Annotated in this window: 104 protein-coding genes, 1 tRNA gene and 1 other annotated feature (2 of these 106 cut by a window edge); of the genes, 50 read left to right on the forward strand and 55 right to left on the reverse strand. The window is 64.7% G+C overall.

The genetic code is table 11. From position 1 onward, the window contains the following. The 3 genes from leuC to LK535_RS10320 form a co-directional block, all read left to right on the forward strand. Nucleotides 1-922: the 3' portion of a 3-isopropylmalate dehydratase large subunit gene (gene leuC, locus LK535_RS10310; protein WP_227771816.1), read on the forward strand. Its footprint begins 515 nt before the window's first position; the window shows 922 of its 1,437 coding nt (coding positions 516-1,437); its start codon lies beyond the left edge, outside the window; the stop codon is at nt 920-922. 202 nt (nt 923-1,124) lie between these two features. After that, the gene (gene leuD, locus LK535_RS10315; RefSeq protein WP_227771817.1) at nt 1,125-1,751 is read left to right on the forward strand and encodes a 3-isopropylmalate dehydratase small subunit; all 627 of its coding nucleotides are present in this window, start codon (nt 1,125-1,127) and stop codon (nt 1,749-1,751) included. Further along, on the forward strand, nt 1,714-2,715 hold the full coding sequence (locus tag LK535_RS10320) for an NADPH:quinone oxidoreductase family protein (protein ID WP_227771818.1): 1,002 nt from the start codon (nt 1,714-1,716) through the stop codon (nt 2,713-2,715). Before leuD ends, LK535_RS10320 begins: the two co-directional genes overlap by 38 nt. Before the next feature lie 431 nt (nt 2,716-3,146). Here the strand turns inward: LK535_RS10320 and LK535_RS10325 are convergent, their stop codons facing one another. Both LK535_RS10325 and LK535_RS10330 read right to left on the reverse strand, forming a co-directional pair. Beyond that, the gene (locus LK535_RS10325) at nt 3,147-7,769 is read right to left on the reverse strand and encodes an NAD-glutamate dehydrogenase (protein WP_227771819.1); all 4,623 of its coding nucleotides are present in this window, start codon (nt 7,767-7,769) and stop codon (nt 3,147-3,149) included. Nucleotides 7,770-7,828: 59 nt separating this feature from the next. After that, nucleotides 7,829-8,650 (reverse strand): hypothetical protein, encoded by an 822-nt coding sequence (locus LK535_RS10330; RefSeq protein ID WP_415837122.1) that lies wholly within the window; start codon nt 8,648-8,650, stop codon nt 7,829-7,831. Between the two features lie 139 nt (nt 8,651-8,789). Here LK535_RS10330 and LK535_RS10335 point away from each other — a divergent pair. Then, a tRNA-Thr gene (locus LK535_RS10335) sits at nt 8,790-8,865 on the forward strand. A 202-nt stretch (nt 8,866-9,067) separates the two neighbouring features. Here the strand turns inward: LK535_RS10335 and LK535_RS10340 are convergent. From LK535_RS10340 to LK535_RS16930, 3 genes are all read right to left on the reverse strand, one after another. Further along, the gene (locus tag LK535_RS10340) at nt 9,068-9,763 is read right to left on the reverse strand and encodes an HPP family protein (RefSeq protein ID WP_227771820.1); all 696 of its coding nucleotides are present in this window, start codon (nt 9,761-9,763) and stop codon (nt 9,068-9,070) included. A gap of 6 nt (nt 9,764-9,769) precedes the next feature. Next, complete coding sequence (locus LK535_RS10345; protein WP_227771926.1) at nt 9,770-11,542, reverse strand: DUF885 domain-containing protein; 1,773 nt, start codon at nt 11,540-11,542, stop codon at nt 9,770-9,772. A 396-nt stretch (nt 11,543-11,938) separates the two neighbouring features. Then, a complete protein-coding gene (locus LK535_RS16930; protein WP_321576557.1) occupies nt 11,939-12,769 on the reverse strand; it encodes a cold-shock protein in 831 nt (276 codons plus the stop codon). A 283-nt stretch (nt 12,770-13,052) separates the two neighbouring features. On the opposite strand from LK535_RS16930, the gene LK535_RS10360 reads away from it, so the two are divergent. The 5 genes from LK535_RS10360 to rpoN all read left to right on the forward strand — a co-directional run bounded on the left by LK535_RS10360 (nt 13,053) and on the right by rpoN (nt 17,467). Then, complete coding sequence (locus tag LK535_RS10360) at nt 13,053-13,673, forward strand: ribonuclease D (protein ID WP_227771821.1); 621 nt, start codon at nt 13,053-13,055, stop codon at nt 13,671-13,673. Nucleotides 13,674-13,816: 143 nt separating this feature from the next. Next, nucleotides 13,817-14,455 carry an LPS export ABC transporter periplasmic protein LptC gene (gene lptC / locus LK535_RS10365; RefSeq protein WP_227771822.1) on the forward strand — a complete coding sequence of 213 codons (639 nt, stop codon included), beginning with the start codon at nt 13,817-13,819 and terminating at the stop codon, nt 14,453-14,455. Between the two features lie 6 nt (nt 14,456-14,461). Further along, complete coding sequence (locus tag LK535_RS10370) at nt 14,462-14,983, forward strand: LptA/OstA family protein (RefSeq protein WP_227771823.1); 522 nt, start codon at nt 14,462-14,464, stop codon at nt 14,981-14,983. Nucleotides 14,984-15,085: 102 nt separating this feature from the next. Beyond that, a complete protein-coding gene (gene lptB / locus LK535_RS10375; RefSeq protein ID WP_227771824.1) occupies nt 15,086-15,862 on the forward strand; it encodes an LPS export ABC transporter ATP-binding protein in 777 nt (258 codons plus the stop codon). A gap of 120 nt (nt 15,863-15,982) precedes the next feature. Continuing rightward, nucleotides 15,983-17,467: an RNA polymerase factor sigma-54 gene (gene rpoN, locus LK535_RS10380; protein WP_227771928.1), complete on the forward strand. Its 1,485-nt coding sequence runs from the start codon at nt 15,983-15,985 to the stop codon at nt 17,465-17,467. A 54-nt stretch (nt 17,468-17,521) separates the two neighbouring features. On the opposite strand, the gene LK535_RS10385 is transcribed toward rpoN, so the two are convergent. The 3 genes from LK535_RS10385 to LK535_RS10395 form a co-directional block, all read right to left on the reverse strand. After that, entirely contained in the window at nt 17,522-19,327 is a 1,806-nt protein-coding gene (locus LK535_RS10385) for an acyclic terpene utilization AtuA family protein (RefSeq protein ID WP_227771825.1), read from the reverse strand. A gap of 93 nt (nt 19,328-19,420) precedes the next feature. Continuing rightward, nucleotides 19,421-20,710: an adenylosuccinate synthase gene (locus tag LK535_RS10390; protein ID WP_227771826.1), complete on the reverse strand. Its 1,290-nt coding sequence runs from the start codon at nt 20,708-20,710 to the stop codon at nt 19,421-19,423. Between the two features lie 111 nt (nt 20,711-20,821). Continuing rightward, complete coding sequence (locus LK535_RS10395; RefSeq protein ID WP_227771827.1) at nt 20,822-21,919, reverse strand: ATP phosphoribosyltransferase regulatory subunit; 1,098 nt, start codon at nt 21,917-21,919, stop codon at nt 20,822-20,824. Between the two features lie 132 nt (nt 21,920-22,051). Between LK535_RS10395 and LK535_RS16805 the strand changes: the two genes are divergently transcribed. Then, nucleotides 22,052-22,186, forward strand: a complete 135-nt coding sequence (locus LK535_RS16805; RefSeq protein ID WP_265334159.1) for a hypothetical protein — start codon at nt 22,052-22,054, stop codon at nt 22,184-22,186. 110 nt (nt 22,187-22,296) lie between these two features. On the opposite strand, the gene serA is transcribed toward LK535_RS16805, so the two are convergent. Beyond that, nucleotides 22,297-23,874 carry a phosphoglycerate dehydrogenase gene (serA, locus tag LK535_RS10400; protein ID WP_227771929.1) on the reverse strand — a complete coding sequence of 526 codons (1,578 nt, stop codon included), beginning with the start codon at nt 23,872-23,874 and terminating at the stop codon, nt 22,297-22,299. A 125-nt stretch (nt 23,875-23,999) separates the two neighbouring features. Then, a complete protein-coding gene (locus tag LK535_RS10405) occupies nt 24,000-25,151 on the reverse strand; it encodes a phosphoserine transaminase (protein ID WP_227771828.1) in 1,152 nt (383 codons plus the stop codon). Between the two features lie 213 nt (nt 25,152-25,364). Here LK535_RS10405 and LK535_RS10410 point away from each other — a divergent pair, with 213 nt between their 5' ends. After that, nucleotides 25,365-26,021 (forward strand): extensin family protein, encoded by a 657-nt coding sequence (locus tag LK535_RS10410; protein WP_227771829.1) that lies wholly within the window; start codon nt 25,365-25,367, stop codon nt 26,019-26,021. Nucleotides 26,022-26,101: 80 nt separating this feature from the next. After that, nucleotides 26,102-26,986 (forward strand): LOG family protein, encoded by an 885-nt coding sequence (locus tag LK535_RS10415; protein ID WP_227771830.1) that lies wholly within the window; start codon nt 26,102-26,104, stop codon nt 26,984-26,986. Nucleotides 26,987-27,022: 36 nt separating this feature from the next. Here LK535_RS10415 and LK535_RS10420 read toward each other — a convergent pair whose 3' ends face one another. Then, nucleotides 27,023-27,307 (reverse strand): DnaJ domain-containing protein, encoded by a 285-nt coding sequence (locus LK535_RS10420; protein ID WP_227771831.1) that lies wholly within the window; start codon nt 27,305-27,307, stop codon nt 27,023-27,025. Then, nucleotides 27,307-28,089 (reverse strand): division plane positioning ATPase MipZ, encoded by a 783-nt coding sequence (locus LK535_RS10425; RefSeq protein ID WP_227771832.1) that lies wholly within the window; start codon nt 28,087-28,089, stop codon nt 27,307-27,309. Before LK535_RS10425 ends, LK535_RS10420 begins: the two co-directional genes overlap by 1 nt. Before the next feature lie 80 nt (nt 28,090-28,169). Here LK535_RS10425 and panC point away from each other — a divergent pair, with 80 nt between their 5' ends. Both panC and LK535_RS10435 read left to right on the forward strand, forming a co-directional pair. After that, nucleotides 28,170-29,012: a pantoate--beta-alanine ligase gene (gene panC, locus LK535_RS10430; protein ID WP_227771833.1), complete on the forward strand. Its 843-nt coding sequence runs from the start codon at nt 28,170-28,172 to the stop codon at nt 29,010-29,012. Between the two features lie 68 nt (nt 29,013-29,080). Beyond that, a complete protein-coding gene (locus LK535_RS10435) occupies nt 29,081-29,377 on the forward strand; it encodes a hypothetical protein (RefSeq protein ID WP_227771930.1) in 297 nt (98 codons plus the stop codon). A gap of 60 nt (nt 29,378-29,437) precedes the next feature. On the opposite strand, the gene LK535_RS10440 is transcribed toward LK535_RS10435, so the two are convergent. Next, nucleotides 29,438-29,722 (reverse strand): hypothetical protein, encoded by a 285-nt coding sequence (locus tag LK535_RS10440; RefSeq protein ID WP_227771834.1) that lies wholly within the window; start codon nt 29,720-29,722, stop codon nt 29,438-29,440. Further along, nucleotides 29,722-30,702: a glycerophosphodiester phosphodiesterase gene (locus LK535_RS10445; protein ID WP_227771835.1), complete on the reverse strand. Its 981-nt coding sequence runs from the start codon at nt 30,700-30,702 to the stop codon at nt 29,722-29,724. The genes LK535_RS10440 and LK535_RS10445 overlap by 1 nt, the downstream gene beginning before the upstream one ends. A 99-nt stretch (nt 30,703-30,801) precedes the next feature. Here LK535_RS10445 and LK535_RS10450 point away from each other — a divergent pair, with 99 nt between their 5' ends. Genes LK535_RS10450 through LK535_RS10470 form a run of 5 tightly spaced genes read left to right on the forward strand, consistent with a single transcriptional unit; the run spans nt 30,802 to nt 36,011 of the window. Then, nucleotides 30,802-31,317 (forward strand): 2Fe-2S iron-sulfur cluster-binding protein, encoded by a 516-nt coding sequence (locus LK535_RS10450; RefSeq protein WP_227771931.1) that lies wholly within the window; start codon nt 30,802-30,804, stop codon nt 31,315-31,317. Then, nucleotides 31,314-32,288, forward strand: coding sequence for an FAD binding domain-containing protein (locus LK535_RS10455; protein WP_227771836.1), 975 nt, complete (start codon nt 31,314-31,316; stop codon nt 32,286-32,288). Before LK535_RS10450 ends, LK535_RS10455 begins: the two co-directional genes overlap by 4 nt. Further along, nucleotides 32,285-34,489, forward strand: a complete 2,205-nt coding sequence (locus tag LK535_RS10460) for a xanthine dehydrogenase family protein molybdopterin-binding subunit (protein ID WP_227771837.1) — start codon at nt 32,285-32,287, stop codon at nt 34,487-34,489. Before LK535_RS10455 ends, LK535_RS10460 begins: the two co-directional genes overlap by 4 nt. Before the next feature lie 3 nt (nt 34,490-34,492). Next, the gene (locus tag LK535_RS10465; protein ID WP_227771838.1) at nt 34,493-35,416 is read left to right on the forward strand and encodes an XdhC family protein; all 924 of its coding nucleotides are present in this window, start codon (nt 34,493-34,495) and stop codon (nt 35,414-35,416) included. After that, nucleotides 35,403-36,011: an NTP transferase domain-containing protein gene (locus LK535_RS10470; RefSeq protein ID WP_227771839.1), complete on the forward strand. Its 609-nt coding sequence runs from the start codon at nt 35,403-35,405 to the stop codon at nt 36,009-36,011. Before LK535_RS10465 ends, LK535_RS10470 begins: the two co-directional genes overlap by 14 nt. Before the next feature lie 483 nt (nt 36,012-36,494). Here the strand turns inward: LK535_RS10470 and grxD are convergent, their stop codons facing one another. From grxD to LK535_RS10500, 6 genes are all read right to left on the reverse strand, one after another. Then, complete coding sequence (gene grxD, locus LK535_RS10475; RefSeq protein ID WP_227771840.1) at nt 36,495-36,821, reverse strand: Grx4 family monothiol glutaredoxin; 327 nt, start codon at nt 36,819-36,821, stop codon at nt 36,495-36,497. 31 nt (nt 36,822-36,852) lie between these two features. Then, nucleotides 36,853-37,086 carry a BolA family protein gene (locus tag LK535_RS10480; protein WP_046409109.1) on the reverse strand — a complete coding sequence of 78 codons (234 nt, stop codon included), beginning with the start codon at nt 37,084-37,086 and terminating at the stop codon, nt 36,853-36,855. Nucleotide 37,087: 1 nt separating this feature from the next. Then, nucleotides 37,088-37,411 (reverse strand): DUF1476 domain-containing protein, encoded by a 324-nt coding sequence (locus LK535_RS10485; RefSeq protein WP_227771841.1) that lies wholly within the window; start codon nt 37,409-37,411, stop codon nt 37,088-37,090. A gap of 71 nt (nt 37,412-37,482) precedes the next feature. Beyond that, nucleotides 37,483-39,669 carry a sodium-translocating pyrophosphatase gene (locus LK535_RS10490; RefSeq protein ID WP_227771842.1) on the reverse strand — a complete coding sequence of 729 codons (2,187 nt, stop codon included), beginning with the start codon at nt 39,667-39,669 and terminating at the stop codon, nt 37,483-37,485. A 220-nt stretch (nt 39,670-39,889) separates the two neighbouring features. Then, a complete protein-coding gene (thiL, locus tag LK535_RS10495; RefSeq protein WP_227771843.1) occupies nt 39,890-40,780 on the reverse strand; it encodes a thiamine-phosphate kinase in 891 nt (296 codons plus the stop codon). Nucleotides 40,781-40,871: 91 nt separating this feature from the next. Further along, nucleotides 40,872-41,549 (reverse strand): MBL fold metallo-hydrolase, encoded by a 678-nt coding sequence (locus LK535_RS10500; RefSeq protein ID WP_227771844.1) that lies wholly within the window; start codon nt 41,547-41,549, stop codon nt 40,872-40,874. Nucleotides 41,550-41,691: 142 nt separating this feature from the next. Here LK535_RS10500 and pabB point away from each other — a divergent pair, with 142 nt between their 5' ends. The 3 genes from pabB to LK535_RS16810 all read left to right on the forward strand — a co-directional run bounded on the left by pabB (nt 41,692) and on the right by LK535_RS16810 (nt 45,065). Beyond that, nucleotides 41,692-43,476 (forward strand): aminodeoxychorismate synthase component I, encoded by a 1,785-nt coding sequence (gene pabB, locus LK535_RS10505; RefSeq protein ID WP_227771845.1) that lies wholly within the window; start codon nt 41,692-41,694, stop codon nt 43,474-43,476. Nucleotides 43,477-43,501: 25 nt separating this feature from the next. Next, the gene (locus LK535_RS10510; RefSeq protein ID WP_227771846.1) at nt 43,502-44,701 is read left to right on the forward strand and encodes a pyridoxal phosphate-dependent aminotransferase; all 1,200 of its coding nucleotides are present in this window, start codon (nt 43,502-43,504) and stop codon (nt 44,699-44,701) included. A 232-nt stretch (nt 44,702-44,933) separates the two neighbouring features. Next, complete coding sequence (locus tag LK535_RS16810; protein ID WP_265334160.1) at nt 44,934-45,065, forward strand: hypothetical protein; 132 nt, start codon at nt 44,934-44,936, stop codon at nt 45,063-45,065. Here the strand turns inward: LK535_RS16810 and LK535_RS10515 are convergent, their stop codons facing one another. Continuing rightward, nucleotides 45,066-45,827, reverse strand: coding sequence for a LytR/AlgR family response regulator transcription factor (locus tag LK535_RS10515; protein ID WP_227771847.1), 762 nt, complete (start codon nt 45,825-45,827; stop codon nt 45,066-45,068). Further along, nucleotides 45,824-50,425 carry a GAF domain-containing protein gene (locus tag LK535_RS10520; RefSeq protein WP_227771848.1) on the reverse strand — a complete coding sequence of 1,534 codons (4,602 nt, stop codon included), beginning with the start codon at nt 50,423-50,425 and terminating at the stop codon, nt 45,824-45,826. Before LK535_RS10520 ends, LK535_RS10515 begins: the two co-directional genes overlap by 4 nt. A 182-nt stretch (nt 50,426-50,607) precedes the next feature. On the opposite strand from LK535_RS10520, the gene LK535_RS10525 reads away from it, so the two are divergent. The 4 genes from LK535_RS10525 to LK535_RS10540 all read left to right on the forward strand — a co-directional run bounded on the left by LK535_RS10525 (nt 50,608) and on the right by LK535_RS10540 (nt 54,176). Next, on the forward strand, nt 50,608-51,264 hold the full coding sequence (locus tag LK535_RS10525) for a LysR substrate-binding domain-containing protein (RefSeq protein WP_227771849.1): 657 nt from the start codon (nt 50,608-50,610) through the stop codon (nt 51,262-51,264). 125 nt (nt 51,265-51,389) lie between these two features. Beyond that, a complete protein-coding gene (locus LK535_RS10530) occupies nt 51,390-52,067 on the forward strand; it encodes a DUF1013 domain-containing protein (RefSeq protein WP_227771850.1) in 678 nt (225 codons plus the stop codon). Nucleotides 52,068-52,304: 237 nt separating this feature from the next. Next, nucleotides 52,305-53,393: an MBL fold metallo-hydrolase gene (locus tag LK535_RS10535; protein WP_227771851.1), complete on the forward strand. Its 1,089-nt coding sequence runs from the start codon at nt 52,305-52,307 to the stop codon at nt 53,391-53,393. 84 nt (nt 53,394-53,477) lie between these two features. Further along, nucleotides 53,478-54,176: a TonB family protein gene (locus LK535_RS10540; RefSeq protein ID WP_227771852.1), complete on the forward strand. Its 699-nt coding sequence runs from the start codon at nt 53,478-53,480 to the stop codon at nt 54,174-54,176. Between the two features lie 198 nt (nt 54,177-54,374). Here LK535_RS10540 and purH read toward each other — a convergent pair whose 3' ends face one another. From purH to LK535_RS10560, 4 genes are all read right to left on the reverse strand, one after another. Further along, nucleotides 54,375-55,946 carry a bifunctional phosphoribosylaminoimidazolecarboxamide formyltransferase/IMP cyclohydrolase gene (purH, locus tag LK535_RS10545; protein ID WP_227771853.1) on the reverse strand — a complete coding sequence of 524 codons (1,572 nt, stop codon included), beginning with the start codon at nt 55,944-55,946 and terminating at the stop codon, nt 54,375-54,377. Between the two features lie 135 nt (nt 55,947-56,081). Continuing rightward, the gene (locus LK535_RS10550) at nt 56,082-57,818 is read right to left on the reverse strand and encodes a heparinase II/III domain-containing protein (RefSeq protein WP_227771854.1); all 1,737 of its coding nucleotides are present in this window, start codon (nt 57,816-57,818) and stop codon (nt 56,082-56,084) included. Further along, entirely contained in the window at nt 57,815-58,474 is a 660-nt protein-coding gene (gene rpe, locus LK535_RS10555; RefSeq protein WP_227771855.1) for a ribulose-phosphate 3-epimerase, read from the reverse strand. The genes LK535_RS10550 and rpe overlap by 4 nt, the downstream gene beginning before the upstream one ends. A 137-nt stretch (nt 58,475-58,611) precedes the next feature. Further along, nucleotides 58,612-59,904, reverse strand: coding sequence for an RsmB/NOP family class I SAM-dependent RNA methyltransferase (locus LK535_RS10560; protein WP_227771932.1), 1,293 nt, complete (start codon nt 59,902-59,904; stop codon nt 58,612-58,614). A gap of 41 nt (nt 59,905-59,945) precedes the next feature. Between LK535_RS10560 and LK535_RS10565 the strand changes: the two genes are divergently transcribed. Both LK535_RS10565 and LK535_RS10570 read left to right on the forward strand, forming a co-directional pair. Further along, the gene (locus LK535_RS10565) at nt 59,946-60,107 is read left to right on the forward strand and encodes a DUF1674 domain-containing protein (protein ID WP_227771856.1); all 162 of its coding nucleotides are present in this window, start codon (nt 59,946-59,948) and stop codon (nt 60,105-60,107) included. Between the two features lie 117 nt (nt 60,108-60,224). Beyond that, nucleotides 60,225-62,078, forward strand: coding sequence for an AsmA family protein (locus tag LK535_RS10570; protein WP_227771857.1), 1,854 nt, complete (start codon nt 60,225-60,227; stop codon nt 62,076-62,078). Between the two features lie 43 nt (nt 62,079-62,121). On the opposite strand, the gene LK535_RS10575 is transcribed toward LK535_RS10570, so the two are convergent. The 3 genes from LK535_RS10575 to tsaD are packed head-to-tail and all read right to left on the reverse strand — an operon-like array spanning nt 62,122 to nt 64,639. After that, a complete protein-coding gene (locus LK535_RS10575; RefSeq protein ID WP_227771858.1) occupies nt 62,122-62,649 on the reverse strand; it encodes a DUF1697 domain-containing protein in 528 nt (175 codons plus the stop codon). Beyond that, nucleotides 62,646-63,617, reverse strand: a complete 972-nt coding sequence (locus LK535_RS10580) for an NAD(P)H-dependent glycerol-3-phosphate dehydrogenase (RefSeq protein WP_227771859.1) — start codon at nt 63,615-63,617, stop codon at nt 62,646-62,648. Before LK535_RS10580 ends, LK535_RS10575 begins: the two co-directional genes overlap by 4 nt. Further along, the gene (gene tsaD, locus LK535_RS10585) at nt 63,614-64,639 is read right to left on the reverse strand and encodes a tRNA (adenosine(37)-N6)-threonylcarbamoyltransferase complex transferase subunit TsaD (RefSeq protein WP_227771860.1); all 1,026 of its coding nucleotides are present in this window, start codon (nt 64,637-64,639) and stop codon (nt 63,614-63,616) included. The genes LK535_RS10580 and tsaD overlap by 4 nt, the downstream gene beginning before the upstream one ends. A 91-nt stretch (nt 64,640-64,730) precedes the next feature. On the opposite strand from tsaD, the gene hemC reads away from it, so the two are divergent. From hemC to LK535_RS10605, 4 genes are all read left to right on the forward strand, one after another. Continuing rightward, complete coding sequence (hemC, locus tag LK535_RS10590; RefSeq protein WP_227771861.1) at nt 64,731-65,636, forward strand: hydroxymethylbilane synthase; 906 nt, start codon at nt 64,731-64,733, stop codon at nt 65,634-65,636. Next, a complete protein-coding gene (locus LK535_RS10595) occupies nt 65,633-66,301 on the forward strand; it encodes a uroporphyrinogen-III synthase (protein WP_227771862.1) in 669 nt (222 codons plus the stop codon). Before hemC ends, LK535_RS10595 begins: the two co-directional genes overlap by 4 nt. A gap of 24 nt (nt 66,302-66,325) precedes the next feature. Next, nucleotides 66,326-67,234, forward strand: a complete 909-nt coding sequence (locus LK535_RS10600) for a hypothetical protein (protein WP_227771863.1) — start codon at nt 66,326-66,328, stop codon at nt 67,232-67,234. A gap of 108 nt (nt 67,235-67,342) precedes the next feature. After that, nucleotides 67,343-68,746 carry a M20/M25/M40 family metallo-hydrolase gene (locus LK535_RS10605; RefSeq protein WP_227771864.1) on the forward strand — a complete coding sequence of 468 codons (1,404 nt, stop codon included), beginning with the start codon at nt 67,343-67,345 and terminating at the stop codon, nt 68,744-68,746. A 112-nt stretch (nt 68,747-68,858) separates the two neighbouring features. On the opposite strand, the gene LK535_RS10610 is transcribed toward LK535_RS10605, so the two are convergent. The 7 genes from LK535_RS10610 to LK535_RS10640 form a co-directional block, all read right to left on the reverse strand. After that, nucleotides 68,859-69,440, reverse strand: a complete 582-nt coding sequence (locus LK535_RS10610; RefSeq protein WP_227771865.1) for an ABC-type transport auxiliary lipoprotein family protein — start codon at nt 69,438-69,440, stop codon at nt 68,859-68,861. 8 nt (nt 69,441-69,448) lie between these two features. Beyond that, nucleotides 69,449-70,411, reverse strand: coding sequence for an MlaD family protein (locus LK535_RS10615; RefSeq protein ID WP_227771866.1), 963 nt, complete (start codon nt 70,409-70,411; stop codon nt 69,449-69,451). Further along, nucleotides 70,411-71,223: an ABC transporter ATP-binding protein gene (locus tag LK535_RS10620; RefSeq protein ID WP_227771867.1), complete on the reverse strand. Its 813-nt coding sequence runs from the start codon at nt 71,221-71,223 to the stop codon at nt 70,411-70,413. Before LK535_RS10620 ends, LK535_RS10615 begins: the two co-directional genes overlap by 1 nt. Continuing rightward, the gene (locus LK535_RS10625; RefSeq protein ID WP_227771868.1) at nt 71,223-72,320 is read right to left on the reverse strand and encodes an MlaE family ABC transporter permease; all 1,098 of its coding nucleotides are present in this window, start codon (nt 72,318-72,320) and stop codon (nt 71,223-71,225) included. Before LK535_RS10625 ends, LK535_RS10620 begins: the two co-directional genes overlap by 1 nt. A gap of 132 nt (nt 72,321-72,452) precedes the next feature. Further along, complete coding sequence (locus LK535_RS10630) at nt 72,453-73,718, reverse strand: DUF445 domain-containing protein (RefSeq protein WP_227771869.1); 1,266 nt, start codon at nt 73,716-73,718, stop codon at nt 72,453-72,455. 37 nt (nt 73,719-73,755) lie between these two features. Beyond that, nucleotides 73,756-77,022, reverse strand: coding sequence for an efflux RND transporter permease subunit (locus LK535_RS10635; protein WP_227771870.1), 3,267 nt, complete (start codon nt 77,020-77,022; stop codon nt 73,756-73,758). A 4-nt stretch (nt 77,023-77,026) separates the two neighbouring features. Then, nucleotides 77,027-78,208 (reverse strand): efflux RND transporter periplasmic adaptor subunit, encoded by a 1,182-nt coding sequence (locus LK535_RS10640; RefSeq protein ID WP_227771871.1) that lies wholly within the window; start codon nt 78,206-78,208, stop codon nt 77,027-77,029. A 214-nt stretch (nt 78,209-78,422) separates the two neighbouring features. Here LK535_RS10640 and LK535_RS10645 point away from each other — a divergent pair, with 214 nt between their 5' ends. Then, a complete protein-coding gene (locus LK535_RS10645; protein ID WP_227771872.1) occupies nt 78,423-79,151 on the forward strand; it encodes an SIMPL domain-containing protein in 729 nt (242 codons plus the stop codon). 98 nt (nt 79,152-79,249) lie between these two features. Here LK535_RS10645 and LK535_RS10650 read toward each other — a convergent pair whose 3' ends face one another. The 3 genes from LK535_RS10650 to LK535_RS10660 form a co-directional block, all read right to left on the reverse strand. After that, on the reverse strand, nt 79,250-79,507 hold the full coding sequence (locus LK535_RS10650) for a GlsB/YeaQ/YmgE family stress response membrane protein (RefSeq protein ID WP_227771873.1): 258 nt from the start codon (nt 79,505-79,507) through the stop codon (nt 79,250-79,252). A gap of 92 nt (nt 79,508-79,599) precedes the next feature. Continuing rightward, entirely contained in the window at nt 79,600-79,899 is a 300-nt protein-coding gene (locus LK535_RS10655; RefSeq protein WP_088330758.1) for a DUF1153 domain-containing protein, read from the reverse strand. 100 nt (nt 79,900-79,999) lie between these two features. Then, a complete protein-coding gene (locus LK535_RS10660) occupies nt 80,000-80,188 on the reverse strand; it encodes a hypothetical protein (protein ID WP_227771874.1) in 189 nt (62 codons plus the stop codon). A gap of 170 nt (nt 80,189-80,358) precedes the next feature. On the opposite strand from LK535_RS10660, the gene mnmA reads away from it, so the two are divergent. Continuing rightward, entirely contained in the window at nt 80,359-81,462 is a 1,104-nt protein-coding gene (mnmA, locus tag LK535_RS10665; RefSeq protein WP_415837124.1) for a tRNA 2-thiouridine(34) synthase MnmA, read from the forward strand. Nucleotides 81,463-81,515: 53 nt separating this feature from the next. Here mnmA and LK535_RS10670 read toward each other — a convergent pair whose 3' ends face one another. Genes LK535_RS10670 through pdxH form a run of 3 tightly spaced genes read right to left on the reverse strand, consistent with a single transcriptional unit; the run spans nt 81,516 to nt 83,838 of the window. After that, nucleotides 81,516-82,307: a PhzF family phenazine biosynthesis protein gene (locus tag LK535_RS10670; RefSeq protein ID WP_227771876.1), complete on the reverse strand. Its 792-nt coding sequence runs from the start codon at nt 82,305-82,307 to the stop codon at nt 81,516-81,518. Continuing rightward, nucleotides 82,304-83,251 (reverse strand): cation diffusion facilitator family transporter, encoded by a 948-nt coding sequence (locus tag LK535_RS10675; RefSeq protein WP_227771877.1) that lies wholly within the window; start codon nt 83,249-83,251, stop codon nt 82,304-82,306. The genes LK535_RS10670 and LK535_RS10675 overlap by 4 nt, the downstream gene beginning before the upstream one ends. After that, nucleotides 83,248-83,838: a pyridoxamine 5'-phosphate oxidase gene (gene pdxH, locus LK535_RS10680; protein ID WP_227771878.1), complete on the reverse strand. Its 591-nt coding sequence runs from the start codon at nt 83,836-83,838 to the stop codon at nt 83,248-83,250. The genes LK535_RS10675 and pdxH overlap by 4 nt, the downstream gene beginning before the upstream one ends. An 84-nt stretch (nt 83,839-83,922) precedes the next feature. On the opposite strand from pdxH, the gene LK535_RS10685 reads away from it, so the two are divergent. From LK535_RS10685 to LK535_RS10705, 5 genes are all read left to right on the forward strand, one after another. Next, nucleotides 83,923-84,834 (forward strand): Ku protein, encoded by a 912-nt coding sequence (locus tag LK535_RS10685; protein WP_227771879.1) that lies wholly within the window; start codon nt 83,923-83,925, stop codon nt 84,832-84,834. A 41-nt stretch (nt 84,835-84,875) separates the two neighbouring features. Further along, the gene (ligD, locus tag LK535_RS10690) at nt 84,876-87,377 is read left to right on the forward strand and encodes a DNA ligase D (RefSeq protein WP_227771880.1); all 2,502 of its coding nucleotides are present in this window, start codon (nt 84,876-84,878) and stop codon (nt 87,375-87,377) included. Nucleotides 87,378-87,597: 220 nt separating this feature from the next. After that, nucleotides 87,598-90,078, forward strand: a complete 2,481-nt coding sequence (locus LK535_RS10695) for a circularly permuted type 2 ATP-grasp protein (protein ID WP_227771881.1) — start codon at nt 87,598-87,600, stop codon at nt 90,076-90,078. Between the two features lie 23 nt (nt 90,079-90,101). Next, nucleotides 90,102-90,986, forward strand: coding sequence for a transglutaminase family protein (locus LK535_RS10700; protein WP_227771933.1), 885 nt, complete (start codon nt 90,102-90,104; stop codon nt 90,984-90,986). A gap of 80 nt (nt 90,987-91,066) precedes the next feature. Continuing rightward, nucleotides 91,067-92,260, forward strand: a complete 1,194-nt coding sequence (locus tag LK535_RS10705) for a multidrug effflux MFS transporter (RefSeq protein WP_227771934.1) — start codon at nt 91,067-91,069, stop codon at nt 92,258-92,260. Nucleotides 92,261-92,313: 53 nt separating this feature from the next. Here LK535_RS10705 and LK535_RS10710 read toward each other — a convergent pair whose 3' ends face one another. The 6 genes from LK535_RS10710 to LK535_RS10735 all read right to left on the reverse strand — a co-directional run bounded on the left by LK535_RS10710 (nt 92,314) and on the right by LK535_RS10735 (nt 98,202). Next, the gene (locus LK535_RS10710) at nt 92,314-92,544 is read right to left on the reverse strand and encodes a hypothetical protein (RefSeq protein ID WP_227771882.1); all 231 of its coding nucleotides are present in this window, start codon (nt 92,542-92,544) and stop codon (nt 92,314-92,316) included. Between the two features lie 124 nt (nt 92,545-92,668). Then, entirely contained in the window at nt 92,669-94,153 is a 1,485-nt protein-coding gene (locus LK535_RS10715; protein WP_227771883.1) for a SulP family inorganic anion transporter, read from the reverse strand. Nucleotides 94,154-94,218: 65 nt separating this feature from the next. Beyond that, nucleotides 94,219-94,274, reverse strand: a sequence feature (sul1 is cis-regulatory element that is thought to sense ions involved in sulfur or methionine metabolism; They are found in Alphaproteobacteria). Nucleotides 94,275-94,324: 50 nt separating this feature from the next. Further along, nucleotides 94,325-95,086 (reverse strand): ZIP family metal transporter, encoded by a 762-nt coding sequence (locus LK535_RS10720; protein ID WP_227771884.1) that lies wholly within the window; start codon nt 95,084-95,086, stop codon nt 94,325-94,327. Nucleotides 95,087-95,157: 71 nt separating this feature from the next. Beyond that, complete coding sequence (locus tag LK535_RS10725; protein WP_227771885.1) at nt 95,158-95,550, reverse strand: acyl-CoA thioesterase; 393 nt, start codon at nt 95,548-95,550, stop codon at nt 95,158-95,160. Beyond that, the gene (locus tag LK535_RS10730; RefSeq protein WP_227771886.1) at nt 95,547-96,107 is read right to left on the reverse strand and encodes a DedA family protein; all 561 of its coding nucleotides are present in this window, start codon (nt 96,105-96,107) and stop codon (nt 95,547-95,549) included. Before LK535_RS10730 ends, LK535_RS10725 begins: the two co-directional genes overlap by 4 nt. A 34-nt stretch (nt 96,108-96,141) precedes the next feature. Beyond that, on the reverse strand, nt 96,142-98,202 hold the full coding sequence (locus LK535_RS10735) for a S9 family peptidase (protein ID WP_227771887.1): 2,061 nt from the start codon (nt 98,200-98,202) through the stop codon (nt 96,142-96,144). Nucleotides 98,203-98,469: 267 nt separating this feature from the next. Here LK535_RS10735 and LK535_RS10740 point away from each other — a divergent pair, with 267 nt between their 5' ends. Beyond that, entirely contained in the window at nt 98,470-99,399 is a 930-nt protein-coding gene (locus tag LK535_RS10740; protein WP_227771888.1) for a DUF808 domain-containing protein, read from the forward strand. Between the two features lie 86 nt (nt 99,400-99,485). On the opposite strand, the gene LK535_RS10745 is transcribed toward LK535_RS10740, so the two are convergent. Further along, nucleotides 99,486-100,406 carry an ABC transporter ATP-binding protein gene (locus LK535_RS10745; RefSeq protein ID WP_227771889.1) on the reverse strand — a complete coding sequence of 307 codons (921 nt, stop codon included), beginning with the start codon at nt 100,404-100,406 and terminating at the stop codon, nt 99,486-99,488. A gap of 80 nt (nt 100,407-100,486) precedes the next feature. Here LK535_RS10745 and LK535_RS10750 point away from each other — a divergent pair, with 80 nt between their 5' ends. Beyond that, a complete protein-coding gene (locus LK535_RS10750) occupies nt 100,487-100,717 on the forward strand; it encodes a zinc-finger domain-containing protein (protein WP_227771890.1) in 231 nt (76 codons plus the stop codon). A gap of 199 nt (nt 100,718-100,916) precedes the next feature. Beyond that, nucleotides 100,917-102,341, forward strand: a complete 1,425-nt coding sequence (tldD, locus tag LK535_RS10755) for a metalloprotease TldD (RefSeq protein ID WP_227771891.1) — start codon at nt 100,917-100,919, stop codon at nt 102,339-102,341. Between the two features lie 2 nt (nt 102,342-102,343). Here the strand turns inward: tldD and LK535_RS10760 are convergent, their stop codons facing one another. Beyond that, nucleotides 102,344-102,640 carry a CcdB family protein gene (locus LK535_RS10760; protein ID WP_227771892.1) on the reverse strand — a complete coding sequence of 99 codons (297 nt, stop codon included), beginning with the start codon at nt 102,638-102,640 and terminating at the stop codon, nt 102,344-102,346. After that, complete coding sequence (locus LK535_RS10765; protein ID WP_227771893.1) at nt 102,640-102,885, reverse strand: type II toxin-antitoxin system CcdA family antitoxin; 246 nt, start codon at nt 102,883-102,885, stop codon at nt 102,640-102,642. Before LK535_RS10765 ends, LK535_RS10760 begins: the two co-directional genes overlap by 1 nt. Here LK535_RS10765 and LK535_RS10770 point away from each other — a divergent pair. From LK535_RS10770 to LK535_RS10785, 4 genes are all read left to right on the forward strand, one after another. Next, nucleotides 102,884-103,492, forward strand: a complete 609-nt coding sequence (locus LK535_RS10770; protein WP_227771894.1) for a pyridoxamine 5'-phosphate oxidase family protein — start codon at nt 102,884-102,886, stop codon at nt 103,490-103,492. The two genes, LK535_RS10765 and LK535_RS10770, sit on opposite strands and share 2 nt — an antisense overlap. A 43-nt stretch (nt 103,493-103,535) precedes the next feature. Next, on the forward strand, nt 103,536-103,736 hold the full coding sequence (locus LK535_RS10775; protein ID WP_227771895.1) for a DUF2007 domain-containing protein: 201 nt from the start codon (nt 103,536-103,538) through the stop codon (nt 103,734-103,736). A gap of 132 nt (nt 103,737-103,868) precedes the next feature. Then, a complete protein-coding gene (locus tag LK535_RS10780) occupies nt 103,869-104,207 on the forward strand; it encodes a P-II family nitrogen regulator (protein ID WP_066781918.1) in 339 nt (112 codons plus the stop codon). Nucleotides 104,208-104,219: 12 nt separating this feature from the next. After that, nucleotides 104,220-105,557 (forward strand): ammonium transporter, encoded by a 1,338-nt coding sequence (locus tag LK535_RS10785; RefSeq protein WP_227771896.1) that lies wholly within the window; start codon nt 104,220-104,222, stop codon nt 105,555-105,557. 179 nt (nt 105,558-105,736) lie between these two features. Here LK535_RS10785 and LK535_RS10790 read toward each other — a convergent pair whose 3' ends face one another. Further along, nucleotides 105,737-106,687: a retropepsin-like aspartic protease gene (locus tag LK535_RS10790; RefSeq protein ID WP_227771897.1), complete on the reverse strand. Its 951-nt coding sequence runs from the start codon at nt 106,685-106,687 to the stop codon at nt 105,737-105,739. A 138-nt stretch (nt 106,688-106,825) separates the two neighbouring features. On the opposite strand from LK535_RS10790, the gene LK535_RS10795 reads away from it, so the two are divergent. Both LK535_RS10795 and LK535_RS10800 read left to right on the forward strand, forming a co-directional pair. Next, nucleotides 106,826-107,149, forward strand: a complete 324-nt coding sequence (locus LK535_RS10795; RefSeq protein ID WP_227771898.1) for a hypothetical protein — start codon at nt 106,826-106,828, stop codon at nt 107,147-107,149. Between the two features lie 83 nt (nt 107,150-107,232). Next, nucleotides 107,233-107,670, forward strand: a complete 438-nt coding sequence (locus LK535_RS10800) for an acetyltransferase (protein ID WP_227771935.1) — start codon at nt 107,233-107,235, stop codon at nt 107,668-107,670. Nucleotides 107,671-108,419: 749 nt separating this feature from the next. Here the strand turns inward: LK535_RS10800 and LK535_RS10805 are convergent. Together LK535_RS10805 and LK535_RS10810 are read right to left on the reverse strand one after the other, a co-directional pair. Then, nucleotides 108,420-110,831: a ligase-associated DNA damage response DEXH box helicase gene (locus LK535_RS10805; protein WP_227771899.1), complete on the reverse strand. Its 2,412-nt coding sequence runs from the start codon at nt 110,829-110,831 to the stop codon at nt 108,420-108,422. A 217-nt stretch (nt 110,832-111,048) separates the two neighbouring features. After that, nucleotides 111,049-111,237, reverse strand: a complete 189-nt coding sequence (locus LK535_RS10810) for a hypothetical protein (protein ID WP_227771900.1) — start codon at nt 111,235-111,237, stop codon at nt 111,049-111,051. A gap of 73 nt (nt 111,238-111,310) precedes the next feature. Between LK535_RS10810 and LK535_RS10815 the strand changes: the two genes are divergently transcribed. Together LK535_RS10815 and LK535_RS10820 are read left to right on the forward strand one after the other, a co-directional pair. Next, the gene (locus LK535_RS10815) at nt 111,311-112,309 is read left to right on the forward strand and encodes a ligase-associated DNA damage response exonuclease (protein ID WP_227771936.1); all 999 of its coding nucleotides are present in this window, start codon (nt 111,311-111,313) and stop codon (nt 112,307-112,309) included. 86 nt (nt 112,310-112,395) lie between these two features. After that, nucleotides 112,396-113,523: a tetratricopeptide repeat protein gene (locus LK535_RS10820; RefSeq protein ID WP_227771901.1), complete on the forward strand. Its 1,128-nt coding sequence runs from the start codon at nt 112,396-112,398 to the stop codon at nt 113,521-113,523. Between the two features lies 1 nt (nt 113,524). On the opposite strand, the gene LK535_RS10825 is transcribed toward LK535_RS10820, so the two are convergent. Then, on the reverse strand, nt 113,525-113,915 hold the 3' end of the coding sequence (locus tag LK535_RS10825; protein ID WP_227771902.1) for a peptidylprolyl isomerase. The gene runs 533 nt beyond the window's last position; only the last 391 of its 924 coding nucleotides appear in the window; its start codon lies off the right edge, out of view; it ends in the stop codon at nt 113,525-113,527.

Here is a 113,915-nt window from a genome sequence, read left to right on the forward strand (position 1 = left end):
GAAGACGATGGAAGTGCGGGTCGAGGGCAAGCTTGGCTTCGGCGTCACGCCGAAGGACGTGATCCTCGCCATCATCGGCCGCATCGGCGCGGCCGGCGGCACCGGCTATGTCATCGAATATACTGGCAACGTCATTCGCGAGATGTCGCTGGAGGGCCGGCTGACGGTCGCCAACATGTCGATCGAGGCCGGCGCACGTGCCGGCATGATCGCGCCGGACGACACGACGTTCGCTTATATCAAGGATCGCCCCATGGCGCCAAAGGGCGCGGATTGGGACAAGGCGGTCGCCTGGTGGCGCACCCTCGCCACCGATCCGGGCGCGACTTATGATCGGACGGTCCTGATCGACGCCTCGGAGATCGCGCCCGCCCTCACCTGGGGCACCAGCCCGGAGGACGTGGTTTCGATCACCGGAACCGTGCCGGAGCCCGAAAGCTTCGCCGACGCCTCCAAGCGCGAGGCGGCAAAGAAGTCGCTCGATTACATGGGGCTGACGCCCGGCACCCGGCTTCAGGACGTGCCGGTCCAGCATGTCTTTATCGGCTCCTGCACCAACAGCCGGATCGAGGATCTGCGCGCTGCCGCTGCCGTGGCGGACGGCAGGCGCGTTGCCGAAGGCGTGCGCGCAATGGTCGTCCCCGGGTCGGGACTGGTGAAGCGGCAGGCGGAGGCGGAAGGCCTCGACCGCATCTTCACGTCGGCCGGCTTTGAATGGCGGGAGCCCGGCTGTTCGATGTGCCTGGCCATGAACCCGGACAAGGTGCCCCCGGGCGAACGCTGTGCGTCCACTTCCAACCGCAACTTCGTTGGCCGGCAGGGGCCGGGTGCGCGCACCCACTTGCTCTCGCCAGCAATGGCGGCCGCCGCTGCCGTAACCGGGCACCTGGCGGATGTTCGCGAGTTGATGGCAAACGCCTGATCCACGTCGGTCCGGGCTGGAACCGGGGTGAGCAACGTTACCCCGGGCGTCAAATAGCCGTTATGGGACGCCCGCCGATTAACAAGGGAAGCGTAATGAAAAAGGTCTTTGTTCTGCTGATCGCAGGCTCCCTGTTGAGCGGCGTCGCCGCGTACGCCGCCATCGCCAAGCCGGCTGCGCTGGTTAAGCTGCGGCAGCGCTGATGGAGCCGGTTCGCACCGTATCGGGCAAGGCCTATCCCTGGGGCGCCAAGAACGTCGACACCGACGTCATCATCCCGGCGCATTGGCTGAAGACCATCACGCGCGCTGGCCTTGGTCGCGGCGCGTTCGAGACGGTGCGCGCACAGCCCGGCAATATCTTTGACGATCCGGCCTATGCCGGCAGCCCGATCCTGATCGCCGGCGACAATTTCGGCTGCGGGTCCAGCCGCGAACACGCTGCCTGGGCGTTGGGCGATCTGGGGATCAAGGCGGTGATCGCGCCCAGCTTCTCCGACATCTTTTCGGGCAATGCGTTCAAGAACGGAATCGTACCCGTTGTTCTGCCGCAGGATGCGGTCGATCGGCTGATCGAGGTCGCCAAGACCGACGAGATCACCATCGATCTGGAAACGATGACCGTCACCACGCCCTTCCAGGATCGCTTCACCTTTGAACTGGACCCGTTCCGTCGGCAATGCCTGATGGAGGGGCTGGACGAGGTCGGCCTGACGCTGGCAAGGGATACCGCGATTTCGAAATACGAGGCGATGCTGGACGAGCATCGGCCGTGGATCGCGGGAGAGACGAATGCGAGCATTGCTGTCGAGGGCGCCGGGCGGACCTGAAACGCTGGAGATCGGGGAGCTTCCCGATCCCGTCGCCAAGCCGGGTGAAGTGATCGTTGCCGTAAAGGCGTGCGCGATCAACTATCCCGACGTGCTGATCATTCAGGACAAATATCAGTTCAAGCCGCCTCGCCCGTTCGCCCCCGGCGGTGAGGTTTCGGGCGTCGTCGAAAGCGTTGGCGAAGGCGTGACGGCGTGGAAGCCGGGCGATCGTGTCATGGGCAACACCGGCAACGGCGGCCTGGTCGAGAAGATCGCGCTGAAGGCCGACAACATCTACGCCATCCCGGACGAGCGTTCGTTCGAGGAAGGCGCTGCCATGCTGCTGACCTATGGCACCACCATTCACGCGCTGCAGGATCGCGGCAGCATCAAGGCGGGCGACAACCTGCTGGTGCTGGGTGCCGCTGGCGGCGTGGGCCTTGCCGCCGTGGAGCTGGGCAAGGCGTTCGGCGCACGCGTGGTCGGCGCGGTGTCGAGCGAGGAAAAGGCGCAGGCGGTGCGCGATGCTGGCGCCGATGACGTGATCATCTATGGCCGCGCACCGTTCTCGAAGGATGAGAGCAAGGCGCTGGCCGACGCCTTCAAGGAAAAGGCGGGCAAGAACGGCTTTGACGTGATCTATGACGCGGTCGGCGGCGATTATGCCGAACCGGCGCTTCGCTCCATTGCTTGGGAGGGCCGCTATCTCGTGATCGGCTTCCCCGCCGGCATCCCGAAGATCGCGCTGAACCTGACCCTGTTGAAGAGCTGCGACATCCGCGGCGTATTCTGGGGTGCCCATGCGGCGCGCGAGCCGGTCAAGAACCGCGCCAGCATCAAGCAGCTGTTCGACCTGTGGGGCGAAGGCAAGATCGCGCCCAAGGTGACGGAAGTATTCCCGTTCGATCGCGGCGGCGATGCCATCGCCAAGATGGAAGGCCGCGCCGCCATCGGCAAGCTGGTGGTCCGCGTCGCCGACTGACGGGCTGGGACGTGCCGGGTCAGCCCGGCACGTCCCGCACCCGATCTGCCCGAGCGCACCCCCGCCCCGCGCCCCCACAACATGGTCTCGGGGACTAAGCGAAGCGCGCGCCTGACGCGATGTTCTCGAACGATCGCCACCGCCGGGCGATCGTAACCGGCAAATGGCCGAAAGCGCCCGCACCGCCCGGTCGCTCACAACACCTTTCAGGTCAGCGCTCTCGCGCTCAGCCGCGCTTCGGGGGCCGGACCGCTGATGGCTAGCGCTATCCGGAACAAGGCCAGCCAACGGCCATGACTGGCCAGAGTCAGGCCAAAAGCACCCGCGGCGGTTACGCAAGCGGCCACGCAAAACGTGGACTTACCGGAACGTCCAACCGCCGCGCCGCTCGCGGAGCCAGCCCCTCCCGGCTCGGGAGGGGCCAGTCCTTGTCAGCGCCCCAGAAGCATCCGCGCCTGGCTTGCCACCTGCGCCAGCATGGCGGCCGACGGGCTGCTCGCCTGCCGCGCCCGGTTGATCACGGCGGTAAAGCGCGCCACCGGCGCCTCGTTTTCCGTCAGCCATTTATTGACTGACGCGCTGGAATCGCACGGTTCTTCCCGCGACAGGAAGTCGAGCCGCATCTGCTCGAAATCCCGAACCAGCCCGGCCACCAGCAGCCGCTCCCACGGATCCGTCGGCTCGAGACGCGCAGCTGCCGCCTGCGCCCAGTCGAGCCCCAGCGCCTCGCCAAGCCGCGTGTAGGCACGGGTCAGCTCGGTTTCATCCGTCTTCGACTTCGCGCTGAGATCAACGAGCCCGATGGCCCCATCCATCTCATGCAAGCGCACGACCCGCGCCGCCAGCGACTCGGGCGCTCCGGCCGCCGCCAGGGACTGTGCCATGCGCGCACTTTCCGACCGCGCTTCCTGGAGCAGCAGGTCGCTCGCCTGGCCTTGCAGCTTGGCGACGCCCTTACCGATCCGTTCCAGCACCTCACCGGGCAGAGTACCGGGCGCGACGACGCGAAGCAGATCCGCGACTTGCGAGCGCACCGCCCGCGCGACGCCGTCGAACAGGGCAATGCGCCCGTCCTCGGACATGCTGCCGGTCTCGATGTCGCGCCACAGCGTGCCGAGGTCGAACAATCGCTCGATCACGACAAACATGGCCGCGACGTCGCCCAGCGCCGCCCCTTCTTCCTCGGCCAGCTCGAACGGGTTCAGGATCCCGATGCGATTGACGATGCGGTTGGCCAGCTTCGTGGCGACGATCTCGCCCCGCAGCTGGTGATGGTCGATCGCTTCGCCAAATCGCTGCTGCATTTCCGCCGGGAAGGCGGCGCGCAGATCAGGCTGGAGCAGCGGATCGGCGCCCAGCCCAGCCGCCTCGATGGCGTCCTGCAGCGCAAGCTTCGCCGTGGATAGCAGCACCGCGAGCTCCGGCCGGGTCAGGCCGCTTCCCTCTGCGGCACGGCGCAGCAGATCCTCGTTGCCCGCCAGGCCCTCCACCCGGCGATCAAGGCGGCCCGCGGCTTCGAAGATCTCGATGACGCGCACGAAGCTTGGCACGGCGCGAACGCCGCCCCGCTCCGCGATCGACAATGCCAGCGTCTGGAGCCGGTTATCCTCAAGCACCAGATGCGCGACATCGTCCGTCATCGCGCCCAGCAGCGTGTTGCGATCATCGAACGAGAGGCGACCCTCGGCCATCTCACGGTTCAGCGCGATCTTGATGTTCACTTCATTGTCCGAACAATCCACGCCGGCGGAATTGTCGATGAAGTCCGTGTTGATCCGGCCGCCCTTCGCAGCGAACGCGATACGTGCCGCCTGAGTCACGCCAAGGTTCGCGCCTTCGCCGATCGCCGTTGCTCGGATGTCCTCTGCATCGACGCGCAGACGATCGTTGGCCGGATCCCCGACTGCCGCATTGTTTTCGGAAGCGGCCTTCACATACGTGCCGATCCCACCGAACCACACCAGGTCGACCGGTGCCTTGAGAATGGCGGAGATCAGCGCGGCGGGTTCCAGCTCATCCGCGATGATGCCGAGTGCGGTCTTCACCTCCGGGGTCAACCGGATCGTCTTGGCAGTGCGCGCGAAGACGCCGCCACCTGCGGAAATCAGGCCCTTGTCATAATCCTCCCAGCTGGACCGCGGCAGGCTGAACAGCCGTGCGCGCTCCGCCCAGCTCTTCGAGGGATCGGGATCCGGGTCGAGGAAGATGTGCCGGTGATCAAATGCCGCCACGATCTTGAGCGTCTGCGACAGCAACATGCCGTTGCCGAACACGTCGCCCGACATATCGCCGCAGCCGACGACACGGATGACATCCTTCTGAACATCCACCCCGCGCTCGGCGAAGTGACGCTGCACGGAAACCCACGCGCCGCGGGCGGTGATGCCCATCGCCTTGTGGTCATAGCCCTGCGAGCCGCCGCTGGCGAACGCATCGCCCAGCCAGAAGCCGCGTTCCAGCGCGATGGCATTGGCGACATCGCTGAACGTCGCCGTTCCCTTGTCGGCAGCGACGACGAAATAAGGATCCTCACCGTCGTGAACCCGGACGCCCTCCGGATGCACCACCTTGCCTGCAACGATATTGTCGGTGATCGACAGCAGCGTGCGGATGAAGACGCGATAGCTTTCCTTGCCTTCAGCCAGCCACGCGTCCCGGTCCGTCGCGGGATTGGGCAATTGCTTGGGATAGAAGCCGCCCTTCGCACCGGTCGGCACGATCACCGCGTTCTTCACGCGCTGCGCCTTCATCAGCCCCAGGATCTCGGTACGGAAGTCGTCGCGTCGATCGGACCAGCGCAGGCCACCGCGAGCAACCGGTCCGGATCGCAGGTGGATGCCTTCCACCCGCGGAGAATAGACCCACACCTCGCGCCACGGCAGCGGTGCCGGCAGGCCAGGGATGCGGCTGCTGTCGAGCTTGAAGGCGAGCGCTTCGGCCGCAGCCGAGGCGAACGCATTCGTGCGCAGCGTGGCGGCGATGACCGCCTTGAACGCGCGCAGGATGCGATCGTCGTCGATCGCCGTCACCGCGTCGAGACCGGCAGCAATCTCTGCATCGACAGCCGCGACATCGCCTTGCGCGTGCGGATCATGCGCCAGGGTGAAACGATCGATCAGCGCCTTGGCCAATGCCGGTGCCCTGCCCAACGCTTCGGCCACGGTGGTCAGGCTATAGGTCAGCCCCGCCTGTCGCAGATAGCGGAACCAGGCGCGGTAGAGCAGCACGGCCGCAGGCTTCAGTCCCGCGACCAACATCAGGCGGTTGAACGCGTCGTTCTCCGCCGCGCCCTTCAGCACCGCTGCGATCGCGTCTTCCAGCACCTCGCGATCGATGTTCGCGACGTCACCTTGCGGCTGCACGATGAAGTCGTGAACGAAGCTGTCGCTATCCTCGCGCAGGCGCGTCGGCAGCTCGCCGATCACGCGATAGCCGAAATTCTCGAGAACCGGGACCGCTTCGGACAGCGCCAGCGCACCGTGCGATTTGTAGATCTTCAGTCGGTGATCGGCACCGGGCGCGGGCGGATAGATGTGCACCGCACGGTCGCTCTCATCGGCCAGCTCGGAAACCCGCAACACGTCTTCCGCCGCTTCATCGGCTGTCGAAACGTTGCGATAATTCAGCGGGAAAGCACCGGCCCAACGAATGGCCAGCCGGGCCGCGCGGGCAGGCGCAATGCGCTCCGCCAGTGCGGCTTCGACGTCACGCTCCCAGCCGCGAACCATCTTTTCGAGGCGAGCGTCCAGCGGCTCCACGTCCGGCATGATGCCGGACTGCCGCAGGTCGATGGTATAGCGGATCAGCGCGACCCGGCCGTCCTCCAGCGCGATCGACCAGTTCAGGATGCTGCCGTTCGCCGCGTCGGCCAGCATGTCGCCGATAGCAACGCGCCGGGTGGTGGATACATCATCGCGGGGCAGCCAGACGAAGGCGAACAGGTGTCGGCCCAGCGCGGACCGAACAAGCACCAGCTTCGGCCGCGGCCGATCGGCAAGGCTCATCGCCGTCAGCGCGAGTTCTTCCACCGCCTCGGCGGACACGGCGGTCACCAGATCATGCGGCAGCGTGGCCATCGCATGGGTCAGCGCCTTGCCGGTATGGCCGGCGGGATCGAAGCTCAGCTTCGCTTCAAGGTCCGCAAGGCGCTGGCGCAGCACCGGCACGCTGCGTGGCGGAGCCTTGAGCGCGGCCGAGGTCCAGAGGCCGGCGTGGATCGACAGGCCGGCGATGGCCGCCCCACGACGGATCGGCACCACGATCAGGTCCAGCGGCACGCGGCGGTGAACCGGCGAGATCAGGCTGGACTTCAGCAGCAGCGGCCCGCCCTTGCCGCTGGCGAAATACTCCAGCGCCAGACGTCGTGACCGCTCGGCAAGCAGCGGCGGCTCATGCGCATTGCGGGCAATGCCTAGCGGCTCGCCATCCACTGCCCCGTCTGCCATCCACCGCTCATGGCCGAGCAAAGTGAAATGCCGGTCCAGGAACCAGCGCATTAGCGCGGCGCCTTCATGGTCGCCGCCAGTATCCTCGATGCCAGCAGCGTCGGCCGCCAGCGTCGCCTGCATCCGCCGCCAGTCGGCAACGGCAACCCGGACGTTCGAAAGATCGCTGATCAATGCATCGATGAGTTCACGCCGGTCGCGTGCGTCGGCTCGCTCCGTTTCGATATAGATCATCGATTCCGGGGATCCGCCGTCGTCTACCCCCTCGAGAACACCTTCGGCGTCTCGTCGTACTGGCACCACTGGATGGATAATACGATCGATAGCGATGTCGTGATCGCCAATTGCACCCGCGATTGAATCTACCAGGAAGGGCATGTCGTCGTTGACGATCGCCATGCGCATGCGCCGCTGCGGGCCCTCGCCGGGCAGCGGCTCCAGCGCGACCGCAACGGTACCGGGAGCCCGCACCTGGGCGGTAGCGGCCAGGAAGGCGGCGGCGTCAACCTGCTCCTCTCGTCCAAAGCCGTTCAATTCACCCGGCAGAGCGCCCTTGGTCAGCCGGTCAGCGAGCGCTTGTGTCAGCGCCTTCATCGAGGTTTTCGACATGGCCGAGCCTATGCGCCCGAGTGGCGCGGGGCTCAACCCTTGTTTCCGATGCAACTATCTCAGGGAAGCGCGGCAGCTGCCCGGCTCGCGAGGTCCTGATCGTCGGGAATTGCGCCAAGTATGTCGAACATGCCGTCGCCACGCGCCTGGGCGAGAAGGACAACCATCTGCTGCGGACCTGCCGGCACGTCCAGCGCCAGAGTAGCGATGGGCAGTCGCTGAAGATCCGAGGGGCTGCGGACGTCGTCGCGCGATGCGCTCGGCCCGTCGGCCCACACGGTCGGCACCGCTTCTACCCTGGGCTGGCTGCGCACGGCGGCCGCGAGCTCCGCGTCGAGTTGCGCTTGCTCGGCCGCACCAACGATCTCCTTCCAATTGATCACGCCATAGACGTGATCAATGACGTTCCCGTCGGAGGAGAATGGCATCAGGATGCCGCGATACAGGGTGTTATGCCCACGCGTGCCTACGAACTCGGCCTCGAAGCCGATCGGCGCCCGATTCGCGATGATCTGCAGATAATGATCTGTCAGCCGCGAAAGCAGCGAACGGGCGGGCACCTGAGAGATTCGCGTGATCTCCTGATGTACGCCGCATTCCTCGCTCAGCGCCTCGCCGATGGCGCTAATCGCCGGGTCGTCCATGCCGCCCGTGAAGTCCAGCAACACGCCATGCGCCTGGAAGTCCGTTGGGCCTGCGGATTCCAGATCTTCGATGGCCGGGTACGCACGGCCCTTCAGCAGGGACACCCAATGATTGTACGCGCGGACGTGCATGCGCCGCTCGTCACTGCCAATCACCTTCGTCGCCTCGCCGATTCCCCCCTCGGTCGGGTCACTGCCCCGGTCGGCGCGTGCCCCATCGAAGCCGCGGATATCCATGATGTTCGTCCTCTGGAGCTCATGCCCTGCCCCCTTATTGCCGCGCGCGTGGTAAAGAGCGCGTAAACTCGAGAGCCGCTTGCACTGTGCGCGAACCCCTGCTAGGCGCCCCGCTCCGACGCGCTGAACTGCGCATCGTGCCGCGTTAGCTCAGCTGGTAGAGCATCGCATTCGTAATGCGGGGGTCGCAGGTTCGAGTCCTGCACGCGGCACCACTTCCCGTCGAACACGGGCGCCAGGCCCAAGGCAAAGTTCGGCCTTTCCCGTTATTCTCTCGATGGTTCGCGGAGTGACCGTTGGTTTCTCCAGCGAGGCGCAACTGCTCAGCCCATGGCAGACCGCTCCTTTATCTCTTCGCTCGGCCGCGTTCAGGCTGAGCTGGATGTGCAGCTCGGCCACAAGGGGCATTGAGCTCCGTTACCTAGCTCCGCGCCTCCTGCCCTGCCCGGACCTTATCCTTGCATGGTGGGACACGCGGGCGACGAGCAACGCGAGGTCTTCGGGGCTGATGTCGAACGTCTCGCCGAGGTCAGCAAGTGCGCGATCGATGTCCTCGGGATGAGGGTCCGAGACGCGATCGATCTGCTGGGGCAGCGAAGGGGCGCGGTGGGGATAAGAATGGTGGGAGAAGCGGTGGAACAGCAAACCTGCGAGGGTCAGGAGCACGGCGTTGATCCCGACCGGCACCAGCGCAAATAGATAGCCCGCGGATACGACGGCGGGCCCGCCAACCACGGCGGTCAGCGCCGCCGCACCGCCCGGCGGGTGCAGGCAGCGCAGCAGCGACATGATCAGGATGGCAGCGCCTACCGCCACGCCGGCGGCCAGCGCCACATCCGGCACGAGCCGCCCGACGGTGATCCCGACCAGAGCGGAGATGATGTTGCCCCCGATCACTGGCCATGGCTGAGCAAGCGGGCTGGCCGGCACCGCGAACACGAGCACGGCCGACGCCCCCATCGGAGCGACAATCATCGGCAGCGGCGCCATGTCCTTCAGCAGAAGGAAACTCACCGCTGCGGTGATTACGATTCCCGCCAGTCCACCAGCACTGGCGACCACCCGATCGCGCAGCGATCCGCCGGCCAGAATTGCGCGAAAGAGTGGAACCACGCCCGCTTACCGCTGGCTCGCCGTCCAATCCGCGACTTTCCGTTCCAGCACCGGCATCGGCAAAGCGCCCGTATCCAGAACAGTGGCATGAAACGCGCGCGGATCGAAGCGATCGCCCAACGCACGCCGCGCCTCCGCTTTCAGGCGAAGAATGGTCAGCTGGCCGATCTTGTAGGCGAGCGCTTGCCCCGGAATGGCGATGTAACGCTCCACCTCCGCCACCGCATCGCTTTCAGGCATCGGCGAATTGTCGAGCATGTAACGAACCGCTTGGTCGCGGCTCCAGCCCTTGGCGTGAATGCCCGTGTCGACCACCAGCCGCATGGCGCGCAGCATCTCGTCGTTCAGCCCACCCATCCGCTGATAGGGATCGGTCTCAAGCCCCAGCTCCGGATAGAGCGTCTCGGCATACAGGCCCCAGCCTTCGGAGAAAGCCGTATTGCCGCCGAAACGCATGAAGGCCGGCAAACTGGCATTTTCCTGGGCGAGACTGATCTGGAAGTGATGGCCGGGCACCGCCTCGTGAAGATACAGCGTCTCCATGCCCCACAGATAGCGGTTCGGCAGATCATAGGTGTTATAGTAAAAGACGCCGGGGCGCGAACCATCGGGCGTGCCGGACTGATAGGATCCCGCCGCCGCCGTCTTTTCCCGGAATGCCGGAACCGGCCGGATCTCGAGCGGTGTCTTCGGGATCAGGCTGAACTGCTCACGGACCCGCGCATCGACCTTCTTTCCGACCGCCGCGTATCCCGCTGCGATCTCTTCGGCGGTTTTCGGCTGGAAACGCGGATCGGTCCGCAAATGTTGGAAGAATTCCGGCAACGTACCCTTGAACCCGGCGCGGCCCTTCTGAGCTTCCATTTCGGAAAGGATGCGCGCTACCTCGGAAAGGCCGAGTTCGTGCACTGCCTCCGCCTTCAGCGGCAGAGTGGTGCTGTTCTCGATCAGATATTCGTACCAGGCGGCGCCACCCGGAAGCGCTGACAAGCCGACGGTGTCGCGCGCACGCGGCAGATATTCGTTCTGGAGAAACTCGCGCAAGCGTCGGTGCGCGGGATTGAGGACGTCACGCACCTGCTGGGCATAGGCCTTGGTCAAGCGAGAGCGATCGGCCGCCCCGACGGCGTCGGGGAACTTCGTCACCGGTTCATAGAAAAGCGACGCCTCCGGCGCTCCGGCCAGAATGTGATCCAATTGGCCGATCACATTCTGCACGACCAGCTTGGGTGGCATGATCCCGCGCTTCATGCCCTCACGTGCGCGGGCGATCATACGATCTACCACCTGGGCATATTGAGCGTTGCGTTTCAGGTTGTTGTCGTAATCGAGCACCGTCTTGAACGGCGCCGCACCTTGGCTGGAGGCGAATTCCGGATAAAAGGTCTGCAATCCGCCGAAATGGTTGATCGGCAATACTTCGCTGATCCGCAGCAGCGCGGGCGTATAGCCCTTCAGATCACGCTCCCGATCCGACTTGAACACATCATAAGCAATGCGGTCCACCGCAGAAAGGCGATCGCGGTTCACTCGGCCCAGCGCCTTCAGATCATCAACCAGAGCCTGCCGCTCCGCTTCCTCGTAAGCGGGGGTGAGGTAATCGCCCAAGCGATCGGCATAGCGAAGGTCGCCGCGGAAGATCGCCTCCACGGGATTGCGCCGCAGCCTGGCTTCGTCGCTGTCGTTGAAGATCTGGCGCAGCTTGGCACCCTCGGCAGCGGCGTCACCCGCAGGCACGGCTGAGCCGGGCGTCGCCACCGGGGCCTGGGCGGCGGCCATAGCGGGAAGAGCAACAGACAGAAGCAGCGGAAGCAGGACGCGCAAGGTGGGTGTGCCTTTCGAGTGGGTTGCGCCCGGATCGGGGCAAGCGGCCATTTGCCAGTATTAAGTGTCTTTTGAAATGCTTCTCGCAGCGGCGATCGAGATAACCGCGAGGGGTTGTTCGCTAACTCGCTCGAAAACTGGCGCCCGATCGGGCGAGAGCATGGGCCGCGATGGGTCCGCACCATGGCGCCGTGCGGTCGCGCTTTCCGGGAGGCACGGCGGCTCGCGCCATCTCACTCGCCGCTGGGGCGTTTATGCCCGCTGCCGACAGCCAGCAGCGTCCCTAAACGAAAATGGGCCGCCCGGTTGTCCCGGACGGCCCTTCCCTCTCCTATTTCGAAGCGGGGAAAATTAGCTGGACGAAGAAAGATTCACTGCCGCGTACTTGCCGCGACGATCAACTTCGAGTTCGAAGGACAGGCGATCGCCTTCGTTCAGGCTGGACATGCCAGCACGCTCGACAGCCGAGATGTGCACAAAGGCATCAGGCTGACCATCGTCGCGCTGGATGAAGCCGAAGCCCTTCATCGCGTTGAAGAACTTGACGGTTCCCGTGGCCTTTTCGCCAGTCAGCTGACGCTGCGGGCCACCGGCACCGGCGCCACCAGCACGCGGCGCGCGCTCGCCACCGAAGCCGCCCTCGCGCGGTGCGCGGTCGCTCACCGGCATCGGCTCGCCTTCGATCTTCAGCTCGGTCGCCGAGATGCGGCCACCGCGGTCGACCAGCGTGAAGCCGAGCGGCTGACCTTCCGCAAGAGCGGTAAGCCCGGCCTGCTCAACAGCAGAGATGTGGACGAACACGTCTTCGCCGCCGTCATCACGAACGATGAAGCCGAAACCCTTCTGGGCGTTGAAGAACTTTACAACACCGGTGCCCTCGCCGACGACCTGCGGGGGCATGCGGTTCCCACCGCCGAAGCCACCACCGCCGCCGCCGCCGCCGCGGAAGCCACCGCCGCCGCCGCCGAAGCCGCCGCCGCCGAAGCCGCCACCACCGCCGCTACGGAAGCCGCCACCGCCGAAGCCGCCGCGGTCACCGCCGAAGCCGCCGCCACCAAAGCCGCCGCCGCCGAAACCGCCGCCGCCGAAATCACCGCCGCCGAAATCGTCGCCACCGAAGCCGTCACGCTTGTCGCGCCCGCGTCCGCCACGATTGCCGCGGCCACCTTTTTCGTAACCCATAAACCCTGTTCGTCTTCCCGCTCCGCCCGCAAATCAGTTTCAAGACCCGCGCGATGGACGGCCGGCGCAGGGCTTTGTGACGCGGAAGCTGGTGCGCCACAGGACTCGTCATAGCGCATCGGCGCGCCTGCTGCGAACAGATTCGTCGTGAAAAGCAAGTATTGCGCATCGATCATTGCGCAACTGTCGCGTTCAAAGCACAGGTTATCGCGCTAACAACCATTGTATCACCCGTTTTCCGCGGGTTGTTGAGCCTGACGGCGCCCCGCGCTACGGCGGGCGAATGGCCGTTTATTTTCATGAAGAAGATCTTCCGGGCGATGTGTTCGCACCCGGCGCCCCGCTTGCCGTCGACACGGAGACGATGGGGCTCATCACGCCGCGCGACCGGCTCTGCCTCGTGCAGATCTCGGACGGGCTGGGTGACGAGCATCTCGTCCGCTTCAATCCGGGTTCCACCTACGCCGCGCCGAACCTGCGTGCGGCGCTCGCGGATCCTGCCAGATTGAAGCTATATCATTTCGGCCGCTTCGATATCGCGGCGATCCGGCACTATATGGGGATTGTTGCCGCCCCGGTTTATTGCACCAAGATCGCGTCGCGTCTGGTCCGCACCTACACGGACCGCCACGGGCTGAAGGAATTGGTGCGCGAGCTGCTGGGGCAGGAAATTTCCAAGCAGCAGCAATCGTCCGACTGGGGCGGGCCGGAGCTCAGCGAAGCACAGCGCGAATATGCTGCCTCCGACGTGCGGTATCTGCATCGCCTTCGTGACGAGCTCGACAAGCGACTGGCGCGCGAAGGACGCACCGAAATCGCGCAGGCGTGCTTCGATTTCCTGCCCCATCGCGCCGAACTCGATCTGGCCGGCTGGCCGGAGGTGGACATCTTCGCGCATGCTTGAGGACCGTTTCGGCTCCCCGGCCATGTTCGTGCAGTGCCGGCAGGCGCGAATCGAACAAACCGGGGCAGCGCGAAACTTTCGCGGTCCTCCGCGTTTGGTAAGTTCCGCCTCGGCGGGAGGGTTCACGGCGGGGAAGCGCGCGCATGTCTGAAATCGCGGTCCGGGAACGTACGCGGCGTCAGCGATGGGCGGCCCCGGGGAGCCGGCACGACCGGATCATCTCCATCACCCACTGGCTGCTTCCGGTGCTGATCGGCGTGCTCGCGGCATTCCTGGTCATGGCGCCGCTGACGACCGCAGGGGATGTCTCGTTCGTGCTCGACAAGAACAAGGTCGAGGTCGCGAAGGAACGCCTGAAGATCCAGCGCGCCCAATATCGCGGGTCGGACGCGAAGGGGCAGCCGTTCACGTTGAACGCCGGCTCCGCCGTCCAGCGAAGCTCCGCAGAGCCGATCGTCGAGATCAGCAAGCTGGCGGCGCAAATCCGCCTTCAGGACGGACCGGCCACGTTGACCGCCCCGACCGGCCGCTACGATATGGAAAGCGAGCGGGTGAAGGTCGACGGCCCGATCGCCTTTCGAGGTCCGAACAACTACACGCTCGATACTCAGGACGCGACGGTGGACCTGAAGACGCGCAAGCTGCGCTCGACGGACGGCGTGACCGGCACGGTTTCCCAAGGAAGCTTCAGCGCAAACAGGCTTGATGCGGATCTGGAGGCCAGAACCGTCACTTTGCGTGGCAATGCCCGCTTGCGCGTGAACCCGCGAGGGGCGAGATAGCGCGCCATGAAACGCGTGGCCCTCCTCGCCCTTCTGTTCGCATCCGGCGCGATCGCGCAGACGCGTCACAACACCAACGCCCCGATCGATTTCGGTGCCGACACGATCGAGCTGCAGGATCGCGCCAATCGGGCGGTGCTTTCCGGCAATGTCGCCGTCCGGCAGGCGGAAATGTCGCTCAACGCTGCGCGAATGACCGTCAGCTACACGGGACAGGTGGTTGGCGGTAATCCGCAGGTATCGCGCCTCGACGCCGCCGGCGGCGTCGTCGTGCGCCGGCCCGACCAGACGGCGCGCAGCCAATATGCCGTGTACGATCTGAACCGGCGAATCATCACCATGGTGGGCGCGGTCAGCCTGACGCAGGGCGCGAATACCGTGAATGGCGGGCGGCTGACGATCAATCTCGATACGGGACGCGCCGTAATCGACGGGTCATCGGTTCGTGGTGGCACCGGCGCCGGAAACGTCACGACGGCTCCGTCAGGCCGGGTCACGGGCACTTTCTCCGTGCCGAACCGCGACTGATCGAAAGAGGGCTTCCGCCACGCCGCAAGCTCATGCATGATTCCTGCCAAGTCGGTACGCGGCAGCGTGCCGGCCGGGCGAGCGCAAGGCTGCAGACGAACGATGGACGATAGTACCACCCTCTCCCATGCGGAGCCCATCCACGAGGCGCCGATCTCGAGCGGTCTTCAGGTCGTTTCCATCGCCAAGTCGTATGACAAGCGCGTCGTCCTGAGTGACGTGTCCGTGTCTGTGGCGCGGGGCGAAGTGGTTGGCCTGCTCGGCCCGAACGGCGCTGGCAAGACGACCTGCTTCTACTCGGTGATGGGTCTGGTGAAGCCGGACGCTGGCCGAATCATGCTCGACGGCGAGGACATCACTGGCCTGCCCATGTACCGCCGCGCGATCCTGGGTCTGGGATATCTGCCGCAGGAAACGTCGATCTTCCGTGGTCTGACCATCGAGAAGAACATCCTGACCGTACTCGAACTCGCCGAGCCAGATGCTGCCGCGCGGCAGCGCAAGCTTGATACGCTGCTGGAGGAATTCGGCCTGACGCGGCTGCGTGATGCGCCGGCAATGGCCCTGTCCGGCGGTGAGCGGCGCCGCGCGGAAATCGCCCGCGCGCTGGCGGCCGACCCGACGATCATTCTTCTCGACGAGCCTTTCGCCGGCATCGATCCGCTGTCGATCGCTGACATTCGCGCATTGGTGAAGCAGCTGAAGCAACGCGGCATCGGCGTACTGATCACCGATCACAATGTGCGCGAGACGCTGGACATCGTCGACCGCGGCTACATCATCTACGATGGGCGCGTGCTGTTCACGGGCGCGCCGGCGGATCTCGTCGCTGATCCGAACGTGCGGCGCCTGTATCTGGGCGAAGAGTTTTCGCTCTGAGCTGATGGGGATGGCCGCCATCATCGTCATTCCGGCGACAGATGGGATCGCATGGGGGCAGGCCAGGCGGGGCTGCGGCAACACCTCGCTGATCAACTCACCCGCGAAATCCGCTGCCCGATGAGCCTCGCGCCGCGCCTCGATCTACGCCAGTCACAATCGCTGGTGATGACGCCGCAGCTGCAGCAGGCGATCAAACTGCTGACGCTATCCAACCTCGAGATCGAGGGCGTCATCGCCGAAGAGATCGAGAAGAACCCTCTTCTTGAAGCCGTCGCGACCTCCGATGAGGCACCGGTGGCCGAGCGCGAGCCCGATCTGGTCCGTGACGAACCCGCTCCGGCCGACGAACTCGTTCTCGCCGGAGAGGCGGCCGGTGAGACGCTCGACGTGGATATCGCCGCGGAGCGGTTCGATGACAGCCCGTCGGACAGCATGATCGGCGCGGGCGACGGGCTTGGTGTCACCGGCGCGGCCGGGGGTCTGGGCGAGGACGCCCCTGATCTCGATGCGTTTGCGGCCGCCAGCCCGACGCTTGCCGATCATCTGCTCCATCAGGCTGGCGAAGTGTTGGCGGGCGCGGACCTGTTCGTCGCCCAGCATCTCATCGACCTCATTGACGAGACCGGTTACCTCACCGCCAACCTGCTCGACGTTGCCGCACGGCTCGGCGTGCCGCTGGCGCAAGTCGAGCGGGTTCTCGCCGTTATTCAGACCTTTGATCCCACCGGGGTGGGCGCGCGCGATCTGGCCGAATGTATCGCGCTACAGGCCAAGGAGGCGGATCGCTATGACCCGGCCATGGCCCGGCTGATCGATCATCTCGACCTCGTCGCCCGGGGCGATCTTCCACGGCTGAAGCGCATTTGCCAGGTCGATGACGAAGACATGGCGGACATGATCCGCGAGCTGCGCAACTATGATCCGAAGCCCGGCGCGCGCTTCGGTGGCGAGCCGATGCAGGCCGTGACACCCGACCTTCACGTGCGCCGGACGCGCGGCGGCTGGCTAGTGGAACTCGACAATTCCACCTTGCCGCGCGTTCTGGTAAACCGGCGCTACCATGCGGAACTCTCTTCCGGGCCGCAGGACAAGGCGTCGAAGGCGTGGCTTGGTGACATGCTGGCCAGCGCCAACTGGCTGGTGAAGGCCCTGGATCAACGCCAGAAAACCATCATCCGCGTCGCGACCGAGATCGTGCGACAGCAGGAATCCTTCTTCCTTCACGGCGTGTCGCACCTTCGCCCGCTCACCCTGCGTCAGGTGGCAGACGCGATCGAAATGCACGAGTCCACCGTCAGCCGGGTGACGTCGAACAAATATCTGAGCTGCGCGCGCGGCCTGTTCGAGCTGAAATACTTCTTCACCTCCGCGATCCAGGCCGCCGATGGCGGCGACGCCGTGTCGGCAGAGGCAGTGAAGAGCGCGATCAAGAGCCTGATCGCCAACGAGGGCGCGAAGGTTCTCAGCGACGATACGTTGGTTGAATTGCTCAACGCGAAGGGCTTCGACATCGCGCGACGCACCGTGGCGAAATATCGCGAGGCGATGGGCATCGGCAGTTCGGTGCAACGGCGCCGCCAGCGCGCGCTCGGCGGCGGTTAGACGCCGAAGGAGCGCGTGCCGCTCCCTCGATGTCGACAGGCCCTGAGCGGCCTCTCAGGCCAGCAGGCGGCGCGGCACCTTTACCTTCATGTCCAGCAACTGCTGCCCCTTGCCCTTGGCAAGCGCATCGAGGCGGAGGCTGGCAAACTGCCCGCCGCCGAGTGACTGGATGCAGTGGAGGTTGATCGCATTCATGCCGGGTAGCTCGTAGCGTCGCACCTCCGGGTGGCTGGCGCCTTCGAACTCATGCGCAAAGAAGGCCTTCACCGCCTCTTCCGTCAGCCCGGCGCGGATCCAGGGCAGGAACTCCGGGCGGCGCGCAATGACGCCGACGTTGAAGGCATTGCCCTTGTCGCCGGAACGCGCCCAGGCGATCTCGATCAGCGGCACTTCGATCAGGTCATCATCGCTGGCAGCATCGCCACCCGGCGTCGGTCTTACGATCATCGTCTCGTCAAACGGTGTGGACGGTGCAGGATTGGCAACGGTGATCGTCTCCCCGCCCAGCGACACCTGGGCCGACACGGACCCACCATCGACCAGGAACGAAAACACCTGCGACACCGGCGAGATGGTCGGCCGCGCGCCGAACCAGCCGGTCGAGCCGACACTCATCGACGTGGTCGGCGAGTCAAACTCGCGCATCATGATGCCCAGCGCTTCCGCATCTTCGTGCTCGGCACCAATACGGGCGATCACCTCGCGGGTGGCGGACAGCGTCGGGTTCGCCTGCGCGCCATAACTTGCCTCGGTGCCCAGCAATTCGACGCGGGTATCGCGCAGCGGCGGCAGGTTGCGGCCGCGCAGCATTTCGCCCACCCGCGTCAGCACCGCCTCCGCCTGTGCCTGCGCCTTCTTCGCGGCATCGCGCCCGACCACCGGCATGATGCCGATGAAGCGGTGGCCATTCTCGAAGGTGACACAGGTCTTGAGCTTACCGGTCGGCGGGTAACCCTTCGCATTAGACACCCGCACCCGCCCCTCACCATCGGCAGTGACGCTGAGCTGCGAGAAATCGCACACGACGTCCGGCAGCGCATAGGCCTGCGGGTCGCCGACCTCATACAGGATCTGCTCCGACACGGCCGCTGGGGAGACGAGCCCGCCGGTGCCTTCCGGCTTGGTGACCACGAAGTCGCCATCAGCGTGGCACTCGATGATGGGATAGCCGATGTGCGCCCAGTCCGGCACCTTCTCCCAATCGGTGAACAGGCCGCCAGTGGCCTGCGCGCCGCATTCGATGACATGGCCGGCCAGCGATCCCGCCGAAAGCTGGTCATGATCGTCCGCGCTCCAGCCGAACTCATGCATCAGCGGCCCAAGCGTCAGCGCGCTGTCCACCACGCGGCCAGTGATGACAACATCCGCCCCGGCGGCCAGCGCCGCCGCAATCGGGCCGCCACCAAGATAGGCGTTGGCGGTCCACACCTTCTTCGGATCGGGGAACGGCGCTTCGTTGAACATCTCGACCACGCCCGTTGCGGCGAAGTCTGGCACACGATCGATCAGATCGTCGCCGGTCACGATTGCAATCTTGAACGAAAGCCCGGCTTCGGCAGCAATCTGTTCCATGCGGGCGCGGCATGCCTCGGGGTTCACGCCGCCTGCGTTGGTCACTACCCGAACGCCCTGCTCCTTGAACTCGCGCAGATTGTCCTTCCACACCCATTCGGTGAAATCGCGCGCATAGCCTTGATCGGGCCGCACCTGCTTCAGCTGGCCGAGCGGCGCCATGGTCGCTTCGGCGAGGTAATCGAGGATCATGTAGTCGATCACGCCGCTTGCCAGAAGCTGCGGCGCTGCAACCGAACTATCGCCCAGGAAGCCGCCTGCGCCTCCGATCCGGACCACCTTGGCCATATCACTCTCCCGCATGTTTTGCAGGAGCCGTAAAGGAAACCGGCGATGAGGCAAACCACCCCTCCCCGTGTTCACGGGAAGGGGTGATGCGGCTTAGTCGGCGAACGGATCGCGCACGAGAATCGTGTCCTCGCGTTCCGGACTGGTCGACACGAGGGTGACCGGGCAGTTGATCAGTTCCTCCACGCGGCGGATGTACTTGATCGCCTGTGCCGGCAGGTCGGCCCAGCTGCGCGCGCCGGCGGTCGACTGCGACCAGCCTTCCATCTCTTCGTAGATCGGCTCCACCGCAGCCTGATCGGCAGCGTGCGACGGAAAATAGTCCAGCGTCTCGCCGCGCAAGCGATAGCCGGTGCAGATCGAGATCGTCTCGAATCCGTCAAGCACGTCGAGCTTGGTCAGCGCGATGCCAGTGATACCGCTCACCGCCGCCGACTGGCGTACGAGCACCGCATCGAACCAGCCGCAGCGACGCTTGCGGCCGGTGACGGTGCCGAACTCATGGCCGCGTGTGCCGAGGCGCTCGCCGGTCTCATTGTCGAGCTCGGTCGGGAACGGGCCGGAGCCGACGCGGGTGGTATACGCCTTGGCGATACCCAGCACGAAGCCGACCGCGCCCGGGCCGAGGCCCGATCCGCCAGCGGCTGTCCCGGCGATGGTGTTGGACGAGGTGACGAACGGATAGGTGCCGTGATCGATGTCGAGCAGCACGCCTTGCGCGCCTTCGAACAGGATGCGGCGGCCCGCGGCGCGTGCCTCGTTCAGGTCACGCCACACCGGCTTCGCGAAGGAGAGGACGAAATCGGCAATCTCGCGCAGGTCAGTCAGCAACCGCGCGCGGTCGATCGGCGGCTCACCGAAGCCGGCGCGCAACGCGTCATGATGGGCGCACAGGCGATCGAGCTGCGGATCGAGATCGTCGAGATGCGCCAGGTCGCAGACGCGGATGGCCCGGCGGCCGACCTTGTCCTCATAGGCCGGGCCAATGCCGCGACGCGTGGTGCCGATCTTGCCCGCGCCGCTCGCATCCTCGCGCAGGCCGTCGAGATCGCGGTGGAACGGCAGGATCAGCGTGCAGGTCTCGGCGATCCGCAACGTATCCGGCGACACCGTAACGCCCTGGCCCGACAGCTTTTCGACCTCGGCCTTGAGCGCCCAGGGATCCAGCACCACGCCGTTGCCGATCACCGATGGCGTGCCGCGAACGATGCCCGACGGCAGCAGCGACAGCTTGTACACCTGTTCGCCCACGACCAGCGTATGCCCGGCATTGTGACCGCCCTGGAAACGGACGACCATGTCGGCGCGCTCGGCCAGCCAGTCGACGATCTTGCCCTTGCCCTCGTCGCCCCACTGGGCTCCGATCACCGCAACATTCGCCATGGGTACAAGACTCCCCCTGCCGGGATGATCCTGCGCGCCCTTCGACAGGACTCGGTACGCAGGAGGGTCCAAAAATCGCGCCGCGCCGGTAGCCGTGGCGCGGCGCCGCTGTCAACCAGCCAGCGACCGCGCCTCGCCGTCAACGAACAGGTGGGTGCACAATTGCGCTTCGGGCGTGTCGCCGGCGGCAAGTGCGGCAACCGTTGCCCAGCCGGCCGCACGCATCGCCGCGCCGTCCGCTTCGGACGTGCCCATCGGCAGGAACAGCCGCCGCCGCTTGCTCGCGCCATCGCCAGCAATCGATGCCGCGAACAGCGAGAAACCGGTCGCCGCTTCTTCCGCGCCGTCTTCATGCATCAGCGTATAGGTGCCGCCCCGCCCGACCTCGCGCGTCGCCCCTTCGGCGAACAGCGAGAAGCCAAGCCAGGTCTGATATTCGAAGCCATGCCGCTCGGTCGGATCCAGTGTCAGCGTGGCACGCCCCCCAAGCGCCGCCGCAATCGCCTCCAGCCCGTCGAGGCGCGAGGACAGGACGCCGGCGCTGTCGAACGCCCGCAGCCGCGCAATTGCGGCCTCGAACGGCCCCGCCGCCTCGATCAGCGGAAGATATTCCGGCGCGAGCGCCGCGACGGCACCCGCATCCTTGGCATCCAGCCGATCGCGCAATTGCTCCACATCGCTGACCGGCAGCGGTCCCGACGACAGCGTCTCGACCAGATCGGGCAAGGTGAAGTCGACCGACACGCCGGTCGCGCCAGCCGCCGCCAGCGCCTCGACCGCAACCGTCACGATCTCTCGCGCAGCCGCCACCGAATCGAGCCCGATCAGCTCGCAGCCGATCTGCCGCGCCTCGCGATCGGGCTGAAGCGCGCCGCCGCGCAGCTTCAGCACCGAACCGGCGTAGCTGAGCCGTACCGGGCGCGGGTGGTGCGCCATGCGCGTCGCGGCGATGCGGGCGACCTGCGCGGTGATGTCGGGGCGGATCGCCATCGTCCGCTGGCTCACCGGATCAACGAACCGCACCGCATCCGCCAGGCCGCCGTCTTTGAGGCGAGAGGCAAGCCCGTCGGCGAACTCGGCGAGCGGCGGATCGACCCGCTCATAGCCATAGGAATGGGCGACGGCGAGCACGCGCGATTCGACCGCTGCCGCGGCGTCGGCATGCGGCGGCAAGCGATCGCGAAACCCTTCGGGAAGCAGCGTCGTCATCCTATGCGCTCGCTTTGGTCAGGTGAGCGGACGGGAAAGGAGCAGTCGACGGCACGACGGCGATCATCTGAAAGGCACCTCGTTCAAATTCATCAGTTCATCGGCGCAGCGTCGCACGATGACGCGAAAGCAATGCCGTTCCAATCATCGGGATCAGGCGGCGTCCAGCGCCTCGTTGCCCGCAAGGGTGCCGGCGTCAACCTCGATGATGCGCGCCACCACAAGGCAGCCATGCCGGAACGCGCAACGGGCAGAAATCCTGCGTGAAAATGAAATGGCCGCGACACCAGGTGCCGCGGCCGGATCATTGCCGGAACCACAGTCTACGCGGCCATTTTGCTCCGGAGAGAGGCCGCGCAAGCTCCGGGCCAAAGGGCTTAGAAGCGAAGCCCCATGGCGGTCTTCACGCCCGGCAGCGCCTTCACCTTGGCGAGGAGATCCGCGGTGACCGGCTCGTCGACCGACAGCAGCAGCACGGCCTCCCCGCCCGCCTGGCGGCGGCCGAGGTGGAAGGTGCCGATGTTGACGCCCGCTTCGCCCAGCGTCGTGCCGAGGCGACCGATGAAGCCCGGTGCGTCCTCGTTGACGACGTAGAGCATCGCACCGGTGAGATCGGCCTCGACCTTGATGCCGAACAGCTCGACCAAGCGCGCGGCCTGATCGCCGAACAGCGTGCCGGCAACCGACCGCTCGCCATCGGCGGTGCGGACCGAAACGCGGATCAGCGTGTGGTAATCGCCCTCACGCTCGGTGCGGATCTCGCGCACTTCCATGCCGCGCTCGCGCGCCAGCAGCGGCGCGTTGACCATGTTCACCGTATCGGTCTGCGTGCCAAGGAAGCCCTTCAGCACCGCGCTGGTCAGCGGCTTGGGGTTCAGCTCCGCCGCCGCGCCTTCCATGTGGATCGAGATGCGGTCGATCGCGCCATGCGCCAGCTGGCCGACAAGGCTGCCGAGCTTTTCGGCGAGGCCCATGTAGGGCTTCAGCTTGGGCGCTTCCTCGGCGGTCAGGCTGGGCATGTTGAGCGCGTTGGTGACGCCGCCCGACACGAGGTAATCAGCCATCTGCTCGGCAACCTGGATCGCGACGTTCACCTGCGCCTCGGTGGTCGAGGCGCCGAGGTGCGGCGTCGAGATGAAGTTCGGCGTGCCGAACAGCGGGCTTTCCTTGGCCGGTTCGGTAACGAACACGTCGAGCGCCGCGCCGCCGATATGGCCGCTGTCGAGGCCTTCCTTGAGCGCGGCCTCGTCGATCAGGCCGCCGCGCGCGCAGTTGATGATCCGCACGCCCTTCTTAGTCTTGGCGAGGTTCTCGGCCGAAAGGATGTTGCGGGTCTGATCGGTCAACGGCGTGTGAAGCGTGATGAAGTCGGCGCGGGCGAGCAACTCGTCCAGCGTCGCCTTCTGCACGCCGAGCTCGATCGCGCGCTCCTCGGTCAGGAACGGATCATAGGCGACGACCTTCATCTTCAGCCCGAGCGCGCGATCGGCAACGATCGAGCCGATGTTGCCCGCACCAATCAGGCCGAGCGTCTTGCCGGTGACCTCGACGCCCATGAAGCGGTTCTTTTCCCACCTGCCCGCCTGGGTCGAGCGATCCGCCTCCGGCAGATCACGCGCCAGTGCGAACATGAGGGCAATGGCGTGCTCGGCCGTGGTGATCGAATTGCCGAACGGCGTGTTCATCACCACGACACCCTTGGCCGAGGCGGCGGGGATGTCGACATTGTCGACGCCGATGCCGGCGCGCCCGACGACCTTCAGGTTGGTCGCCGCTTCGAGAATGTCCTTGGTGACTTTCGTGGAGCTGCGGATCGCAAGGCCGTCATATTGGCCGATGATCGCCTTCAGCTCTTCCGGCGTCTTGCCGGTGATTTCGTCCACTTCCACGCCGCGCTCGCGAAAGATCTGCGCGGCCTTGGAATCCATTTTGTCGCTGATGAGAACCTTGGGCATGGGATAGTCCTTTGCCTGCACCGTCGCCCCGGCCTTGATCCGGAATGCCGCCATCTGCGGCGCAAAGGTGAGAAGAAGCGTGACCCCGGATCAAGTCCGGGGTGACGCAAGGGAGGGGATGGTCTTCAGGCCGCCTTGACGGTCGCGTAGGCCCAGTCGAGCCACGGGCCGAGCGCGACGATATCCGCGGTGTCGACGGTGGCGCCGCACCAGATGCGCAAGCCCGGCGGGGCATCGCGATAGCCGCCTATGTCATAGGCGGCGCCCTCTGCCTCGAGCAGCGAGACCATCTTCTTGATCACCGCTTCGTCGGCATCGACCGTCAGGCAGACGCTGGTGGTCGAGCGCGAGGCGGGATCCGTCGCGAGATGCCCGAGCCAGTCGCGGGCGGCGACGATCTCGTCGAGCGCCTTGGCGTTCGCATCCGAGCGCGCGATGAGGCCGTTCTCGCCCAGCGACTTCGCCCATTCGAGGCTGAAGATCGCATCTTCGACCGCGAGCATCGACGGGGTGTTGATCGTCTCGCCCTTGAACACGCCCTCGGCGAGCTTGCCCTTGGAGACGAGGCGGAACACCTTGGGCAAAGGCCAGGCGGGCGTGTAGGTTTCGAGCCGCTCGACCGCGCGAGGGCCGAGGATCAGCACGCCATGCGCGCCTTCACCGCCCAGCACCTTCTGCCAGGAGAAGGTGGCGACATCGATCTTGTCCCACGGCAGGTCGTACGCGAACACGCCGCTCGTCGCGTCGGCGAAGCTCAGCCCCTCGCGATCGTCAGCGATCCAGTCGCCATTCGGCACGCGAACGCCGCTGGTGGTGCCGTTCCAGGTGAACAGCACGTCGTTCGACCAATCGACCTGGCCCAGGTCCGGCAGCTGGCCGTAATCGGCGCGGATGACGGTGGGGTCGATCTTCAGCTGCTTGACGGCGTCCGTCACCCAGCCTTCGCCGAAGCTTTCCCAGGCGAGCGCGGTGACCGGGCGAGCGCCCAGCATCGTCCACATCGCCATTTCGAAGGCGCCGGTATCCGAGCCCGGAACGATGCCAATGCGGTGCGTGTCGGGGAGCTTCAGCAGCTCGCGCATCAGATCGATGCAATATTGGAGGCGCTGCTTGCCGATCTTGGAGCGGTGCGAACGACCGAGCGTGGCATCGGCCAGCTTGGCGGCATCCCAGCCCGGCGGCTTGGCGCAGGGACCCGAGGAAAAATAGGGTCGCGCCGGCTTGGTGGCGGGTTTCGCAGACGCAAGAGTGGCGTCGGCGAGCGTCGTATCAGTCATGTCTGACTCTCCTTACAGAGAGCACGCGCGGCGTTGGGACCGCGTGGCCCGCCGACGGCTCTAGTGTCGGCAGCGTAACGTGGCAACCGCCGAACGGTGCCCCGGACTCGGCTCGGCCTCTCGCGCGCTCCACTCGGCCCGCCTCTTGCCGGTCTGGCTTTCTTTTTGACAAATCGTGAAAAAAGAAGGGTGCGGGGTCGCGCTGCGACGCGAGTGGGGGAAGTCGTGCGTTCTGTTTTTCTTTTGGCTTTCGTGGCGACACTCGCCGCCTGCGGTCGATCCGACCCGCCAGCCCGCTCCGATTCGCGCACGCCCGTCAGCCGCGTGGAAGGGCCATCGCCTCGCGAAACAGCGCAATGCCACCGCGATCTGCGCGAACTCGGGGTCGCATTCGAGCCGCTGCCCGATCGCAGCTTCGGGCCCGGCTGCGGCATCGTCGGTACAGTCAAGCTGCTGGATATCGGCGTGCCAACTACGAACTTGGGCGCGGTGCGCTGTGGTCAAGCGCTTACCTATGCGCAATGGGCGCGCAACGCCGTGGCACCCGCCGCCTACCAGATTCTGGGCAGCGAGCTTGCGAAGGTAGAAAGTATGGGCAGCTACAACTGCCGCAACGTCGCCGGTACTGCTCGCCGTTCCGGCCACTCTGTTGCGAATGCCATCGACGTCGGCGGCTTTCTGCTGAAGGATGGCCGCCGCATCAGCGTGCTCAACGACTGGAACTCCCCGGATCCGGATGTGCGCCGCTTCATGCAGGTCATCCATGCTTCCGCATGCAAACGGTTCGGCACAGTGCTCGGCCCGAACTACAACAGCGCGCACCGCAACCACTTCCATCTCGAGGCGGATCGCGCGCGCTTTTGTCGCTGATCCACCCCGCGCAAACGTCGGCGCCCCTCAATTAAAAAGCGGATCGATCCGGCCTGAAAACTCATCTAAGGCCCTTCGAAATGACAGAAACCCGCGTACCGAGCCGCACCTTTCCACGTGCGCGCCAGGATGCCGAGTCGGCCAAGACCGGCATCTCCACACCGCAAACCGAAAATCCGGCTTACCGCCTCGCCTTTCAGGATATGGACTTCCTGCTCCGCGAGGACCTTCGCCCGGTGCGGTTCCAGCTTGAACTGCTGAAGCCTGAGCTGCTCCTCGAGGAGGCGCATATTGGCTCCACCTTCGTTGTTTACGGCTCGGCCCGCATTCCTGAGCCTGCCAAGGCGCAGGCGATGCTGGAAATGGCCGATCCGGCGCACCGCCACATTGCCGAGCGACTGGTCGCCAAGTCGAAATATTATGAGATGGCGCGCGAACTCGCCCGCCTCGCCAGCAACTTCCCCCGCGACGAGCAGGGCATGCGCCACTTCGTGGTGTGCTCCGGCGGCGGGCCGTCGATCATGGAAGCCGCCAATCGCGGTGCGACGGACGTCCATGCCGAATCGATCGGGCTGAACATCGTTCTGCCGCACGAACAGGCACCCAATCCGTATGTGACGCCGTCGCTCTCGATGCAGTTCCACTATTTCGCGCTGCGCAAGATGCACTTCCTGCTGCGCGCTCGGGCGCTAGCGGCCTTCCCGGGCGGCTTCGGCACGTTCGACGAATTGTTCGAGCTGCTGACGCTGATCCAGACCGGCAAGGTGAAGCCGATTCCAGTGCTGCTGTTCGGCCGGGAGTTCTGGGAAAAGGTGGTGAACTTTGACGCGCTGGTCGAGGAAGGCGTGATTGCCGAGCGCGATCTCGACATCTTCACCTATGTCGAAAGTGCCGCCGAAGGCTGGGCCGTCGTGCAGCGCTTCTATCAGGAGCGCGCGCAACAGGATCCGACACCACCGGCCTGATTCGGCCAGCGGATGAGCGCCGGGTTGGGCCCGGCGCTAGCCTGCTCGCCCAAGCAACAGGTCGCGCGCCGCGTTGAGGGCGCGCGCTTCTTCGGCGGAGCCGCCGCGATCTGGGTGAGCCTCGGCCATAAGGCGGCGATGAGCGGCCCGGATCGTGGCCGTGTCGGCCGCGCGGTCCACACCCAGCAGTCGCCGCGCGGCCGCCGCGTCGCTCGGCTCCCGCGGGACGACGCGCTTCTTTGCTTTGGTCCCGCCAAAGCCGTCCTTCCACAATCGCCAGCCGGCATAGGCCACCAGCAGTGCGATCAGCAGCTTGAGCATCAGGCCACGTGCGGCAAAGCCGGCTCGGGCAGCGAAAGCCCGGCCATCATTTCGCGCAGCTCCTGCCGCGCCGCGACATGGCCGAGGCCCATCGCACCAAACTCCTTGGCGTCCAGCATCGTCAGACCGGAGGGGAATAGCTCGCGGTAGATCACGCGCTCACCGAGTCCCGGGATCACCCGGAACCCGACACGTTTGGACAGCTGATCGAGCGCGTCGGAGACGCGCCGCATGTTGCGCGCCTCGATGTGCTGCAATCTGTTGCGCAGCACGACCCAGTCGATGGTTGAACCATCCGCCTTTGCCCGTGCCTTGCGGGCATCCCAGATCAACTCGGAGTAAAAGCTGGGACGCGTCACCTTGAACGTCTCCGGGTGCACCTGACCGATCAGGTCGAAGTCCACGAAGCTGTCGTTCATCGGCGTGACGAGCGTATCGGCGCGGGTGGCGGCCGCGCGTGCATAAGGATCGTCACGACCGGGCGTGTCGATCACCAGGAAATCGGCGCCCTCCAGCATCTCCTGATAGGCTTGCTCGAAATCCTCATGCGCAGTGCGATAGCGCGGGATCGCGAGTTCAGACCCGAGCCGACGTACCGACTCGGTGCGGTTGTCGAGGTAACGACCCATCGTCCGCTGCCGATGATCGAGATCGAGGCAAGCAACGCGGGCGCCACGAACGGCAAGAGCGATGGCGACGTGCACCGCCGTTGTCGACTTGCCCGTTCCGCCCTTCTCATTGGCGAAAACGATCACATGGGTATTGTCGGGACCGGTCGGCAAATTGTCGCATCCTTTGTTGATCGCGTGCATCGATCCCCATAGATGCGCGCCGGTTACGTTTCGAGTGGAGTTTCGCCCGCGTGCAGACCGTCCGTGATTTGAACGACCTGCGTGCAGCGATTGCGTCGTTCCGTGCTGACGGCGCTCGCGTTGCGCTTGTCCCTACGATGGGCGCGCTTCATGCCGGGCATATCGCGCTGGTGGAAGCGGCGAAGCGCCCCGGGACCAAGGTTGTCGCGTCCATCTTCGTCAACCCCAAGCAATTCGGGCCCACCGAGGATCTCGCGCGCTACCCGCGGCGCGAGGCAGCCGATTCGCGCATGTTGGTGGAGGCTGGCTGCGATCTGCTCTGGCTTCCGCCGGTGGAGACCATGTACCCTGAAGGCTTCGCAACCAACATCAGCATCAGCGGCGTAACCGAAGGGCTCGACGGCGCGGCTCGCCCGGGTCATTTCGATGGTGTCGCCACTGTCGTCGCCAAGCTGTTCAACCAGGTTGGGCCGGACACTGCCTATTTCGGAGAAAAGGACTTCCAGCAACTGCAGGTGATCCGTCGGCTCGTCACGGACCTGAACTTCCCAATCGACATCGTGGGCGTGCCGACCCAACGGGATGATGACGGCCTGGCCCTGTCTTCCCGCAATATCTACCTGGATGAGGACGAGCGGGCGAAGGCTGTGGCGCTGCCCCGCGCACTTGGCGTGGCGGCCCGCGCGATCGCTCGTGGAAACCTGCCGGCGGACGTTCTGGCGGAAGCGCAAACCAGCCTAATCTCGGCAGGCTTCACGGTCGATTACGTGACCGTCGTGGATGCGGAAACCCTGACCGAAGAGCCGGCCGCCGATCGGCCCCGCCGTCTTCTTGCCGCTGCCCGCATGGGTCAGACCCGGCTGATCGATAACATAGCAATATCCCTGGATTAACCATTAACCATTTGGTGAGGCGATTCGCCGCACCTTGGCCCTGGGGAACTGAACCAGGGGTAATGGACATGGCGAATTGCCTGAAGAGCGCGCAATTGCTGATCGACCGCCGGCTTCCGGCTGCCATGCGCGGTGACGGCCATGCTTGCTACGATCTCGGCGTTGCTTACTCCACCGGCACGGATGGTGCCGATTACGACCTGATCGAAGCACATAAGTGGTTCAATTTGGCCGCAGTGGCCGGCAACACCGCCGCGCAGGCAGCCCGGGCGGAAATCGCGGACGATATGTCGGCACGCGAGATTGCCGCTGCTCAGCGTGCCGCTCGCGCCATTCTCGCAACGAACCAGCGGCGCGCGGCCTGAGCGGGACCTGACAGGAGCCGCTAGTCGGCTCTAGTAGCGGGCGACTCCAATCGCCCCCGCTCAATTGTCGTGGCTCGCGATGTAACCGTCGTACGAGCCGCAATTCTCAGGATCCTTGCGGCAGCGTTTTTCCCATTCGCGCCGTTCGCGACCCTCGCGCGCCTCCTTCTTGCGCATCTTGCGGCCGTAGTTGCGATCCGCCTCGTCCTGGCTCGTCGTGGTCCAGTCGACCACCTGCCCTGCCGCCTTGAACGGCGCGGTGACGACACTCGCCGCCGTTCGAACGCATCCGCCCGCGGTCAGCGGAAGCAAGGCCGCAGCAGCTATCAAAACCAGTTTACGCATCACTCAACTCCTCGTGCGGCATCGCGCGTCCGCACGCCAATTGCCGGAAAATCAGTGAAGAATCCGTCGATACCAAGGCGCAGGACAGCCGAAATCTCGGCAGCGACGTTCCCGCGGGCCTTCAAATCGTCGCTCGTCCGGTATGCCGGTGGCAGAAACTGGTTCTCCGCGCGGTATGTCCATGGGTGCACGCGTAGGCCGGCGGCATGCGCATCCCGCACGATGGCTGTGGGCGATTCGCCCTGCCAAAGCATCGCCTTATTCGGCCCGATTCCCCAGGCATAGGCCGACACAGCCTTCAGTCCCGTTGGCGTTACCATGTCCGCATAGCGCGCCACGGACCCGTCCGCCGGCCCGCCGTCGCTCTCGATCAACTGGATGAGGCGTACCTCCGTCATCGTCTTCAGTCGCTGAAGATTCCGCACTTCAAAAGACTGGATGAAAACGGGCGCTTTGGCGCTGTCCCATCCGGCTCTCTTGATCGCCGCCACCAACGGCTCGTCAGTGCCAAGCCCCAGCGAGGCAAAATAGGTCGGGTGCTTGGTCTCGGGATAGATCCCCACGCCGTGCTGCTTCGCCAGAGCAATCACCTCATCCAAGGTTGGGATCACCTCTTGCCCATCAAAGGCGCGATTACCTGGGCGGAGCAGCGGCAGGCGTTCTTTTGCGCGCAGGGTCCTAAGCTCAGCCAGCGTGAAATCCTCGGTGAACCAGCCGGTGACCTCACGGCCGTCGATACGCTTGGTGGTACGCCGAGCCCGGAACTCCGGATGATCGGCCACATCCGTCGTTTCGCCAATCTCATTTTCGTGCCGCGCTACCAACACGCCGTCGCGCGTCGGAACCAGATCAGGCTCGATCACATCCGCACCTTGCGCGATCGCCAGTTCATAAGCAGCGATCGTATGCTCGGGCCGCTCTCCGGAAGCGCCGCGATGGGCGATGACGATCGGTGCGGAAAGCGGTTCGGCGGCGTGCATGATCCCTGCTTGCCGCGAAGCGCATCCGCCGGCCAGCGCCATAACAAGAATTATTGCGACGTACTTGGATCGAAGGGGGGAGTGGCGCATACTGCCCCCATGCGCTTCACCATCAACGGCAGCAAGCGCGAGGCCGATCCCGACATTCGCGCCTCGCTCCTCGACGTCCTCCGCGAGGAGTTTGCCCTGACGGGCACCAAGAAGGGCTGCGATCATGGCCAGTGCGGTGCCTGCACGGTGCTGGTCAACGGGCGGCGGATCAATGCGTGTCTCACGCTCGCGGTGATGCACCAGGACGATGACATTGTGACGATCGAGGGGCTCGGCAGCACTGATGCGCTTCACCCGATGCAGGAAGCGTTCGTCCGCCACGACGGCTATCAATGCGGCTATTGCACACCGGGGCAGATCTGCTCTGCGGTCGGTATGCTCGACGAAGTGGCCAAGGGCTGGCCCAGCCATGTCACGGACGATCTTTCCGCGCCCGCACTTGATGACGATGAGATCAGCGAGCGGATGAGCGGCAACATCTGCCGCTGCTCGGCCTATCCTAACATCGTCGATGCGATCCGCGAGGTGCACGCACAGCGGCAAGGCGCGGGAGAGAAGGCATGAAGACCTTCGACTACACCCGTGCCGCCAGCCCCGAAGCGGCGGTGCGTGCCGGCGGCCGCTTCATCGCCGGCGGCACCAATTTGCTCGACCTCATGAAGCTGCAGGTCGAAACGCCGGAAAAGCTGGTCGACATCAGCCGGCTCGATCTGAACACTATCCAGGAACAGGATGGCGGGCTGCTGATCGGCGCGCTCGTCCCCAATAGCGATCTCGCGGCCGACCCACGCGTCATCGCGCGGTACCCCGCACTCAGCCGCGCGCTGCTTGCCGGCGCCTCGGGGCAGTTGCGCAACAAGGCGACCACCGGCGGCAACCTCCTTCAGCGCACGCGCTGCTATTTCTTCTACGACACCCATGCCGCCTGCAATAAGCGCAAACCCGGCAGCGGCTGCGACGCGATCGGCGGGTTCAACCGCATCCACGCGATCCTCGGCACCAGCGACCAGTGCATCGCCACCCACCCGGGCGACATGCCCGTCGCGATGCGCGCGCTGGACGCAACAATCGTCACGCTGAAACCGGATGGCGATCGCCGCCGCATCCCGCTCGGCGACTTCTACTGCCTGCCCGGCGATACGCCGCATGTCGAAACGGTGCTGGAACCGGGCGAGCTCATCACCCATGTCGCACTCCCTGCCCCGCCCCCCGGCGCGCGGCAGCTGTACCGCAAGGTGCGTGACCGCGCCTCCTACGCCTTCGCGCTAGTCTCGATTGCGGCTGTGGTTGGCGTGGAAAACGGCACCATCACCCACGCGGCGCTCGCCTTCGGTGGTCTCGCCCACCAGCCATGGCGCGATCCCGCGGTGGAGGCTGCGCTGGTCGGTAAGCTCGCAGGACAGGCAACCTTCGACGCTGCCGCCGATGCGCTGCTCAAGGGCGCACGCGGCTTCGGCCACAATGATTTCAAGATCCCGCTCACCCGGCGCGTGCTCGTCACCGCGCTGCGTGACCTTACCGGGGAGTCGGCATGAACGATCTCGCGATGGACGCACCATACCGTCCCGCCGCTCTCAACCGCGCCCAGCAGGGCCTGCTCGGCAAGCCGCTCGACCGTTACGAGGCACGCGAAAAGGTCAGCGGCGCTGCGCCCTACGCCTTCGAACAGGCGCCGGAGAACACCGCCTATCTCGCCGTGGTGCAATCGAGCATCGGCCGCGGCCGCGTGACCGGCGTGGATTCGACCGCCGCAGAAGCTGCGCCCGGCGTGCTCGCCGTCATCCACGGCGATCCGCGCATGCCGAGCGGCGAGGGCAACTCGCGCGCCATGTCGGCGATCGGCAAGGACGAGGTGTTCCACTACGGCCAGGGCGTCGCCATCGTCGTTGCGGAAACGCAGGAGGCGGCCCGCGCCGCCGCGCGCCTCGTCACGGTGAACTATGAGGAAACCGCCGGCCGGTTCAACGCCGCCGATGTGGAGATCCAGCAGGACCACAAGCTCGGCTTCCTCCCTCCCGTGAACCGCGGTGATCTCGACTCGGCGCTCGCCGCCGCAGAGGTCGTGATCGATCGCACCTACACGACGCCGATCCACTTCCCGGCTGCGCTTGAGCCGCATGCGACGCTGGCCTGGTGGGAAGGCGACAAGCTTACCGTCCGCTCCAGCAACCAGGTGATCGGCGCGGCTAAGGACACCATCGCCACGGCGCTCGGCATCGACAAGGATCGCGTGCGCGTGCTCGCCCCCTATGTCGGCGGCGGGTTCGGCGGGAAAACGGGCGTAGGGCCGGAAGTGATCTTCGCCGCCATCGCGGCCGAGAAGGTGGGGCGCCCTGTGAAGGTTGCGCTCAGCCGCCGCCAGACCGCCTATATGGTCCACCATCGCTCGCCCACCACGCAGCGGCTGCGCATTGGTGCCGATCGCGAAGGCCGGATCAGCGCGATCGGCCATGAAAGTGTCGCTTATCAGAATGACGACAGCGCCTTCCTGGAACCGGTGCCGTTCGGCACGCTGCCGCTCTACGCCGGCGAGGCGCGCCGCTTCCGCACCGATCTCGCGCGTATCGACTTGCCTGCAACCGGCGCGGTGCGCGCGCCGGGGGAAGCGATCGGCACGTTCGCGGTCGAGTGCGCGATGGACGAACTGGCGGAGGAGCTTGGCCTCGATCCGATCGAGCTACGCCGCCGCAACGAGCCCGCCCGCGATCCCACCACCGGCAAGCGCTTCTCCACCCGCCGCCTGCTCGATTGCTACGAGGAAGGCGCGCGCCGCTTCGGCTGGGATCGGCGCGATGCCACGCCCGGCAGCCGGCGCGAGGGCGAATGGCTGATCGGCATGGGCATGGCCGCGGCACTTCGCGGCAATTTCACCGTCAACGCCGAGGCCGAAGTGATCCTGGGTGATGACGGCCGCGCCACCGTGCGCACCGACATGACCGACATCGGCACCGGCACCTATACGATCCTCGCGCAAACGGTCGGCGACATGCTTGGCCTGCCAATCGAGGCGATCCAGGTGGAGATCGGCGACAGCGACCTGCCGCCCAGCGCCGGATCGGGTGGCTCGTTCGGTGCAGGCAGCGCCTGCGCCGCCGCCGCGCTCGCCTGCGAGAACATCTTGGCCGAACTCGGCCGCCGCATGAACGCCGCGCCCGATGATATGCAATTGAAGGACGGCGTCGTCACCGCAGGAGGCCGCGCCAGCCCGCTTGCCGATCTCGTGCGTGGCTCGCCGATCGCCGCCAAGGGCAAGACGTCGCCCGGCAAGGAATCGCAAGCGACCAGCCAGGCGAGCCACGGCGCGCAATTCGCCGAAGTGGCGGTGAATGCCGTCACCGGCGAAGTGCGCGTTCGCCGAATGCTCGGCGTGTTCGACATCGGCCGCGTGCTCAACGAAAAGACTGCGAAGAACCAGATCGTCGGCGGGATGGTCTGGGGCCTTGCCTATGCGCTGACCGAGGATGGCGTGGTCGACACCCGCAACGGCCGCTTCGTGAACCCCGATTTCGGCGAATATCACGTCGCCGTGAATGCCGACGTGCCGCAGATCGAGGCCTATTTCATCGAGGAGATCGACGATTCCGCCAATCCCGTTGGCGCGAAGGGCGTGGGCGAGCTCGGCATCGCCGGCTCGGGCGCGGCAATCGTCAACGCGATCCACAATGCGACCGGCGTGCGCATCTACGACATGCCGGTGACACTCGACAAACTTCTCCCCCATCTCCCACCGGTGTGATCCATGGCCGATAACGACAGCGTCCTCTCCGCGGCTCAATCGTGGAAGGGCGCCCGCATGGCGCTCGCCACGGTGGTCTCCACTTGGGGTTCCGCCCCCCGCCCGCGCGGCAGTCACATGCTGGTGCACGAAGACGGCCGCTTCGAAGGTTCGGTGTCCGGCGGCTGCGTGGAGGGCGACATCCTCGACACCGCCGCGCGCGTGATCGCCGGCAGCCCGTTCGCGGTGAAGAAATATGGCGTCGCCGATGCCAGCGCGTGGGAGGTCGGCCTGCCGTGCGGCGGCGAGATCAGCGTCATGGTGCAGCCGGTCTCGGCGGAGGGGTTCGACCCCGAACTGTTCGACCGCATCGTCGAAGCGCGCGCGGAAGGCCAGTCACTGACGATCGCGACAGACCTCTCGACCGGCCACAGCGACCTGCGCCCCGTCGAGACCGGCGAGATCTTCGCCAACCGCTACGATCCGCCGCGCCGTTTGATCGTGGTGGGGGCGGTGCAGATCGCCCAGTCGCTCGTCGGCCTCGCCCGCACGCTCGGAATCGAGACGGTGGTGGTCGACCCGCGCGGCCGCTTCCTCACCGAGGAACGCTTCCCCGATACGACGCTCGACGATCGCTGGCCCGACGAAGCGGTGGAGGCGTATAAACCCGGCTCGTCGACAGCAGTGGTAACGCTCAGCCACGACACCAAGATCGACGATCCCGCGCTCGTCGCCGCGCTTGCTGCCAACACCGGCTATGTCGGCGCGCTCGGGAGCCGGAAGAGCCACGCGGCGCGGCTTCAGCGGCTGACGGAGGCGGGCGTCTCGCCTGAGGATCTGGCGCGGATCGACGGCCCGGTCGGGCTCGACATCGGCGCGATCGGTCCGGCCGAAATCGCCCTCTCCATTGCCGGCGCGATGGTGAAGGCCTTGCATGATCGCGGCTGAAGAAACCGCGCTCCTCCTCCTCGCCGCGGGCCGGTCGCGGCGCTTCCAAGGAGAAACTAGCAAGCTGGACGCGCCATTTGGCGATCTGCCGCTCGGCCTTCACGTCGCGAGGGCACTTGATCCAGTGCCATTCCGCGCCCGACTGGCAGTCGTGCGAACTGCCGCGCTCGATTATTTCCCGCTAGGCTTTGAGATTATCGAGAACCGCGATCCGGTCGGCGATATGGCATCGTCGATCCGGCTAGGCGTGCAGCGGGCAAGGGAACACGCCGCCTCAGCCGTGCTGATCGCGCTTGCCGACATGCCGCGCATTACCGCCGCCCATGTGCGCCGGCTGCTCGAAGCGGCGGAAGGAAGCGTGGCGATCGTGGCCTCCACGGACGGCGAGACTCCGCCCCGCCCGCCGGCTGTGTTCGGGCGGGAAATGTTTGATCAATTGCTGTCATTGCGCGGCGATCAAGGAGCCCGCGACCTGATCCGCGCCGGGCGCCATGTCACCACGGCACCATCCGACTTGATCGACGTCGATACGCACGCGGACCTCGCCGCCTTCCAACGACGGTTCTACAACAATGGTGCAGAAGAAAACCGCTAACGGCCGTTCTGGTGGCAGCCTGGCGCCGCGCAGCAAGCTGCCATCGATCAGCCTTCTCGGCAGGCACAGAGCGGACATTCTTCAGCCCGGGATAGAGCCGACCGCCACCACACGTAACCGCCTAGAACGGTCGTATGGCCCACCGCAACGGCCGCGACCGACCTTCTAGACTTGGCCACCGATGCGCTTGGCGTTCAGAGGATCCTCAACGCCGCAGCGCGCTATTCAAGCGTATCAAATGCGGCTGCCGCTACCGCAATTTGTCGCGCGCATAGCCGCCTAATTCACCTGTCGGAACGCTTTACAGGTCAGGCGATCAGCTGAGTGGCGTTAACCGTCGCCTGTCAGCAAATTCGCGGCTTGCAGTCACTTGGCACAGGGACTGCATTGTGTCTCGCATCGCGCATGATTGCGCTTCAGTCGGGCGGGTGCGTCGCTACTTCGATCTCGCGAGGCCCCGCCCGCACCCGACTTCGTTCTGCCTCAGGCGACCTTTGCCGTATCCTTCAGCAACTCGGCCAGTTCGCCGCTCTCGTACATTTCCATCATGATGTCCGAACCGCCGACGAATTCACCGTTCACGTACAGCTGCGGGATAGTCGGCCAGTCCGAATAGGCCTTGATCCCCTGGCGGATGCCCTGATCCTGCAACACATCCACGCTCTCGAACTCGGCGTTCAAATGCTGGAGGATCGCCACCGCACGGCTGGAAAAGCCGCACTGGGGGAACAGCGGACTGCCCTTCATGAACAGCACCACTGGATTGTTCTTCACCACCGCGTCGATGCGGGCGTTGGTATCTTCGGTCATTTTCGATCCTCGCGTGGAAGCTGGCTGGCAGTTATTTCGGCACGCCCGTCGTCAACTGCAAGGCGTGCAGCACTCCGCCCATTCGGCCGCCAAGCGCCGCATATACTGCCTGATGTTGCTTTACGCGTGACATGCCTGCGAACGAGGCGGCCGTGACCCGTGCCGCATAGTGATCGCCGTCTCCGGCCAAGTCCGTAATCTCCACCTCGGCATCGGGAATGCCTTCGCGGATCAGGGCCGCGATCTCGTCCGCTGCCATCGGCACGTTACTGCGCCTCCATCAACTGACGGCGCGCCTCGACAGTCTGATTGTCCAGCGCCTTGCGGACGTCAGCCTCGCTCATGTCCACGCCCGCTGCGGTCAGATCGCCAACCAGTTTGCGCACGACATCGGCGTCGCCCGCTTCTTCCAAATCGGCATGGACCACCGTCTTGGCGTAAGCGTCTGCCTCTTCCGGCGTCAGCTTCATCAACTCGGCCGCCCACTGACCCAGCAGGCGGTTGCGCCGCGCGATAATACGGAACGCCATTTCCTCGTCCCGGGCGAACTTGGTTTCAAACGCGCGCTCGCGATCGTCAAAGGTCGTCATGGCTGCTGCACTGCTCCTGTTTGGTGACGGGATAGGCAGCGCAGCGGCCTGACGCAATATCGTGAGCCTGCTTAGCCAGCGCCTGCCCCTGCAAGCGCGGCTAGCAGCAGCAACGCCACGATGTTGGTGATCTTGATCATCGGGTTCACCGCCGGGCCGGCGGTGTCCTTGTAAGGATCACCGACAGTATCACCGGTCACTGCGGCCTTGTGAGCCTCCGATCCCTTGCCGCCGTGGTTGCCGTCTTCAATGTATTTTTTCGCATTGTCCCAGGCGCCACCGCCGCTTGTCATGGAAAGCGCGACGAACAGGCCCGAGACGATCACGCCCAGCAGCATCGCGCCGAGCGCCGCGAAACCGGAGGCCTGCCCGTCTACTGCGGTGACAATGAAGTACAGCAGGATCGGGGAGAGCACGGGCAGCAATGATGGCACGATCATTTCCTTGATCGCCGCGCGGGTAACCAGATCTACCGTGCGCCCGTAATTGGGGCGGCTGGTTCCCTCCATGATGCCGGGATTGTTGCGGAACTGATCACGCACCTCCTCCACGACACTGCCTGCGGCACGCCCCACCGCAGTCATACCGAACGCACCGAACAGGTAGGGCAGCAGCGCGCCGAGCAGCAAGCCGACGATCACATATGGATTGCTCAGGCTGAAATCGACCTGAATGTCGGGGAAATACGTCTGCAAGTCAGTAGTATAGGCACCGAATAGAACGAGCGCAGCCAGCCCGGCCGAACCGATCGCATATCCCTTCGTCACGGCCTTGGTGGTGTTGCCGACCGCGTCCAGTGCATCCGTCTTGTGCCTGACTTCGTCCTCCAGCCCCGCCATCTCCGCAATGCCACCGGCATTGTCGGTGACCGGGCCATAAGCGTCCAGTGCCACCACCATGCCAGCGAGCGCCAGCATCGACGTCGCGGCGAAGGCGATGCCGATGATGCCGGCAAGTTTGTAGGCGGCTACCACGGCCACGACGATCACCACCGTCGGCAACGCAGTGGCTTCAAGGCTGATCGCCAAACCCTGGATCACATTGGTGCCGTGCCCGGTTTCGCTGGCGCGGGCGATCGACTTCACCGGGCGATAGTTGGTGCCCGTGTAATATTCGGTGATCCACACGATCAGCCCGGTCACCGCCAACCCGATCAACATGCACCAGAACAGGTCCATGCCCGTGAAAGCATCGGCTGCTGGTGCTCCGGTTACGCCTGTCGCGGCCAGATCACCCAAGCCGCTGGTCACCGCATCCGAGGGCGCGTCGAGAAATCCGGCCGCCCCGATCGGCGCATTCAGGTCGCCGAGCGTCATCTGGGTTGCCACATAGATCGCCGGGATCGCGAGAAGCGCGGAGGTCCAGAACCCCTTGTAGAGCGCGCCCATGATGGACCCCTTGGACCCCAGCCGCACCATGTAGGTTCCAATGATGGACGTGACGATGCACACGCCGCCGACGATCAGGGGCAGGCTCATCAGGTTCATCAGCTCCGCGCCCGGCGCCCGGATCAGCAGCGCGATCGAAATCATCGTGACGCCCAGTGTCACGACATAGGTTTCGAACAGATCGGCGGCCATGCCGGCGCAATCACCGACATTGTCGCCCACGTTATCCGCGATGACGGCTGGGTTGCGAGGGTCGTCCTCGGGGATCCCTGCCTCGACCTTGCCGACTAGATCCGCGCCGACGTCCGCGGCCTTGGTAAAGATGCCGCCGCCCAGTCGCGCGAAGATCGAGATCAGCGATGCGCCAAACGCCAATGCCGTCAGCGCCTCGACGATCTCGCGTGCATTGGGGGCGTAGCCTGCCGGGCCGGTCAGGTACCAGAAGAAGCCCGCGATCGCGAGCAACCCTAGCCCCGCCACCAACATGCCCGTCACCGCGCCGGAACGGAACGCCATCGTCAAGCCACCCTGCAAGGTGCCGCGCGCTGCCTCCGCCGTGCGCACATTGGCGCGTACGGAGATGTTCATGCCGACGAACCCGGCCACGCCGGAAAGGATTGCGCCGATCAGGAAACCAATCGTCGACAAGGTACCCAGCGTTGCCGCCAGAATGATCGCGACGATCACACCGACGATCGCGATGGTCGTATATTGCCGACCCAGATAGGCTTTCGCCCCCTCCTGGATAGCGGATGCAATATCCTGCATCCGTTCGTTACCGGGTGACGCTCGAAGAACTTGCTGGCTTGTGACGATGCCATAGACCACGGCCAGCAGGCCGCAGAGGATGGCGATATAGACCGTGGTCATCGCGTTCCTTCCCCTAACGTGGCCGGTCGGCCCCGCCTTCGGGCGGTAACCGCCGGTCTCCTATGATTATCGTTCTGGAACGGGAGCCTACGCACACCGAAAGAAAGCGCAAGTATAGCTCGCCCCGGCGATCCTGCACGAATGCCGGAACAACCGGCGCTCGGGCTACGAAGTGGCGAAACAGTGCCTCGTCAATTACCCGCAATGGCAGATCTATTGGCTACGCCCGATGTTCGAAGCCAAGACGCCGCGGGAGAGGAACGGGAGCGCCATGGAGGGTCAGGCTGAGCCCCGTGCCGGGTGCGAAAGTGCCGATGCAGGTTGCATGGCCGGTTGGCCGCTGGTCCTGCGGCAAGGCGCACAAAAGCTGGTAATCGTCGCCAGCCGTGACCGCCGGAAGGGGATCGTCGCCGACAAAATTGCGGTACGCCGCGGAAAGCGGCACTGCATCAAGCGCGATGGTCACCGCGAGGCCACTCGCAACCGCCATTCGCCAAGCGTCGATCAGCAACCCATCGGACACATCCATCATCGCATGCGCCAGCGGTGCAAGCACGCGCCCTTCCGCAAGCCGCGGACGCGGGCGGCGATAGGCGGCGAGCAGCGCTTCCGGCCCTTTCCCGGATCGAGCAACTGACAAGCCCGCCCCGGCATCGCCGATCGTGCCCGTGACCCAAAGGCCGTCTCCAGCCTGCGCACCAGCGCGCGCCGGCGCTACTGCGTCACGCCCAAACGCGGTGACGGTCAGCACGCGGGGCGCACCTTGCGGCAGAGACACGGTATCCCCGCCAATCAAAGGGCAGTTGAAAACGCTTAGGCAGGCATTCAATCCAGCAAGAAACGCCCGGTCCCATCCGCCCTTCGACAAGGGATAGTTGAGCAGCACCCCCTCCGGCACCGCTCCCTTTCCGGCCAGATCGGACAGGCTAACCGCGACAAGCTTCCATGCGACGTCTCCCGCGGGATCGTCGGGCAGGAAGTGGACCCCCTCTACCAGCGTATCGGTTGTAACTACGAAAGCACCCAGCCGGGCCGCATCATCCCCAAGGCCGAGCGCGCCTTTGTGCAGCGGAAGGCGGCGCAGAGCCGCAATGAACTCGGCCTCGGTCAACCCGCTACCTCCATCGTCTCGGCGTGATACCCTGGGCAGCTTGTGTCGGCCACGGCAGCTAGCCGAAAACCGCTGCGCCTGCCCGGGAAAATCAGGCCTCCAAGGCCTCGTCGCTGACGAACATGTTCCACTGACGCTCATGCGCGAACGTGGAAGGTTTGCCATGGCCAGGGATGAACGCGGTGTCGCTGCCCAGCGGCCACAGCTTGGTCACGATCGAGTTGATCAGCATCTTGTGATTGCCCTGCGGAAGGTCGGTCCGGCCGACCGAACCCTGGAACAGCACGTCGCCCACCTGCGCAAACTTGGAAGGCGCATGGTGGAAGATCACGTGCCCTGCCGTGTGGCCCGGGGTGTGATATACGTCCAGCGTCAGCTCGCCGACAGTCACCGTGTCGCCGTCGACCAGCCAGCGGTTCGGCTCGAACGGCACGCCGCGGATCCCCCAGTTGCGGCCATCCTCGCCCAGCCGCGCCAGCCAGAAACGATCGTCCTCATGCGGGCCTTCGATCTCCACCCCCAGCTCCTCGGCAAGCGGCTTTGCTTCGCCGGCATGGTCGATATGACCGTGGGTCAGCAGAATCTTTTCAATGGCAATGCCGGCCTGAGCGACGGCCGCCTTGATCCGCGGAAGATCACCGCCTGGATCAATCACTGCACCCTTCTTGGTCTTGGTGCACCAGATGATGGTGCAATTCTGCTCAATCGGGGTGACCGGCACGATCATCGCGCGCAGGGCGGGTTCGGTCGCAGGATCGGTCACTGACATGTTCCTTCGTTCGCACCGGGCGCAAGCGATAGCAGGGCGCCATCAGTCGCGCGGCTTATCGGCCACACGTTAACTGCTAGCGCGCCATTCGCCCGCGCCGCAAGGCAGATGCTCGGGGTTGCCCGCGAGCGAAGGGAAAGGCATGGCCGTACCTATGCCGCTCGCCGCGCCTTTTGTGCTGCTTGACGATGCTCGTGCCGGCAGCGCGCCCGCACGGCTGTATAGCGATCCGGTCGCAATCATTGAGGCAGCGACCCTGCCCGAAGTTCAACCCGCTCTGGCGAAGATTCGGCGCGGGATTGCAGCCGGTCACCATGCCGCAGGGTTCCTGTCTTACGAAGCAGGACCTGCCTTTGAATCACTGGCCGGCGTGCACGAAAATTGCCCGACGCCGCTGCTCTGGTTCGGTCTGTTCGAGCGCTACCAGCAGATACCCTCCGTTCCCCCGCTGCTTCCCCCCGCCACCGGCGTATGGATCGGCGAACCCCAGCCGCAGGTATCGCGGGAACGATATGATGCCATGCTGCAGGAGGTGCTTGGTCTCATTGCCGCCGGCGACATCTATCAGGCAAACCTCACCTTTCGCGCCACGGTCCGCTTCGCCGGCGATCCGCTGGCGCTCTATGCGGCGGTACGGGAGCGGGCCCAGGCGGGATGGGGCGCAATCGTCAACACCGGGTCTGACACTTTGCTGTCCTTCTCGCCCGAATTGTTCTTCAATCTTGAGGGCCGCGCCCTTCGCTGCCGGCCGATGAAAGGCACCGTGCGTCGCGACGGCGATGCAAATCGCGACGTCGAGCTCGCCCGCAGCCTTGCCTCGGACGATAAACAGCGCGCCGAGAACCTCATGATCGTTGATCTCATGCGCAATGATCTGTCGAAGGTCGCTGTTCCCGGCAGCGTCTGTGTGCCTGAGCTGTTTTCCGTGGAACCATATCCAACCGTTCACCAAATGACATCGACGGTGACGGCAGAGTTGTCGCCTGGCGCTGACGCGATCAATGTACTGTCGGCGTTGTTCCCCTGCGGCTCGATCACCGGTGCGCCAAAGATCCGAGCCATGCAGGTGATCGCCCAGATCGAGGACGCGCCGAGAGGCGCCTATACGGGGACGATTGGCGCGATCGGGCCGGATGGCGACGCACAATTTAATGTCGCAATTCGAACGCTTCATGTCGCGGGTAAAAGCGGCCAGGCCGTCGTGGGACTGGGCGGCGGCATCGTCGCGGATAGTCTGCCGGAAGCCGAGTGGGACGAAGCCCTCGCAAAAGGAGCATTTCTAACCCACGGCCAGCGGGATCCGGACCTGATCGAAACCATGCGCTTCGATCCGCAAGCGGGCATTCTGCTGGTTGAGCGTCATCTCGCCCGAATGAAGGCGAGCGCCGCGGCCTTCGGGTTCAGCTTCGATCGTCATGACGCCCGCAATGAACTGCAAGCAGCGACCTTCCGGCTGCGCAAGCCGGCTCGCGTCCGCCTGCTTGCCAGCCGTATGGGCCGGATCTCCATCGAAATCGCCCCGGTGCCTCCCGCACTTCCACAGCCCCTTCGCGTCGCCTTGGCACCGCTGCCTGTTGCGCCGTCCGACTTCCGGCTGCGGCACAAGACAAGCGATCGCGCCTTCTACGATAATGCGCGGCACGCCAGTGGCGCTGACGAAATTGTGTTCGTGGATCCCGACGGCATGATTACCGAAGGCAGCTTCACCAACGTCTTCGTGGAAAGGGATGGCCGCTTGATCACACCGCCACTTGCCCGTGGCCTACTCCCCGGCGTCCTCAGGGAAGACTTGCTTGAGAGCGGGCGGGCCGTGGAGCAGGATCTGTCACCGGCGGACCTGACCGGGGGACTGTTGTTGGGAAATGCTCTGCGAGGCCTCATTCCAGCCTTCGTTGCAGTTGCGAAAGCGGGAAACCCGTCGCTATAGCCGCGGCGCCGAAAGGAACCGCTCGATGAAGACTTCTGCCGCGCTCGATCGCATCAGCCCGTCGCCTACGCTGGCGATCACCACCAAGGTGCAGGAGCTGAAGCGCGCCGGGATCGACGTCATTGGACTCGGCGCCGGAGAGCCCGACTTCGATACGCCCGATTTCGTCAAGGAAGCGGCAATCGAGGCGATCCGTCGCGGTCAGACGAAATATACCAACGTCGATGGCACGCCTGAGCTGAAGGACGCGATCGCGGCCAAGTTCAAGCGCGACAATGGCCTTGATTACACGCCGGCGCAGATCAGCGTGAACGTCGGCGGCAAGCACACCCTGTTCAACGCGCTCGTCGCAACCGTTGAGGCTGGCGACGAGGTGATCGTGCCCGCGCCTTACTGGGTCAGCTATCCCGATGTCGTTCAGTTCGCCGGCGGCACCCCGATCGTTGTCGCGGCGGGGCCGGAACATGGCTACAAGCTGACGCCGGCGATGTTGGAGGCTGCGATCACGCCGCGTACCAAGTGGCTGATCCTGAATTCGCCTTCGAACCCGACCGGCGCCGCCTACACCGCCGCCGAGCTGAAGGCGCTGGGTGAGGTGCTGGAACGCCATCCGCACGTCTGGATCTTCGCGGACGATATGTATGAGCATATCGTCTATGATGATTTCCAGTTCGCCACGATCGCGCAGGTTTGCCCATCGCTTTACGAGCGCACGCTGACCGTGAACGGCTGCTCCAAAGCATATGCGATGACCGGTTGGCGTATCGGCTTCGCTGGCGGCGCCCAGTGGCTGATCAAGGCGATGGCCAAGCTGCAGTCGCAATCGACCAGCAACCCCTGCTCGATCGCGCAGGCAGCGGCGACCGCGGCGTTGAACGGCGATCAGTCATTCCTGGCCGAGCGCAACGCGGCGTTCAAGGTACGTCGCGATCTGGTGGTCAGCATGTTGAACGCCGTCGATGGGATCAACTGCCCCACCCCGGAAGGCGCCTTCTACGTTTATCCCGAAGTGTCGGGCCTGATCGGCAAGACGACGCCAAAGGGGCAGACAATCGCCACCGACAGCGATTTCGTCGGCTATCTGCTGGAAGATGCGCGGGTTGCCGCCGTGCAGGGCGTTGCTTTCGGGCTCTCGCCTGCGATGCGCATCAGCTATGCCACCAGCGACGAAATTCTTCGCGAGGCATGCACACGCATCCAGCAGGCGTGTAGCGCGCTCCGCTGACTAACCCTTTGCGAGGGTCAGGCCGCCGGCCCGAGTGGGACGGCGGTCGTCGCTTTACTTACGGCCCGGCCACGAATGGTTTCAGCGCGGAAACGGTTGCTTTCCGCCTTGGTCATTCAACGTCGGCGAACCGGCCCTATATGCCGAACGATCGATGAACAGCCGGCCAAGCCGCGGTTCAGGACGAGGCGGCTAGGTCCGCTCCAACAGCAAAGAGATACAGAGTACGCTTATGACCCGCCTGTTCAAGTCCAGCTTCGTGTGGCAGTTCGCCGGCGGCTTCGTGCTTGGGGCGATCGGCCTGTTCACCCTCACGCCCGCCACTGATCCGGTCACCGGCGTGCCCGTCGAGCAGGTGCGCTGATCACGGCTTGAGCCGGTGACGCACCTCGCCGACGTGCTGGGGACCGACGCGAACGCTCGCCCCTGATTTCAACACGAGCGTCGTGTGTCGACCGATCTGATTCATCGCTTGCACCGCATCCGGCCGCACAAAGGCTGATCGGTGCACTCGCATGAGTTGCGTGGGGTCGAGGGCTGTTTCAAGCGCGCTCATGGTCACCCGGATCATGTAGCTTCGCTCCGCGGTGTGTAGCAGCGCATAATCTTTGGCAGCCTCGATCCACTCGATCGCCTCCACCGCCACCCGCACTTGTCCGCGGCCAGTGGGAATCCAGAACTCCGTCTGATACCCGCTCTCGGGCACGCTGACGGGTGCCGTCTGCGTGTCCCGCGCCGGCACCGGGACCGCGGAGATCCGGCGCAGCACCGAGCGGATCCGCGCCAGCAGTTCGCGCGGCTCGAACGGTTTCATCAGATAGTCGTCCGCGCCCAACTCAAGCCCGACCACGCGGTCGATTACGTCGCGACGCGCCGTCAGCATTACGATACCGAGCGGCAGTCCCGACGCGCGCAGCCGGCGAGCGATGGAGAAACCGTCCTCCTCCGGCATCGTCACGTCCAGCACCACCAGATCCACCGGCTGCTCGGCCAGGATCAGATCGAGCGCACGCCCGCCGCTCGCCTCCGACACCGCAAGCCCCTGGTCGGCGAGGTAAGCGGCGGTAGGTTCTCGCAGATCCTCTTCGTCATCAACCAGGACGATGTGCGGGGTTGCTTCGTTCATGCCAGCTCCATCTGGTTCAGAAAGCGACGCACAGCCTCCGGAACGAACGGCTTCTCCAGCACCGGCCGCTGGGCGTCTGCGATAAAGCGGGCAGCGGATACCCCCAGCGTGTCCCCCGTCGAAAAGGCCATGCGGGTGGCGAGGTCGGGCCGGGTTTCACGCACAAAGGCGTAAAGCGCGGGCCCGTCGACATCCGGCATTCGCAGGTCGCTGACGATAAGGTCGAAGTCGCCGGACGCGAGCCGCGCCTTTGCGGCTCGTCCACCGACCGCGACCTCACAGGTGAAGCCTTCCAGTGACAGGAAGTCGGCCAGTGACTCGGCAATCTCCGCTTCATCGTCGACCACGAGCGCGCGCCGCTGGGTCGCGGGTGGAAGCTGCGACATCTCCGGCTCGACGCGGCCAAGCGTCTGTTGCGGATCAACCGGCAGGGTCAGGCGGAATGTGGCACCGGTTTTCGTGGGCAGCAGGGACAGGCGTCCACCGTGCGCTTCCGCCAGTCCTTGGGAAAACGAAAGCCCAACCCCGGTACCTTCGCCCTGTGTCTTTGTTGTGAAGAACGGCTCGAAAATACGCCGGCGCACTGCTTCGGGTATGCCCGGACCATTATCGGCCACGTCAAGCACGACCGTCATCGGCTCTGGTCCCGGCGACGTGGTGATCGTCACCACGCGCTCTCCCGGTTGGTCCGCGAGCGCGTGCTGCGCGTTGATCAAGAGGTTGATGATGATCTGGTGCAGCTGGTCGGCGTCAGCTGCAATCTGCGGCAGCGCCTCGTCGAATGCGCGCTCTACCCTCACACCCTCGGTCTTGAGGCCGTATTCTGCCAGGTCGAGTGCTGCCATCGCGACTTGGTTCAGGTCAACCGGGCGACGCTCCGGCTCCTTGGCACGGGCCATCGCCAGGAACGTCTGCACGATGCGGGCGCAGCGATCAGCCGCCTTGCGGATCTTGAAGGCTCGCTCGGCCAAATCACTGCCCTTGGCCTGACGCTCCATCATCACCGCCTGGGCAACGACGATCGACAACGGGTTGTTGAGCTCGTGACTGACCCCGGCGAGCAGCGATCCGAGCGCCGAAAGCTTCTCCGTCTGGTAGAGCGCCTCACGGCTGCGGGCGAGCGCCTCTTCCGCTCGCTTGCGCTGCGTCAGGTCGATGGTGAAGCCGCCGGTGCGCGCCGCCCCGCTTCCGCCGGGTACGGGAAAGCTGATGGTAAGAATTGACGCATAGCTGTCGGCAAGCCCGGTTTCGAGTTCCGCGCTCGCCGTTTCCCCGCCACGCGCACGCTGCTCCAGCCGCCCTACTTCCCGCGCCAGCATTGGCGTGAATACGTCTGCCGGAGTCAGCCCGATCAGCTGTTCCGCCGGCAGCCCAGTCGCGCGCGCCAGCTCCGGGTTGACGCGAATATACCGGCCCTCCCCATCCTTCAGGTGCATCGCAACCGGCGCATTCTCCATGAACGCCGACAGCTGCGCCTCGCTTTCATTCAGCTTTTCCTCGGATCGTGCCCTTTCCAGCGTGGCCCAGGTCCGATCGCCGATTTCGCGCAGCAACCGGATTTCGCTCCCGCGCCATTCTCGCGGTTCCGCCTGTTGCAGCGAAAGGACGCCGGCGACCCGGCCGGCCCGCACCAACGGCACGCTGATCAGCGCTCCGATGCCCAGATCCTGGAACAAGGGCCGGTTGTGGTCGTCGAAGCGGTCGTCGAGCTCGACACTGTTTACCACCACCGGCTCACCGGAAAGGTGGCTGTGCATCAGCCGCTCACCCAGCGCCGTCAGAGGGAAATGGGTGCCCAGCAACGCCGGGGCGCCCTGCTGAGTCCATTCTCTGATCACCTGAAGCGCACCGCCGTCAGCATCGCTTTCCGCGTAGTTCGCCCGCGCTACATTCAGATACCGGCCCACACGCTCAAGGGTGATGGACAGAATGGCGGCAGCCCGGCTCTCGTCCCTCACGAGATCGCTCCACCCGATCAGGAAAGCCTGATCCCGTTCGCGCTGCCGCAACTCGGCGAGTGCACGGGCCCGATCGAGCGCAATCCACAACCGTTCCGAAACGTCGCGGATCAGCTGGATCTCCGCGTCACGCCACCGCCGCGGCACTACCGATTGAACCGAAAGCGAGGCACGCATCTGGCCTTCCACCACCAACGGCACGGTGATGAAGGCACGCACTTCGATCTCATCGTAATAGGCCTCGCGACCGGGAAGAACACGGGGATCGCCGACAACATCGTCATAGCGGACAATGCGACCCGCCTCCCATTGCTCGGCAATGGATTGGGAAACCTGAGAAACTGAAAACCGACGCCCGACCACACTGTTGACCCCGGCGCACCAATTGGCCACCACCACGAACTCGCGCTCCACCCCGGTCGCGACGGAATATGTGGTTCGGGTTGCGCCGAGATAGCGGGTCAGCCGCTCCAAGGTCACCGCCATCACCTGATCGGCAGTGGTCAGCTGGCGCAGCTGATCGCTCCATTCGACCAGAAATGCCTGGTTGCGTTCGCGATGCATCAGTGATGCCTCTGCCCGCGCGCGTTCCAGCATCGTCCACAGCCGGTCCGCCACCTCGCGTAGCAACTGCACTTCCCGGTCGGACCAGTCCCGCGGTTGGCGATCCTGAATGGATAACAGCCCCCGTGTCACGCCGCCGCGCACCATCGGTACCGCCGCAAAGGTGACGGCATCCACGTCGCGATAACGCTGCCGCGCGGCTTCGTCGAAGCGCGGATCGGTATCCACGTCCCCCGCGACAACAGGTTCACCGGCGAGATACGCCGCCTCCACAGCGTCGCTGACTGCCGGCCGAGCGACGGCGCTGGTGCTGCCGATGACGTCGCGCCATTCGTGCAGAACGGTAAATCCGCGTTCAGCCACCGGCTCAGCAAAATTCGCGCGCGCGGTACCGAGGTGCATCGCCAGCGCGGCAAGGGTGGTGGAAACGATCACCTCGACCGATGTTTCGGCGCGCAGGCGATCGCTCCAGGCAATAACGAACGCCTGATCCCGCTCCCGTTTCGCCAGTTCGGCCTGGGTCCGCGCGCGTTCCAATGCGTTCCAGGTGCGGTCTCCCATGTCGCGGATCAGGGCAATCTCATGATTACGCCAGCGCCGGGGCGTTCTTGACTGGACCGAGAGTATGGCGGCGACCCTGCCGTGCCGGATCAACGGAATGCTGACGAAGGCGCCGATCTGGCGCGCAGCATAGATCGCGAGGTCGCTTTCGTCCGTACGTGGATCGCTGGCGACATCGTCATAGCGGACGGTCTCACCTGCGAGCCATTCATGCTGCGCCTGCTCCCCGATGGCGGCAAGCGACACGCGCGTGCCGATCAGGCTGGGACAGCCATCACACCAGTCCCAGCATGTCTGGAAGACACGCTCCACCTCGTCCGCTTCGGCATAGGTGACGCGGGTAGCATGGAGGTGACGTCCCAGACGCTCCATTGTCACCGGCATGATGTCTTCGGGCGCACTCAGCGAGCGCAGCGCATCGGACCATTCTACCAGAAACGCCTGATCCCGTTCGCGTGCCTTCAGCGCCTGCTCCGTGCGCGCCCGCTCCAACAGCCCCCACATCCGATCCGCAACTTCGCCAATCAGCGCGATCTCCGCTCGCCGCCAATGACGCTCCCGATCCTGTTCGATCGAGAGGATCGCCTGAAGCACACCTCCCCGCGTCAAAGGTACCCCGATGCGGGCACCCGCCTCGCGCGCAGTTTCGCATTCGAAGTCTTCGGTAGCGAAGCGTTCGTCATGCGCGAGATCCGCGCTGATCAACATCTCGCCGGCCAGATACGCGCGGCGCACAGCCTCGGGAATACTGCTCGCCGAAAAGGATCGCGCGATCGCCGGCTGCTCCCGATTGGTCCAATCGGCTACGACAGCGTAGCGGCTTGCGTCGCTGGCACCCGGCCGGTCGGGATCGATCTCGATCGTCGCACAGCAGGCGCGAGTTGCGCCCAGATGCTCGCCCAGCATCGCAACCGTGATGCTCATGATCGCCGCTGGCTCGTCGGCCGTACGCACGCGATCGTTCCAGCGCAGCAGAAACAATTGGTCGCGCTCTCGGGTGCGCAGTTTTTCTTCCGCACGGGCGCGGGTCAGCGTTGCCCAGGTCCGTTCCGCCAGCGCCTCGACCAGCGCGATCTCGTCACGCATCCAGCGGCGCGGCGCGTCATGCTGCACCGTGAGGACGCCCTGCAGCTGCCCGCCCTTTACCAGCGGCACGGCAAAGCCGGACCGCACTCCGATCGCTGCCATGTAATCGCGGAAACCGACCGTAATCGGGCCGGAGGTCACGGTGAAGTCGTGGCTGACGACGGTTTCGCCCGCGGTGAAGCGAGCGAACAGCGGATCAAATGCGGGCGGGAACAGATGACGCCCCGTGGCATCGGGCAGTCCATCTGCTTGGTCCCGTCGCACGTCGAACAATGGACCATCCGGTCCTGGCTCACTCTCGCTATAGATTACACGGGCCACGTGCAGGTGGCGTCTCAGCATGTCCGAAACAGTCGCCAGTATTGCCGACGGATCGGTTTCATCCCGAATCGCATCGGCAACAGCGCGGAAGAAGATTTCATGCCGCACGCAATCTGCCCTTTCCCCACCTCTGCTTGGTCTGTGCTTTTTGACAACCTAGCACCGCTTGCTCGAAATGCGCATAGGGGAGCAACCGTTCGAGCGATCCAGCCATCGTGTTCGTCGCGATTTGGTCGCACTCGTCGCAGGGAGCGCCCGTAAGATGCTGCCTTCAGGCAGTATTTCACGCGATGCACCCTCTGCTCCCTTTGACCGCCGGCGACCGCTCCTCCCACACGCTGGCGATCGGGTGCTTCGCCTCGCTGTGCCGCGACCGACTGGCGGAACCGCTGGTGGCGTTCACCACCACCCACCCCGATGTTGCCGTCGGCGTGCATGACATGAGTCTTGGCGAGTTGCTTCCCGCCGTGGAGGCAAGGCGGATCGCCATCGCCATCTGTCCGTGCGAGCCGGTGGAGGAGCTCGCGCACACCAACCTTTGGATCGACCATGCCGTTGTGGCGATGAGCCGGGATCACCCGCTTGCGGTCGCCCCCTCGATTCACGCGGCGCTGCTGAGGGAGGAGGTGCTGCTGATCTCCCGCGATCGCAACCGGGCGCAGCTTAATCGCTTCCTGATCGAGCGGCTGTTCGCAAGCACGCCTCCCGCACGGATCATCGCGGACCCGCGCAACGATCGACTGCTGGAGCGGGTGTCGGCAGGGGAAGGTATTGCCCTGTTATGCGAAAGCCAGGTTGATGCCAGCCTCGCACCATTGGTGGTGCGGCCGCTGGCCGACGCACGCGCCAGCTTTCGCCTCCGCGCTCATTGGCACGCGAGCGATGGCGCTCCGCCGCTCGACACGTTGCTCGACTTGCTGACCGCCAGCCGCGAACCGCGGAACTAACCGAGTCGGGCGGATCAGGCGGACAGTGCTTGCCCTTGCCCTCCGGGCACATTAAGTCACAGCAGGTTAAGCGGCCGCTCCGGTAAGGGGCGGCCCTATTTGTTTATACCGAAAGGCATTCACGCATGGCCCAGCCGCTCATGCCCCACGCGACCGCTTCCTGGCTGGTCGACAATACCTCGCTCACCTTTGAGCAGATTGCCGAGTTTTGCGGCCTCCATGTCCTTGAGGTGCAGGCGATCGCTGATGACACGGCGGCGACCAAGCTGACCGGCCGCGATCCGGTGCGCGCGCATGAGCTGACCCAGCTTGAGATCGACAAAGGTCAGGCCGATGCGAATTATCGCCTGAAAATGACGAAGGGTCCGGAGCAGGTCCGCCGCACAAAGGGCCCGCGCTACACGCCGGTATCCAAGCGCCAGGACAAGCCGGATGGCATCGCCTGGATCATCCGCAATCATCCGGAAATCAGCGACGGCGCAATTTCGAACCTGATCGGCACGACGCGCACAACAATCGCGGCGATCCGTGATCGCACGCACTGGAACATCGGCAACATCACGCCGAAGGACCCGGTGACGCTTGGCCTGACGACCCAGCGCGAGCTTGATGCCGCGGTGGCAAAGGCAGCCAAGGGCGCCGGCTCCGAGCCGCAGCCCACCGACACCCGGCTTGACGGTGATCGCGCAGCCCTGATCGAGCAGCTTCGTGCCGAGCGCGAGCAGGCGGCCCGCGACGCCGAACTGGCCGGCGGCGAAGGCGGCGAGGATCGCCCGCTGTTCGACGATCCGTTCCGGCGCTAATGTCACTTGCCACCGCGCGGTGGTTGCGGCCGGTCTTCCGGCAAGCACCGCCGCGTCGGTGAGGGCGGCACTTGGCCGTCCCGAAAATAACGGATCGGCATCGGGCGGTAACCGGCGGGCTGGCGCCGTTACTGCGGTGCTTACCCGCTGTTCCCGCTCGAGGTGTAGCGCCGCGATGCCGCGCGAACGCCAACTAAACTCTCGACGTAACGATTGTTATGCTGATAGCGTCGCTGCATGGCGACGGCATATCTACGCACGCTGATCGGGGATGAGGGCCTGACGCCCACCAGCTCCGCCGGTCTGACCTTCCCCTTCGGCGATCGCGGGCCGCAGCCGGGCGAGCTGCTCAGCCTCATGGACGGGATCCGCTGGTGGCGCGTCCCAATGTCCGGTCCCCTGAAGCACGTCAACGGCCTGATCCTGGACGACGGCCCCGATCTCCTCGCGATCGACACCGGCACCGCCAGTCCGCGCTGCACGGAGGCGTGGCGCACGATTCTTGACGGGCCGCTCGCCGACAGCCGGATCGGCCGCATCCTGTGCACCCACATGCACCCCGATCACGTCGGCCTCGCAGGCTGGCTTTCGCGCAAATTCGATGACGCGGCGATCGTCATGACGCGCACCGAGTGGCTGATGGTCCGCATGCTTTCGGCCGATGCCCAGTCCGAAGTACCCGAGGAACAGGTCGCCTTTTGGCAGGGTGCTGGCTGGGACGAGGAGCAAGTGGCGCACGGCAAGGCACGCGGCTGGTCGAGCTTCGGCAAGGCGATTTCACGGATGCCGGTTTGCTACTCCCGTATCCAGGACGGCGAGGTGATGCGCATCGGCGGCAGCGACTGGCACGTCGTCACCGGCAGCGGCCATAGTCCGGAGCACGCCTGCCTCGTCGATTACGACCGCCGCGTGCTCGTCGCCGGCGATCAGGTGCTGCCCAAGATCAGCTCGAACGTCTCGATGCACGTCAGCCAGACCAACGAGGATCCCCTTGGCGACTGGCTGCGCTCGATCGAGCGGTTCAAGCAATTGCCCGACGACCTGCTGGTCCTTCCCGGGCACGGCGACCCCTTCTACGGCCTGCACACCCGTCTCGACGCCTTGCGCGACGAACATCTCGATCGCCTCAACGCGATCGTGGACCTGATGGCAAGCGGCCCGGTCCGCGCAGTCGACTGCTTCAAAGTCCTCTTCCGCCGCCCGATCGGCCTCGACGTCATCGGCATGGCCACTGGCGAGGCGCTTGCGCACCTGCGCCGCCTGGAGCTCGAAGGGCGAGCGGTGCGCGAGGTAAAGAACGGCGTGTGGTGGTTCGCGCGCGCTTAGTGGAAGCTGTGTGCTAATACCTACCCGACACTCGAACCCCACAAGTAGCGATCTCTTCGCCTTTCGAATGCTGGTGCAACCGGCATGAGTTCAAATTGGCAGATCACGCCTGCACAATTAAGCGCCAGTGCGCTGCTCGGCCTCTGTTCAACAGCCATGCTCAGCCCTGCTGATGCGAAACTCGCGGGTCCCGCTGATCTTAGCGCAGGACCAACCGCGATCCGCCCCGCCAACTGGGTCAAGGCAACAGATTTCCCAAGCGATGCGCTCGACAAGGGTCAGAAAGGAACCGTCAATTTCTCTATCGCGGTGGATGCGACAGGCGCGGTTTACCGTTGCGAGATAGTCCGTTCCAGCGGCACGCCGTCTCTTGATGAACGGGCGTGCTTGTTGATGAAGCGTAAGGGAAGGTTCAAACCAGCGCTTGATAAACACGGAAACCCGATCCCCAGCGAACACACGCGTCGGATCGCGTGGGATACCAAAGCACCGCTGACTAGTAGCTATGACGTGGTCGCAACCGTTCAGGCGTTAGCCTCGGGCAAAAAGGCTGCTGATTTCTCCGTCCGCCAAATAGTGTCAGCAGATGGCACGGTTGAAAGTTGCGGAATCGAGAGATCTAGCGGGGATGCGGATATAGATCGACAAGCATGTAAGCTGGCTTCTCAACTCCTTCCGCCACCAAAAATTCGCGCAGCCGACAACACGCCGATCCGGGGGCTTCGCGTGTCTAGATTGGCTCTTTTGGTTGATGACGCGCTGAAAGGGGCGGCCTTACCATGACCCGTTAGTTCGGTGTCATTTCCCGATGGCTCGGCCGCCAGGCGCGGTATGCTCCGACGCCGCCGCTCGTTCTTTTGGCATCAATCGAGAAGCACTTCGTTTATCGCGGCCTCTGGATCGCGGCAGAAAGCCCACGGCTTCATTCTACACCCGAGCCAAGTGCCGCCGCCCGTGATCACGGACGGCGGTCTATGCTGATCAGTGCCGGAAGTGCCGCATGCCGGTGAACACCATCGCGAGGCCCGCCTCGTCGGCCGCCGCGATCACCTCAGCATCGCGGATGGAGCCGCCGGGCTGGATCACTGCCGTCGCGCCCGCCTCGACAGCAGCGAGCAAGCCGTCGGCGAAGGGGAAGAACGCATCCGACGCCACTGCCGAACCGATCGTGCGTGGGCTGGCCCAACCGGCCTTATCGGCCGCATCCTTTGCCTTCCACGCCGCAATGCGGGCCGACTCCAGCCGGTTCATCTGCCCTGCGCCGACTCCGGCGGTGCTGCCGTCCTTGGCATAAACGATCGCGTTCGACTTCACGTGCTTCGCCACGGTCCAGGCGAAGCGGCAGTCCGCCAGTTCCTGCGCGGTCGGCTGGCGCTTGGTCACCACCTTCAGCATGTCATCGCTCAGAACGCCATTGTCGCGTGACTGCACCAGCCAGCCGCCCGCGATCGTCTTCGCCGTAAGGCCGCCGCGCGCCGGATCGGGCAGGCCACCGGTCAGCAGCAAGCGCAGGTTCTTCTTTGCCGCAAACAGCGCGATTGCTTCCTCATCGGCGTCCGGCGCCACGACCACTTCGGTGAAGATCCCGGTGATCGCTCTGGCAGTTGCTGCATCCAGCGGGCGGTTGAGCGCGATGATGCCTCCGAACGCCGATACGGTGTCACACGCGAACGCCGCCTCATAAGCGTCGGCCAGCGTCGCGCCGGTCGCCACACCGCACGGATTGGCGTGCTTCACGATCACGCAGGTCGGCTCCGCATCGCGGAACTCGCTCACCAGTTCCAGCGCGGCGTCGGCATCGTTCAGGTTGTTGTAGCTAAGCTCCTTGCCCTGCATTTGCCGCGCCTGGCCAATGCCGGGGGTCGACGGGCCAGCGTGGTGGTAGAAAGCCGCCTGCTGGTGCGGGTTTTCACCATAGCGCAGCACGGTCGGGGCCTCGAGCGTGAAGGGCAGGGTCGCCGGAAATTGCTCGTCCTGGTCGGACAGGCCGAACCAGCTGGCGATCATGCCGTCATAGGTCGCGGTCGCCGCAAAGGCCTTGCCGGCCAGCCGCTTGCGCTCTTCGAGCGTGGTCTCGCCCCGCGCGACGATTGCGTAATCCGCAGGATCAGTGACGATCGCGACATAGGCGTGGTTCTTCGCTGCTGAGCGAACCATGCTGGGCCCGCCTATGTCGATATTCTCGATCACCTCCGGCCGGTCAGCGCCCTTGGCCACCGTCTGCGCGAAGGGATAGAGGTTTACCACGACGAGATCGATCGCTCCGATCCCATGCTCCTCCATCGCCGCCGCGTGCGCGGCATCGTCACGCACTGCAAGCAGACCACCATGCACCATCGGGTGAAGCGTCTTGACGCGGCCGTCCATCATCTCGGGAAAGCCAGTCAGGTCGGACACATCACGCACGTCGAGCCCAGCGTCGCGAAGCGCCTTGGCGGTGCCGCCAGTGGAGACGAGTTCTACGCCTCGGCCTGCGAGCGTCCGGGCAAGATCAACAATCCCCGTCTTGTCGGAAACGGAAAGCAGGGCACGGCGGATGGTGATGGAGGTCATGGTAATCCTGCTGCCCTTCCTGCGCGGGAGGAGGGGCTGGTGGGTGGACGTCAGGTGACACGCCACCGGCTGGGCCGGGAATGCCACGGGCTCGCGCCTCCCCTACTCACTCCCTCGCCGGGAGGGGAGCCTTAATCAGCGCGCCCGCTTCAGTAGCCATCCGACGGTCGCCCCGCCCGCCTCGGCCGCGCCGCCGATCACCAGTTGCTGTGTGGCAATGGGCCGGCCTTCACCATCGATCCAAAGGCTTTCCTCGATCGTCAGCGATTCGCCGCGGGTGCGAAACTGCCACATGGCGCCGCCGGGGACGCGCAATACGGCCCCCAGTCCGTCGGCCGTCAGAGAGGCCTCGACCGCTTGCCCCAAGTGGAAACGAATGGCGAAGGGGGATGGCCCGGGCTGCCGCCTTCGCCCCTTGGGCAGCAGCACGTCCTCGCCACGAAGCTCCTTGCCGTCAGCGGTGAGAATCAGTTGCCGGCGATGAACGAACCCATGGCGGCGCACATAGCCGTCATGGCTCGCCTCGATGCGGCTGGCGTTTTCCGACTCCTGGCGGGTGAGTTCCACTTCCGCCACGCCCCGGCCCAGCGTCCCATCGGCATGGACGGCCGTAGAATTGGTATCGGCAAGCGTCAGGGTGGAATGGGCGGCGGTCGTCCGCAGACCTTCAATCAGGCCCCGCGGCAATGCCGGCACCGCCGACCGCGCTCCGCCGCAGTTCACGACGATCCGGGACGGCCCGTCCGAAAGCTCAAAGGCCAAGGTGGAGGCACAACCACCTTCCAGCACCCGCGCGATCGGCGGCGGGGCTGCATCGACCAGAAGCACGGTGGTGCCCGCCACTAACCGCTGATAGCCCCAATCCCGGGCCTGCCGGAGCGGCCGTGCACGCACCCCGCTCGCCTCGATCACCTGCGCCACGCGATCTGCCGGGACTGGCCCTCCGCCCTGCCAACTCGCCAGCCCGCGATCGGCATGGCACGTACCAAGGAGCGCCGGGACCATCCGCGATAGGGCTTCTTGCGCGAAGCCAGGCAGATCCTGGCGCCGGGCAGCATAGCTTTCACGTAGCGTGACGATCAGGCCGATAGTCTCCAGAAGTGCCTCGGGGGAGCGGCTAACGACCCCGCCGTCGGCCGATAGTGCCGTTCCCAATGCTCTTGCGAGGCCGGCTTCGCCGAAAGCTTTGCGCGGATCCCCGCCGGGAATGAGCAGCCCGGCGGCAATGACCCCGCACCACGCGGCGACCCGGTTCGGCCCCGGCGAGGCCTTGTCCGCACTGCTGTCAACATGCCGCGCCCCTCGCGCGAGCGCGTTCAAGACCTTGGATCGGTACACAAGATCCGTCGAGGACAGGATCAGCGGAGCGTGAGACGTCCAAAACAGGATCCGCCGCCCCCAGAGATCCGGGCGCCAGGCGAGTGCGGTGATCCGGTCCGCATGAGCTGCGAGCCACCGCTCCATCAGATCCTCGGCGATCGGCGCGCCTTGAGCGCGCGTGGCGACGCTCGAAAGATCGCGAAGCCATGCAAAGCTATGGAGATATTCGGCAAATGCGGGCGACGGCGAGAAGCTGCGCAGATCGAGCCCGGCAATCTGATGGCTTTCGCCCCGGTAGAGAAGGTGGCCGTCCAGCAGCGCCTGACCGCGCGCCACATCGCCGAACAGGGGGTCGTCGGGAACGGCAATCAGCTTGAGCGGATAACGACCCTTCAGCCGAAAGCCGTGGATCGGCGTGCGCCAGGTCAGGCGGTGAAAGCGATCGGTCAGGCGCTCGGCAAGCGACAATCCCTTGTCGCCGCCAACGCGCACCAGCCGCTTGCCTTCGTCGATCCCGTCGGCAGTGGAAAGATCGTCCGTCCGTTCGCTCATGCGCCCCTTAACGCGCGAATATTGTCGGCATAGGCATCAGGGCCACCGCGGAAAGTAGCCGTGCCCGCAACCAAGGCATCCGCACCGGCGTCAACTGCCAGCCGAGCCGTACGCACATCGATACCGCCATCCACCTGAAGGTCGATATCGCGGCCGCTGGCATCAATCATCTTCCGGATCGCCGCGATCTTGCGCAGCTGGCTGTCGATGAAGCTCTGGCCGCCAAACCCGGGGTTGACGCTCATCACCAACACAAGATCGACCATGTCGACGATGTAATCCAGCATCTTGGCCGGCGTGGCCGGATTCAGGACAACGCCCGCACGCTTGCCTAGCGACTTGATGTGCTGGAGCGACCGGTGAATGTGCGGGCCCGCCTCCGGATGGACGGTGATCGTGTCTGCCCCCGCCTCCGCAAAGGCATCCAGATACGCATCGATTGGCGAGATCATCAGATGCACGTCGAACGGCTTCGCCGTGTGCGGGCGGAGTGCCTTAACCACTGCCGGGCCGATCGTGATGTTGGGGACGAAATGCCCGTCCATCACATCGATGTGGATCCAGTCCGCGCCCGCCGCGTCAATCGCGCGCACTTCCTCGCCCAGCTTGGCGAAATCGGCAGAAAGGATCGACGGGGCGATACGGACTGGCTTCAACGGTTCACTCGCTCGATTGTTGTTCGGCCTGCCTGTCGGAAGACTGCCTGGATCCCTCGAACCGAGAAGGCGGTGGCTCCGATCAGCGCAAGCCGGACAAATGGGGCAACGGGAAAAATCCTTAACGCCCGATCGGTTCAGGCGGAAGCGCGCAGAAGCCGCGCGACGAAAAAGCCGTCGCACCCCCCGACATCGGCAAGAGTGCCGGGGAGCGTCCGCACGTAGCCGCTGTCATTCGGCTCGATCCCGGCCGGCAGCTCTTCAGCTGCTGGAGGCTCGAGCGTGTAGTCGGGATGAGACGCCAGGAAGCGATCCAACTGCTTTTCTCCCTCCGCGGGTTCAAGCGAGCAGGTAGCATAAACGAGACGCCCTCCTGGCCGGACCCAGGTGGCTGCGCGATCAAGCAGGCGGGACTGCAAGGCGGCCATTTCTTCGACCACACCAGAATGCGCGCGATAAAGAACGTCCGGATGGCGGCGAAAAATGCCCGTGGCGCTACAAGGGGCGTCCAACAGCAGCCCGTCGAACGGCTCCGCAGGAGACCAATCCAACGCGTCGGCGATCACCACCTTTGCAGGCAAGTGGGTGCGCGCAAGATTCTCGTGCAACCGAGCTGCGCGGGATGGCGCGATCTCCAGCGCCGTGACATCCCAGCCGGCTGCTGCCAGCTGCATGGTCTTGCCTCCGGGCGCTGCGCATAGATCGAGGACTTTGCCCGGCCCCCTGCCCAGCAAACGCGCGGGCAACGATGCCGCCACGTCTTGCACCCACCAATTGCCCTCAGCATAGCCCACCAGCTGCGTGACCGGTGCGGCATCCACGAGCCGACGGTGATCCGCCGCCAGGCTCGCGCCCTCCGGAGCGAGCGCGTCGGGGCTCGCGAGTGTCAGGTCGAGTGGCGGAGGTGCCGCTATGGCGGCAGCGGCGGCAGTGGCCACCCCCTCGCCCCAAGCCGCACGCCACCGATCCGCCACTGGACTAGGAAGCGAGGGCAACTCAGGCAGCATTGCGCCGCCGCGGGTCAGGGCGCCGAACACGCCATGAACCAGCTTGCGCGGACCGCCATCCACCAAGGGCAGCACCGTGGCGATTGCGGCGTGCGGCGGGGTCCCAAGCGCCAGCGTCTGAACCAGGGCGACGCGCAATGCGGTCCGCGCCTTCGCATCGTCCGGCAGCGGCTGGCGAGTCGCCGAGTCGATGAGTGCATCCAGATCAGGCAAACGACGCAACGCCTCAGCCGCGATCGCATGGGCAAGGCCGCGATCTGCCCCTTCCAAGCCGCGCGCTGCCGAAGGCAGCGCCGCCTCGAGAGGCTCGCCGCGGCGTAAGACTGCGTCCAAAAGCCGCAATGCGGCCCGGCGGGCAGCTGTGCCTGGCGGATCAGCGGGGCGGCGGTTTGCGGTAGAACGGGGCTTGGCGGGGGAAGGCATCGGGCCCATGTGGCGGCTTACGGCCTTAACCGGAAGAGCTGATGTCAAAACGCCCTCCTCAGGTGAAACCGCCCGCCTATCTGTCGCCCAACAAGCCTGTACCTGCACCGGCACCGATGGAGCGTCCGGCGGAAGACCCGCTCGGCCGTGATCCGGTGCGTTATGGGGACTGGGAGAAGAAGGGCATTGCCGTTGATTTCTGATTGAGGCCGCTTGAACGCAATTGTTCTGCGTGATTGAGGAGCTGAAGGGATTGAGCCAGTCGCAGTGACCTCCTTTCGCAACCGGAACGAAGGCGGGTTCCAAACGTCTCAGCACCGATGTTGAGCCCGCTACTGCGCCCACGTCTCCGGATTGCGGCCGTCCTGATCACAGTGATCATCACTATCCTGGCGGTAACGCTCGCTGCGTTTCCTTGGGGATTGCTGAAGGGCTTACTAGAAAGTCGAATGACGGCACGCTTCGGGCGTCCGGTCGCCGTTGGCGCCATGGAGCGCGTCGACAATTTCGGCTTTACGACCTCCGTTCGACTCCGCGATGTGCGGATCCCTGGTCCAGCCTGGGCCGGTTCCGTCGATCTGGCGCGTGTGGCACGCATGGAAGTCGGCTTCAGCGCGCTATCGCTCGTCACAGGCCGACTGGCGCTTGAGGACGTCTCGATCGAAGGGGCGCAACTCAACCTGATCCGCGCGGCTGACGGACGTGAGAACTGGCGCGGTAGCACTGGTCGCGGCGGAATCGGCGGCGGGGGACTTGATCAACTCGTCGTGCGCCAATCGCGGCTGAGGTATCGCGACGATAAGCAGAACCGCAATTTCGACCTGGCGATTGAGTCCGATCCGGCTGCGGGTCTGCGTGTGACGGGCACCGGCGAGATCCGCGGCACGCCGGTGCGCGTCGTCGCCAAGGGACCAGCGATCTCCGGCGAAAAACAGGGCAAATGGCCGTTTGATGCCCGGCTGACGGGCGATGATCTCTCGATGCATGCCAAGGGCACTATGGCGGCACCGCTCGACACTGAGCACATGTCGCTGGAGGTTACGGCGCGTGCGAGCGACCTGAAGCTCGTCGACGCGGTGATCGAAGCAGGCCTCTTTCACACTCAACCAGTCGTGCTTGCCGCCAAGGTGCGACGTGAGCCGGATCGTTGGTTGATCGATCGACTCAACGGACGGGTCGGCAGGTCTGATCTTTCAGGGCAACTCACCGTCATCAAGACGGCAGGCAGAACGAAGCTCGAGGGATCGTTCGAGTCTCGGCAGCTCGACTTTGACGACCTCTCTTCCGACGAGGGCTTGCGAAGAGCCGCAGTGAAGAAGCAGGCCGTCGGACCCCGGATCGTACCCGACACGCGGGTGAACTTGGCCAAGATCGGCCGAACGGACGGGCGCATCAGCCTGAAAGTCTCCCATATCGTGAGCCGGCACGGACCTTCTTCGTTGACCAGCCTCGCCGGCACTTTGGTACTGGAGCACCGTGTGTTGACGGTGTCCCCGCTGACCATCGGCCTTCGCCAAGGGCGTATTACCGGCACAGCCGTGATCGACCAAGGTGAAGACGGGCCGGTCCCGCTGGTTAGGCTCGATCTCCGGCTGACTGGCAGCAGCATCCCGGCGCTTGCCGGCGGCGGCGGAACCGTCACGGGTCGCGTTGACGCACGTGCCGTTCTTGCCGGCCGCGGGAGCACCATCCGTGAGGCCGTCGGCAACTCAAGCGGGCGGATCGGCCTTGCTGCTCGCGATGGGGAGCTGCCCAAGGAGATTGCCGAAGCCCTCGGCTTCGATGCCGGTGGGGCGCTTCTCGCAAGACAGGCGGACCGTGCAACATTGCGGTGTGTGATCGTCGGGCTGACAATGCGCAATGGCAGCGGGCGCGTCGGACCATTCGTGGTGGATACGTCGCAAAGTCGGCTGGATGGCCAAGGAACCATCACCTTCCCCGATGAACAACTATCCATCCGGCTGACCGGCGCGCCAAAGCACGACGCGGTGCTGAAGCTGCCCGGTTCGGCAATCATGAATGGCACGATCAGCGAGCCAAACGTCGTCGTGCCGCGGCAGGTCAAGTCGGTCGCCAACGTATTCAAGGCCATCGGCCGCGCGATCACGGGTCGGCAGGGACCAGCGGCTCAGGAAGCAGATTGCGGTGCCCTTACCCGCCAAGTGCTGCAATAGCTCCGCTTCTAACGCCTGCGCCCGTCAATGCCGGCGTGCCGAGTTAGCGGGTTGCCTCGACGAGCTTCAGCAGCGTGCTCCAATTACGCCCGGTGGACGGCGGCAGTTTCCCCTTGGTCAGCAAGGCCGAAAACCTGGATCGGCCGATCCCCTCGGGATAATCGACGTACAGTTCGCGCCCGATCGCTAGCACCTGCTCGAGACCATTGTAGCTTGCCACCAGTTCCTCCATGCGCGCAGGGTCCAGTGGCTGGCGATAAAACAGCACCTGGACATGGTTCGGCCGGGCGGCGATTGCTTCAGGAAAGGGCGCGGTTGCCGCAATGGCGGCGAGCTCCGCGTGGCTGCGCACAAACCATGTCGTATCAAGCGACAGTCTCGCCTTAGCAGCCTCCTCCAGCCGCGCTTCAATCACTGCTGCATCTGCACCGCACGAGAATATGGCATTGCCGGATGCGAGAATGGTGCGAACATCAGCCATTCCCTCGCTCTCGAGGAAGGACCGCAGATCGGCCATGGGCAGCGGCTTGCCCGCGTTGATCGCGCGAGGAAGCGCAGCCCAGCGCATCATCCCTCTTCTCTTAACGGGCGAGCCAGGAGATCGTCGATGACAGCGCGCGCAGGCACACCATCGAGCAAGCGACAAACCGCCGCCGTGATGGGCATGTCGATCCCCGCCTCTGTCGCTGCCTCGGCCAGAACAGGAGCGGTGAAGGCGCCTTCCGCCACAGTACGGCGATCCGCCAGCAGGTCCGCCGCCAAGGCGCCACGCCCGAGGCCAAGACCCAGCGAAAAGTTGCGGCTGCTAGTCGACGAACATGTGAGGACCAGATCGCCGAGTCCGGAAAGACCGGCCAATGTTTCCGGCCTGGCTCCCCGCGCCATCCCGAAACGGGTCATTTCCGCGAAGCCGCGGGCAATCAGCGCAGCACGGGCGTTCTGACCGAGACCCGCCCCTTCAACAACGCCGCAAGCGATCGCGAGTACATTCTTGACCGCTCCGCCGATCTCCGCCCCGATCACGTCCGTCGATGCGTATGGACGAAAGCTGGGGCTGGCCAACCGAGCCGCCAGTCTGGTCTGAAGCGCCTCATCTGCACAGGCGAGCGTCACCGCAGTCGGCAGGCCAGCGGCGACTTCATGGGCAAAGGTCGGACCGGAAAGCACGGCGATGGGAGCTTCCGGATGAACTGCTTGCGCCACTTCGCCAACCAGCAGCCGGCTTCCCGCCTCGATGCCCTTCGCGCATAGTACGAGCGGCGTCTGACCGACTGGTGTGGCGCGCAACACGGCACCGACATGCTGTGCAGGCGCCACCACCAGCAATGCATCGTGCCCGCCGAGATCAGCGAGAAGCCCGGTCGCGCGGATCGCTGGTGAAAGCGGCACACCGGTCAGAAAAGTAGTATTCTCGTGCCGGGCGTTGATGCTTTCTACCACTTCCGGCTCACGCGCCCAGAGCAGCACGTCGCCGCTGCGCGCTGCCACCTGAGCCAAGGCGGTGCCCCACGCCCCGCCTCCAATCACGCCGATCTTCACGCCTTCACCCCTGCGCCGCGAACTGCCTCTGCATTCGGATCCAGCGGCCATCTGGCCCGCGCAGGCGTATCAAGCGGATCGACCAATCCGGCGGAAAAGCGCTCGGCCCCCGCCCAGGCGATCATGGCCGCGTTATCCGTACACAGCCATAGCGGCGGTGCGACGAAGCGGAGACCGTTGGCACTTGCGAGTGACGACAAGGCGTCACGCACCGCTGTATTGGCTGCCACACCGCCGGCGACGACCAGGGCAGTCGCGCCATTTGCCTGTGCCAGGGCGCGTCGCGTCCGATCGATGAGGCAATCCACCACCGCTGCCTGGAAAGACGCAGCGATGTCCTCTGGTGGGTATTCGCCAATCACTCGCGCGACCGCCGCCTTCAGCCCGGCAAAGGAGAAATGCGGCTCCGACGAACGCAATAACGGCCTAGGCAGGGGCACTGCCGTAGGGTTTCCGGCCTTTGCGGCGCGCTCAACGGCCGGACCACCCGGAAAGCCCAAGCCAAGCAGCTTTGCCGTCTTGTCGAAGGCCTCGCCCGCGGCATCGTCGATCGTTGTCGCCAAACGGCGGTAGCTGCCCACTTCCTCGACCAGCAGCAGCTGGCAATGCCCACCCGATACCAGGAGCAGCAGATATGGAAACGCGAGGTTGGGATCAGCCAGCCTAGGGCTGAGTGCGTGGCCCTCCAGATGATTGACGGCGACGAGCGGCTTGCCTGCGGCATGAGCAAGTGCCTTTCCGGTCACCAGCCCCACCATCACGCCGCCGATCAGGCCCGGGCCGGCCGTGGCTGCCACCGCGTCCACATCCGCCAGCGTTACGCCTGCATCAGACAGCGCGGCCTGAACCAGGGGCTCAAGAGCCTCGACATGCGCCCGAGCCGCGATCTCCGGCACGACGCCGCCATAAGGCCGGTGTTCGCTTTCCTGCCCCGCAAGGCGGTGCGCCAACACCTGCCGGTCGCCAGTGACGATCGCTGCCGCAGTTTCGTCGCACGATGATTCCAGGCCGAGGATGAGCATCGGCCTCCCTTATCCATTCGCCCGGAGCTTGTCGAAGGGCGGCCCAGGTCCGATAGAGCGGCTCTCCCGAATGGCTGAGTACAAACGATCCATGGCGAACACCTTCAGGCTTGGCACCCGCGGTTCGCCGCTCGCCCTTACGCAGGCGGGCATGGTTCGAGACGCGTTGATGGCGGCGCACGGCTGGGACGATGTCGAGATTGTGGTTGTTCGCACCACGGGCGATCGGATTCAGGATCGCGCCCTGGCCGAGATTGGCGGAAAGGCGCTTTGGACCAAGGAGCTGGATCGCGCGCTACTGGCCGGCGAGGTGGACGCTTGCGTCCACTCCATGAAAGACGTTGAAACGATCCGGCCGGCCGAGATCGCCATCGCCGCTATGCTGCCCCGCGCAGACGTTCGTGATCGCCTGATCGGTGCGGAGTCGATCGAGGCGCTGCCGCAAGGAGCGGTGGTCGGCACCAGCTCGCCGCGTCGTCGAGCGCAGCTGCTTCGGCGTCGGCCCGACCTGCGCATCGTGTTGCTTCGGGGTAACGTTGACTCGCGCCTCGGGAAGCTGGCGGCTGGCGAAGTGGATGCCACGTTGTTGGCAGCCGCTGGCCTGCAACGGCTCGAGCGTCACGATACGGGCACACCTCTGTCCGTCGACGGCACCCTGCCCGCGCCATCGCAAGGCGCAGTAGGCATTGAAACTCTGGCGGGCGGACCAGCACGCAAGTTCGTCCAGGCGATCGATTGCACGGCTACCCATCTTTGTGTTCGCACGGAACGCGCCTTGCTCGCGGCTCTTGGAGCCACTTGTCACTCGCCAGTGGGGGCGCTTGCGTCTTGGCAGGACGGGACAATGACGCTGGCGGCCGAGTTGCTGGATGAAGATGGCACGGCTCACATCGCCGGCAGCATGACGGGGGCCGGTGGCGAGACGCTCGGCATGGCGTTGGCAGCAGACCTGCTGGAGCGGGCGCCTTCGTCGATCCGGCGGTTGTTCGGGGGGTGAAACGCCCCGCCCTCGTCTTGCGCCCGGAGCCTGGCGGCTCAGCGACCGCAGATCGACTGAGGGCCGCTGGGTTGCTTGCTATTCGATTGCCGCTTTTCCGGGTTGCGCCGATCGCCTGGTCCCCGCCAGCCGATCAATATGATGCCTTATTGCTGACGAGCGCCAACGCTGTCCGTCAGGCGGGATCTGCTCTTTCTGCACTGCGGGCGCTACCCGTAGTCGCTGTCGGTCGAGGCACGGCGGCGGCGGCGCGCACTGCCGGCTTCACGGTCGCGGCAGTGGGTTGCAGCGATGGCGCGCAAGCACTCGCCCTGGCGCGTCAAAACGGATGGCACCGGATACTACGCCTAACGGGTCGTGAGCGGACGCGCCTCGAGGGGGTGACGGACATTCCGGTTTACGCCAGCAATCCGCTGACCCCCCCGCCGAATGCGTTACGCGTGGCACAAGGGGCAGTGGCTCTTCTTCACTCGTCGCGCGCAGCGACACACTTCCGTCATTTGCTCGAGCGTGATGTCGTGGATCCCAAAACCGTGCGGATCGCTGCGATCAGCAGCGCCGTTGTGGACGCGGCCGGAACCGGCTGGAACCGCATCGTGATCGCCAAGGAGCCGAACGATGCTGCCTTGGTGGCAGCCACCTGCACGCTCGCAATTGACCAGTAACGATCCGCTGGGGATAAGGCGCTCATGGATGAAGCTGTGCCGCTCGATCCCGCTCCGCGCCGGTCGCGAGTTGGCCTAATCACTATATTCGTGGTGCTGGCGCTGATCGTTGGCTTTGGCCTGATGTGGCTCTCAGTGCAGGACCGTGCAGGTTGGTGGCAGCAGACACCCACGCCCGCGGCAGCACCGAGCGCTGAGACGGGTTCAGCGGCCGCCATGCAGCCCGGCGCTCCCGTCGTCGGCCCCGTCGATCCGGTGACGCTCGCCACGCGAGAAAGCGCGCTGGCCGCACAACTGGCGGCACTGGAGGCGCGCGCTGCCGGAATGGAGCTTGACGTTACCGCCTCGGCCGATCGCGCCGGCCGGGCTGAGGCGATCCTGGTCGCCTTTGCGGCCCGGCGTTCTATCGAACGCGGCAGGCCGCTCGGCTATCTCGAAGAACAACTCCGCCGTCGTTTCGGCACCACGCAGCGGCAAGCCGTGGACACGGTTATCCAGGCTGGCCGTGATCCGGTGACCCTGGAGGGACTTCGTGAGGCGCTCGAGGCGAATTCATCCCTTTTGCTAAACCCCGGATCGCGGCACTGGTTCGACGGTCTTCTCGACGAGCTGCGCCACCTGATCGTGCTTCGTGAAGCGAATCTGCCTTCCGCCATCCCGTCTGAGCGACTGACGCGGGCACGACGGCTGGTTGATGCGGGACGGGTGGAAGCTGCGTTGGACGAGGTGGAGCGCCTTCCGGGTGGCTCACAGGCCGTAAACTGGACGAACGCCGCGCGGCGCTATGTTGCAGCCGACCGAGCGCTGGAAGCCCTAGAGACTGCGGCGATCGTCGGCACCATTGCGGGGGCCGCACAAGCAGCGCAGCAGCCATCCCAGCCAGCAGCGCCCGCCATGAAGGGGCCCTCGGATCAAGGGGATACGCAGGGCTGATCCAACGAACGCCTGCATTCTTCCGGTATTGGGTCCACGTTCATTGGAGCGTTGCCTCGGCGCACTTTCCCTGCAAGCATCGGTGCTTAAATGAAAAGGGAGAGCGGGATGCGCGGGTATTGGCGGACAACAGCAACAGCATTGGCGGGGTTGAGCCTGGCTCCATCCGCAACTGCGCAGAACCGCCCCGACGAGAAAGCCTTCTTCGACCTGTACAAGGAGTTGGTCGAAACCAACACGGTCGTTGATCAAGGAAGCTGCACACGCGCTGCCCGGCAAATCGCCAATCGGATGAAGGCCGCCGGCTATTCGGACAGCGATCTGGTCATCTTCTCCACACCCGAGCATCCCGAGGATGGCGGGCTGGTGGCGACACTGCCCGGCTCGGATCCGAAAGCCGGGGCGATGCTGTTGCTCGGCCACCTCGACGTGGTCGCCGCGAAGCGTGAGGATTGGCAGCGCGACCCGTTCAAGCTCGTCGAAGAGGACGGCTTCTACTATGCCCGCGGCTCCGTAGACGACAAGTCGATGTCATCGATCTGGGCCGACACGATGATCCGCTTCCGCCAGCAGAATTTTCGCCCGAAACGAACCGTCAAGATGGCCCTTACCTGTGGTGAGGAAACCACCTACGCCTTCAATGGTGCCGATTGGCTGGCACGGAACCGACCAGAACTGGTACGGGCCGATTTCGTGCTGAACGAAGGAGGCGGCGGCCGGCTCGACGCCCGCGGGCAGCGGCAGGCACTTGCGATCCAGGTCGGCGAGAAAGCGGCGCAGAACTTCACCTTCGTCGCGACCAATCCGGGCGGCCACAGCTCTGCGCCGACGCCGGAGAATGCAATCTACGATCTCGCTGATGCTATCAAACGGGTGCAGAATTACGAATTCCCGATCAGATTCTCTGACACCACCCGGGCCTTCTTCACGGCCAACGCCAAGGCGCTGCCATCGCCCACCTCCGCGGCGATCCAGCGGTTGCTCGCCAATCCGAAGGACCAGAGCGCCGACGAAATCGTCAGCCGTGACAAGGTGCTGCACTCCACGCTTCGGACAACCTGCGTCGCGACGCTCGTCAACGCTGGCCATGCGGAAAATGCCCTTCCACAGCGCGCCACGGCTAACGTAAACTGCCGCATCTTTCCGGGCGAAACCGTGGACGGGACGCTCGCCAAGCTAAAAGAGCTTGCCGGACCAAAGGTGACGGTTACCGCCAACCTGCCCGTTCGCCCCGTTGCCGTTCCGCCGCCGCTTGATCCAAAGATCATGGGACCTGTGCAGTCGCTCGCCGCCAAGCACTTCCCCGGTGTGCCGGTGGTCCCCATGATGTCGACGGGGGCGACGGACGGTGTGTTCTTCGGCACGCTCAACATGCCCGTTTATGGCGTACCTGGCCTGTTTCTGGAGCCCGACCTCAACGGCACGCATGGTCTGAACGAGCGTATTCGCGTGACGTCCCTCTACGAAGGACGGGCCTATCTCTTCGATCTAGCGAAGACCCTGGCAGAGTAACACTGGAAAGACATCGGTCCGGGTTCCTCCGCGGGAGCCCGGACGAGGCCTTACGCGCCTGAGGCAATTTCAGCCGCCGGCGCTTTCTTGCTCAGCCTTGATCCTCGGCAGCTTAGCGCCCGATCCAATCAGCCACTTCACCGGCGACCTGATTTGCTGCCTGGTTCAGCGCCACGCCGACGGGTGCAGGCTCAATCGCGGAAACCGCCACGCGTGCTTCGAAACGACGCTTTTCCAGCGCGCCGCCCTCGTCGCGGACCAAGGCCGCATCGTAAGTGACCACGGCGTTTGACGTTGCTGCGTCCACACCGAACATCCGCAGTTCACCGGCAAGCCGAGCGCCGGGATCCGCGAGCGACTGTGCACCTGAAAGGACGACGCGACCCGTCCGCGCCGTGACCGTGTCGGACAGCAGCCGCGCGAACTGCCGCGCAGGGGGCTCCACCCATTGCGCATCCTTGACATAGGCGATGTCGGTTGCGCTCGCCTGCACCGGTATGCGGTTGTTCGCCAGTGCCTGCGGCACTGCCGGCACCTGGATCGTGACAGTCCGTGCTCCTGCCGATGACTGTGCCTGCCCCACTGGCACCTGTTCAGCCGCGGTAAGACTAAGCAAGGACTCCGGCGGCTTGGCACCGAAGCTGATGCAGCCGGCAAGCGGCAGCAGAGCAAGACCGATCAGGAACTTTTTCATATCCGTTCTCACTTGCCCTTATAGTCCGGCAGCTTTTGCTGACCGATCAGCGACCCTGCGCCTTGCCGATCCACCTTCTCGGCCACCGAGGCGAGGGCTGCCGACATCTGCCGCAGATCGAGTACCAGCTGGTTGATCTCCGGAACGGTGCGTTTGGAGAATGTTTGCAGCCCAGGGCGCGCGTCCTGGAAGGCGCTGTTCAACGTTTCCGTGCTTTGCCGCGCCGAGCGGATCGTTTCGTTCAGGTTGACGATCGTCGGGCGAACATCCTGAGCCAGCACGCCGTTTGTCGTGGCTGCGAGCTCACCGATCTGCTGGGCCGCGTCGCCCGCCTGTTGGATGGCGATACGGGTCTGCGCAAGCGTTGCAGCGATTTCAGGGCCGCGGTCTGCCAGCGCGTCGGTCAGACGATTGGTGTTCTCCAGGATACCGGCGATGGATGCCTGGTTGCGATCGGTCAGCAGCCCGGTCAGCCGCTCCGTCAACGTGGACAGCCGTTCCAGCAACTGCGGCGCGGAATTCAGGATCGCGCCGAGACCGCCCGTACGGGTCGGGATCACCGGCACTCCATAAGGGCACTGTCGCCCATCATCATTCTCAGGGCAGACGATCGGCGGGGCGCCCTTGCGGGCGCCGTCCAGACTTACGGTGCTGGTTCCGGTGAAGCTTCCCTGGATGGTCGCGGCGGTACCTTGCAGGATCGGCGTTTCTTGACTGACTTCAATGCGAACGCGAACGAACTGAGGATCATTGCGCCAAAGCTGGATCGACTTCACCTGTCCTGAAGGAACACCGGAATATGTGACCTGCGACCCTCGGGCGAGACCATCGACCGACTGCTTGAAGAAAATGTCATACTCGTTCTGCGTGGCGCCGCCCAATCGCGCAATCCACACCGTGAAGAGCGCCAGCACCGCCAGCAGGATCAGCACGACGGCGCCGACCAGCACATGGTTGGAACGGGTTTCCATCAATCAGCCCCTGACTTTGCCTTGGCGCCTGCCGCAACCTCTCGCGTCGCCACAGCGGCTCGGCCACGTGGCCCGCGGAAGTATTCCTGAATCCATGGATGCTCCAGCGCGAGCAGTTCGTCGATCGTTCCGACGGCGATGACGCGCTTGTCGGCCAGCACCGCCACCCGATCACAGATCGCGTACAACGTATCCAGATCGTGCGTGATCAGGAACACCGTAAGCCCCAGCGTTTTCTGGAGCGACCGCGTAAGATCGTCGAACGCCGCGGCGCCGATCGGGTCTAGGCCAGCCGTCGGCTCATCAAGGAACAGGAGCTCCGGGTCGAGCGCAAGCGCACGCGCGAGCCCGGCGCGCTTCTTCATCCCACCGGACAGTTCCGCCGGATATTTCGGCCCAGCGTCGGCCGGGAGCCCCGTCATCATCACCTTGAATGAGGCGATTTCGTCCAGCAGCGCCAGGTCGAGGTTCGGGTAAAACTCCCGCAATGGAACCTGCACGTTCTCGGCCACGGTCAGCGTTGAGAAAAGAGCGCCGCCCTGGAACAACACGCCCCAGCGTTTGCGAATCTCGACGGCCTCGGTTTCTTCACGGCCAAGCGTCGGCTCTCCGAATACCGTCACCTCACCCGCGGAGGGGCTCTGAAGACCGATGATGGAGCGCATGAGCACGGATTTGCCCGTGCCAGATCCCCCGACCACGCCAAGGATCTCGCCTCGCCGCACATCCAGGTCCAAGTTCTCGTGGACAACCTGGTCCCCGAACGCGTTCTTCAGGCCGCGAACTTCGATGATGTTCTCGGAACTGCTCATCAGATCCAGCCGATCCGTTCGAAGAACACGGCAAAGAAAGCGTCCAGGACGATCACGAGGAAGATGGCCTGAACGACAGCTGCGGTGGTCCGGGTACCGACCTGCTCGGCATCACCCTCCACTTGCATCCCCTGAAAACAACCGGCGATCGCAATAATGGCGCCAAACACAGGTGCCTTGATGAGCCCCACGTACAGGTCAGTGATCGGTACGACCTCACGCAAGCGCGCCACATAGGTCACGGGCGGAATTTCGAGCTGCCACCAGCATAACAGCCCGCCTCCGATGATCGCGATGAGCGAGGAGTAAAAACCGAGCAACGGCATGAGCATGACGGCGGCGATCGTGCGCGGAAGCACCAGCGCTTCCATCGGGGAAACGCCGATCGTGCGCATGGCGTCGACCTCTTCGGTCAGCTTCATTGTGCCAAGCTGCGCCGCAAACGCGGATCCGGACCTGCCAGCAACCATGATCGCGGTCATCAACACGCCAAGCTCGCGCAGCGTAATGCGGCCGATCAGGTTGATCGTGAACACCTCCGCGCCGAACTGTCGCAATTGCACTGCACCCTGCTGCGCAATGACGATGCCGATGAGGAAGCTCATCAGCCCGATAATGCCGAGCGCCGAAACCCCGACCACTTCGAAGCGCTGAACAGTCGCGTTGAACCGGAAGCGGCGCGGATGCCTGATCACGCTGATGAAGGCGAGAACCGTTGCACCGAGGAAGCCGAGCAGGCCCAGAAGGGTGCGGCCCGACATGACCACCGCTTCCCCGACTTCGCCGAGAACACGGTTGAACGGGCTGACATATACTGGACGGGTCGAAACCGGCTGGTCGGCAATCCCCACCTGATCGAGAAGGTGCTGATGCTCAGGCTTCAGGCCCGTGATCCGAGCACCGTGCTTCTTGGCGAAGCGATACACGACCCAGGCGCCAATCGTATCCATTCGCCCGATACCGGAAAGGTCGAGCTCCGTGATCGCGCCGGGATAGGTATCAAGCCGGCCGGGAAGATCATCCAGGCGAGCGAGCAGCAAGTCGCCGGTGAAGCGCAGCTTGCCCCCGTCCTCGCTGAATTCGGCCAATGCGCCCATCCCCCACCCTTTGCGGAAAACTCCGCAGCTCGGCAAGACGAACGTACAGTGCGTCCGGTTGTTGCATGAACGTCATGCGGCGGCCGGCGAGCGCAGACCAAGCTTTGGTCGCCCGCATCTCTAAGCAGCGTCCTAGAGCAGCACGTCCACTGAATGGATGGCCAGGCCGACTGCGCCGCCTACAAGCGTCCCGTTGATCCTGATGAACTGGAGGTCCTTGCCCACCGAATGTTCCAGGCGCTGTGTGATCGTCTGCGCATCCCATCCGCGCACCGTCTCCGACACAAGGCCCACGATCACATCGCCATAATCCGCGGCCGTTCCCACCGCGACGCGGCGAACATAGCGGTTCAAGGTGTTACGAAGCCGCGCATCGTCTTCCAGCGTTTGTCCCAGCTGACGAAGCATGTCGCCGATACCGCCAGACAGAAGCCGCTCGGGATCGCGCGCGGCGCGCAGCATCGCATGTCGCGCCTGTTCCCACAGACCGTTGATCCAGCTTTGCATGGCCGGATTCTTGAGCAAAGCGAGCTTCAATGCCTCCACTCGCTCCTGCATCTCCGGCTTGTGCTGGAGATCGCGGGCAAGCGTCGCCAACCCCTCCTCCGCCTTGGCACGCAGCGGGTGATCGGGTTGCTCGGCCATGTCGGCCAGCATCTTGTCCAGCCCATCGATGATCTTGTTTGCAATCGTCTCGTCGAGCCCGGTCCAGCGCAGGATGGTGCCGGCACGCTCATGCACCATGTTGCGCACGACCTGTTGGTTCGCCTCCAGCACTCTTCCTGCCCATCGAACGATCCCGTCGAGGATCGGCTGGTGCCGGCTCTCTGCCATAGCAGCCTCGAGCGCGCGCCCCAGCAGCGGCGACAGTTCGATCCGCCGGACCTGCTGAACCATTGCCCCGCGCACCATTCCCCCGAGCCGTTCCTGATCGAGGGCCTGGAGCACCTCCACTGCCAAGCGGGAGGCGCCGCGGGTGACACGCCGGCTGCCCGCCGAGGGACTCGCAAGCCAGCGACCGGCAGCGCTCGCCACGTCCATTCGCCGCATGCGGCGTGCGACCACCACCGGAATAAGGAAATAGTCCCGCAGGAACGTGGCGAGCTGGTCGCCGATCCGGTCCTTGTTTCGCGGGATGATGGCGGTGTGCGGGATCGGCAGACCGAGCGGGTGACGGAAAAGCGCCGTTACGGCAAACCAATCGGCCAAGCCGCCGACCATCGCGGCTTCCGCGAACGCTCGAACAAAGCCCCAGGCGGGATGAACGTCATCAAGTGCCCGCGCCAACAGGAATGCCGCCGCCATGACGATCAGCATTCCCGTTGCGATCACGCGCATGCGCACGAGCCCGACGGGCGCACTGGTCGGCGATGGGCGCCGTAGCGCAACAGGAATCATGCCCGAACAATCCCCCAGGCGGGGGTTTGTTCAAGCGTCATTCCGCGGGAACGTCGCCGTCGCGATAGCCAATACGTCCAGGCGGCGGTGGCAGCGAGCCGCCCGTCGCCGCGTGATCGATCGCGGGCACACCATCGTCGCCGGGCTGGTACGTGAGCAGCTTTCGACCCAGCCACGGCCCCACGCGGCGCTCGATGCCGATCGACAGGCTGAACGATGCCGGCACGATCAGAAGCGTCAGCAGGGTGGAGACGATGAGGCCACCAATCACGACGATGCCCATCGGCGCTCGCCAGGCACCGTCACCAGTCAGTGCAAGCGCCGTTGGCACCATGCCCGCGACCATTGCAACCGTGGTCATAACGATTGGCTGCGCGCGCTTGTGCCCGGCATCAACCACCGCATCATAGATCGGCACGCCCGCGTGCATTTCCTCCAGCGCGAAGTCGATCAGCAGAATCGAGTTCTTCGCAACAATGCCGAGCAACATCAGCAAGCCGATGAACACCGGCATAGAGAGCGGGTGGCCGGTAATGATGAGCGCAATCACGCCGCCCAGAGGCGCAAGCAGCAGCGACCCCATATTCACCAGAGGTGGGAGCAAGCGGCGGTACAGCAACACCAGAACGGAGAAAACGAGGAACACGCCCGCCACCACCGCGATGACGAAGTTGATCAGCATCTCCATTTGCCACTTGGCCTGGCCAACGCTCATCTGCTGCACGCCCAGCGGCAGGTTCTTCATCGAGGGCAGCTGGCTCACCTGCTTCATCGCATCCGACAGGATCAGACCCGGAGCGAGATCCGCCCCGATCGTGAGCTGACGTTGCTGATTGAGCCGGTTGATCTTGGTGGGACCAGAACCGAAACCGATGTCTGCAACGACCGACAAGGGCACCGACCCGCCATTTTGCGTCGGCACCGGCAGGTTGCGGATGGTCGCCATTCGGGTGCGTGATGATTGGTCGAAGGCGACGCGGATCGGAATCTGTCGATCGTTCAGCGAGAACCGCGCGCTGTTCTGATCGATGTCGCCAAGCGTCGCGATCCGGATCGCATTGGACAGCGCACTGGTCGTCACACCCAGATCTGCGGCGAGATCGAGCCGCGGCTTGATGACGATTTCCGGTCGGTTGAGATCGCCGGCGATGCGCGGCGCGAGGAAGCCGGGGATCTTCGCCATGTCGCGAACGATCGTGTCCGCCGTTTGCCGCAACAACACCGGATCATCGCTACCTAACGTAACAGACACGTCCCGGTTGTTGTCGCCCCAGCCGAACTGCGATTGGAAGTTGACCCGTGCGTCGGGGATCTTCGCCAAGGCCGGCGCGAGCGCACGCTCGAACTCCGTCGAGGTCTTCTGCCGCTTGTCACCGATATCCTTGCCGAAAATGGCGCCGATACGATCGTTCAGGCTCGGCTTTTCCTTGAACTGTACGGTGACACGGCCATTACCCACGAAAGTTCGCGTATAGGTCGTGTCCACTTCCGGTTGCTGGCTGAGCAGGTCGTAGACCTCGTTCACCACCCGCTGAGTCTGCGCCAGTGTGGCTCCCGGCGCCATGGTGATGGTGACAGTGGAACGCTCCTGGTCAACGGAGGGCTGGAACTGCATCGGCAGGCTTGCGAAGCCCAGCACGGTGAGCACGAAGGCGAGGCCGCCAATACCGACCGTCCATATGCGGTGATCATGGAGGTAGCCGGTGACGCGCCGAATGCCGCCACGCGCCCGAACGGCCAGCGACTTACCCGGATCGAGCGTCCAGCGCAGGACGCCCATATAAAGATCCATGAGGCGGCCTTCGCCGTGTGACTCCGGCCCGGCGGATTTCAGGAAATAGGCCGCGATCATAGGCGTGATCATGCGAGCCACGGCAAGGCTCATCAGCACTGCGACGACGACCGTTAGGCCGAAATTCTTGAAGAACTGCCCGGAAACGCCCGGCATCAAGCCCACTGGCAGGAACACCGCGACAATTGCCATGGTGGTCGCCAGCACGGCAAGGCCGATCTCGTCCGCAGCATCGATCGACGCCTGATAGGCCGATTTACCCATGCGCATATGGCGGACGATGTTCTCAATCTCCACGATCGCGTCATCGACCAGCACACCGGCAACGAGGCTCAATGCAAGCAGCGTCATGCTGTTCAGCGAAAAGCCCATCAGGTCCATGAACCAGAAGGCCGGGACGGCCGAGAGCGGAATGGCGAGCGCGGAGATGAAGGTCGCTCGCTTGTCGCGCAGGAACAGGAACACGATGAAGACGGCGAGCACCGCGCCCTCAATCATCGCGTGAATGGCGCTCTTATATTGCTCGACCGCATATTTGGAGCCGTCGATCCGCAACTGGAACTTGACCTGCGGATTGCGCTTTTCCAGCTCCGCCAGCTTCTTCTGTGCCTCACGGAAGACGGTAACTTCCGAATAGCCCTTCGCGCGTTTGAAATCGAAAGTGATGACCGGCTTGCCGTCCACGCCCGCTGCCGTGCGCTGCTCGGCATACAAGTCGCGTACGGTGGCGACCGCGCTAAGCTTGATGGTGCGGCCGTTGCCGGCGATGATCTGTGTCTCGCCCAGATCATAGGCGTCTCTTGCGTTGCCGAGTACGCGAACTGACTGCTCTGCGCCCGCGACTTCGGCGCGGCCGCCGGCTGCGTTCAGGTTTACCTGCCGCAGCTGCTGGTTGATCTGCGTCGCTGTCAAACCGTAAGCCGCGAGCTTCGCCGGATCGAGGATCACGCGTATTTCGCGATCGACACCGCCATTCCGCTCGACGCCGCCCATGCCCTCGATCGACAGCAATTCCTTGGTGACGGTGTTGTCGATGTACCAGCTGAGCTGTTCCACCGTCATGTCGGTAGCGATCGCCGAATAGCTGCCAAGATCATCGTCGTTGATCTTCACGCGGCTGATCTGCGGTTCAAGAATGCCTTCGGGCAGGTTCGACCTGATCTGAGTTACGGCATCCCGTACTTCGTTGACTGCCCGGTCCACCGGCGTTCCGATGTCGAGCTGCACCATAGTCGTGGAATTGCCCTCGCTGACGAAGGATTGCAGTTCGTCCACGCCTTCCACGGTTCGCACGGCCGCCTCGACGCGCTGCGTGACCTGGGTTTCCAATTCGCTGGGCGCCGCACCCGGCTGTGTGATCTCAACCGCAACGGCCGGGAAATCGATGTCCGGCTCCCGGTTGATGTCCATGCGAATGAAGCTGACGATGCCGGCGACCGTCAGGATCACGAACAGAACGATAATCGGAACCGGATTTCGGATCGACCAGGCCGAAATGTTGCGGAAGTTCATGCCGTCACTCTCCCGGCTTGCCGAGAACCGGGGCGATCTTCTGCCCGGGGTTCAGGAATGCGCCTGCGGAAACCACCACACGTTCGCTGCCGTCGAGCCCGGACGCGATCGCAACCGAGTTATCGCTGACCGTGCCAAGGCGCACATCACGACGACGCACGACATTGTCCTTGTCGACGACATAGACGAAATTGCCCTTTTCGTCGCTAAGGATTGCAGACTGCGGCAGGCCAGGCATGCTGGCATCCCCGCCGACGATCACCGCCGATGCGAAGCCACCCGGGCGAAGCGCCGGATCATAGCGCAGCGCGATCCGCGCGATTCCCTGACGGGTCTGCGGATCGATGACTGGCGAAACTTGCCACACCTGGCCCTCGAAGGAGCGATCGCTGCCTACCGGCGTTACCATCGCGCGCGCGCCAACCGGCAGCGCCGCCAGATCATCCTCCGGCAACTGGGCGCGCATCTCCAGTTCCCCGCCCTTGGCCATGCGGAAGAGCGTGCCCGACGCTGAGCTGATAATCTGGCCCGGCTCGACCTGACGAGTGAGGACCAGACCGGCAGCAGGCGCGCGGATGTCCAAGCGCTGGTTGCGTGCGCGTTGCTCGGCGGCAGAAGCAGCCGCAACCTTCAGGCGTGCGGCCGCCGCATCGCGGGTCGCAATGCGGCGCTGCACGTCCGCCTGGCTGATAAAGCCACGGTCAACTAGCTGCTGGGCGCGCTGCAACTCTGCCTGTGCCAAGGTCAGATCTGCCTGGGCGACGTTCACCTGAGCGGCCAAACTCTGCGCCGTCTGGGTCTGGACCGAACGGTCGACCAGCGCCAGCACCTGTCCCGCCTGCACCCACTGCCCCGGCTCCACCAGCACACGAGTGACCATGCCGCCCTCGCCTGCCACGCCAACGGGCATCTCACGACGAGCCGCCAGCGTGCCGTTCGCGTTGATCGTGCGCGCAACCGCCCCGCTCCCGGGAACAACGACTGTCACACGAGGCGCTTGATCCGAGGCAGCGCTAGCCGCAGCCGGCTTCTCGCCGCCGCGCGTGAAGAAGAAGGCGCCCAGGGCAATCACGACGGCGGCGACTAGCGCGATTACGAGAATGCGGCGCCGCCGGCGGGCGACGGGATCATCCGGCGCCTCGATCAAAACGGTCTCCCCACTCAACCCGCCCGTCTGATAATTCATGCGCCCTACATCCCGCTCCGGCGGCTTGCGGCAACCGGCACTACATTGATCTGCAGCTGTGTTATATGAATAAGTCACCGGGCTCAAGCACCGGTTTTGCCCCAATGCCGCATGGCAGATTCGACGGGGCGCGGCAAGCGGCGAGCCGTTCAGCCTGCGTTGATCAATCGGTCTGCACTAGGGCCCAACCGTTCCAAACCGGAGATTTCGGACGATGCGTTACACGATTGCCACACTTGCTCTGGCCGCCCTCATTCCGGTGGCCTTGCCTGCTGCAGCGCAATCCACGGCAGCGGTGCCGATCCTGCCGGAGGCGACCGTGCTGGACGTGGTTGCAACTGGAGAGGTGTCGCGGGTGCCCGATGTGGCGACGGTCCGCGCCGGCGTCGTTACGCAATCGCCGACTGCGGCGGCAGCTCTTGCAGACAATGCGAGCCGGATGGAACGCGTGGTTGCCGCGCTTCGCGCCGCAGGTGTGGCGCCACGAGACATCATGACCGCCAATGTCGGCCTTTCTCCACAATATCGCTACGGCGAGAACCAGCCGCCGGTCATCACCGGATACCAGGCGTCGAACACTGTTTCCGTGAAGTTTCGTGATGTGGCAAAGAGCGGCGCGGTGCTTGATGCGCTGGTGAAGGCAGGCGCCAATCAGATCGACGGGCCGCAGATGGCCATCGACAAGCCCGAAGCAGCACTCGACGCAGCCAGAGTAGAGGCGGTCAAGCGGGCCAGAGCGCGCGCTGCGCTTTACGCTGAAGCGGCCGGGCTTCGGGTTGACCGCATCGTAGCGATCGGTGAGGCAGGCGAGGACCGCGGCAACAACCCGCGCCCGCCAGTGCTTTACGCGCGGGCCGAAATGGCGTCCGACGCACAAACGCAAGTTCTGCCGGGGGAAACCAATGTTAGCGCGACGGTCACGGTGCGCTTCCTGTTGAAATAACGATCATCGCAGTCTGGCCCGACGCCCCGGTCAGACTAGCCGAAAGAAAACGGCCGCCCGTTTCCGGGCGGCCGTTGTTCTATCCAATCTCAATTCGCTTAGCGAACGCGACCACGACGGGCGAGGTTAACAATCGCAAGCAGGATCACCGCACCAAGCAGCGAAACCAGGAACGACGTAAGCGTCAGCGGCGCGCTGTTGATCGAACCGCCCGAGATGATCAGGCCGCCAATGAACGCGCCGACGATGCCGACGACGATGTTGAGAAAAATACCTTGCTGAGCATCGGTGCGCATGATGATGCTGGCCAGCCAGCCAATCACGCCGCCGACGATCAACCAGAGAATAATACCCATGACTCACTCCCCTGCGTTAACGGCCCGAACGGCCGGGCGCTGGGGAAAAGACTCTTGACACGCAACATTTGTTCCGGGCCCGTAACCCGCCCTCAGAACTTCTGCTGCCGCTCGTAGAGGGACTTGTAGTGCTGGATGCGCGTCACCCGCAGCCCGGGCATACCCGAGCGGTCGATCGCGCGCTGCCAGCTGGCAAACTCCTCGACCGTCAAACCGTAGCGGTTGCACACTTCATCAACGGTCAGCAGCCCGCCGTTCACCGCCGCCACGACTTCGGCCTTGCGGCGGACAACCCAACGCGTAGTGTTCGGCGGCGGGAGGGTGTCGAGCGTCAATGGCTCTCCGAGCGGGCCGATCACGCGGGCCGGACGAATTTTCTGGTTCTCGATCATGGCTTAACCTCGGTTCGGGGCGGGGCCCCCTCTCCACTTGATGAAACTACGGTGCGCTTACCGCCTGAAAGCGCATTAACGATGCGCGGTAAACAGGTGGTCACTCATCCTTCCACTGCATCATCACCTTCGCAACAGAACCGTTGAACGCCCCGTCGACGGGAGCAAACAAGGGGGAGTCGAGCCGCACCCTTGCAGATCGGGCATAGATGGTGGCCGTCGGCGACGCCGCCTGACGCGCCGTCATCTCCACCAGCAGCACCGCGAGGTCGCTAGGTAGCTCGACCAACGGGGCCCGTCGGTCAAAAAGGGCAAAACTCAAATCCACGCCTGGGCCGATCCCTCGTGCTTCATCGTCGGAAGCACCCCTGTACGCGCCATGAAGTGAAGGGTCCGTAAAGCTCGCGACGGTTCGTCGCGTTCACCATCAACATGAAATGTGCTATCGGCCTCGCCGTGATCGATATCGGTGATTTCCAGATGTCCGGCAGCGCTGCCGGACGGCGCATCGTCGTCGCCATGTCCGGCGGCGTCGACAGTTCCGTTGTAGCTGCTCTTGCCAAGGCGAGCGGCGCCGAAACGATCGGCGTCACCTTGCAACTGTACGACCACGGGGAAGCAACCGCGCGCGCGGGCGCCTGCTGCGCCGGACGCGACATCCGGGACGCACGGGCGGTATGCGACCAACTCGGCATCGCACATTACGTATTTGATCATGAAAGCAGCTTTCGCACGCAGGTGGTCGATCGCTTCGCTGATGAATATCTGGCCGGCCGCACCCCCATTCCCTGCGTCCAGTGCAACATGGGGCCGAAATTCACCGATCTGTTCGCGCTCGCGCGCGATCTTGGGGCAGATTGCCTCGCGACGGGCCATTATGTCCGGCGCCTGATCGGCGCCGACGGCCCAGAACTGCACCGCGCCATCGATCCCGCGCGCGATCAGAGTTACTTCCTGTTCGCGACCACCCCGGCCCAGCTTGATTTTCTACGGTTCCCCTTGGGCGGCATGCCCAAGGATCGCGTGCGTGCGATCGCCGCAGAAATGGGTCTCGGTGTTGCTGCAAAGCCTGACAGCCAGGACATCTGCTTTGTTCCGGACGGTGATTATGCCGGCCTGGTGCGGAAACTGCGTCCCACGGCCGTTGACGGGGGAGAGATCGTAGACATGAGCGGGCGTGTTCTCGGCCGCCACAGCGGCATCATCCACTACACCGTCGGTCAGCGCCGTGGCCTCGACATCGGCGGCCAGCCGGAACCGCTATACGTCATCAGATTGGAGCCCGACGCGCGCCGCGTGGTGGTGGGCCCGCGCACTGCGCTTGCGGTCGGCGTTGCTCGCCTGACCGATCTCAACATCCTGGGACCACTGGATCGGCCGCTGACCGCAAAGGTTCGCTCCATGGCGCGGCCGGTTCCGGCGCGGTTGCGAGGTGATCACCTCATATTCGATGCGCCGGAATATGGAGTCGCACCGGGGCAGGCAGCGGTATTGTATGACGGTGATCGCGTTCTCGGAGGTGGATGGATTGCCGAAACGGAAAGCGCGGCGCTGGCGGGCTGACGGCCGACTGGCGACCAACAGGCACGCCAGCACGCCGGTTCGTCAGCCCAACGTCAGGGCAACAAGAACGTGCCCTCGATCATGGTAATACACGAACCAGTCAGCACTACACGTTCGCCATCCAGACGACAGCCGATCCGCCCACCTCGCGCGCTCGCCTGGAATGCAGAAAAGGTGTCGCTTCCAATCACCTGCGCCCAATAGGGCACCATCACCGCGTGGGCGGATCCCGTGACGGGGTCCTCCGGGATGTCGAAATACTCTGTGAAGACCCGACTGACCACCTGCGCGGTTTCACCGGGCGCAGCCACGATGTGAACGATCGGGCCTAAACTCTTCAGCGCGCGGGCATCAGGCGCCGCTGCGCGCACCGCTGCCTCGTCGTCCACGATGACAAGGGCGTATCCCTTTTCATGCCACAGCGTCTCGCGCGCCGTCACTCCTAGCGCAGCAACGATATCGTCCATCGGCTTCGGCTCTGGAGCCCAAGCGGGCAGCGCCATTTCATACGCTGGCCCGCGACGCGTGACTTCCAGCACGCCCGCCTGACGGGTGACAAAGCGAACCGAGTGCCGGCTAGTGTCCGAGGAAAGCACGAAGTGCCCGCTCGCCAGGGTGGCGTGCCCGCATAGTGCCACTTCGGCAGCCGGCGTGAACCAGCGCAATTCGAAGTCAGCCTCGCCTTGCGACGGAACCAGAAAAGCCGTTTCCGACAGGTTGTTTTCCGCCGCGATCGCCTGAAGCGTAGCATCGTCGAGCCAGGAGGAAAGAGGCATCACTGCCGCCGGATTGCCGGTAAACGGCTGATCCGCAAAGGCGTCGATCTGAGCGAACGGGATCCTCATATGCGCTTTCCGAACCAGTGGGGGGTGACGTCGGCTTCGACGAGCGGATTGTCTGTATCCACATGCCCTTCAGGATCGAGGTGGATCAGAACTTCAACGCGAGGGAAGACATCCCGCAGGCGCCGTTCGACGCTTTCAACGATATCATGAGCCGCCGCGACCGTAAGGTTGCGGTCGACCTCCATGTGGAATTGCGCGAAATCGTGGGTTCCCGCTCGCCGCGTCCGGAAGTCGTGGATGCCGCGGATTCCTGGCTGCCGAGCCGCGATCTCGATGAACGCCGCACGTTGGTCGTCAGGCCATTCCTTGTCCATCAGCATGTCGATCGCCTGGCTGGACGCCTTGAAGGCGCCCCACACAAGCCACAAGGCGATCGCGATGCCGAACACCGGGTCTGCGCCAGCCACTCCCATGAACTGGTCGAGCACGAGTGCGGCGATAACGGCCACGTTCAGCAGCACGTCGGATTGATAGTGGACATTGTCGGCCAGGATCGCGACCGATCCGGTACGACGGATAACGCTGCGCTGGTAAGCGAGCAGCGCGAAGGTTGCCACGATCGCAACAAGTGACACGCCGATGCCAAGCGACGCATCCTCGTTCACCTGCGGATTGGAAAGGCGCTCAATCGCGCGTGCCGCGATCCCGATTGCCGAAGCGGTAATCAGCACGACCTGGAACAGCGCGGCAAGCGCCTCGGCCTTGCCGTGGCCGAACCGATGATCATGATCGGCCGGCTCCGCGGCAACCTTGACGCCATATAGCGTCACCAGGCTGGCGAGCAGGTCGAGACCAGTATCGGCGAGACTGCCCAGCATCGCCACCGACCCGGTATGCCATGCGGCATAGCTTTTCAACGCGAGCAGGAACGTCGCGGTCGCGACGCTCGCCAGCGCCGCACGCATCGCGAACGGAATGATACGGCGGCGTTCTTCGCGCGTCATGGGTATAGGAGGCCTTCGATCCAGCTTGCGCCACCATCCGTATCGGTGCGCGTAAACAATCGACGCTCATGTAGTCGATGTGCGCGGTCCTGCCAAAACTCAATGCGGTCGGGCACCACCCGGTATCCGCCCCAATGCGGCGGCCGCGGCACCTCCCCTCCCTCAAACCGGAACTGCATCGCATCAAAGCGTGCCTCGAAGATCGAGCGCGCGGCCAGCGGTCGGGACTGTTCGGATGCCCATGCACCCAGCTGCGAATCGCGGCCGCGCGATGCGAAGTAAGCATCGCTTTCCGCCTCCGTGACCAGGCTTACCGCACCTTCGATCCGGATCTGGCGTCGCAACGACTTCCAATGAAAAAGGAGTGCCGCCTGCGCATTGGCCGCAAGATCCTCTGCCTTCCGGCTCCCGCGATTGGTGTAGAAAACGAACCCGTCGGGCCCGTGCCCCTTCAGCAGCACCATCCGCACCGCCGGGCGACCGCTTGCGTCCGCGGTAGCCAGCGCCATGGCATTGGGATCATTGGGCTCATTGCCGCGTGCCTCGGTGAACCAGGTGTCGAACAGGGTGAAGGGATCGGTGGTCATGCCCACGCCTTAGCACCGTACATATTGCGGAACGACTCCCGGCGCCGGGATTTGAATCGGCCTCGCAACGACAAAGGCTCCATCATGCCCGCTCGCGCATATTGGCAGGGACAGATCCGCCTCGCGCTCGTCTCGATCCCGGTCGAGATCTACTCGGCGACCAAATCCGGCGCCGCCGTCAAGTTTCGCCAGATCCACGAGCCGACCGGCAAACCGATCCACTACGAGAAAGTGGCCGAGGGCGTGGGGCCGGTCGATCCCGACGATATCATGAAGGGGTTCGAGATTGAGAAGAACGAATATGTCCTGCTCGACCAGGATGAGATCGACTCGGTGAAGCTGGAGTCCAAGAAAACCCTTGAACTCACCCAGTTCGTCGATGCGAGCGACATCGACGTTCTCTATTACGAGAAGCCGTATTTCGTCGTGCCGGCTGATGACCTTGCGGAAGAGGCATTCATCGTCCTGCGAGAGGCGCTCAAGCGCACCAAGAAGGTCGGGCTCGGCCAACTCGCCATGCGCGGGCGGGAATATGTCGTCAGCCTGAAGCCCTGCGGCCGTGGCATGATCCTCGAAACGCTCCGCTACGCCGACGAAGTCAATCGCGCCCAGAGCTATTTTCGTGAGATCCCAGATGAGAAGCCCGATAATGAGCTTCTGGAACTCGCCGAAGCGCTGATCGAAAAGAAGAGCGCCGCCTTCGATCCGCAGGAGTTCCACGATCGGTACGTGGACGCGCTGAAGGACCTGATCGAACGCAAGCGCAAGCAGAAGTCGAACCGCAAGATCATCGACGAGGATGAAGGCGGTGGCCGATCGGCGTCCAACGTCGTCGATCTGATGGCAGCCTTGAAGAAGTCGATGGAGAAATCAGGCGGCGCGTCGTCATCGACAAAACCGGCGGCGAAGAAGGTGCCCGCGAAGAAAGCGCCGGCCAAAGATGCGCCCGACAAGGCCGCTTCCACAAGGAAACCGGCCGCAAGGAAGCGCGCCTGAGCCGCTTTCCGGCGCCCCCCTGCCTGCATCGAGGCTGAAACATGAGCACCGATCCTCTCGCCCTATACAACGCCAAGCGCGATTTCGCGAAGACCGCAGAGCCGGCGGGCACACTGGCGCCGGGCAATGGCAACAGCTTCATCGTTCAGAAGCATGACGCGACGCGGTTGCACTGGGACTTTCGCCTGGAGCTGGACGGCGTGCTGAAAAGCTGGGCCGTCACCCGCGGGCCCAGCCTCGATCCCAACGAAAAGCGTCTCGCCGTGCGGACCGAGGATCACCCGCTTGGCTATGCCACTTTCGAAGGCACGATCCCGAAGGGGGAATATGGCGGCGGCACCGTCATGTTGTGGGATCGCGGCACCTGGTCCGTCATCAAGGGAAAATCGGCCAAGGATCTGGAAAAAGGGCACCTCCACTTCGTCCTCGATGGCGAGCGAATGAAGGGCGAATGGCTGCTGATCCGACTGAAGCCACGCGGCAGGGAGAAGCGTGAAAACTGGCTGCTTCGCAAGATCGACGATGCCTATGCAGGCGGGACAGACATGCTGGTGGAGACCGGCCTGACAAGCGTAGCCACCGGCCGAACCATGCAGGAAATCGCCGACGACAAACCGGCCCGTCTGAAACAGTCGAAACGAAGTGAGACGGGAGCGCCCAAAGCAGCGAAAGGCGCTGCAAAGGCAGGTTCCGGGAAACCGCGACAGCGTAAGGCACGCGCGGGATCAGGCACGAAACCGCCGGCCTTTTCAGAACCCCAACTGTGCACGCTCGTGGATACCGTGCCCTCTGGTTCCGCATGGCTGCACGAGATGAAATATGATGGCTATCGCGCCCTCATCGCCGTAGGCAGCGGGACAGCCAAGGTTTACACCCGTAACGGGCTTGACTGGACTGACAAGTTTTCGGCGATCGCGGCGGCCGCTGCACAGCTCAACGTCGACAACGCACTGATTGATGGCGAAATTGTTGCCTTCAAGGATGGTCGCCCGGATTTCTCGACGTTGAAGAACGCGATCTCGTCAGGCGGGGAGATGACCTTCTTCGCATTCGACCTGCTCGAAATGAATGGCGAGGATCTTCGGCCGTTGCCCAATGTGCAGCGCAAGGAGCGGCTGCGCCCTCTCCTCCCGGGATCCGAACGCCTGCAATTCAGCGAGCATGTGATTGGCTCTGGCGAGCAGTTGTTCGAGCGCATGTGTCAGGAGGGCATGGAAGGGATCGTTTCGAAACAAGCCGACGCACCCTACCGCGGGTCTCGCACGAAAGCCTGGCTCAAGATCAAATGCACGCGGCGGCAGGAATTCATCATCGTCGGCTGGACCCGATCGGACAAGTCGCGGGGATTTCGCTCGCTGCTCCTGGGCGTGCATGAGAACGGAAAACTGCGCTACGCCGGCAAGGTCGGCACTGGCTTCTCCAACCAGCTCATGATGGAGTTGAGCGCAAAGCTGGCCAAGCTGGAGCGCAAGACACCGACTGTCGAAATTCCCAAGAACATCGGGCGTGCGGCCGTTCGCGGCGCCCGTTGGGTCGCCCCGAAGCTGGTCGCGGAAATCGCCTTTACGGAAACGACGCCTGACAACCTGCTGAGACATCCCAGTTTTCTTGGCCTGCGTGGGGACAAGGATGCAAAAGATGTGGTCATCGAAACCCCGCAGCCGGTGCCCGCGGCGCCCGCCAGCAGCATCAAGGTTAGCAGTCGTGATCGCCTGATCTTTCCGGAATCGAGCGTCACCAAAGGGGATCTGGCGGATTATTATGCCGCCGTTTCCGGCATCATGCTCCCCTGGGTTGCGCGGCGGCCGGTAAGCCTGGTCCGCTGCCCACAAGGGCGGGCACGCAAATGCTTCTTCCAGAAGCATGATGCCGGATCGTTTGGCGACCATGTCCATCAAGTGCCGATTACGGAAAAGGACGGAAGTACAGAGAATTACCTGTGGGTCGACGATACTGACGGGCTTGTTGCCTGTGTGCAGATGGGCACCATCGAGTTCCATGGCTGGGGCTCCACGGTGGACCATCTGGAGAAGCCCGACCGGCTGGTTTTCGACCTGGATCCTGATGAGGGGCTCGACTTCGAGGACACCAAGAAGGCCGCCGAGCATCTAAAAAATCAGCTGGCGGAGCTTGGACTTACAAGTTTTCCGATGCTGTCAGGCGGCAAGGGCATCCATGTGGTGGTGCCGCTAACGCCCAAAGCGGAGTGGCCGGCCGTGAAGAGCTTTGCCGACCGGTTCGCACGAGCACTGGCCCAGGCAGAGCCGGACCGCTTCGTTGCGACGATGAGCAAGGCCAAGCGCAAGGGCCGTATCTTCATCGACTGGTTGCGGAACCAGCGGGGAGCCACCGCAATCATGCCCTATGCAGCAAGAGCCCGCCCTGGTGCGCCGGTGGCCGCGCCGGTATCATGGACGGAACTGCGCGAGATCAAAACGGCCGCGAACTGGAGCGTGTTGGCCTCACAGGAACTGATCGAGCGCGCCGCCAGTCGCGCGCTCGCCGGCTGGGGTGTCGCGGATCAGGTTTTGCCGGATCTTTGACCGTCAGCAGTAATCATCCCGTCGTCGGCCAAGCCGATCCTGCTTCGGCGATCCGGTGGTGAAGCGGAAGGGCGGGCACGAGCGCCGACGCCTTTGGGCTATGTTGTTCCACCTGAAGCTGGCGACGAACGATCAACTCCTGGATCCACGAGCCGGGTGGTACTTTCGTGTTGCGCAGGCGCCCGGCGTCGCTACGGTCCGCGCCGCTTAGGAGCCCGGCTTGGCAACACAACCAGCCCTTTTCGGTGCCGCGACGCATGCCCGTCGCTGGGTTGACGACTACCGGGCCCATGCCGGCGCGGGCGGCGACGTGCTGTGTGCCGCCGAGGACGCGCCGTGGCTGGCGATGTTCGAAGAGTTGGCCGCGCTGGTCGGCGACGATCTTGGCCATGCGCGCGAACGGGTGCAGCGCCATGCCGCCGACATCGGCACGGGCTTTCGAATCATCGGCGAATCCGAGGAGCGGTCCTGGCCACTGTCCCCCGTGCCGCTGCTGATCGACGGTGATGAGTGGCGCCACATCGAACGCGGGATCGTGCAGCGCGCCGACCTGTTCGAGACCATCCTGGCGGATCTTTACGGCGAAGCGAAGCTGGTCGCCCGCGGGCTCGTTCCGGCAGGGCTGGTCGCGGGAAGCCCGTTCTTTCTTCGCCAATTGGTCGGCCTGAAGCCGCCGGGTGGACACCATCTGCATTTTGTGGCGGTGGACCTCGGCCGGGGCCCGACGGGCGAGTGGCGGGTGCTCGCCGATCACCTGCGGTCGCCGACGGGCGCGGGCTATGCCCTCGAAAACCGGCTGGCGGTCAGCCGCACGCTGGGCGGGCTGCAGGCGCGGCTCAACGTCGCGCGGCACGCACCCTTTTTCGCGGCATTCCGAGACGGGCTGGCCGCCGCCTGCCCGCGAAGCGACCCGCGTATCGGCCTGCTGACGCCGGGCCGCTATAATCCCAGCTATCCCGAGCAAGCGCATCTTGCGCGCTACCTTGGTCTATTGCTGGTCGAGGGCGCCGATCTCGCGGCGCTGGAGGACAAGGTTTATGTCCGCACCATCGGCGGGCTGAAGCGGATCGATGCGCTGTGGCGCCGGCTTGATCCACGCTTCCTGGATCCGCTGGCATTCGACACCCATTCCAAGATCGGAGTTCCCGGCCTGATCGATGCCTATGCTGCGGGCAACGTGCTGCTTGCGAATGCGCCGGGAGCGGGCGTGCTGGAAGCACCGGCCTGGAATGCGTTCTTGCCGCAATTGTCTACCCGTCTGACCGGCGCGGACCTGAGTCTGCCCAACATCGCCACTTGGTGGTGCGGCCAGGCGGCCGAGCGCGCGCGGGTGGAGGAGGATCTCGCCAACCTGCTGATCGGTCCGGCGTTCGGCAGCGGCACATTGGGCCTGCCCTGTGATGCCGCGATCGCGGGGAGCGACCTGACCGATGGGCAGCGGGCCACGCTGCTGGCCGATCTGGACCGCCGACCGCAGGATTATGTCGGTCAGGAGATCGTGCGGCTGTCGACCATGCCGGTAGTAGGCGACGAGGCGCTGGTCGCCCGCCCCTTCACCTTGCGGGTGTTCGCGGCGCGCGGCCCGGACGGGCGATGGACGGTGCTGCCGGGGGGCTTTTGTCGGATCGGCGAGCATCCCGATCCACGCGCCGCCGTGATGGGCGAAGGCAATTGGTCCGCGGATGTCGTGATCCATGGCCGCGCGCCGGTGGATCCGGTGTCCCTGCTACCGGCACCGGATTCGCATCACGTCCGGCGCAATCCCGGCACGCTGCCGAGCCGGGTCGCCGATAATTTCTACTGGCTGGGCCGCTATCTGGAGCGCGGCGAGGCGCTGCTGGCGATCATCCGGGTGATGCTGGGCAATTCCATCGATGCGGACGGCGGCGCAGCGCTGGGGCCGGACACGGTCAGTCGGCTGGTCGGCATGCTCGCGGCGGCCGGCGCGGCTCCGCTGCCGTCGGCGCTGAAGCGGGCCGACCTGACGCAGATGGCGCGTACGGCGATGGAATCGGTTGATTCCGGCTGGCAATCCGTGGCCGAGATGAACTTGCAGGCGCGGCGGATCGGCAATGTGTCGCGCGATCGACTGTCCGCCGACATGGTGCGGCTGCTCGACGCGCCGTTCCCGACGCATCGCGGAATGCTGGATCGAACCGGATCGCTTCAGCGCCGCTATGCCGCTATTGCGGGCCTTTCCGCCGAACATATGAGTCGAACCGCTGCCTGGCGCTTCCACGATCTGGGACGCCGCATCGAACGCGCGCTCGCGACCGTGCGCGCGGCCCGCACGTTCGGCCTGCCGGGCGCCTCGCTCGATGATCTGTCCACGCTCCTGGATCTGGCGAACAGCCAGATCAGCTATCGCCAGCGCTATCTGACCGGCCTTGCCCGCGTTCCGGTGCTCGACCTAGTGGCGCTTGACCCCGGCAATCCCCGTGCCCTCGCCTTTCAGGTCGAAAGGATCTGGGAACATCTGTGCGCCCTGCCCGTGTTGCACGATGATGGTATGGCGGAAGAACAGCAGGCAGAGGCCACCGAGCTCAAGGCGATGGTCTCCGTCGCCCGCGCTGCGACCATCAATGCCGACCTGCTGGACACGACCGAGCGCCGCCTCGCCAGCCTTTCGGACGCCATTGCCCGCCGCTATTTCCTGCAAGGCGCAGAACCGCTTCGTGCGGGCGGGCTGACGCTGGCGTGAGCGAAGCCGATTTCCCGAGCAGCATGATTTACGACATCGCCCACATCACGCGCTTTGATTATGGCGCACAGGTCAAGTTCGCGCGCTGCAACTTGCGGCTTGAGCCGATCGACTGGGCCGGGCAGCGGCTGGAATCCTATATGCTGCGCGTGTCGCCCGCCGGCCGGACCACGCCGGCGCGGGCAGAGGCGGGACTTGCCAATGTCACGCGACTGACGGTGGACGAACCAGTCCGCAGGCTGACCATCGAAAGCATTGCGCGAGTCACCGTGGATCGCCTGGTGCCGGCGCCGGAGGCCGGTGATCCGACGTTGGGCGAAGTGGCAGCCATGGCCCGCAACAGCCGCGACATCTCGGCTGCCGGGCCCTCCGCCTATCTGTTCCCCTCCCCCCTTATCCCGCTGGACTGCGAGATCGCCGCGTATTGCGCGCCCGATCTCGACCCCGGCCGGAATGCGCTGGAAGCCGGCATTGCCCTTGCCCGCCGCATCCAGCGCGAGTTCGAGTTTGATACCGCCGCCACCCTGGTCGATACGCCGCCGCACGAAGCCTTCGCCAAGCGCCGGGGCGTTTGCCAGGATTTCGCGCAGATCATGATCACCGGCCTGCGCGCCGCTGGCCTGCCGGCGGCTTATGCCTCCGGCTATATCCGCACCATTCCGCCGCCCGGCCATGAGCGGCTGGTGGGAGCGGACGCAACCCATGCCTGGGTGCTGCTGTGGTGCGGCCCGGAGCGCGGCTGGGTGGGGCTGGATCCCACCAACGGGATCTGGATGGCCAGCGACCATATCGTGGTGGCGGTCGGCCGTGATTATGCGGAGATCGCGCCGGTCGACGGCGTGGTGCTGGGCTCCGGTGCGCAGGAAATGCAGGTGTCCGTGGATGTCGCGCCCGTCGAGGAAGGCTGACCGATAGCAAAGCTGTGCTTGTGCCGAGCGGCGCGCTTCCCGATAGGCACCCCATGACGTCCCATCCCGCACCCGCCGGCATGCATCCGCGTGAATTTGTTGCTTTTGTCGCCGCGGTGATGGCGGTGAATGCGTTCGGCGTGGACCTGATGCTCCCGTCATTGGCCGACATCGGTCGCGACTTGGGGGTGATCGAGGCCAACCACCGCCAGTGGATCATCACTGTCTACATGGTCGGATTCGGCGCAGGGCAGCTTGTGTATGGCCCGCTGGCCGACCGCTACGGCCGCCGACCGGTGCTTGTCCTGACGCTTGCCGGATTCGTAGGCGCGAGCATCTTCGCCGCTGGCTCGGCCAGCTTCGCCGCGCTGCTCGGCGCGCGGCTGCTGCAAGGGCTGATGTCCGCATCGACTCGGGTGCTGGCCGTCGCCATCGTCCGTGACGGATCATCGGGGCGGCAGATGGCGCGCACCATGTCCGTGGCGCAAATGATCTTCTTCCTGGTGCCGATCCTCGCCCCGTCCTTGGGCCAGTTGCTGCTTGCCTTTGGGCCGTGGCGGTTCATTTTCTATGCGCTTGGCGCCTTCGCCGCCCTGGTTCTCGCCTGGACGCTGGTGCGCCTGCCCGAGACACTGCCGGTCGCGCGGCGCGTGCCGATCTCGATAACGACGTTGCGCGCCAATTATCGGCTGACGCTCACCAACCGCTATTCGGTGGGCTATGCCATTGCCGCGTCGCTGACGTTTGGCGGGATCATCGCCTTTGTGTCGCTGTCACAGCAGATCTTCGTCGATGAATTCGGCGCCGGCGACCGCTTCACCCTGTTCTTCGCGATATGCGCCTGCGCGATGGGGGCGGCTTCGTTCCTCAACAGCCGGCTGGTTGAACGGCTGGGCACGCGCCTGATCTCGCAAAGCGCGGTGCTGGGCCTCATCACCCTGTCGATCGTGCATGTCGCGGTGATCGTGACCGGCGTGGAGACGCTCTGGAGCTATATTTTCTTCCAGGCCCTGAGCATGACGTGCATCGGCCTGTGCGGGGCGAATTTCGGCGCGATGGCGATGGAGCCGGTAGGCCATATCGCCGGCACCGCTTCGTCGCTGCAGGGCTTCATCACCAGCATCGGGGCAGTGATCGTGGGCTCTGCGATCGGGCAATCCTATGCCGGCACGACGACGCCGCTGGCGATTGGATACCTCGCGATCGGCTTTGCCGTGCTGGGCATCATCTGGGTGGTGGAAGGCGGCCAGCTCTTTCGCGCGCGCATGGGCTGAGGCGCTGGCGACGGGTGTTCAATCGTCCGGCCGCCAAATGACGGCCGGCCGCGTCAGGCTGGCTTCGAGGCCCGCAGCAACTGCTGCTCGGCATCGCTGCCTGCATCTGCCCGCGTGAAGAAGATCGGTCCTTGGTCGGTCGTGGTCCTGACCAGCGCCTTCAAGGGCAGCGGGGCCGCTTCCTCGTAATCCGCCGCGGGTGCCGGCAGGATCTGCATCAACGGATCTGCTTCCTCGTAGAAAGCGTTATCTCCGTAGCGGAAGGACCCGACCGGATCGGCCATAATCGTGTCGCACTGCATGGCAGTGGTTAGGTCAGCATTGCTGCCAGATCAACCGCCATACTGCGATCGACGATCAACTTTGCGACAAATGGAGTCGCCGATTTCTCGTCGCCGGTCGCACCCGTCAGTGCGGAACCACGCCCAGTTCCACCCCGGTCTTGTCGTGCAAGGCAAAGCGATCGACCAAGTCGGCGCTTGCCTCGTTGTAACCGATCACCGCGACGTACGATCCATCCCGGCGCAGACGGGCGATGATCTTGTCGAGCGCGCCAACGGCGGAAATGTCCCAGAAGTGAGCCGCGGTCACGTCGATCGTCACCGCCCTGCCATCCTCCGGTTGGAAAGCGCGGGCAAGACGGTCCACCGACGCGAAGAAGACCTCGCCCTTGACCCAGTAGGTGGTCATCTTCGCGCCGGCCTCTCGCGTGACGGCGAACATCCGCTGCACCTTGCCGGCGAAGAAGATGCCGGAAAGCAGCACCCCGGCGAGCACGCCCTGCGCCAGATCGCGCGTGGTGACGACCACGCCGACGGTGACGAGCATCACGATCGACGATGTAGGCGGGTGACGGCGCAGGTTGGGGATCGAATTCCAGCTGAACGTGCCGATCGACACCATGATCATCACCGCTACGAGCGCTGGCATCGGAATACGGCCGACGATCGGCCCGAGCACCGCAAGCAGGAACAGCAGGAAAGCCCCGGCGACAAAGGTCGACAGGCGCTTGCGGCCGCCCGACGTGACGTTGATCACCGATTGCCCGATCATCGCGCAACCGCCCATACCGCCCACCAGCGCGGCCGCAATATTGGCGCCGCCCTGCCCCATGCATTCGCGACGCTTGTCACTGTCGGTATCGGTCATGTCATCGACGATCTGCGCGGTCAGGAGCGATTCCAGCAGGCCGATGGCCGCCATGGTCAGCGAATAAGGAAAGATGATGCGCAGGGTTTCAAGCGTGAGCGGGACTTGCGGCAATGCGAGGCTGGGAAGTCCTTCGGGCAGCTGGCCCATGTCGCTGACCGTTCGCACCGGCAACCCGAGCGCGATACTTGCCCCGGCCAGCACCAGGATGGCGACGAGTGGCGACGGCACTGCGCGGGTGAAGCGAGGCAGCAGGTAAATGATGCCGAGCCCGGCCGCGACCATCGCATAGGTGTGCCAGGTGACGCCGGCGAATTGCGGCAGCTGGGCCATGAAGATCAAGATCGCCAAGGCATTGACGAAGCCCGTGATCACCGACCGCGACACGAACTGCATCAGGAGATGCAGGCGCAACAGCCCCGCGATCACCTGAAGCAACGCCATCAGGATGGTCGCGGCAAGCAGATATTCGACCCCGTGATCACGGACCAGCGGCGTCACGACAACGGCAACGGCGGCGGTGGCGGCGGAGATCATCGCCGGCCGTCCGCCCAGAAAGGAGATCACGATGGCAATGGCGACAGAAGCATAAAGGCCGACGCGCGGATCGACGCCGGCGATGATCGAAAATCCAATCGCCTCCGGGATAAGGGCAAGTGCGACGACAATCCCCGCGAGAACATCGCGGCGCGCCTCTGCGACGCTGGCGAACCATTCGGTTCGGACACGGGAAAATAGGGTCATGGGCCTGTGATGAACAACGCACACCGGCTCCCGATATGGAGCCTGGGCCGGACGAGGGATGTGCGAGTTGCCCGGCGGATCGGCGGCCGGGATAGCCACCCGGAGTTGCACCGGGTCCTTGCGATTAACAGGCGCTTAGCCGGAAGCGGCGCCGCTGTTCAAGTCCGCCAGTCAAGCGCCCGATTTGGACAGAACAAAGGCCAGCAGGAACCCGGCAACGGCGATCAGGCCCGAGTAATCGTGAGTCGTCTCCGTCGCCTCGGGGATCATGGTGTCGACCAACATCGCCAGAATGGCGCCCGCGGCCAAAGCAGTGACCGCAGCGATGAGCTCCGGCGTCGCATTGGCGAGTGCGAAATTGCCGATCATCGCCGCCAGACCGGACGCGATCGCAATACCGCCCCAGACACCGAAGACGTAGCGGGCGCTTCGTCCGGCCTTCTTCATCCCGGCGGCGCTCGACAGCCCTTCCGGCACATTCGACAGGAACACAGCGGCCACCGTGACCGCGTTGACGCCGCCGCCGTCGAGCAGGCTGATGCCGATCACAACCGATTCAGGGATGCCATCCAGCAGTGCCCCGATCGCGATCGCAGCGCCCGAACTTGCGTCCGCCCCGTGCTGGCGCTCATCGGGATTGGAGCCAGAGCGCTTGCGATGGCGCGCTCCGCGGCGCGACACGACGATATTGGCAATCGTATAAGCGAGTGCCCCGCCCAGAAAGCCAATCGCGGTCGATGGAAACCCACCCTGCTTATAGGCTTCATCCATCAGATCGAAGGCAACGGCGGAAATGAGAACCCCCGAGCCAATCGCCATCACGGCAGCGATCAGTCGCTGCGGCAGCCTCGCGATCCAGGCGATAGCGGCCCCCAGCACGAGTGCCGATCCACCGACCGCTCCCCAGAAGCCTGCCGCCAACGCGCCCTGCATCTAACCTCGCCACTCGCCGATCGAACCACAGGTGCAACGCACCGGGCGGCGAAGCTCTCCCGAGCCGCCAATCAACCGACGAGGAACGGTGCCGCGATGTCGGGACGCACGCGAACGAGCCGGCCGCTGGCGCGGTCAAGCATGGCCCACGTGGTGATCCCTTCCACCAGCGTGCGACCGGCTGAATCCGCGAAGCAAAAATGGCGGTTGAAACGGGCGCCGCGCGGCGGCTCAGGAACCCACGTATTTCCGGTCGCCGACGCGCCCTCAGCCAGATTGCCGCGATAATCGATCTCATGCCTGGTCACGACCCAGACAAAGGCGTGGCGATGTTCATCGGGCGCGACAGCCTCCCAATGCGCCACGGCAAGATCCTGGATCCAGCGCACCCATACGGCATTGTTGACGTGCCCAAGCTCGTCGATGTCCTCCGCCGCAGCCGTGAAGATCTTCGAGAAGCTCATCGTTCCTTCCACCATCGCACAAACTGAAAGATGGCAAAGCCGCTGCTTAACACCGCTACCCCCATCAGCAGGGTCTGGCGGCTGGGTCGCAGCCGGCCGGCAAGCTCGGTCACCGCCTCCCCGAACCAATAGCCGAGTGCCGTGAACAGACTGGCCCAGATCACCGCGGCAAGCGCGTTGATGGTGAGGAACGTCATGGCCGGCACCCGGCTGGTGCCAATGGCGAGCGGGCTGACGGTACGGAAGCCGTACAGGAAGCGAAAGGCGAAGATGAAACCTACAGGGTAACGCTCCAGCAGGTTCAAAGCCTTGGCGAAGGCCCGCTTCTGCATCCAACGCTGCACGAATGGCCGGTCGCGGTAACGTCGTCCGGCCGCGAAGAAGAACTGGTCTGCCAGGAATGACCCGAGCGCCCCGGCGGCCAGCGCGAGGGGCCAGGCGATCAGCCCCTGATGAGCGATCAGCCCGCCGGCGATCACTGCAGTCTCCCCCTCCAGCATGGTGCCGGCAAAAACCGCAGCAATGCCCCAGCGGGCGATGATCGCCTCAACCGTCATGGCGCGTTCTGAAATGGAGGCGCCAAGCCGCCGCTCATTCCTCCACGCCCAGCTGCCACAGCACGAACGCATGTTCCTCTGCGGCCTCGCGCAGGCTCTCGAACCGGCCCGATTTGCCGCCATGCCCGGCGCCCATGTTGGTCTTGAGCAACAGGATATTGTCGTCGGTCTTGGTCGCGCGCAGCTTGGCGGCCCATTTCGCCGGCTCCCAATAGGTCACTCGCGGGTCATTGAGGCCGCCCGAGATGAACAGGGGCGGGTACGCCTGCGGGCGCACATTGTCATAGGGGCTGTAGCTGCGGATCAGCTCGAACGCGGCAGCATCGGTGATCGGATTGCCCCATTCCGGCCATTCGCCCGGCGTCAGCGGCAGGCTTTCGTCCATCATCGTGTTGAGCACGTCGACGAACGGCACGTCCGCGATCACCGCGCCCCACAATTCGGGATCGGAATTGACCACCGCGCCCATCAGCTCGCCGCCAGCGGAGCGGCCCGCGATCGCGATCTTCCCCTGGCTGGTCCAGCCGCCAGCGATCAGGCCGCGCGCAACGTCCACGAAGTCGTTGAACGTGTTGGTGCGCTTCTCGAGCTTGCCGTCATGATACCATTGCTGGCCGAGATCATCGCCGCCGCGAATGTGTGCAATGGCATAGGCAAAGCCGCGATCGAGCAGCGAGAGCCGCCCGGTCGAGAAGCCCGGCGGGATGGCATGACCGTAGGCGCCATAGGCGTAAAGGAACAGCGGGCGGCTGCCGTCCTTCGGGAAATCGGCCGGATAGACTATCGAGACTGGCACCTCAGTACCGTCGCGCGCGGTAATGTGCAGCCGCTCGGTGCGATACTTGCCCGCGTCATAGCCGGACGGGATCTCCTGCACCTTCAGCGTCGTGAGCGTGCCCGTCGCCGTGTCATAGTCATAGACGGTGCCCGGTGTGACCATCGACTCATAGCCCAGGCGGAGTACCGTCTGGTCATGCTCGGGATTGTCGCCGAGGCCAGCGGCATAGCTCGCCTCCGGGAAGGTGATCCGCTTTCCCTTCGTGGGCGCGTCGTAACGGTGGATCGCCACCTGGTCGAGCCCGTCCTCGCGCCCTTCGACGACGAAGAAGTCACGATAGCACTCGACGCCCGTCATGTAGAAATGCTTCGATGGCGCGATCAGCTCACTCCACTCGCCCGGCGCGCTGATCGGCGCGCTGACGAGCCGCCACATCGGATCCACGTCATTGGTGTGGATGAACAACGTGTCGCTATGCGTGTCCACGTCATATTCGCGGCCGGGCCGGCGCGGCGCGACCAGGATCGGCTCCGCCAACGGATCGGTGGCGGGCAGCAGGCGCACCTCGCTCGTCACGTGATCGCCAGTCGCGATCACGATCCAGCGCCGGTCGCTCGTCTCCGCCACCGCGACGCGATAGCCCTCGTCATCCTCATGATAAAGCTCGACATCGTGGGCCGGGTCGGTGCCCAGCCGGTGCAGCCGCGCATTGTCCGTCCGCCATTCCTTGTTGGCGAGGCCATAGAGGAAGCCGCTGTCATCCGCGGTCCACACGATGTCGGACAGCATCCCCGGGATCGTGTCCGGAAGCAGCGCGCCGGTCGCCAGATCCTTCACATGGATGGTGAAGCGCTCCGATCCATTGTCGTCGATCGCATAGGCGAGCTTCATGCCGTCGTTCGACACGGCGAAAGCGCCCAGTCGGAAATACTCCTTGCCCTCGGCCAGCGCCGGCTCGTCGAGCAGAAGCTCGTCCGGGCCGCCGGCGACCGGTTTGCGCCACCATTTGCGATACTGTCCGCCGGTTTCGTAGGCCGTCCAGTACAGCCAGTCGCCGTCTTTCTGCGGCACTGAAGATTCGTCTTCCTTGATGCGCGCCTTCATCTCTTCATACAGCCGGTCGACCAGCGGCCGGTGCGGCGACATCGCTGCCTCGAAATAGGCGTTCTCCGCCTCGAGATAGCCGAGCACGTCCTTGTCGTTGACGTCAGGATAATTCGGATCCTTCAGCCAGGCCCAGGGATCCGCGATCGTGGTGTCATGGGCAGTGAACTCGTGCGGGCGTGTCGCGGCGATAGGCGGAGGAGGAAGCGTCATCCTTCCTTTGTGGCGATGGCGAGCCCAGATGTCGACCGGCCACGATTGCATGAATTGCAACCGTGCGGAATCCTTTTGCACTTGCGATAGATCATGCTGCGGTGCACAAGGATCGGGCCTTTCAGGCATCCTCTCCTAAAAACTTTCATGGCCGATCCCTTGCGGGGTCGGCCCTTTTTTTGTGCTCTGGGCTCCGGAACGAGTCGCTTGCCTGCGCGCTGAGCCTGAGCGATGGCGGCGGGACCATCACCGAGGGGGATTTGATACATGGCCGGTGGCCTCGTCGCGCTGCTCGACGACATTGCCGCACTCGCAAAGCTGGCCGCTGCGAGCCTGGACGACGTTGCCGGTGCTTCGGCAAAGGCCGGTTCCAAGGCGGTCGGCGTCGTCATCGACGATACGGCGGTCACGCCGCGCTATGTCACTGGCCTGTCGCCTGCACGCGAATTGCCGATCATCTGGAAGATCGCGCTTGGCTCCTTGCGCAACAAGCTCCTGTTCCTTTTGCCCGCAGCGCTGATCCTGTCCGCCTTTGCACCATGGGCGATCACCCCGATCCTGATGGCAGGCGGCGCCTTTCTCTGCTTCGAAGGGGCGGAGAAGATCATCGGGGCGCTGAGTGGCGAGGATCACGGCCAAGAAGCCTGTGAGATCACCGATCCAAAACAGTTGGAGGATCGCCAGGTCGCAGGCGCAGTTCGCACCGACCTGATCCTGTCAGGCGAGATCATGGCGATCGCGCTGGCCGAACTGTCGGACCAAAGTATCCTGAACCAAGCGATCGCGCTGGCGCTAGTAGGCGCCGCCATCACTGCCGGCGTTTATGGGGTCGTCGCGCTGATCGTGAAAATGGATGACATCGGCATCGCGCTTGCCCGCCGTCCTGGAGCGGCGACACAGGCGTTCGGGCGCGGGCTGGTCTCGGCCATGCCGGTAGTGCTGAGGGCGCTCGGGACGATCGGGACGGTTGCGATGCTATGGGTGGGCGGGCAGATCATCGTCCACGGTCTGCACGAATTTCATCTGACGCCCCTGCCCGAATGGATCGAGCATGCCGCAGAAGGCGCGCGCCATGCACTGCCGGGGATCGGCGGCGTAGCGGCCTGGATTGTGAATGCCGGGCTGTCAGCCATATTCGGGATCGTGATCGGCGGGGTCATCGCCGGGCTGCTTCACCTCAAACCCAAGAAGCACTGAGCGCTCCCCTGCTCGCTCACACGACAGGCGTGAGCGATGCGGTGACATCGGCCGCGTCTCGCGCTCGAGGGTGATCGGGAACGGCTTCAGGCGGCGCTTCGCGTCAGGCTGAGGAAAACGTCCTCCAGATCCGCTTCGCGTGTGGACACATCGACGATTGCGAAGCCGGCGCCCTGCACTGCCGCCAGCACCTCACCGGCGTTCACCTGATCCTTAGAATAGGTGATTTCCAGCGTCCGCTCGCCCTTTAGCGCGATCTTCTGGAAACAGGCCGCGTCCGGCAGTGCGGTGACGTCCCGCTCGACCGTTACCTCAACGACCTTCTCCTGCGCACGGCTTAGCAGCTGACGAGTCGGCTCATTCGCGACGACCGTGCCGTGATTGATGATCGCGATCCGGTCACACAGTTCCTCGGCTTCCTCGAGATAGTGAGTGGTGAGCACCACCGTCACGCCGCCGGCATTGAGTTCGCGGACATAAGCCCAGAGCTGCTGGCGAAGCTCGATATCGACGCCGGCAGTCGGCTCGTCGAGCACCAGCACGGGCGGCGAGTGGACCATCGCCTTTGCCACCATCAGACGCCGCTTCATGCCGCCGGAAAGCGTCCGGGCATAAGCGTCCGCCTTGTCCTCCAAGTGCACCGCCCGCAGCAGTTCCATCGAGCGGCGCTTCCCCTTGGGGATGCCGTAGAGGCCGGCCTGGATCTCCAGCGTTTCGATCGGCGTGAAGAACGGATCGAACAGGATCTCCTGATTAACGATGCCGATCGACGCCTTGGCGTTGCGCGGATGGGCATCGATGTCGAAGCCCCAGATCAACGCCGAGCCGCTGGTCTTGTTCACGAGGCCGGCGAGGATGTTGATCAGCGTCGACTTGCCGGCGCCATTGGGGCCTAGCAACCCGAAGATCGTGCCCTGCGGCACATCGAAGCTTACCCCGTCAAGCGCGCGCTTGCCCCCTTGATAGGTTTTGCAGAGATTGCGGATGGCGATGGCGGCGTCTGTCATGGTGCGACGGGTTAGGCCGGCACGCGCGCGAAATCCATGGGGCGATTGATCGTGCCCGGCGGCCTTGCTAACGCACCGCCATGTTGCCGCCGCCTCAGATCAGCCGTGTTTCGCACCACCGCGTCGCCTGTGATGGCGCGCATGACGGTCTTCCCGCCGCGCTCGGCCACCCGCGCGTGTGGCTGGAAATCTCGGAACTGGGCTATGTCGACTGCGGCTATTGCGATCGACGCTTCGTGCTGATCGGCGGTCCGGCCGACGGCGTGGATCAGAGCGACCTGCGCGATCACGGCGACGGCGCGGGCCGCTAAGCCCCCGGCGGACGTGCTCGCGGGACGACCCCGCGTCCGGCGCTCCGCGGCGGGGTGATCCGCGGATTTAATCCCGCCACGCTTTTTAGCTCGTCCCGGTGTCTGTCCCGGAGCGCTGGCGACGTCATGGCTGGCGGAGAAGCGCGCTGTCGGCGACGGAAGCTTTGCTTGGGCGCGCGGACGCCCTACATCTAGCGGCATGACCGCTGCTGACCCCCGCTCGTTCCTGTACCGCGACTCGCTCGATCCGGATGCCGCGAAGGCACTCACCGCCGATGCCCTCGGCAAGGCGGACGATGGCGAACTGTACCTTCAGTACAAGAAGTCGGAGGCGTTCGGCTTTGACGACGGGCGGTTGAAGACAGCCAGCTACGACACGCATTCGGGCTTCGGCCTGCGCGCGGTCTCGGGCGAAATGACCGCTTTCGCCCATGCCAGCGAGCTTTCCGAGGCAGCGATTAAGCGCGCGGCCGAGACGATGCAGCTGATCGACCCGTCGACGGGCGCAAAGGCACCGCCGCCCGCCGGGACGAACCAGCGGCTCTATACCGATGGCGATCCGCTCGACCTCGTTCCTTTCGCCGACAAGGTGAACCTGTGCCAGACGATCGACGCGGCCGCGCGCGCGCGGGATCCGCGGGTGGCGCAGGTATCCGTCGGGCTGTCCGGTACGTGGAGCGTCGTCGAGATCGTCCGCCCCGACGGCTTTGTTGCCACGGACGTTCGCCCGCTGGTCCGGCTCAACGTGTCGATTGTGGTCGAACAGAACGGTCGTCGTGAGACCGGTACGTTCGGCATCGGCGGCCGCTATCTTTACGACTCATTGTTCGACGAGACCACGTGGAACCGCGCCATTGACGAGGCGCTGGCACAGGCGCTGGTAAACCTCGATTCCGTTGCGGCGCCCGCCGGCGAATTCACCGTCCTGCTCGGACCGGGGTGGCCCGGCGTGCTGCTGCACGAGGCGATCGGCCATGGGCTCGAGGGCGACTTCAATCGTAAGGGTACCAGCGCATTCTCCGGCCGCATCGGTGAGCAAGTCGCGGCGCGCGGGGTGACCGTGGTGGACGACGGCTCGATCCGCGATCGCCGCGGCTCGCTGACGATCGATGACGAAGGCACGCCCACGCGCGAGACGATCCTGATCGAGGACGGCTTCCTCAAGGGCTATATGCAGGATCGCCTCAACGCGCGCCTGATGGGCGTCGAACCGACCGGCAACGGGCGCCGCGAATCGTTCGCGCACGCGCCCATGCCACGCATGACCAACACGTTCATGAAGGCCGGTAACGACGATCCCGCGGAATTGCTGAGCCGCGTGAAGAACGGCATCTTCGCCAAGTCCTTTGGGGGCGGCCAAGTCGATATCGTCTCGGGCAAGTTCGTCTTCTCCTGTACCGAAGCGTACAAGGTGGAGAACGGCAAGATCGGCGCCCCGATCAAGGGCGCGACGCTGATCGGCGATGGCCCAACGGTGCTGACCAAGGTGCTTGGCGTCGGCAACGACTTCGCGCTCGACGAGGGCGTCGGCATGTGCGGCAAGGGCGGGCAGAGCGTGCCCGCGGGCGTCGGCCAACCCACGCTGCTGGTCGGCGGATTGACGGTCGGCGGCACGGCCGCCTGACGTCAGGCGGTACCTATGACTACGTCGACTGCGCCCGTAATTAGAAGATGGTCTCGGAAGAGCGTGGTGACCCGTCTCCGTAGCTCAGCCGTCCTGATCGTGCCGGCCAGTAGCGTGGCGAAGACCAGCGTCTCGCCATTGACGTCCACCTCAGGGTTGATCCGCGGGCTAGGCGGTGCGCCGGTTCCCCGCGGCAGCAGCGGAATAACGAACCGCGTGCCGATATCGCTGAAAAACTTCGCCTGAAAGTCGGCGGCCAGCGCACCATCGCTCAGGCGATATAGGTCGAACATTGCCATCAGAACATTCGATGCCGCTCGAGCGGCAATTCATTGCTCTCGACCCACGCACGATGTGCGTCGATCCATGCCTTGTTCTCTTCCTTCCACGCGGCGTCCCGCGCTTCCTTGGCAGCGCGTCGGCTTGCCTCTTCGCTGACCTGCGACGCATTCACGCCCGCCTCCCGTGCTGCGGCGACGATCCCGGTGTCGGTCGACATGTTGACCGGCGCGCGCTTGCCCGAAGCGATCGGATCGTGTCTCATGCGCATGAATTATGCGCGTGCGCATGATGCGTCAGCGAACGGAGCATCCACCGTGGCCGAGTTCTTCCCCGCCCTCACTGAAGCGCATCGCACGTTCGTTGAACGACAGCCGGTGTTCTTCGTCGCCACTGCGGCGGAAGGGTCGCGGATCAACCTCAGCCCCAAGGGCATGGACAGCTTCCGCGTGCTCGACGACCGCACCGTCGCCTATCTGGATGTGGTGGGGTCGGGCAACGAAACCAATGCGCATCTGATCGCGGACGGTCGGATCACCATCATGTTCTGCGCCTTCGATCAGCCGGCGTTGATCTTCCGCATCTATGGCCGCGGGAGCGCCGTGCTACCGCAAGACGACGAGTGGAGCGCACTTCACGCGCATTTCACCCCGCTGCCGGGCACGCGCCAGATCTTCGTCATCGCGATCGATCAGGTGCAAACGTCGTGCGGCTGGGGCGTGCCGCAGATGACGCTCGATCGCCCGCGTGACACGCTCAACAAGTATAACGCCAAGTACAGCGACGAGGAACGCCTGAATTACTGGCGCGCCAGCGATGGCAAGAGCGTCGACGGCCTGCCTACGCGCCTGCCGGATGCGTTGCCCGGCTGATCCGGGATTGGCACGAAGCCGGTCACGGCTCGTTCTTTATCGCATGAGCCTCGTCGAACTCGGCCGTTACGATCGCAACCTGGCCAACATCCTGGTCGCGCGCCTGGAGAGCGAAGGCATCCTTGCGCTTGCCTTTGATGCCGGCGCGTCCATTGCGGACGGCAGCTGGTTGCTGATCCCTGTCCGCGTGATGGTCGACGAAGATGATCTCGATCGCGCCCGACAGGTGGCAGACGGTGCCTGATTATTGAGCAACTGCTCGCATCTGCACAAAAACTGACGCTTACCAAACCTCGTTACACCCTTGTTCCTGCCTGTGCAGCACTTGGCACGGCCATTGCGATGGCTGTTTCCGGGACAACGGGAAGGGGGCGCGATGAAACTGGTCATAGCCATCATCAAGCCGTTCAAACTGGACGAGGTGAGAGAAGCGCTCACCACGATCGGCGTAGCGGGAATGACGGTCACGGAGGTGAAGGGGTTCGGGCGGCAGAAGGGCCAGACCGAAATCTATCGCGGGGCCGAATACAGCACCAACATGGTGCCCAAGATCAAGATCGAGGTCGTCTGCGCCGCCAACCTGGCGGACCGGGTGGTCGAAGCAATCCAGTCCTCGGCCAACACCGGCGCCATCGGCGATGGCAAGATCTTCGTCCTCGATGTCGGCCAGGCGGTGCGCATCCGCACCGGTGAAACCGACGATACGGCGCTCTGAGGGGGGATGACCATGAACCGAACATTGAAAATGGCCGGCGCCCTCGGGCTCGGCGCCGCCGCATTTGCCGCCCTGCCGGCCTGGGCGCAGGAAGCAACCGCCGCGGCCCCCGTGCCGAACAAGGGCGACACGGCCTGGATGATGATCTCCACCGTCCTGGTCATGACGATGATCGTGCCGGGGCTCGCGTTGTTCTACGGCGGTCTGGTTCGCACCAAGAACATGCTCTCGGTGCTGACGCAGATCCTGGCCGTGGCCAGCTTCGCCATGATCATCTGGGTGATCTACGGCTATACCATGGCATTCGGCGACGGCGGCAATGCCTTCATCGCCGGGTTCAACAAGCTGTTCCTCGCTGGCGTGACCCCGGCGTCAACCGCCGCGACCTTCACGGATGGCGTGGTCATCCCGGAATATGTCTTCATCGCATTCCAGATGACATTCGCGGCGATCACCGTCAGCCTGGTGATTGGTGGCCTGGTCGAACGCATGAAGTTCTCAGGCCTCATGGTTTTTGCGCTCATCTGGTCGACGATCGTCTATTTTCCGATCGCGCACATGGTGTGGGCGGGTAATGGCCTGCTCTTCAACTGGGAGCCAGCCGCGCTCGACTTTGCCGGCGGCACCGTCGTCCACATCAATGCCGGCATCTCGGCGCTGGTGGGCGCGATCATTCTTGGCCCGCGGCTCGGCTACAAGAAGGACATCATGGCCCCGCACTCGCTGGTCATGACGCTGATCGGTACTGGCCTGCTGTGGGTGGGCTGGTTCGGCTTCAACGCTGGCTCGGCGCTGGAAGCAAACGGATCGGCCGCGCTGGCGATGATCAACACCTTCGTTGCAACGGCCGCGGGCGTCCTTTTCTGGATGCTGACCGAGCGAGCGCTGGGCCACAAGGGTTCGCTGCTCGGCGCCTGCTCGGGTGCCATCGCTGGCCTCGTGGCAGTAACGCCGGCGGCCGGAAACTCCGGCCCGTTCGGTGCCATCCTGCTGGGCGCCGTGGCCGCGATCGTGTGCGCCTATTTCGTCGTGTCGGTGAAGCCGAAGCTGAACCTGGACGACTCGCTTGATGCGTTCGGCATCCACGGTCTCGGCGGCATCGTCGGCTCGATCGGCACCGCCTTCACCATGCTGCCGGGGCTCGGCGGGCCTGGCGCCGCCGATTATGCGATCGGGCCGCAGCTGGTGACGCAGATCATCGCGGTGGTCATTTCCGTGGTCTGGGCAGCTGTCGGGTCCGGCATTGCCTTCTCGGTTGCCAAGGTCGCGACCGGGCTGCGTGTCAGCGAAGAGGTGGAGCGCGAAGGCCTCGACCTCGGCGAACATGGCGAGCGCGCCTACAATTATTGACGAGATTGGGCGCCGGTTGCGGCCGGCACTCAAACGATGTTCCTCCTGCGGACGCACTAAGGCCCGGTACGAAATTACCGGGCCTCTTTTTGTATTCGATTGGCCGCGCAGATAAGCCGAGGAGCAGAGAAGCGGCCTGTTTGCGGATCAAATTGGCCTTCAATCGCGCAGTCCTGGCCTCAGCCGCGCCGCGCACCGCCACGCGGCAAGAGCAGCCGCAATTCGCGGTTGGCAAAATCGATCTGCACGCGGGTGAACAGCTTCAGCACATCCATGCCAAGCATGATGGCGGGCTTGTTCTCCAGCCCGAAGGCACGAAACGGCGGCACGTCCGCGAAGGCGACGGGCATGTCGTGAATCTCCGCATCGCCGATCTTCACCAGCCCGACGGTGCCGTAATCGGCGATCAGCTGACCACCGGTGACGCTGACAAGCGTGATCGGCGTGACCTTGCCGCGCTTTGCCAGGCGTTTGCGCAACGCCATATTGCCCATCGATACGACGCTGCCGGTGTCCAGGATCACCCTCACCCGCTCACCACCCACCCTGGCGTCGGTCACGACAAGCTGCCCGAACAGGCTGCGGGCCTGAATGACGATTTCGTCGGGCGCACGGCGCACACGCTCGCCGCGCTTGCGCGCGGGCTTTACCGTCATCTGCTGATTGTCGAAGTCGATCAGGAGCGCATGGCCCTGAAGCGCATCGATACCGAGCATGCCCGGCGCGCCGAGATGCGCGGCGGCGAGTGCCGGCGCCTCGATCCGTTCGCCGCCCAAAGTGCTGACCGAAATGGAGGGGATCACGACAGTGCCCACGTTCTGGGTCCCCGTCATGCCGGTCAGCCGCACCGTCTGCCCACTCGGCAGGCCGAGCGTGCCGGCAAGCTCCCGGCTGATCACCGTGCGCTGCGCCCCGGTGTCGATGATGAACGGAAACGGCCCGGCGCCGGCGATCTGGACGGGCACCGTCATGCGCGGGCCATCGTGATCGAAGCCGAGTTGCTCCTCCAGCGCAGCGTCGCCGAGCGGATCGCCGGTCGCTTGTGTGATCGGCGCCGGCGGCGTGACCGGCTGCTGCGGTGCCGAATTGGCGAGCAGCGCGATCAGGGGCAAAGCAAACCAGCGACGCATAGGGGGAGGAAGCGCCCGATCCGGTCCTTTGTCAATGGCGTTGGTGGCAAGACGCATGCCCGGGGGACGGCGCCTCAAACTTGCGGACATGCCCGAGGCAAGTGAAGCCGGCTGCGGCGTTCCGGCAGGCGGGCAGACATGAAAGTTGAGAGATTACCCCACGCGGAACTCGCGCTGCGACCCCACGGGATCAGCGGCCCGGTGGCCAATATCCTGCTGACCCGCAGTGCGATTACTTCGGACCGCGCCATCCCGTATTCGCCAGATCACGCCGCCGCTCAACATCCTTTCGCAGAATTGCGCGGAACCGGTATCGTCAAACTGACAGAAGAAAGGCGCTGCTGGTTCGACCTGAGAACCCATGACACCGCCGGAGCGGAACCCGAGCCGTTGGGTGCAGTGATCTCGGTTCCTTGGGCGATACTCGCCGCAGCCCTGGCCACCCCACTCTACAGCGGCTGAGTGCCCCACCGCGGCGGCAATGAAGCGGCCGGACGGAAAACGCCGACTTGCGGTCGCTACGCGAGTTCAAGCATCATGGGACCATGTTTACGATCAGGCGGTCTCGCGTAGATGAGGGCAGTCGCATTGTCGCAATCTGGCGTGCGGCTGTCGATGCGACACACGATTTCCTTGCGGACGAAGATCGCGTCGCGATCGAGAGCGAGGTTAAAGATTTCTTGCCACAAGCCCCATTGTGGCTGGCTGTTGATAAAGTCGATCGTCCGCTCGCCTTCATGCTGATGGACGGTAGGCATATGGAGGCACTGTTCGTTGATCCGGCTTTTCATGGGCACGGTGTCGGGGCTGAACTCGTGCGGCATGGACTCGCGCTGCATCCAGACATGACGACGGACGTGAATGAACAGAACCGCCAAGCGATTGGCTTCTATGAACGCATGGGCTTTCGCCGCACTGGCCGCTCGCCACGGGATGGGCAAGGTAGGCCATACCCGCTGATCCACCTCGCCTATCAGAACTGAGCGAGCGTCCGCTAACCTGCCATTAGCGGTCGCCTACCCGTCGCCGGAACCCGCCCGAGAGCGGACAGGCTGCTAACGTCCATAATCGGTCATCCGCCGACCAGTTCGGCGGTTGCCCGCTCCGCGCCAATCGGCGACTATTGGACGGAGAGGCGACCAGTCGGCCGATACGAGGTATAGTTCAGGATCTCGTTTGCCCTGCGTCGTACATAGCTCTGTTGCTCCGCAGTCAACTTGCCGCCGTTTTCGCGGAGCATGCTGTCGACTTCTGCACGGAGCTCTTGTGCGCGTTTGAGCTTCTGTCGCCGCATCGTGGGCGTGTCGCTGGGAGGGATCATCGCATCGCTTCGGAAGAGCGGCTCGTATGTTGAGTAGTTCGGCCCATTCATCGAGGGCTGCGAACCCGACAGCCCCTGTGCCGACGCAACAGCAGGTAAGAGGATTGAACAGAGCGCCAGTGCGGGTCTCACCGTTTTTCCCCATCCATTTTGCTAACAGTGAATGACTAGGCGGTCGATCGGGTCAATAGTTTGATGAAATTCAACGATCCTTATGTCTCTTAAGTTCACTCTGGCGGCCGCTCAGAGCCGCATGAACGAGCGGCAGGTTTTCGGATTGGTGCCGAACAGGGCTTAACGGCTAAGGCGGAACGCGAAGCCGCGACCAGTTGAGTCTGCGCGACAAGCCACTTACGTCTGTTTACCAGGCCAAGCCGACATTCCGCCTTCCCTCGCACAGCCCGCCGCGCTTCAATCCAGCCGCATGGCTTCCCCGGCCAGCGCTTCCGCCTCGATCAGGAGTGCGTCGTCTGCGCTGCCGGTGGTGACTCGTTCGCGGCCGATCAGGACGAGCACCGGCACGGCAAGCGGGGAGACGCGGGGGAGGTCGACGTGGAGCATCGTGCCGGCGGCTCGATCGAGCAGGTCGGCGAGGCGGCCGACGTCCGTCATGCGGGCGCGGGCGTCCGCCCAGGCCGCCTCGAGCAGAATATGACCGGGCTCGTATTTGCGTAGCACGTCATAGATGAGGTCGGTGGAGAAGGTGACTTGCTTGCCCGTCTTGCGCTTGCCGGGGTGCTGCCGCTCGACAAGACCGCCGATGACGGCGACTTCGCGGAACGCGCGCTTCAGCAGGTGCGATTGCTGCACCCAGTCGACGAATTCATGTTCGAGAATGTCGGACGAGAACAGCGCCGCGGGATCGGTGACGGGATCGATCGAATAAGTGGCGATGGCATAATCGTTGGCGACGAAGCCAAGCGGTTTCAGCCCCGCCGTCTCCATGCGACGGGTAATGAGCATGCCGAGCGACTGGTGCGCGTTCCACCCCTCAAAGGAATAGGCCACCATGTAGTTGCGCCCTTCACGCGGAAAGGTTTCGACGAGGAGCTGGTCGGGCCGCGGGAGGGCGGAGCGGCGGGCCTGAATTTCCAGCCATTCGCGCACGTCATCGGGGAAGCGCCCCCATTCGGCCGGCGTGTTGAGGAAGCTGCGCACGCGATCGGCGAGGTTGGTGGAAAGCGGCATACGGCTGCCGCCATACGTCGGGATACGCGCAGGCCGCGCGGTGGCGCGGACGATCAGATCCTCGGTGTCGATCTTCTCGACCTCAAGACTCAGACCAGCGAAGAAAAAAGTGTCGCCGTGGGCGAGCGTGGCGGCGAAGGCCTCCTCCACCTTGCCCAGCGTGCGGCCGTTGCGGAAGCGGACCTTGAGCATCGTCGCCTCGACGATGATCCCGGCGTTGAGACGATGCTGCGCGATGAACTTCGGGTGGCTGACGCGCCAGAGGCCGTCGGCATCCTGCGTCAGCCGCTTGAAACGATCATAGGCGCGTAGCGAATAGCCACCGTCGCGAATGAAGCCGAGCACCTTGTCGAACAGCTCGTCCGTGAGTGCCGAATAGGGCAGCGCGGAGCGGATTTCGTCCAGCAATGCCTGCTGATCGAACGGCGCGGCGCAGGCGCAAGCCATCACGTGCTGCGCCAGCACGTCGAGCGCGCCCATCCGGAAGATGTCGGTGTCGAGCTCGCCGGCCTCCACCGCGTCCAGCGCAGCGCGTGCCTCGAGATATTCGAAGCGGTTGCCGGGGACGACGATCGCTTCCGACGGCTCATCGAGGCGATGGTTGCTGCGGCCGATGCGCTGGAGCAGGCGCGAGGAGCCCTTGGGAGCGCCCATCTGGATCACGCAATCGACATCGCCCCAGTCGACGCCCAGATCGAGGCTGGCGGTGGCAACCAAAGCGCGCAGGCGGCCGGCCGCCATCGCCGCCTCCACCTTGCGCCGCGCCTCCTTCTCCAGGCTGCCGTGATGGATGCCGATCGGCAGCTGCATGTCGTTCGCCTTCCACAGATCCTGGAAGATCAGCTCGGCCAAGCTGCGCGTGTTGCAGAAGACGATGGTGGTCTTGTGCGTTTCGATCTCCGCCATCACCTGCGCCGCGGCGTAGCGACCGGAATGGCCGGCCCAGGGGACGCGATCCTCAGGCAGCAGGATGTCGATGTTCGGATCGACGCCGGTTTCCCCCTGCACCAGGCTGACGCTGTCGATATCGCCGTCGGGCGCGAGCCAAGCGCGATAGCCGTCCGGGTCCGCGACGGTGGCGGACAGCGCGACGCGCCGCATCGTCGGGGCGATCGCCTGAAGGCGCGCCATGCACAGCGACAGGAGGTCGCCGCGCTTGCCGGTGGCAAAGGCGTGCACTTCGTCGATCACGATGGTGCGCAGGCCAGCGAACATGGTGAAGCTGTCGGGGTAACTGAGCAGCAGCGACAAGGACTCGGGCGTGGTGAGCAGGATCTGCGGCGGCCTTGCCCGTTGGCGGGCCTTGCGATCGGATGGCGTGTCGCCCGTGCGCGTCTCCACGCGGATGTCGACCCCCATTTCCTCGAGCGGCGTGACGAGGTTGCGCTGGATGTCGACCGCCAGTGCCTTCAGCGGCGAGACGTAGAGGGTGTGGAGGCCATCGATCGGTTGCTCGATGAGCTCGGCCAAGGTCGGGAGAAAGCCGGCCAGCGTCTTGCCCGCGCCAGTCGCCGCCACGAGCAAAGCGTGTCGCCCGGCGCGGCCTTGCGCGAGCATGTCGAGTTGATGGCGGCGGGGGGACCAGCCCCGCTTGTCGAACCAATCGGCGAGCGGGGTGGGTAGATCAGGCGTCATTGAAGCTGGATATAGGATCGCCCCCGGCATGGCGGAATGGAGGCGCCGCATGGCGCACGGCACCTTCTGCGGTGACGGTCGTGCTGAACTCGCTTCGGCATCCATTGCGCGACAAGCAGGGTCGCTGCGGGAAGAGGAATGGACGACGAAGAAAGTCCGGGGTGACGGCAGGCGTGCGCGCGAGCGTCAGACAATCGCCATCACCCGAGCAGAACCCTTACCCGCGAAGGGCGTCGTCGCGCGATTGCTCCTTGTACATCTCCCGCGTGGCACGTTCCGTCTGCGCGTCCTGCGCCGGCGTGGTCTTGTTGCGCAGCTTCGCAAAGGCAAGCGCAAGACCGAGGATGATGAATCCGCCGATCACGATGAAGGCCCAGAGGCTGTCGCCGGTTGCTTGATGTTCCATGTCGAACTCTCCCAATCCTTGCAGGCAGAACGAGGAGGTGGGGCGATTTGATCCGTTCGTGCGTAATGGCGATATGCCCAAGCTCGGCGATTGGCTGGAATCACATCCCCACGGCATTTACGTTCGACCGGCGGACGCCTGGGTTGATCCTTCAACCCCGCAGGCGAAAGCACTGGTCACCCACGGCCATGCCGATCACGCGCGTGGCGGGCATGGCGAAGTCTGGGCCACGCCCGAGACGCTGGCGATTATGGACGCCCGCTATGGCGAACAGGTCGGCAACCCGGTCGCTTATGGCGAGACGGTCCGGCTGGGCGATGTGGAGGCGACGTTCGTGCCCGCCGGGCATGTGCTCGGCTCCGCGCAGATCCTGCTCGAGCATCGCGGCGAACGCATCGTCGTGTCGGGTGATTACAAGCGGCGCGCCGACCCCACCTGTGCGCCGTTCCAGCCGATCGCGTGTGACGTGTTCATCACCGAGGCGACGTTCGGCCTGCCGGTCTTCCGCCACCCGGATACGGGGGACGAGATCGACAAATTGGTCGCGCGGCTTCACGCCAATCCCGACCGCTGCGTGCTGGTCGGCGCCTATGCGCTGGGCAAGGCACAGCGGGTGATCGCCGAACTTCGCGAACGCGGGCATGAGGCGCCGATCTACATTCACGGCGCGCTGCAGCGTCTGTGCGACCTTTATGCCGAGCACGGCGTGCGGCTGGGCGAGCTGATCCCGGTGGCGGGCGTGGCGAAGGCGGCGATGGCGGGGCACGTGGTGATGTGCCCCCCCAGTGCGCTTAACGATCGCTGGTCACGCCGGCTGCCCGACCCGATCACCGCCATGGCAAGCGGCTGGATGCGGGTGCGCCAGCGCGCGCGCCAGAAACTGGTCGAGCTGCCGCTGATCATGTCCGACCATGCTGACTGGGACGAGCTGACCCAGACGATCGAGGAGATCGCGCCGCGCGAGGTGTGGGTGACGCATGGACGCGAGGAAGCGCTGATCCACTGGTGTGCGATGCGCCAGATCAAGGCGCGGGCGCTGGCGCTGGTCGGCTTCGAAGACGAGGACGACTGAAGCAGAAGGACGAAGCGGCGCGCCGCCGCGCGTGACCGGCTGGACGTGCCAGCGAACCGGGATAGGGTTCAGCGTGGGAGGGCCGATTGGATCAGACGCTGTTCCGTTCCGACAACCTCTTGGTACGGCGGGCGGGGATGCGCGGCGGTACGGTGATCGTCACCTTTGGCTCCTACACCACCGAACCGATATTGGATCGCCCCGGCTTCGCCGAGGAGTTCCTGCACACGGCACAGATCGATGCCATCCACGTGATCAACCGCCGCAACCGATGGTATCAGCACCCGGAGCGCCCTGCCGCACTCGCCGCCATTGCCGCCGTGACCGGTGACTATGATCGGGTGATCACATACGGTTCAAGCATGGGAGGGTATGCCGCCCTGCGTTATGCCCTGCCTTGCGGCGCCGACACCGCGATCGCGCTGTCGCCGCAGTTTTCGGCCGATCCTCGGATCGTGCCATGGGAAACCAGGTGGCAGGCCGATGTCGCCCGGACGCGGTTCGATGAGCCGGCCTATCACGGCGCCGCGCACGAATATGTCTTCTACGACCCGCGCGTGCGGCTGGACCAGCGCCATGCGGAGATGATCGCGGGGGCGGATGGGGCGACGTGTATCCCCATCCCCTTCGGCGGCCATCCGGTTGGGCCCTTGCTGGTGGAAACGGGAGCATTGCAGCAAGCGATCCGCTCGATCGTTGCCGGCGACTTCGACCCGGCCAGCGTACGGGCGCGCATCCGGCGCGAGCGACGGCGGTCACAGCATCAGCATTTCGTGCTGGCGCGGCGTTGCGCGGCCCGGCGACCGCAGACTGCGCTTCGCCTGCTGGAGCGAGCGGCCGAGATCGAGCCGGAATCGCATATCCTGAGCGCGCAGGCCGCGCTGCTCGATGATCTGGGACGATTCACGGAAGCAGCGCCGCTTCACCATGCCGCGGTAACCCGCACACCCGGGAACGCGCACGCCTGGGCCGGCCTTGCCCGGCACCGGGAACTGCTCGGCAATACGGCAGCCGCGGCCGACACCCTGCGGATGGCCGCGCAGCGCCAGAGCGGCTCGATGCTGCTGTTCGTGCGCGCACGGCAAGTTCGCTTATGGTTGCGCCGCCACCGGCTCGGCGTTCTCGATCGCTGGGCAGGGCGCGCCATCGCGCGAAGCACGGGCTCGCGCCTTCACGCCTATCTCCTGCGCACGATCGGCAGGTATTTGAGATGATCTAGCGGAGCCGACGGATCGGCACCGGAAGGTTGCAGATGTCCGCCGCGCCGGCGGGCCGGATGAAGAACGAATCCTGCCGATTGGCCCGCGCCGCTGCGTACCGCGACCAGCTGCCGGATCTGGTGGACAGATACGCGAAGGCGGGCCGCTCGGTTGCGGGCAACTCACTGACCAAGCGGATCTGCCGAATGGGCACGCGCTGTTCGGCCCGTTCGTAAAAGCCGAGGCCGAGGCTTCCCCGCGGAAGGCTGGAAAGATGCTCGATCCCCTCAATCACGCGCCCGACCACCGCGATGTTGCGATCGAGGTGTCGGGGCGCGTGGCCGATCACCGCATAGAGCTCCGCGCCGGTGCCGGTATTTGGCGACACATCGCGGCCAACGCCGACC

The sequence above is a fragment of the Sphingomonas sp. IC4-52 genome, assembly GCF_020707225.1.
Lineage (GTDB): Bacteria > Pseudomonadota > Alphaproteobacteria > Sphingomonadales > Sphingomonadaceae > Sphingomonas.

Excerpts from the sequence above, each read along its gene's own strand:
- leuD (WP_227771817.1), top strand. The coding sequence starts at position 1,125 with ATGGAGCCGGTTCGCACCGTATCGGGCAAGGCCTATCCCTGGGGCGCC.
- LK535_RS10320 (WP_227771818.1), top strand. The coding sequence starts at position 1,714 with ATGCGAGCATTGCTGTCGAGGGCGCCGGGCGGACCTGAAACGCTGGAG.
- LK535_RS10325 (WP_227771819.1), bottom strand. The coding sequence starts at position 7,769 with ATGTCGAAAACCTCGATGAAGGCGCTGACACAAGCGCTCGCTGACCGG.
- LK535_RS10330 (WP_415837122.1), bottom strand. The coding sequence starts at position 8,650 with ATGGATATCCGCGGCTTCGATGGGGCACGCGCCGACCGGGGCAGTGAC.
- LK535_RS10345 (WP_227771926.1), bottom strand. The coding sequence starts at position 11,542 with ATGGCCGCCGCCCAGGCCCCGGTGGCGACGCCCGGCTCAGCCGTGCCT.
- LK535_RS16930 (WP_321576557.1), bottom strand. The coding sequence starts at position 12,769 with ATGGGTTACGAAAAAGGTGGCCGCGGCAATCGTGGCGGACGCGGGCGC.
- LK535_RS10360 (WP_227771821.1), top strand. The coding sequence starts at position 13,053 with ATGGCCGTTTATTTTCATGAAGAAGATCTTCCGGGCGATGTGTTCGCA.
- lptC (WP_227771822.1), top strand. The coding sequence starts at position 13,817 with ATGTCTGAAATCGCGGTCCGGGAACGTACGCGGCGTCAGCGATGGGCG.
- LK535_RS10370 (WP_227771823.1), top strand. The coding sequence starts at position 14,462 with ATGAAACGCGTGGCCCTCCTCGCCCTTCTGTTCGCATCCGGCGCGATC.
- lptB (WP_227771824.1), top strand. The coding sequence starts at position 15,086 with ATGGACGATAGTACCACCCTCTCCCATGCGGAGCCCATCCACGAGGCG.
- rpoN (WP_227771928.1), top strand. The coding sequence starts at position 15,983 with ATGAGCCTCGCGCCGCGCCTCGATCTACGCCAGTCACAATCGCTGGTG.
- LK535_RS10385 (WP_227771825.1), bottom strand. The coding sequence starts at position 19,327 with ATGGCCAAGGTGGTCCGGATCGGAGGCGCAGGCGGCTTCCTGGGCGAT.
- LK535_RS10390 (WP_227771826.1), bottom strand. The coding sequence starts at position 20,710 with ATGGCGAATGTTGCGGTGATCGGAGCCCAGTGGGGCGACGAGGGCAAG.
- LK535_RS10395 (WP_227771827.1), bottom strand. The coding sequence starts at position 21,919 with ATGACGACGCTGCTTCCCGAAGGGTTTCGCGATCGCTTGCCGCCGCAT.
- LK535_RS16805 (WP_265334159.1), top strand. The coding sequence starts at position 22,052 with ATGCCGTTCCAATCATCGGGATCAGGCGGCGTCCAGCGCCTCGTTGCC.
- serA (WP_227771929.1), bottom strand. The coding sequence starts at position 23,874 with ATGCCCAAGGTTCTCATCAGCGACAAAATGGATTCCAAGGCCGCGCAG.
- LK535_RS10405 (WP_227771828.1), bottom strand. The coding sequence starts at position 25,151 with ATGACTGATACGACGCTCGCCGACGCCACTCTTGCGTCTGCGAAACCC.
- LK535_RS10415 (WP_227771830.1), top strand. The coding sequence starts at position 26,102 with ATGACAGAAACCCGCGTACCGAGCCGCACCTTTCCACGTGCGCGCCAG.
- LK535_RS10420 (WP_227771831.1), bottom strand. The coding sequence starts at position 27,307 with ATGCTCAAGCTGCTGATCGCACTGCTGGTGGCCTATGCCGGCTGGCGA.
- LK535_RS10435 (WP_227771930.1), top strand. The coding sequence starts at position 29,081 with ATGGCGAATTGCCTGAAGAGCGCGCAATTGCTGATCGACCGCCGGCTT.
- LK535_RS10440 (WP_227771834.1), bottom strand. The coding sequence starts at position 29,722 with ATGCGTAAACTGGTTTTGATAGCTGCTGCGGCCTTGCTTCCGCTGACC.
- LK535_RS10445 (WP_227771835.1), bottom strand. The coding sequence starts at position 30,702 with ATGCACGCCGCCGAACCGCTTTCCGCACCGATCGTCATCGCCCATCGC.
- LK535_RS10450 (WP_227771931.1), top strand. The coding sequence starts at position 30,802 with ATGCGCTTCACCATCAACGGCAGCAAGCGCGAGGCCGATCCCGACATT.
- LK535_RS10455 (WP_227771836.1), top strand. The coding sequence starts at position 31,314 with ATGAAGACCTTCGACTACACCCGTGCCGCCAGCCCCGAAGCGGCGGTG.
- LK535_RS10460 (WP_227771837.1), top strand. The coding sequence starts at position 32,285 with ATGAACGATCTCGCGATGGACGCACCATACCGTCCCGCCGCTCTCAAC.
- LK535_RS10465 (WP_227771838.1), top strand. The coding sequence starts at position 34,493 with ATGGCCGATAACGACAGCGTCCTCTCCGCGGCTCAATCGTGGAAGGGC.
- LK535_RS10470 (WP_227771839.1), top strand. The coding sequence starts at position 35,403 with ATGATCGCGGCTGAAGAAACCGCGCTCCTCCTCCTCGCCGCGGGCCGG.
- grxD (WP_227771840.1), bottom strand. The coding sequence starts at position 36,821 with ATGACCGAAGATACCAACGCCCGCATCGACGCGGTGGTGAAGAACAAT.
- LK535_RS10485 (WP_227771841.1), bottom strand. The coding sequence starts at position 37,411 with ATGACGACCTTTGACGATCGCGAGCGCGCGTTTGAAACCAAGTTCGCC.
- LK535_RS10490 (WP_227771842.1), bottom strand. The coding sequence starts at position 39,669 with ATGACCACGGTCTATATCGCCATCCTCTGCGGCCTGCTGGCCGTGGTC.
- LK535_RS10500 (WP_227771844.1), bottom strand. The coding sequence starts at position 41,549 with ATGTCAGTGACCGATCCTGCGACCGAACCCGCCCTGCGCGCGATGATC.
- pabB (WP_227771845.1), top strand. The coding sequence starts at position 41,692 with ATGGCCGTACCTATGCCGCTCGCCGCGCCTTTTGTGCTGCTTGACGAT.
- LK535_RS10510 (WP_227771846.1), top strand. The coding sequence starts at position 43,502 with ATGAAGACTTCTGCCGCGCTCGATCGCATCAGCCCGTCGCCTACGCTG.
- LK535_RS16810 (WP_265334160.1), top strand. The coding sequence starts at position 44,934 with ATGACCCGCCTGTTCAAGTCCAGCTTCGTGTGGCAGTTCGCCGGCGGC.
- LK535_RS10515 (WP_227771847.1), bottom strand. The coding sequence starts at position 45,827 with ATGAACGAAGCAACCCCGCACATCGTCCTGGTTGATGACGAAGAGGAT.
- LK535_RS10525 (WP_227771849.1), top strand. The coding sequence starts at position 50,608 with ATGCACCCTCTGCTCCCTTTGACCGCCGGCGACCGCTCCTCCCACACG.
- LK535_RS10530 (WP_227771850.1), top strand. The coding sequence starts at position 51,390 with ATGGCCCAGCCGCTCATGCCCCACGCGACCGCTTCCTGGCTGGTCGAC.
- LK535_RS10535 (WP_227771851.1), top strand. The coding sequence starts at position 52,305 with ATGGCGACGGCATATCTACGCACGCTGATCGGGGATGAGGGCCTGACG.
- LK535_RS10540 (WP_227771852.1), top strand. The coding sequence starts at position 53,478 with ATGAGTTCAAATTGGCAGATCACGCCTGCACAATTAAGCGCCAGTGCG.
- purH (WP_227771853.1), bottom strand. The coding sequence starts at position 55,946 with ATGACCTCCATCACCATCCGCCGTGCCCTGCTTTCCGTTTCCGACAAG.
- LK535_RS10550 (WP_227771854.1), bottom strand. The coding sequence starts at position 57,818 with ATGAGCGAACGGACGGACGATCTTTCCACTGCCGACGGGATCGACGAA.
- LK535_RS10560 (WP_227771932.1), bottom strand. The coding sequence starts at position 59,904 with ATGCCTTCCCCCGCCAAGCCCCGTTCTACCGCAAACCGCCGCCCCGCT.
- LK535_RS10565 (WP_227771856.1), top strand. The coding sequence starts at position 59,946 with ATGTCAAAACGCCCTCCTCAGGTGAAACCGCCCGCCTATCTGTCGCCC.
- LK535_RS10570 (WP_227771857.1), top strand. The coding sequence starts at position 60,225 with ATGTTGAGCCCGCTACTGCGCCCACGTCTCCGGATTGCGGCCGTCCTG.
- LK535_RS10575 (WP_227771858.1), bottom strand. The coding sequence starts at position 62,649 with ATGATGCGCTGGGCTGCGCTTCCTCGCGCGATCAACGCGGGCAAGCCG.
- tsaD (WP_227771860.1), bottom strand. The coding sequence starts at position 64,639 with ATGCTCATCCTCGGCCTGGAATCATCGTGCGACGAAACTGCGGCAGCG.
- hemC (WP_227771861.1), top strand. The coding sequence starts at position 64,731 with ATGGCGAACACCTTCAGGCTTGGCACCCGCGGTTCGCCGCTCGCCCTT.
- LK535_RS10600 (WP_227771863.1), top strand. The coding sequence starts at position 66,326 with ATGGATGAAGCTGTGCCGCTCGATCCCGCTCCGCGCCGGTCGCGAGTT.
- LK535_RS10605 (WP_227771864.1), top strand. The coding sequence starts at position 67,343 with ATGCGCGGGTATTGGCGGACAACAGCAACAGCATTGGCGGGGTTGAGC.
- LK535_RS10610 (WP_227771865.1), bottom strand. The coding sequence starts at position 69,440 with ATGAAAAAGTTCCTGATCGGTCTTGCTCTGCTGCCGCTTGCCGGCTGC.
- LK535_RS10615 (WP_227771866.1), bottom strand. The coding sequence starts at position 70,411 with ATGGAAACCCGTTCCAACCATGTGCTGGTCGGCGCCGTCGTGCTGATC.
- LK535_RS10620 (WP_227771867.1), bottom strand. The coding sequence starts at position 71,223 with ATGAGCAGTTCCGAGAACATCATCGAAGTTCGCGGCCTGAAGAACGCG.
- LK535_RS10625 (WP_227771868.1), bottom strand. The coding sequence starts at position 72,320 with ATGGGCGCATTGGCCGAATTCAGCGAGGACGGGGGCAAGCTGCGCTTC.
- LK535_RS10630 (WP_227771869.1), bottom strand. The coding sequence starts at position 73,718 with ATGATTCCTGTTGCGCTACGGCGCCCATCGCCGACCAGTGCGCCCGTC.
- LK535_RS10635 (WP_227771870.1), bottom strand. The coding sequence starts at position 77,022 with ATGAACTTCCGCAACATTTCGGCCTGGTCGATCCGAAATCCGGTTCCG.
- LK535_RS10640 (WP_227771871.1), bottom strand. The coding sequence starts at position 78,208 with ATGAATTATCAGACGGGCGGGTTGAGTGGGGAGACCGTTTTGATCGAG.
- LK535_RS10645 (WP_227771872.1), top strand. The coding sequence starts at position 78,423 with ATGCGTTACACGATTGCCACACTTGCTCTGGCCGCCCTCATTCCGGTG.
- LK535_RS10650 (WP_227771873.1), bottom strand. The coding sequence starts at position 79,507 with ATGGGTATTATTCTCTGGTTGATCGTCGGCGGCGTGATTGGCTGGCTG.
- LK535_RS10655 (WP_088330758.1), bottom strand. The coding sequence starts at position 79,899 with ATGATCGAGAACCAGAAAATTCGTCCGGCCCGCGTGATCGGCCCGCTC.
- LK535_RS10670 (WP_227771876.1), bottom strand. The coding sequence starts at position 82,307 with ATGAGGATCCCGTTCGCTCAGATCGACGCCTTTGCGGATCAGCCGTTT.
- LK535_RS10675 (WP_227771877.1), bottom strand. The coding sequence starts at position 83,251 with ATGACGCGCGAAGAACGCCGCCGTATCATTCCGTTCGCGATGCGTGCG.
- pdxH (WP_227771878.1), bottom strand. The coding sequence starts at position 83,838 with ATGACCACCGATCCCTTCACCCTGTTCGACACCTGGTTCACCGAGGCA.
- LK535_RS10685 (WP_227771879.1), top strand. The coding sequence starts at position 83,923 with ATGCCCGCTCGCGCATATTGGCAGGGACAGATCCGCCTCGCGCTCGTC.
- ligD (WP_227771880.1), top strand. The coding sequence starts at position 84,876 with ATGAGCACCGATCCTCTCGCCCTATACAACGCCAAGCGCGATTTCGCG.
- LK535_RS10700 (WP_227771933.1), top strand. The coding sequence starts at position 90,102 with ATGATTTACGACATCGCCCACATCACGCGCTTTGATTATGGCGCACAG.
- LK535_RS10705 (WP_227771934.1), top strand. The coding sequence starts at position 91,067 with ATGCATCCGCGTGAATTTGTTGCTTTTGTCGCCGCGGTGATGGCGGTG.
- LK535_RS10710 (WP_227771882.1), bottom strand. The coding sequence starts at position 92,544 with ATGGCCGATCCGGTCGGGTCCTTCCGCTACGGAGATAACGCTTTCTAC.
- LK535_RS10715 (WP_227771883.1), bottom strand. The coding sequence starts at position 94,153 with ATGACCCTATTTTCCCGTGTCCGAACCGAATGGTTCGCCAGCGTCGCA.
- LK535_RS10720 (WP_227771884.1), bottom strand. The coding sequence starts at position 95,086 with ATGCAGGGCGCGTTGGCGGCAGGCTTCTGGGGAGCGGTCGGTGGATCG.
- LK535_RS10725 (WP_227771885.1), bottom strand. The coding sequence starts at position 95,550 with ATGAGCTTCTCGAAGATCTTCACGGCTGCGGCGGAGGACATCGACGAG.
- LK535_RS10730 (WP_227771886.1), bottom strand. The coding sequence starts at position 96,107 with ATGACGGTTGAGGCGATCATCGCCCGCTGGGGCATTGCTGCGGTTTTT.
- LK535_RS10735 (WP_227771887.1), bottom strand. The coding sequence starts at position 98,202 with ATGACGCTTCCTCCTCCGCCTATCGCCGCGACACGCCCGCACGAGTTC.
- LK535_RS10740 (WP_227771888.1), top strand. The coding sequence starts at position 98,470 with ATGGCCGGTGGCCTCGTCGCGCTGCTCGACGACATTGCCGCACTCGCA.
- LK535_RS10745 (WP_227771889.1), bottom strand. The coding sequence starts at position 100,406 with ATGACAGACGCCGCCATCGCCATCCGCAATCTCTGCAAAACCTATCAA.
- LK535_RS10750 (WP_227771890.1), top strand. The coding sequence starts at position 100,487 with ATGTTGCCGCCGCCTCAGATCAGCCGTGTTTCGCACCACCGCGTCGCC.
- tldD (WP_227771891.1), top strand. The coding sequence starts at position 100,917 with ATGACCGCTGCTGACCCCCGCTCGTTCCTGTACCGCGACTCGCTCGAT.
- LK535_RS10760 (WP_227771892.1), bottom strand. The coding sequence starts at position 102,640 with ATGGCAATGTTCGACCTATATCGCCTGAGCGATGGTGCGCTGGCCGCC.
- LK535_RS10770 (WP_227771894.1), top strand. The coding sequence starts at position 102,884 with ATGCGCATGAATTATGCGCGTGCGCATGATGCGTCAGCGAACGGAGCA.
- LK535_RS10765 (WP_227771893.1), bottom strand. The coding sequence starts at position 102,885 with ATGAGACACGATCCGATCGCTTCGGGCAAGCGCGCGCCGGTCAACATG.
- LK535_RS10775 (WP_227771895.1), top strand. The coding sequence starts at position 103,536 with ATGAGCCTCGTCGAACTCGGCCGTTACGATCGCAACCTGGCCAACATC.
- LK535_RS10780 (WP_066781918.1), top strand. The coding sequence starts at position 103,869 with ATGAAACTGGTCATAGCCATCATCAAGCCGTTCAAACTGGACGAGGTG.
- LK535_RS10785 (WP_227771896.1), top strand. The coding sequence starts at position 104,220 with ATGAACCGAACATTGAAAATGGCCGGCGCCCTCGGGCTCGGCGCCGCC.
- LK535_RS10790 (WP_227771897.1), bottom strand. The coding sequence starts at position 106,687 with ATGCGTCGCTGGTTTGCTTTGCCCCTGATCGCGCTGCTCGCCAATTCG.
- LK535_RS10795 (WP_227771898.1), top strand. The coding sequence starts at position 106,826 with ATGAAAGTTGAGAGATTACCCCACGCGGAACTCGCGCTGCGACCCCAC.
- LK535_RS10800 (WP_227771935.1), top strand. The coding sequence starts at position 107,233 with ATGTTTACGATCAGGCGGTCTCGCGTAGATGAGGGCAGTCGCATTGTC.
- LK535_RS10805 (WP_227771899.1), bottom strand. The coding sequence starts at position 110,831 with ATGACGCCTGATCTACCCACCCCGCTCGCCGATTGGTTCGACAAGCGG.
- LK535_RS10810 (WP_227771900.1), bottom strand. The coding sequence starts at position 111,237 with ATGGAACATCAAGCAACCGGCGACAGCCTCTGGGCCTTCATCGTGATC.
- LK535_RS10815 (WP_227771936.1), top strand. The coding sequence starts at position 111,311 with ATGCCCAAGCTCGGCGATTGGCTGGAATCACATCCCCACGGCATTTAC.